The organism is Rhodococcus sp. IEGM 1318, assembly GCF_033142465.1.
Taxonomy (GTDB): domain Bacteria; phylum Actinomycetota; class Actinomycetes; order Mycobacteriales; family Mycobacteriaceae; genus Rhodococcus_F; species Rhodococcus_F qingshengii_B.
Genome location: NZ_JAWLSC010000007.1, coordinates 172042 through 283960, shown reverse-complemented (window position 1 = coordinate 283960; position 111919 = coordinate 172042). Strand labels below are relative to the sequence as shown.

Here is a 111919-nt window from a genome sequence, read left to right as displayed (position 1 = left end):
CGCAAGAAGGTGATCGTCAAGCAGATCAACGCGATTCAGAACTTCGGCGCTATGGACGTTCTGTGCACGGACAAGACCGGAACTCTCACCGAGGACCGTATCGTTCTCGGTGAGCATCTCGATACCGCCGGACGTAAGTCCGAGGACGTGTTGCGGCTCGCGGCGGTCAATTCCGTGAATCAGACCGGATTGCGCAGTCTTCTCGACGATGCGGTGATCGAAGCCGCCGGTCCCGAAGTGGTCGAGGAGATCTCGCGTCGGCACGGGTTGGTGGACGAGATTCCCTTCGACTTCAAGCGCCGTCGACTCTCCGTGGTGGTCGACCACGGCGACGCCGATCTGATTGTCACCAAAGGTGCAGTGGAAGAGCTCCTTTCGGTCTGCGAATCGGTGGAACTGGACGGGGTCACCCACCAGTTGACACCGGGATGGCTGGCCCGCGTCGACCGTCTGGTCGCGGAGCTGAACGGTCAGGGCAAGCGAGTGCTTGCGGTGGCAACCAAGGTCGTTGCCGACGAGCAGCGACGGGAATACTCCACTGCCGACGAAGAAGGCATGACCCTGGTCGGGTTGCTTGCCTTCCTCGACCCGCCGAAGGAATCTGCGGCCGGGGCGATCGAAGCGCTCGCGAACCATGGCGTCGCCGTCAAGGTGGTGACGGGTGACAACGAACTGGTAGCCGAAACCGTCTGCGGCAAAGTCGGTATCGATGTGGGAACCGTGGTATCCGGGGCTGAGATCGAAGCGTTGAGCGACGAGGCCCTCGACGAGTTGGTGCAACGGACAACTGTCTTCGCAAAGACGGATCCGATGCAGAAAGCACGCATTGTCGAATCGCTACGCCGGGTCGGCCACACGGTCGGCTTCCTCGGCGACGGTGTCAACGACGCACCCGCACTGCGGGCGGCGGATGTCGGCATCTCTGTCGACACCGCAGCGGACATCGCGCGCGAATCCGCGGACATCATCTTGCTGGAGAAGGACCTCGGTGTACTCGAACAGGGAGTCATCGAAGGGCGTCGGACCTTCGGGAACATCCAGAAGTACATCAAGATGACTGCGTCGTCGAACTTCGGGAACGTGTTCTCGGTGCTCGTCGCAAGCGCCTTGCTGCCGTTCATCCCCATGATTCCCGTAGTTCTGTTGTTGCAGAACCTGATTTACGATCTCTCGATGCTCACGATCCCGTGGGACCGCGTCGACGACGACTTCCTCGCGAAGCCGCGGAAGTGGGAAACCAAGAGCCTGCGTCGGTTCATGGTGTTCATCGGCCCGATCAGTTCGATCTTCGACATCTCGACGTTCGCGCTGATGTGGTTCGTGTTCGCCGCCAACTCTCCCGAGCACGCAGCCCTGTTCCAATCGGGTTGGTTCATCGAGTCATTGATCTCGCAGACGCTGATCGTTCACATGATCCGCACCCGCAAGATCCCGTTCATCCAGTCGCGTGCATCGCTGCCGGTACTGCTCAGCACGGGCGCCGCCTGCGTCTTCGCGCTGGTGTTCCCGTTCACGTCCTGGGGTCATTCCCTCGGGTTGGTTTCACTGCCGTGGAACTACTTCCCGTGGCTGGTCCTCACTCTCGCGGCGTACTGCGTCGTCACGCAGGTGGTCAAGGGAATGTTCATCCGTCGATTCGCGACCTGGCTCTAGGAGTTCACCGTGGAAATCCACGTCATCCTTGTGCGGATAGCGCTCGGGCTCGTCCTCGGTGCTGCCGTCGGGATCGAAAGGCAATGGCGCGCAAGGATGGCGGGTCTGCGAACCAATGCGTTGGTGAGCTTGGGTGCGACTCTTTTCGTCATCATGGGCGCGTACGGCTTTCAGGGGCCGGACGCTGATCCGACGCGCGTCGCGGCGCAGATCGTCTCGGGGATCGGTTTTCTCGGTGCTGGAGTGATCATGAAGCAGGGGGCCTCGGTCACTGGCCTGAACACCGCCGCAACTCTGTGGGCCACGGCCGCCGTCGGCGCACTGGCCGGCGGCGGAATGTACTGGGTCGCGGTGTTCGGGGCCGGCGCGATCATGTTGGCGAACACACTGTTGAGGCCGTTGGGTCGGATGATGGATCACCAGCCTGCCCGCACCGGACGCGAGGAACCGCCCGCGGACTACACCTTCGAGGTGACCTGCCATGGCGACGCCGAAGCTCACATCAGAGGGCTTACCGTGCAGTCCATTTCGAGGCCGGAGTTCCAACTTCGGTCAGTGCAGTCCTTCGATATCCCGGACAGCGACCGCGTGCGGGTGGTGGCCGAACTGGCTGCTGCGGAGCGTGACGACGGACTCTTGGAATCCGCCGTCAGCCGGTTGAGCCTGGAACCGTTGGTGACTCACGTTCGGTGGGAGGTGGAGCCGTCGAAGTAGATTCGAGGTCTCTGTCAGCTAGCGCGCATGTTCCTGCGGCGCAAGTGAGTTCCCCGGTGCGATGTTCGCGCAGTTGGACGGTGCAGGCTTGCCGTTCAATCGGTCGTCGACCCAGGCGAGCGCACCGGGGAGCCAGAGCATGGCGCCGAGGAAGTGGCTGATGGTGTCGTACTGGTCGTACTGAATCGCCAGGCCGGCGTCGCAGTACTTGCGTGCGAGGGTGCGGACATCGCCCGTGATCATGACGCCGTCTCCTGCTCCGACGCCGGGGCCGCCGGGTTGGGTGCCCTCGATGGTGCCGTTGGCTGCCTGCGCGATGAACATCGGAATGGTCGGTGTCGCCGCGGTGCCCATGTTGATCTTGTTCACGACATCGACGTACTCGGGAACCGTATTGGGATCGGCGTACTCGGGTTTGACCAGATCCTGCCAGGTCAATCCGGGGTATTGCGCCAGCACATTGCCGATGGACGCGTCTTCGAGTCGAGCCATGACGTCGCGTCCACGGTCGCTGAGATACTTTCCGAAATCGATGTCGTACGAACGCGCAACGCCGACGACTGCCATGCCGACAACGCCGCCCCACCCGATGCTTCCGCTCGCGTAGCGAAGGTTGTTGGCCGGATTGACCAGCACGCCGCCCTGCGCGGCACCGATCAAGTTGTCGTTGATCTCCGGTGCATACGCGGGAGCGAGGATCGAAGCCCAGTTGGTGGCGATCGCTCCGCCGGAGTACCCCATCAGTGCGATCTCGGCGTCGTCGGTGATTCCGGTTTCCGGGACATCTCGAGCGGCACGCAGAGCGTCGAGCGTCATCATCCCGTATTCGGGTCCGGCAGCGAAGTTCGCATCCGGGCCTTCGGTGTCCGGGACGACGATCGTGTAGCCCAGCGCGAAGAGCGGCCCGAACAGAGCCGCTTCGATGCTCGTGAAGGTTCCGCCGATATTGAAGTTGCGCCCACTCGGCGTCCAGTCACCGATCGGGGTGTTACCCGCGATGGCCCGCGACGGACTGTCGTCGGGGTTCAGTGAATCGTAAAAGGATTGGTACGAAACAACTTTGTCCGGTTGAGCGTTGGCCGGGCGCAGGATCGAGGTGACGTTGGCGGACGGTTGTCCCAGGGCGTCGGTTGATCGATAGAGAACCTGCAGTGCCTGTATCGGGGTCGGGACGTTGAGCACCGTGTACGGCACGGTGCGAGTCTCGAGGACTGCGCCGGGAGCGTACGACGAGAGGGGCGTCGTGCCGTCGTAGCTGTAGAAACCGTCATCAGGGGACTGGGCAAGAGCCGGCTGTGCGAGCGCTACCGGTGCGCCGACGCCTGTCAGTGCGACAGCGAGTACTCCGACAACTGTGCGAGACAAGACCCTTGACGACATACTCGTCCTCCACATTGGTGTGCCACGCCCCACCCTGAGATCGCGGTGTGACGACCACCATATATTACTCGCGGGTAATGTGGGGATCTGTCATCTCGGGCGCCGTGTCGAGTTCTCGGCGTAGAAAGATTTCGGAGGGCTCGCCGGGAAGTAGCAAAACTCCTGCGTCGACGTATCCCATTGCGCGATAGAAGTTCTGGGCTGATTCGTCGGCGAGCGTGGAGGTGAGAACCGTCGAATATCCCGCACGGCGCATCTGTGTTTCCCAGTATCTGACCAACGCGCTCCCGATGCCTTGGCCGCGGTTCGAAGACAGGACGGTCAGCATATTCATGAACGGAATCTCGTCCCAGAACAGGCCCCAACGGAGCCATCCGATTGGATTACCGCTGTCCTCGGCGACGAGTATCCGGCCGCGTCGGACCACCGACACGAGTTCCTCGTCTGCGATGTGCGAGTCGTTCTCACGTAAGAACGGCAATTCTGTCTGCGCTGCGACGCGAATGTTCACCACACACATCAGTATTGCCGTTCAAGCTGAGGCGGTTAAGTTCGGCTTGGACAGGTAGGCAACTCCGGGAATGTGACTGGGGTCCGGCGGCAACTGCACGTAACCCGCCCGGGTGTACAGGCGAATGTTCCGCACGCTCTTGCTTCCAGTGAACAACTCGAAACTGGTGATGTGTGCCGGAGCATTCTGTTCCACGTGCTGCAGGAGGCGCCGGCCGAGGCCGTTACCCGCCAAGTCCGGAGCCACCATGAGACGCCCTATCTGCCAAGCGGTTCCGTCCGCTTTACCTCGAACGGCCCCGACGAGCCGTCCGCTGCGCCGTGCAGTCCAGACGGTCGACTCCTGAACCCAGGCTTGCACCGTGGGTAGGTCCTCGTGGAGCGGGGGTATGTCCATGCTGTTGTTCGAGATTGCTTCAGAGACCCAGCAACAGCGTTGTAGAACAAGGACTTCCGCGGCGTCCTCATCGGTTGCGCGGTCTATGACTATCTCGTCCATGGTTTCCTCTACGAATCGGTTCCTCGTACCCGCAGGACAATTGTTCACCCGCAGGCTGAATTTGGCGCGCGGATGAACAATTGGCGCGCGGCTGTGTATTCGGAAAGTTTCAATTCAGTCATAACAAACAAAACGCCCGCGACCAATTGGTCGCGGGCGTTTCGAAAAAAGAACGTCAGACAGTTGCCGGAGTGTTCTCGTCCAACTTCGGATCGTCGTTCGCGATTCGCTTGTTGCGAATGAGGCTGCTGATGAAAGCAGCGCCGATCAAGAAGACACCGACGAGGCCGGTGATGATCTCGTTGATGTGAACGCCGATGGACACCATCAAGATGACGGCCAGAGCGCCGATGGCCCAGTGGGCACCGTGCTCAAGGTAAACGTAGTCGGAGAGCGTGCCCTTGCGGACCAGGAAGACCGTGATGGAACGGACGAACATCGCGCCGACGAATCCGAGGCCGAGGGCGATGATGATCGGGTCCGCCGTGATGGCGAATGCGCCGATGACGCCGTCGAAGGAGAAGGACGCGTCGAGGACCTCTAGGTAGAGGAACAGGAAGAAGCCGGCCTTGCCGGTGGCCTTCGCGAATTCGGTGGGACCACCGGACTTGGTGGTCTCCTCTTCTTCGCCTTCTTCCGGCAAGTTGAAGAGTTCACCCAATCCATTGACCGCGATGTAGGTGATCATGCCCAGAACGCCCGAGATCATGACGGTCGAAACCTTGTCGTCGGCGGCGAGGAACGAACCACTCAGTACCAGGACGATGCCGGCCACGACGACCGAGAGCTGATCGAGCTTACCGATGCGAGCGAGGGGCTTCTCCAGCCAGGACAACCAGGTGATCTCGCGCTCTTCGAAGATGAAGCCGAGGAAGAGCATCAGCAGGAACATGCCACCGAATGCGGCGATCTGCGGGTGAGCGTCGGTGAGGATGGTTTCGTAGCTCGGCTCGCCGTTGGCGAAGTACGCGGCGTCGTCGGCAGGCGGGTTGAGCGCGAGGTCGAGCGCAGCTACGGGTCCGAGCCCGGAAGCAGCCCAGACGATCACGAGTGGGAACACCAGACGCATACCGAAGACGGCGATGACGATGCCGATGGTGAGGAAGATCTTCTGCCAGAAGTCACTCATTCTTCGCAGAACGGTCGCATTGATGACGGCGTTGTCGAAGGAAAGCGAGATCTCCAGAATCGACAGGATGATGACGAGGAACAGTGCCTCTGGTCCGCCGTAGATGAACGCGACGATCATCGCGATGATGGAGATCGCGATGGACAAACCGAATATTCGCAGTACCACGGAGCGTGGCCCTTTCTAGTTGGTCAATGCAGAGTGGTTACTGCAAGCGGTCTCTCACCGCATCCGAACGTGAAAACGGGGAGGGTTCCACAGACTACTGCGGAACCTTCCCCGAGTCAGCTCGTCGAGAGCGAAGATCAGACGTTGACGCCGTAATCGCGCGCGATGCCGGACAGGCCGGATGCGTAACCCTGGCCGATTGCGCGGAACTTCCACTCTGCACCGTTGCGGTACAGCTCACCGAAGACCATGGCGGTTTCGGTGGAAGCGTCCTCGGAGAGGTCGTAGCGAGCGAGCTCGTTGCCGTTGGCCTTGTCGACGACGCGGATGTACGCGTTGCGGACCTGGCCGAAGGACTGCGAGCGAGCCTCTGCGTCGTAGATCGAGACGGGGAAGACAACGCTTTCGATCTCGGCGGGAACCGCTGCGAGGTTCACGTCGATCTGCTCGTCGTCGCCTTCGCCTTCGCCGTCCGTGTTGTCACCCTTGTGCTCGATCGAGCCGTCGGGCGAACGGAGGTTGTTGAAGAAGATGAAGTGCTGGTCGGAGAGGACCTTCTTGTTCGAGCCTGCGCCGATTGCGCTGGCGTCGAGGTCGAAAGCAGCTCCGGTGGTGGAACGCGCGTCCCAGCCCAGGCCGACGACCACTGCAGTCAGGTTCGGGGCCTCCTTCGTGAGAGAGACATTGCCGCCTTTGGTCAAGCTGACGCCCATTCAGGGGTCCTTTCAAGAGGAGAGACAAGGCCCACTACGACGCGAAGTCGTCTTGGGAGTGTGTTTACCTCCACCACCCTAACCGCAGTTCCGGTGTGTTCGCCGTAACAGCAGAATTACGAACCGAGAAGCGAAGTGCTGGACCCGTAGGATTCAATCGTGGTGGGAAGATGGTCGGAACGCTTCAATCGGGGGGCAAGAGTGGGGGAGTCGGTCAGTCGTGCGCGGGAGGCGCAGACGGCCATGGTTTCGGCGTTCCTCGACATGGACAAGCGGCAGACCATCGCGTCGGCAGCAGTCGACGCTTCCGCCGAGCTCTACCCCGAGCGAGGGCTACGCGCTGCGTGGGAACCCGTTCGCGACCGGTGCTACCAGGCAGCGTCGGACTACCTCGACACATCCGAGCGTTATGGCAACGATCAGGTACTTCACCAGAATCCGAACGGTGCTCGGGCGGCGTTCGAGAAGTCGGTAGCTGCACTTGTCGAGGCAGCGCAGGGCGTCGACGCCTTCTACAACGGACATCGAGCGCACCTCGAGCAGGCGACGGTCACGATGTCCGCCATTCCCGTCCTCGGCCAACAGGCCCGAACCCTGGCGAACGCCGTCCGGGAAAAACTGGCTGCCACCGATCAGCGTTATCGCGAGTACCCGTCGGTGGTGACGGCCTCCGAAAACCTCGACGACGCGGTTGCAGCGCTCGACAATGCGCGCTCCTCCGGTCGCGCCGACGCAGTCCGAACGCGGGCCGAGAGTGTCCGCGAAGCGGTATCGGCGCTCGAGGAAGCACTGGCAGACGCCCCGTCGACCCAGCACCGTGCCGAGATGACGATCTCCTCGGTATCGACCAGGTTGTCGGCAGTGCGCACTCGAGTGGACCGCCTCGATCCGGCGTACTCCGCATTGCTGCGCGAGTTCAACGCCGCGAGTTCCGCTGACCTCGTCGACAACAGCAGTCGCAGCCGAGCGCATATCGATCAGGCCGACATCGATCTCAAGGAAGCGAAGCAGTCGCTGGCTGCGGGAAACCCCGAACACGCACTGGCTTTGATGGCCGAAGCCCGCGTGCACCTCGCCGACGCCGAAGCGTGCGCCGATGCCGTGACGGACCGTCTCGCTACTCTGCGTGCAGTTCGGGCAGATCCGAGCCAAAAGGAACGTGAGGTTCGTTTCCGGCTGAAAGACGCCCAGATGTTCGCTGTTAACCAAGGGTTGGTGGCGGAGTGGGGCTCCGTACTCGATGCTCAACTAGCAAGGATCGAGCGAGCGAGTGCGTCACTGTCGGGAACTCATCCGGACTACTGGTCGTATGTATTACAGCTGGACTCGGTATCGACGTTCATCACCGAAGTTGTCGAGAAGATGCGGGCGCGAGCCGGCAAAAACTGAATGGTCGGGCCGATCGGGGGATCGGAGTTGCTCGACGCGTTGTCACAGGGGGTCGTTTCATGGACTTGATTGCGGTTACAGAGAGAAGAGAAATGCAGCACTTTCAACATCTCGAGGATGACGTGCGGGAGCAACTGTTCCTGCACGCGCCTCGATCGTTCGCGGATTCCGACGAGAGGGATCTGCTCGCGATTGCTCTGGGTGCAACTCTCTACGTTCCTGCCACCCGGGCCGGGTTGGCCGACATCGTGTCCAAGCGTGCGTCCGAGGGCGTCAGCTCGATGGTGCTCGATCTCGAGGACGCTGTCGCCGATCACGAGGTCGAATCGGCGCGAGCGAACGCGGTTGAAGCTCTCGACAAGATCGCGTCCACCGACGCCGTCGGCATGCTGCTGTTCGTGCGGGTTCGTGAAGTCGCGGACATCCACAAGGTCGCCGCGTCGTTGACCGAGGGGCGCGCCGCGCTCACCGGGTTCGTCATCCCCAAGTTCGGCAGCGAGTCCGGCCCCGTGTTTCTCGACGCTGTAGCGGACGCATCCGAGCTGCTGGGTAAGCATCTCTACGCGATGCCGGTGCTCGAATCGCCCGCGCTGGTTCACCGCGATACGCGTGATCTCGAATTGCGCACCATCAGTGGGATTCTCGCGCAACACCGCGAGCGTATCCTTGCCGTCCGCATCGGCGCCACCGACATGTGCAGCACCTTCGGCATCCGTCGTGACCGCGATCTGACCATCTACGACGTGCGCGTGGTGGTCGATGTCATCGCCGACATCGTCAACTACCTCGGGCGTGCCGACGGTTCGGGTTTTGTCATCACCGGGCCCGTGTGGGAGTACTTCGCCGATCACGAACGCATGTTCCGGCCGATGCTGCGTGCCACCCCATTCGAGGAACACGACGCCGTCCGGTTCCGTCAGCATCTCGTCAGCCGCGACCTCGACGGCCTGCTCCGTGAGATCGCGCTGGACCGAGCCAACGGAATTCAAGGCAAGACGGTCATCCACCCGTCACACGTAGCGGCGGTCAATGCTCTCTCCGCGGTTACGCACGAGGAGTACCACGATGCCCTCGACATCCTCGGCGCTGACGCCGGGGGAGTGCAGGCCTCCGGTTACCGAAACAAGATGAACGAGATGAAGCCGCACCGCAATTGGGCTCGTCAGACTGCGCTCCGCGCTCACGTGTTCGGTGTGACCAACAAGGGCATCACGTTCGTCGAGTTGCTGACGGCGTTGGTCGATCGATGACCGAGGCTGTCCAGTACAGGGACGTCCCCTGGGCTACCGCAGAATTCGGCTTGGACCTCGTTCACGGCGATTCGTCACTCGGGCATTCGGTACCCGATCTGGTGATCCCGGGACTTCGGCGGAATCCGCGCCGCGCGCACCTGCTGGTGTCCACCGTGCTGGGTAAGCACGTGCCTACCGAGCCGTCCGTGGTCATCGGTGCTGCCGACGACCTCGGGGACTTGGGGCGAACCACCCTCGGTGACGGCGTCGACGTCGTCGTTCTCGGGTTTGCCGAAACCGCAACAGGTTTGGGTCACTGCGTCGCAGCTCGCCTGCACGCTCACTGCTACCTGCACTCCACGCGCCGAGACGTACCAGGTGCTACGACGCTCGCCGGATTCGAGGAGGGGCACTCGCACGCCACGAGCCATCTGATGCAGCCGACGTCCGCCGAACTGTTCGAGAACGACCTGCCACTGGTCCTCGTCGACGACGAGATCTCCACCGGCGCCACCGCGATCGACGCCATCCGGGCGCTGCACGGGCAATGCCCGCGAAGCCGCTACGTCGTGGCCTCGCTGGTGGACATGAGAACCGAGGAACACCGAGTCGCCAGCGAAGCCGCGGCGGCAGAGTTGGGTGTGCGGATCGACTACGTCTCTCTCGCTTCGGGTTCGACCGTCCTGCCCGACGGACTAACCGAGCGTGTCACGGCTCTGGATGCTCCGGACCTCAATCCGATCGGTGACCGCCGTGGCACGCTGACTCGGATCGATCTGCCGTGGCCGGCACATGTCCCCGACGGTGGCCGGCACGGTTTTCTCGATGGCGACACCGAGGCATTCGAGTCAGCCGTCGAGGCAGCGGTGTCCCTTCTCGGAACATCGATCGACCCGTCGCGTGCTGTGATCGTGATCGGTCACGAAGAGTTGATGTACCTGCCACTGCGCATCGCTGCGGGATTGGAAAGCTCTGGGCGAGCGGTTCGGTACCAGACCACAACTCGCTCACCCGCGTACGTCGTCGACGTGCCGGGATACCCGCTGCGACGAGGGTTCACCTTTCCGGCACCGGAACTGGGGGAGAACGAACCCCGATATGTGTACAACGCGCAGTGGCCCGATGCGGGGGTCGACGCCCTTGCCTTGCTCGTGGTGGACGAGCCCGCCGACACCGATCGGTTGACGGCGATGGACGGGGTGATCGAGGTGTTGCGGAACTCCGGCACCGACGTCCTGGTCGCCACCGTGCGCGGGGCCGATCCGTCGGCGCTGCGCGATTCCAGAGCAGGAGGCTCGTCATGAACGAACCATTGGTCGGACCCGAATTCGGTTCGTACGCGCCGGGCGAAGTGAAGTGGCTGCTCAAGGATCTCTCGCACGTGGATCTCGAAGCGGATGTATCGGTGCGCGAGAAGCGCATTCAGTCGGGTGAGGCGCACTATGCCGAGTCTCTTCCCATCGAGTACCAACCCGATCAGGCATACCGGGATCTTTTCGAGACGGTGCTCGCCGAGAGCGCTCCACGGTTGGCGCGCGCTGTCGGGACCGTGATGGATCTGGTGCTGGCCGAGCGGGGGAGTGACATCACGCTGGTTTCACTCGCCCGGGCCGGGACCCCGATCGGGATTCTGATGCGGCGCTGGGCGCAGCAAACTCGCGGATTGACGCTGCCGCACTACGCGGTGTCCATCGTCCGCGGCAAGGGCATCGATTCCGTCGCGCTCGATTATCTTGCGCACCATCATGACTCGGAGAACGTCGTCTTCGTCGACGGCTGGACCGGGAAGGGCGCCATCGCACGCGAACTCGACGCAGCGTTGACGGAGTACCACGAGGCGGGCGGAGCGAAGTTCGATTCCGATCTGGCTGTTCTCGCAGACCCCGGCCACTGCGTGCGAACGTACGGCACTCGCGACGACTTCCTGATCGCGTCCGCGTGCCTCAATTCGACGGTGTCGGGCTTGGTCTCACGGACAGTCCTCAACGACACCCTCATCGGGCCGGGCGATTTCCACGGCGCCAAGTTCTACGCCGACCTCGCCGACGTCGACGTCTCCAACAGGTTGCTCGACGTGGTCTCAGCCGAGTTCGACTCCGTCCGTGCCGATGTCGCGGATTCTCTTGCCGCAGTGCTCGATTCCGATCGGACGCCGACCTGGGCCGGCTGGGAGTCGGTGGAGAAGGTGCAGGCCGAATACGGGATCTCGACGGTCAACTTCGTCAAACCCGGTGTCGGAGAAACAACCCGGGTGTTACTGCGCCGGCTTCCCTGGAAGGTTCTGGTGCGTGAACTCGAAGCCCCGGAGCACGCACACATCCGGTTGTTGGCACAGGCCCGTGGGGTCCCGGTCGAGGTCGTCCCGGATCTCGCGTACTCGTGTGTCGGCCTGATCAAGGACATCACGTGAGCCGTGTGGACATCGTTGCGTCCCAGGTCTTGATCGCCACCGATCTGGACCGCACGATGATCTATTCACAGGCCGCGATCGGCGGTGATCCCAGTGGCTCCGATCTGGATTCGGCACCGAGCCCGCTGTGCGTCGAGTATTACAACGGCGGTCCGCTCTCACACATGAGCGTCGAATCGATCGAATTGCTGACTGCGCTCAGCTCGCGGGTTCCGGTGATTCCGACAACCACCAGGACCATTGCACAGTTCCAGCGGATCGACCTTCCCGGCGGACCGTGGAAGTACGCGATCACGAGCAACGGCGGAAACATCCTGGTGGACGGCGAAGCCGATCTCGAATGGCGAAACGAGATCGACCGTTCGACTCGTAAGGCCGGCGCCGAGTTGCCGCAGGTTCATGCGGAACTGGAATCGCGGATCGACTCGAGCTGGGTCAGCTCCATTCGTGTTGCCGACGATCTGTTTCCGTACCTGGTCGTCGATCTGGCCGTGATGCCGAGTGATTTCGAAACCGAATGGAATCACTGGTGCGTGGCACGAGGCTGGAGCGTTTCTCGTCAAGGCCGGAAGATCTACACGATGCCCGACGCCGTGTCGAAGTCACGCGCGCTGGCAGAGGTGCGCCGCAGATTGGTCGAGTCGGGTGATCTGGATCAGTCAGCCGTCGTTATCTCGGCTGGTGACGGTGCGTTGGATGCGGACATGCTCGAATACTCCGATTTCGCGATCCGGCCGAGGCACGGTGAGCTGGAAGAACTGAATTGGCAACGGCCGACCGTTACTGTGACAGAAAGGTCCGGTATCGCAGCGAGCGCGGAGATCTTGCGGTGGTTCTCTTCCGCGCTCGGGTAATACACGCTCTCTATGAAGGGGATTTAGTTGTCTGTATCGCTTGCCAAGGGGCAGAACGGCCCGCTGGACGTCTCGGATGTAGTTGTGTCGGTTCAGTTGGCTGCGGCCGCTGACCTGTCTGCACTCCTCGTGACGAGCAACGGAAAAGTTCGTTCCGACGCCGACTTCGTCTTCTTCAACCAGCCCACCGGACCCGGTGTGCAGTTGGTGCCCAACCCGGGTGGCATTGCCTCACTCCGAGTCTCACTCGCCGGCGTACCCGCCGATATCGAGCAGGTTCGCGCCGTCATCACGCTCGACGACGCCTCGTCGAACTTCGGGCGCAGCGCTGCACCCACCGCTCGGGTTTCCGACGCGGCAGGGAACGTGTTGTACGAGTACGTGATCGACGGTCTAACCACCGAGTCCATCGTCATCGCACTCGAGGTGTACCGCCGCCAGGGCGCATGGAAGGTGCGCGCCGTCGGCCAGGGATACGCCGGTGGATTTGCCGCGCTGGTCACCGATCATGGTGTGTCCGTCGACGATGCGCCCGCGCCGCCGCCGCCCACTCCGGTCGCGGCTCCGGCTCCGATCACCCCGCCCTCGTCCGTCGCTCCTACTCCGCCGGCGTACAACCAGCCGCCGCAGCAGCAGCCTTCGTACAACGCGCCGCCGGTTCCGCCGGCCCCGCCCGCATACAACCAGCCGCCCGCCTACAACCAGGGACCGACGCCGCCGGCCTACCCGCCGGCGCAGCAGCCTGCGTACAACCAGCAGCCGACGTACAACCAGGCACCCCCGGCGCCTCCCGTGCAGAACCAGCCGCCGGCGCAGCAGCCCGAGGTGAGCCTGGTCAAGGGACGCCCCGTGAGCCTGACCAAGGGCCAGAAGGTCACGCTCCGCAAGGAGGGCGGCGTCGCGCTCACCATGATCCAGATGGGTCTGGGTTGGGATCCGATCAAGAAGAGCGGCCTGTTCGGAAGCCGTACCGCCGACGTCGACCTCGACGCTTCGGCGCTCCTGTACGCCGACGGCAACCTCGTCGACGTCTGCTACTACGGTCAGCTGACGTCCAAAGATGGCTCGGTCCGTCACATGGGTGACAACCTGACCGGCGACGGAGACGGCGACGACGAGGTCATGCTCGTCGATCTGCAACGGGTCCCGGCTCACGTGACCACCGTGATCTTCACCGTGACCTCGTACCGCGGACACACGTTCGAGCAGGTCTCCAATGCTTTCTGCCGTCTCGTGGACAGCACCACCAACTCCGAGCTCGCCCGATATACGCTCCAGGGCGGCATGGCGTTCACCGGAATGGTGATGGCCAAGGTGTACCGCGCGAACGGTGAATGGAAGCTGCAGGCCATCGGTGAAGGTATCCAGGCCAAGCATGCGGGAGAAGCTGCGCCGCAGCTGGGTCGCTTCCTCACTGCTTGAGTCGAGACTGCATAAGTTCTGACGAATCCGGTTCGGCGGTAGGTGGTTTCGATCGCTGTCCGCCGAACCGGACATCGTTGTCCCCTCTGTGCGTTAACCTCATGCGGCATGTCGAGCCGTCAGTCGAGCGGCCGTGCGCGAGAGGACTTGGCACAGTAGATGATCATTCGAGGGAAACTTCTCGGTCGGGCGGCGGCTGTCGCAGGCGTTGTGCTGGCGCTCGTGAGCACCGGAATCGCGCAGGCTTCGGTGCCCCAGGCGGAAACGCTGTCAGGTGTATCCGAGACCGGGATCAAGTACGTCGCCCTCGGTGACTCCCGTGCCTCCGGCCCTCGGCTGGAACCGATGTATCCCGACGCCTGCTCGCGTTCGTACGAGAACTTCGCGGGCAAGATCTCGCGTGCGCTCGACGTGGCCGAGTTCGCTGATGTCTCCTGCAGCGCGGCACGCGCCGAGAACATCATCGACACCCCACAGCTCATTCCGAACTACTGGCCCGTCCAACTCGATGCCGTTTACCCGGATACCGACCTGATCACCATCTCGATCGGCGGCAACGACTCCAACAGCATCTTCCTCGGCCCTCTGTGCGTCGCTCCGGGACCGGGAACCGATCGTGGATGCCGGTACGACCCGCTCGCGAATTCCGTCGCGCAGTCCGGAATCGACCGGGCTGCCGGAGAATTGGATCGCATCCTCACAGCTGTCACGCAGCGCGCGCCCAACGCTCGCATCTATCTGATCGGTGAAGGCGGCATGATCTCCTCTCGCGGATGCTGGCCGAACATCCCGTTCTCCGACGCCGACGCAGCTTGGTTCATGGACTACTTCGCTCGCTACAACACGAAGTTCGACGAGGTCGCTCACGCCCACGGTGTGCGCACTGTCGACATTGCGGCGGCGAGCATCGCCGGCGGGCACGATGCGTGTGCGAGTGCTGATCAGCGTTGGTTCGAGGGCTTGTTCTCGGAGTCGACGGCGCAGCGCTTGCACTTCACGGACGCCGGGATGGCCGCGGTGGCCGATCTAGTGGTGGCGGACCTGCAAGGCTGACCGAGAGAGCCCGGTCATGGCATAGTTCGCTGCTGTGGGTATGACTTTTGTTCCCGGACAGAACGCGCCGCTGCCGGCGCCCGTGGTGACGTTTCGAGCCGAGAGCCAGACGCCGTTCGACGTGTCGGCACTGGTGGCGGACGCGAACCTGCGGGCATTGACGTCCGCGGACTTCGTGTTCTACAACCAACCGTCCACCGCTGGTGTGCAACTCGACCAGAGCGGCATCCGGGTGGAACTCGATCGACTTCACCCCGATGCCGCAGCCGTGTTGTGCATCGTGAGCGTGGATCCGGCAGCGACGGCCGCGGGCGCATTTCGCACCGCCGGGCTCTCCGCCACCCTGAGCGATCAATCCGGTTCGGTCCTGGCCGAATTCGCGATCCCCACCGCAGGTACCGAAACAGCGGTCATCTGCTGGGAGCTGTACCGAAAGTCCGGTGCATGGAAGATTCGGGCCGTCGGGCAGGGCTACGCGGGTGGTCTGGCGGAACTGATCTCGGTGCACGGCGTCGAGGTGGACGACGAGCCGGCACAACAAGCTCCGACAGCCGCACCCGCGTGGGACTCCGCGGTGGAGCCGTTGGAGGTAGGGCGAGGTCTCGAGCGCGCGTGGATGATCTTCGAGGACGCCTCACGATCTGCCGCTTCCTTCGTCTCCAGCAGCGAGTACGCGCTTGCTCGGTTGGACGAAGATCTGACCGCTGCCGTCGCAGATCCGTCGTTGCGGAACTCGGCAGCGGGAGTGGCGGCGCGCGACGCCGCACAGAAGCGTCACGACGACCTCGTCTCACTCGCGCGGGACAACCACGCCCGTGACAGCGCCCAGCTTGCACACGAACTCGGCGTGATCGACGGCGTGCTCCCACGGTCGATGGCGTCATGGAAGTCGGTGTCGTGGGCGGGTACAACTGATCCGGCTCAGATCACGGCCGTCAGCGACGGAATGCGTCTGGGCGAGCTTTCGGCTCCGGACCGCGGCACGCTCACCGTTCCGTACTGCGTGCCGCTCCCGTTGCGTCGGCCCATCTGGGTGGACAGTACGTCGAGCAAAGCAGCGCTCGGTCTGATCAGTGCCGTCACCGTGCGCGTCATGGCCGCCGGCCCGATGCCGCTACTCGACGTCGTAGATCTGACCGGCTCGCTCACGCCACTGACCGACAGACTGGCACCGATGCTCGCGGGCCCGGTCATCACCGCTCACACCGAGATCTCGGCGCGCTTGCGGGCACTGGCCGAGGCCGTCGACATGGGCGAACTCGCGCGAATGAGTGGCGTCGCAGATGGCCCGAGTTCCCTGCGCCTGTTGATCCTGAGCGATTTCCCGCACGGATACTCCGCCGAAGACGCACAGACCATCATGTTCCTCGCCGAACGCGGACCGGCAATCGGTTTGTCGATACTGATTGTCGGAGAGGACGAGTCGAACTTCGCGGAAGAATCCGTCGCCGCGCTGTCCGAGGGGTGTCAACATCTTTCGGCAGCAGGGCAGACGGAGGTTCACGACCCGTGGACCCGCACACAATGGCACTTCACTCCGGACGTGCTCGACCCGATCTCCGAGTCGCGAATCCTGGCAGTGTTCGACCGCACCTAGCGGCCGATGGCGAATTGCCGAGCGCACAGGCAGAGTGGTGGTACGACCACGCGCGGTGTGTGGCGGCAATACTCGAGGAGACTCATGGCATTCTGGGATCAGTTGAAGGCTAAGGCTCAGGAGATGAACGGCCAGCTCAAGACAAAGACCAGCCAGTTCCAGAACAAGGAATTCAAGAACGCGAGCATGGCAATGTGCGCGTTGATCGCCGCCGCAGACGGTTCGATCGATCCGTCGGAGCGTCAGAAGACCGCCGCGTTGATCATGAGCAACGAGTCGCTCGCGGTCTTCCCGCCGGACGAGCTTCGTGAGCAGTTCGACTGGTACTGCAGCAAGCTGTCCTCGGACTACGAGTTCGGCAAGGTCGAGGCAACCGCGACCATCGCGAAGCTCAAGTCGAAGCAGGATCAGGCTCGCGCGGTCATCCAGATCGGCATCATCATCGGCGGCGCCGACGGCAACTTCGACGAGCACGAGCGCGGCGTCGTACGCGACATGTGTTTTGCAGTCGGAATCTCTCCGGCCGAGTTCGACCTCTGATCGATTCAGAGCATGAAAGCGGGTGCGGCGCGAAAGCGCCGCACCCGCTTTTCTTTTCAGTACTCGGGATATCCGTCTTCGGGTCCCAGCATCCGCTCGATCCTCGTCCGCGTGATCTTGGCGAGCTCGTCGATGCAGACCTTGCGCTCGACGGACCGTTCGTTGGACATGCGCTGGCTGATGTTCTCGAGGAGGTCGTCGGCGTCATGGCCGTGCGAACACCACAGATACCGGAAGCCGAAGTTGCGCTCGTACTCCTCGCCGGCGCGATAGATGGTTGCCATGACGGCGTCGTCCGGAACCCAGATCGAGCATTGCTCGAGGTGGGACGGCACGCTGTACTTGCGCACGCCGACCGGTGGATGGCACTGCAATGCTCGCTCGACGTCCTCGTCCGAGAGGTTGAGAATCGCGTCCTCGGCTCGCGAGAGGATCTCCGCGTGATCGGCAAACGGCCGCCCGTCGCTGACCCATCCGGCCCACGTCAGCGAGCAGCAGCACTCGAACAGTGCGTGAACCGCCTTCTGCCGCGGTAGTTCGTTGAAGCGCTCCAACCCGATCGATTGATGTAGCAGCATGTGACCTCCCGGCCCGTTGTGCCTTCAGGCGCGCTCGACATGCCGCGCGGTAACCAGATGCGCGGCCACTTCGATAATCCGCCGCTTCACCTGGGAAAGGAAGGTTTGCTCACCGAGTTTTCAGATTCTTAACGCGGCGTAACGAGCTGACCCACACATCGAAGGAGCCCCACCGGCGGCAACCGGTGAGGCTCCAGACCGGGAGCCTCTGGAAGAAAACCCGATCATGACTGACTTCAGCCTCCGAGCGGTGAGAGCTTGTGCGGCCGACCTGTCATCTTCTCAGCAGCTGTGCGGCGGACACAGCGTCACGAGCGCGGGGACGAATTGGATCCGACTCGAACTTCGCCATCAACGCCAGCACGCCGATGAACAATGCTGCTGCGGTGAAAATTGCGAGCCTCGACTGACTGCGTGACCGCACCAACACTGCATCTCGGTCGATCACCGACCTCGGAATTCCCGTCGTCGAAGACTCACACCAATGATCGGACGGACTTCATCCAGAATGTAGGCTGCCCGATCCGCGCAGGTAGCTTGTGCCTTCGAGCGTCGCTTTACAACAGAGTTGAACGGTACGAAACGGCATACGGAGCCGTAGGATGCTTTATCTCGTCGACAACCGAATACCGAGAGTCACGGCAACCAGACGCCCCGCGCCGACGGCTCCCGGCCCTAAAACTGCCCAACCGACATGCGCAGGCGAGGGCGTTTGTCGTTCGGATCTATCCGCCACATCGCTGCAACGATCACAGGTAGCGCCACCCAAATGCCGGGCGCCGACGAATCAGGCACCAGCGTTGACAGAGTCGCGATGCCGAGGGTCGTCGCGGCCACGAACACGACAAACGCAGTGATCGGACGCCCACGAGTTATCAGCAGCCCCGACACCGTGCCCAAAGCGACTGCCGCGCAGAGGGCGACGACCGGAAGGAGGTTGGTCACGGTTGCTCGCTTTCGGTGTGTCCGGCGTGCGGGGAGGGTTCGACGAATCGGGTGATACTCGCTTCGGTGCCGAGCTCGTCACGAAGCTCCGGGTGCAACCAATACGCGCGCAATGCATTCAGGGTCGTTACCGGATCAGTGGGAATGGTGCTCCCGAGCCACCACGCTTCCATCGGCCGAGGGGGGAGCTGGCCTTCGCGGTAGGTGAAGCGAATATTGTAACGCGGGATGAAGGAAATTTTCGGTTCGGGGAGCGGCTCGATCGCCGTGATCTGCTCCCAGCGAATCCGTTGCAGGCGTTTGTGCTCGATAGTCACGCCTTCAGCGCTCACCCGCACCCTCGCATCCCGTTTTTCGGGATGCCTGCGCACGCGGACGAGGATGATCAGTACGACTATTACGCAGACCGCAATGGTCAGATAGCCCACCAGGGCAACAAATACTGGGGAAACCGGCCGCACTCCCCGCTTGAAGTCCATACCGTTGCCCGCACCCCACACCATCACCCCGCCTAGACCTGCGAAGGTCAGGGTGGTTGCGGCCAAAGCGACCAACGACGTGACCGAGCTCAGGATCACGGTCTCCCCAGGCCTGGCCCGGACCGGAGTTCGGTCGGCAGGCAGGAATTGTGCGAGGTAACGATGGTGAATCATCGCCCATATCGTCCCCGCCAACAACAGGGCGGGGACTGCCAAGACGGTTCCAATGTCTCCAATCGCGATAAACAGCACGCTCGGCGGCACGAAGAATAGAGCCATCACCCATCGCACCCACACGGAGCGACGTGAGACAGCGGGAGCCCATGCCGCGGGGAGAGGACGACCCGAGTTCGACAGTTTCACTAGTTCCCTCCCAACCAAGCTCGTGCCCTGTGGCCGATACCGCCGCACTCCCTGAATGGGTGTCTCTTACGCCGTGCGGCGCTGTCGACGCCGCCTCTGAAGGAGGATCTGCACGGTGCGAGCGGCGATGAAAACAACAGCAGCCGCTGACGCTCCGAAAACGAATGCGGACTCGAAGAAGATCATGAACAGCACCGAGAGAACTGCCATCGCGCCGAGAACAGAGAACGCGATCACGTCCGGATTCCTCATGAATTCTCCTTCTGTTCGGGAGTGTCTTCTCTGACCACGTGGTGCACGATTTCTTCCGGGAGAGCGCTCGTCTTGCCCGTCCATCCGTCGCATTCGAGGCGAACATAGTGGTCTTGAAAGGGCGACGCTTCGGTGATGATCCCCGGCCCTATGCGGTAGAGCGACGATCCATGCGAAGTGTTCTCCACACGGACACCTGGCTTGAGCACGAGGTCGAGTGCGTAGCGCCCGCGGGCGGGTATTTCGATCGTGTCGATATCGGACCAACGCAGATATCCGCTGTAAGCGCGGCCCAGTTTCATGCGCATGCCATCGCCGTCGATGTCGATACGAAACCGTCCGACGTACCGCAGAGGAGAGAGAATGCTGGCACCGAACGATAGAGCGCCGAGCACCAACCACCAATTCGAATTGAACGAACTAACTCCGGATCTGCTCGCATAGTTGAGCCCGACACCGACGAAAGACAGCGCACAGGAGACCAACGCCGACCACAACCACAACGCCGATGCCCACCGAGTTGAGGCATTCATGGTGAAAGTGCGCCCTTGACCTATTTCTCGCGAGTTCCTCGCAGGTTTCGGAGGAAGGGCCACGAACGTCACCAGCGAAATGCAGCAGACGGCGCCGCAGGCCGCAGCCAGTACTCCCAATCCGAAAACCGCATTCGAGGATGCCTCGTACATCACGATCGAACTGATTGCGAAGACAACGACACTGACAATGAACGCGAGGAAACCCAGCTCGCCGCGCTTTTGGGTCCATTGAGCATGGAGGGTGCGTGTCAGTTCCGTCCTCGACGTCATCGAACTACCTTGTTTCCATCCGAGTCCGACATCTATCCCCAAAACTTCGAAATCGCCCACGCAGCAGCATAGCCAGCGGCCACGCCAAGGGTGACCGCGACGACCACGGGGGCGGCGCTGATAGCAAGCACAGCGCCACCGACAGCTGCTGCCGCGACAGTTCCTCCCACGTTGGTGGCGACCGATTCGGCGGCACTGGGCCCATTCTCCGAGGTGAGATCGGAGGCTATCGCTGCTCCCGTGACTATCCACCCCAGAGCCGGGATGGGCTTGGCGAGGCCCTTCACACCATTCACTGCCCCTTGCCACACGACGCGTGTCGTCGACACGTTCGGCGCCCTCGTCGCAGTAGCTCGTTCCGCCATTTGCGCCGGGGTGTCAACGATTCCACCGATCACGTTGAGTCCGCCGAATTGAGTGGTCCAATTGTCGTCGCCAGATGGCTTGCCCTGCTGTGATGTTCGTGGGGTCATCGAATTCGGCGCCCCGGTGGCGCGCGGTTTGATCGGGACATTCCCGGTGAAACCGTCCGGGACGTCGCCGTGCGCTGCGGCGAGTTGATTGGTCGCTTGCTGCTCCGCGCTGACGGACGGCTTTTGTGGGGTCGTGCGCGGTGTCATCGAATTCGGTGCCGGCTTACTCCCACCGGCAGTGTTGCCCGAATTCGTGTTCCCACTGTTCTGCGGTTTCTGCGGGCTCGTGCGCGGCGTCATCGAATTCGGCTTCGACGTGGTGTTCGAGCTCTTCGTCACCTGTTTTGAGGCCACCGAAGCTGGCGCCTTCACCTTCTTCGCCGGCGGATCAGCCAAAATCGGGTACGCGGTCGCTTCGTCGGCGTACACCTTCTGAATGAGACGGCCGTCGCGAACTTCGTAGTCGGTCGGAACAGGATTGCCGTTGGCGTCGTACGCCCACGGAGCTGCAACGACCGAGACCGGGTTTCCGTCCGCGTCGAAGACGGTGACGGAGCCGTCCGGATTAACGCTCATGTGTCCGTCGGGCGGGACGTCGACGGGGATTTCCGCTTCGTGTGAGGACGTGTTGTCGTGGATGAGGAAGAACGTACGACGTCCGCCGTCGGGTTCGGTGACCGTGATCTTCGACTGGCCGCCCTTGGCGTACTGCATCAGGGGTGAGGCGAGAGTGCCGACAGCCTGGGAGAGTATCGATTCCGGTGCCCGGCCATTCAGCGGTGTGCGTGGGCCGAACGGTGAGCGGCGCCCACGTACTCCGATCCCGCCGGCTGTGAATGCGGCGGCACCGACCAACACGAGTTCGAGGTACCGGTCACGGCCGTCGCCTTCGTCGAGACCGGATGTCGTCACAGACGGAGTCGATTCCGGCTGTCCGGAAACAGTATTCGGCGTCGAAGCGGGCACTGGTCCGGGACCACGATCAGTGGTCGCCGTGGGTGCGGTCGATCCAGCGGGTTGCGGGGTGGTCGGTGCAGGTCCGCTGGTGGTCGTCGGAACCGGGACTCCTGCAGGGTTCTCGATACCAGGTGGTGTCGGCGTATTCGGCTGTCCAGACAGCGCGGCGCCGGGTACGGGGACGATGGGGGTGCCGTTGTAGGTGGGGAAGTTCGTCGGAGCGTTCGCGCCGACGTTGGGGCCGCCGCCCGGGGCCTGCGCACCGGGGAGTCCGACGGTGGTCGTCGGCGCAGCTGTGGCCGTCGTGGATGGTGCCGTCAGGCATGGGTTGATGTACTCCGGCGGGATGGGGGCACCGGGTGGCAGTGAGGCGATCAGGTTCAGGTAGATCTGATGATCACGTGCCCGTACAGCGGCGCAGTCCTCTGCCGGTCCTGCGGAGGAGGTCGGGGCGAAGATCAGCAGCGCCAGCAGTGCGATCACCATTGCCGCGAGCACCACCACGGTGGAGATCACCGTGGTCGGTGAGGTGCGGTCGAACCGGCGCGCAGGCTTCACCGGCAATCACCCGTGTTCGACTTCTTCCGAATCTCGGCGATGAGTGTGTCTGCGCCCCACCAGAACACCCGTCCTGCGATCGACATCCACAGAAAGAACGCCAGATACACCAGAATCGTCCCGTAATCGGCAGCCCATCCTCCGAGGCGTCCGATCACCGCAAACGCCGCGATCAACAGTGCGAGCCCGAACACGGTCGCGATCACAGCCTTCGACATCTGACTCAGTTCACTGTCGCGATCCCATCCCCTATCACCAGCAACGGCTGTATCTCGGGGTAGACCGTCATACGCGGATGCCGGAGCTGGAATGGTTCCTGGCGGCACGTACGGCAACCCAGTCTCGGCTGTGATGTCGCGGCGGGTGGGTGAGGTCATCGGGGCGTTCGGTGAGGTCGTCATCGGAGGTGAATGCCTTTCCCCGCCAACGAGAAACGCGGGACTCGAGATACCCGACACCGACCTAGGAACGGGCGGTCACAGGGAGGAGATGCAGCAGTGGACAGGACGAGGGTGCGCTCTACCAGGGGCAGTTGACGTACGAGGTAGCTCCGGCGAGCCACCCTCCCGCCGGCGGGAGATAGAACTGGAATGATGTGCACCCGTTCGGATACTGGGCAGCAATTGCCGTCCGGCGCGCCAGGACATCAGCCGATACGTCGATCACGGTCTCCCACCCGGGAACGGGGATCATGACGTTCGCGTTCGAGAGTGCAGTCACGATTCCACTGTCGCGGGCCGCGACAGTCAGTGCATGGTTGAGGGGAACCTGCACCACCGGTGCACCGTACTGCGCCGGAACCGGCCCCTCGAACATCACGGGAGCAGCCATTGCGGCTGGGGCGGTAGCAAGCAGAATCCCGCCGGCAGCGAGTGATGCGGCCGCGGTCGTGGCTGCGAGTTTCTTCGTACGAGTCAAAGACATGATGCTCCTCTGATGGATGGATGGATGGATGGATGGATGGATGGATGGAAAAGTGGAAAGTGTCGGGTAACAGCGCCAAAAGCTGTCGAGCACGTGAACCGAGACGTGCGATTGCGGCGCGGCGCTACCCGCCGGCGAAAGTCCCGTGGGTTACAGCCAGGTGGGATCGGAGTACACGAACACACTGTTGTCCGACGTCGCCGTCGACACGGCGAACTGCGCGTACGAACGGATCGTGACCGGGCCCATGCACGCATCGACCTTGACGTGCACGTTCTCCGCCGTGATGGAGGCTTTCGCGGCCTCGAGGTCTTTCTTGCCGAGTGGGATGGTGGTGATCGTGCCCGGTGCGATGGTGGTCTGGATGCTCGGGTTCACCGAGGCATTCACGCCGACGTTCGCCGACGGAACCCCCGAAATGCTGACCCCGACGGACGGGCCGAGGGAAAAACCAAGTCCCACGCCGAGGCCGGAGGACACATCGATTTGGCAACCGATCTGCAACCCCTGTTCGATGTACCCCGTCTTCACCGCAGAATTGCCTGCTCCGGAGAGGGTGCCGGTGACCTTCGCCGACACGAACCCCTCGCGGGTGAACGCTGTTGTCGCCAGGTTCGGGACCGGGTTCGCCGAAAGTTTGGTAGCCGCCAGATTCAATGTCCAACCGTCATCGGTGGCCGTGCTCGCGAACTTGTCCGGCAGCGCCGTCGGGGTCGCCGACGCGGCACCGGTAAAGGCGATAGAGCCCGCCATCAAGACGAACGAAGCCGCAGCACAGGTGCACATGGCCTTGCCGATGCGACGCTTTCCTGCCTGCGTGCGAGTGGTCTCGAGAGGCGTGATGGCCATGGTCGGTCTCCCTGCGGATGAGTGAAGAGTCCAGCAACCCGGGGGATTGCCGAAACTTAACTATTAGTCTGACCGGGACGCTACAACACCGTCCAGGTGTCCGACTAGCCTCCAATGCCCGAGCCTGTCCGCCGAAAGTCGTACTCGAAGTTACGGAAACATTTCCCGAGCGCTCGGACCAGGCGGTTTGTTCACGCGAGGGGTGTGACGAGCCTCATGGTCACGAAATGGTGACTGTTTGTTCGGCCCAGTGATTGTTCGGCAACCCGGCATTGGAAGATTGGCGACGGCCGGTACGAGCGTTATCTCGTCGGAGTGGTGCGACGAATTCCTACTGCTGCTTCGGCAAGTCGGATGTAGCCCGGTGAGTCCGCGGGAGCCTTGCGGCGTTGATCGGAAATGCGCAGTCTCGCAGCGAGTTTCAGCAACAGTTCCAGCGAGGTCGCCGAGAGCTCGTTCGCGGCCTGCAGCAGCTGCTTCAGTTCTGGGTCGTCGGGACGTTCGACGATGGTCGCGTCCTTGCCCTCGACGAGGGTACGGTCGCCGGTCCATGGGATGGTGAAGAAGTGGCCGGAGGAGACGCCGAAGTAGTCGGCGAGCGCACCCACGACCTCATCCGACGGGCTGGTACGAACGCCGTTGCGCAACTGCGAGAGATACGGTGTCGAGACTCGGCAGCCGCGTGCCAGAAGACCCTTCGCCACCGCACTGTTGGTCAGTCGCCGATCGGCGGCGTGAACAACTCGTTCAACCGGGCCTGGAAAACGTCCTCGCCGACCACTCGCCCGACCATCACTGACTCACTTTCTTCTGTCTGTTGCGCGTGCTCGGCGAGGTGAGGGTACCGGCGAGGCAGACAGATCTTGGGTAGACCGCGCCGTCGACCGACTCGCCTGCCACTGGGGCGAAACCCCCGTCCTACACCCATTCCGAGACAGCAACTCCCGATCAGTTGTTGATCCGATGTAATAAACGATGCTGGCTGTTCGAGCAACGCCGCACCTGTACCCACGTGAGCGGTCGGGGGAGTGTGGCGTCAACCGACGTGGACGTGGGGCCGCCTGGACTGGTCGGGTTCCGCGCGGCGAAGGACCTCACGGGTCACGGGAGCGGTTTCGCCCTCACCGATGAAGAGGAATCGGAGCAGGTACATGATCGGATTTCCCTCGGTCCACTCGAAGTAGACGTCGGGAATCACGCCGGTGATGTCTCTCGTCCGCAGGAGAACCGCCGCGATGGTGTTGGGGACGGCAGGGCTGTCGACCCAGAGGATCCGGTGCTCACCGCGCTGTCGGCCGTGGACGAGGAGGTCGGTGCTGAATTCGGAGGAGTCCGTGACGTTTACCTCGATGAAGATGATCGACTCCGCCTCCGGGATATTGCTTTCGGCGCGCTGCTGCGATTCCTTCTGCCGATACTCGTCCTCGTCGAGACGATCGACGTCGTGCGCCACCATCGCGAGGTAGCCCTTCTCGGCTGCCTCGGTGATGAATTGCAGCGCGGTCTCGTCGAATTCGACGGAGGTTGCCCGTAGTTCGAAGGCTCGCGAGATCCGGGAAAGGAAGGACACCACCATGATCGCGGCGATGAAGAACGATGCCACTTTCACACCGTCTGGACGTTCGAAGATGTTCGCGATCGTCGTGTAGACGAACAGAACTACGACAAAACTGAACCCTACGAACAGCTTTCGCTGTCCGTGTTTGCGAGCAGACAAGGCAACGGCGACGGTCGCCGACGAGATGAGCACGAGGACACCGGTTGCGTACGCGGAACTCTGAGCGTCGACACCAGCGTCGAAGTAGATCGTGACAGTGATGGCGATGACGCTGAACACGAGGACCAGAGGACGCACGGCGCGGGCCCACGACGGCGCCATGCCGTAGCGGGGGAGATACCTCGGAACAAGATTGAGCAACCCTGCCATTGCCGACGCACCGGCAAACCAGAGGATCAGAATCGTGCTGAGATCGTAGACAGTTCCGAAGATCTCACCCAAATAGTCGTGCGCGAGGAAGGCAAGCGCGCGACCGTTGGCAGCGCCTCCGGGCTGGAACTCGTTTTCTGGGATCAGGATGGTGGTGACAAGGCTCGACGTCAGCAGGAATCCACTCATGATCAGCGCCGCCGTGGTGAGCAGGCGCCGTGCGCCTTTGATTCGGCCGCGCGGATTCTGTTCGGTGTCGTGCGGCTCGCCCTTGATCTGCGGCATGACCGCGACTCCGGTTTCGAAGCCGGACAGGCCGAGCGCCAACTTCGGGAACACGATCAGCGCGATCAGGATCATCATCGCCGGGTTTCCGTGCTCGGTGGTCATGGCGCGCGTCCAGTCGGTGACCAATGACGGCGCGGTTGTGATGTGCCACAAACCTACGGAGATGACCACCACGTTCAAGGCGAGGTAGACGGCGACCAATCCGACCGCGATACCGATTGCTTCGGTGAATCCGCGAAGGAACACCGCGGCGAGGAGCGCGAGCAGAACCAGGGTGACGGCGACGGTGTGTCCGGAGAGAAAGGTTGGAGCAAAAGGATTCTCGACGAGGTGCGCCGTGGCATCCGCAGCCGAGAGCGTCATAGTAATGAGGAAATCGGTGGCTGCGAAGCCGAGAAGTACGAGAACGAAGATCTTGCCGCGCCACTTGGGCAGGAGTTTCTCGAGCATGGCGATCGAACCCTCGCCGTGCGGACTCTCGCGAGCCACTCGCCGGTAGACCGGGAGCGCACCGAACAGCGTCAGCAGGATCAATACGACTGTCGCGATGGGAGCCAACGTGCCGGCCGCCAGTGCCGCGATACCGGGTTGGTAGCCGAGAGTGGAGAAGTAATCGACACCCGTCAGGCACATCACCTTCCACCACGGGTGGCGCTTCTCCTTCTTCGGTGCCATCCGGTGTGGCCCGAGATGTCCGGCGGGTTCCTCGGTGATGTCCGCGAGCAGCCAGGCCTCGGTGCGTTGTTTCACCGACGGAGCCGTGTTTTCGGCCGGGACCTCGTTGTCGGCTGCGGTCACCACGGCGTCACGGCTTCAGATACACATCGTTGAGCGTGACCGTCCGCAGGTTCCGGCTCCGGATGATGTCCACCAGTTGCGGATACACGTGGGTCACGGGCAGATAGTTGAGGTGTCCGATCACTATGGCCCCCGGATTGAAATACTGGTTCGCCATTTGGAGGATGTACTCCTCGGTGATCAATGAAGAATCCGACAGCGACCCGTACCAGAGGGTGGGCACGGTGTAGCCGACGCTCGCGGCCACGGAATCGACTGTCGCGTTGTGCCTTCCATACGGCGGCCGAAAGTACGGCGCCGCGTCCACGCCGTAGGTGTTGCGCAGGAACGTGCCGTTCTTCGTCAGCTCGTCGGCGATCTGCTGCTTCGACACGGACGTCAGATCCGGGTGCGAGTAGGTGTGATTGCCGAGCTGAATTTGTCCGCTCTCGACCAGCGGTCTCAGAAGTCCGGCGTTTTCGGTCCACGAGTTGTATTGCCCGTTGACGAAGTACGTCAAACGGATGCCGGTGTCTTTTGTGAACTGTGTGTAGAGGCGGACGACTTCGGAACTGGCGCCGTCGTCAACCGTCAGTGCGAGCAGATCTCCGCCACCGGGCAGGGCGGTCAACGATCCGCCGGCGGGCAGCGGCACCCGGGCGGACGGCGGTGGAGGCGGGAACAAGGCAGGCGGGAGATCTGGGACAGGGACGGGGTCCGCCGGTTCGTCGGCTGCGGCGATGGCCGTCCCGACCGAACGTGACGAACAAGCGGTTCCCATGGTCACCGCGGCGGTTCCGGTCAGAGTTACTGCTGCGAGGGCACTGAGGAAGCGTCGGCGGTCCACAGGGCGGAGCCTAGAGCAGATTCGCCCAATTCGGACTTCATTCTCAGCGTCTTTTCAGCCAATGACCAGCCGTGTCCGGTATGGACAGGTTCTACTCAGGAACGGTGGATAGCGTGTCGGCCGTGGAACCGCGACCTCGACACTCGGCAACCAGGCACAGACGTAGGCGTCCACCGCAGCGGTCGACGCTCTCGGTGGGGCGCAAGCTGGCGGCGGCGTCCTTGTCGACGACGATTTTGGTCGGCGTCGGAATCGGGTGGTACGTGCAGTCGGATCTGACGTCGGGGCTCTACCGATCGGACGCGCTCTCCGCCCTCGGTGACGCCGCCGGCAGCTCGCTCGACGGGGATACCAACATCTTGTTGATCGGGCTCGACAGTCGTAAGGCGATGGACGGCAGCGATCTGCCGGCAGAGTTCGTCACCGACAAGTTGCACGCGGGGGACAGCGACGTGGGTGGGTACAACACGAACACGCTTATCCTGCTCCATGTTCCGGGTGACGGCGGCAAGGCCAGTGCGGTGGCGATCCCACGCGACGATTACGTCGCGGTACCCGGCTACGGAATGGCCAAGATCAAGGAAGCCTACGGAATGGCGAAGGCAGACGCGGACGCCAAACTCGTAGCGGACGGTGTGACGGATCCTGCTGCACGAGAACAACAAGCACGCGAAGTCGGAAGGCGCTCGACGCTGACCACCGTGCAGAATCTGCTCAAGGTTCCGATCGATCACTTTGCCGAAGTGAACCTGATGGGTTTCTATGACGTCGTCTCGGCTATCGGCCCCGTTCAGGTATGCCTCAACAATCCGGTGCAGGACGACTTCTCGGGCGCCAACTTCCCGGCGGGGGTTCAGACTCTGGATGCGTCACAGGCGCTTTCGTTTGTCCGTCAACGCCACGGTCTGGACAACGGGGACTTGGATCGCACACACCGGCAGCAGGCATTCATCAGTGCGGTGATCGCCAACTTGAAGGGCTCCGGCGTCATCGGCAACATTCCGAAGATGACGGCACTGGCCGACGTGGTGAAGAAGGACGTGGTGATCGATTCCGCCATGGATCCCGTCCGATTCGCTTCTCAGGCAAGCGCTCTCGCGGGTGGGAACATCGACTTCTACACCCTGCCCATCGAGGGATACGAGACCGTCGACGGCCAGGACGTCAATATGGTCGATCCGACGCGTCTGCGTAGTGAAGTGTCGAGGATCTTCGCGGGAGGTGACTCGGTGTCTGCGCCTGCGATGGACACGGCGATCTCGACCGGGAACGAAGTTGTGGACATCCGCAACGGAACCGCGACGGACGGGTTGGGCGCCGCGTTGGCGTCGGAGATGAAAGCGTCGGGAGTTGAAGTCGGCCAGGTGAGCACCGCATCTCCGACGGCAAAGTCTGTGGTCAGCTATGGGGTCGGCGCCAAAGCTGTCGCAGAGGCGCTGGCCGAGCAGTTGGGTGTGGTCGCAGTACCGAACGAGCAGGCAGCGGCCGAATCGGTGTCCGTACTGATCGGTGAGGACAACGCGCAGACCGTGTTCTCGTCCGCTCCGGCGCAGCCGGACTCGTCGGTATCGGCCGGGACCGTTCCCGACACGGGAGCACAGGGATCACCCATCCGAGCCGACGCAAATGGCGGCATCCCCTGTGTGGACTAACTCTGAGGTAATTCGCACGAAACTCACGCTGACTTCTTCGGTCTGCGGGTCTACATTGGAGAAGTCGAACTCAGTCGGGTACTTCACCTTTGGGGTACCTGACTGAGATTGCGTAGTTGAAAGGATCACCGACATGGCTACAACAGCAGCGGTACAGAATCCGACACGCTCACGCGCCAGGACCATGTCCTTGTCCGAGTACGTGGCAGAGCATCCCGCGCAGCGCGTTTTCCCACCGACCAGTGAGCGGGCGGCCAGGATGGCGATGCTCATCATGTTCGCCCTGATGGCCGTCACGCTCGTAGTGCTCGTCCTGGACGAGGCAGGAATCTTCGGATGAAGGCAGCGTCTTCGATAGGGCAGCGCCTTCGATAGGGCCGGGGTCTTCGGCTGAGCTCGACCTTTAGTTACTCTTGAGTAATGACTGAACAGAAGAGCTGGAATGCGTTCACCGTCGAGTGCGAAGACAACATCGCCCAGGTGACGCTGATCGGGCCGAGCAAGGGCAATGCGATGGGGCCGGATTTCTGGAGTGAACTCCCCGAAATCTTCGCCGACCTCGACGCCGATCCCGAGGTGCGTGCAATCGTCATCGCCGGTTCCGGCAAGCACTTCTCGTTCGGCTTGGACCTGCCGGCAATGAGCGGTGAATTCGGTGCCGTCCTCGCAGACAAGGCTCAGGCAGGCCCGCGCACCAAGTTCCACGACATGATCAAGCGCATGCAGTCGGGCATCAATGCCGTCGCAGACTGCCGCAAGCCCGTCGTCGCAGCTGTGCAGGGCTGGTGCATCGGCGGCGGCGTCGACCTCATCACTGCAGCGGACATCCGCTACGCGAGCGCCGACGCCAAGTTCAGCATCCGCGAGGTCAAGGTCGCGATCGTCGCAGACATGGGAAGCCTCGCGCGTCTGCCCGCGATCATCGGCGACGGACACCTGCGTGAATTGGCGCTGACCGGTAAGGACATCGACGCAGTGCGCGCCGAGAAGATCGGGCTCGTCAACGACGTGTTCGAGGATGCCGATGCAGTACTGGCCGCGGCGCGCGAAACCGCGAAGGAGATTGCCCTCAACCCACCACTCGTCGTCCACGGCATCAAGGACGTGCTCGATCACACCCGCAGCGCGAGCGTGAACGACAGCCTTCGCTACGTCGCAGCTTGGAACGCGGCGTTCCTGCCTTCGCAGGATCTGACCGAGGCCATCACCGCCGTCTTCCAGAAGCGCCCACCGGTCTTCCAGGGTGAGTAGGAACTTCCAGGGCGAGTAGGAAACAGCACAAAAAATCCCCGCACATTCTCCGATGTGCGGGGATTTTTTGTAAGGCCTGAGAACTGACGCTCAGTGACCGCCGTTGGCGGCGAGACGCTTGATCGAAGCCTCGATCTCGGCCTCTGCCTCGGCGCGGCCGACCCAGTTGGCAGCCTCGACGTGCTTGTTCGGCTCCAAGTCCTTGTAGTGGACGAAGAAGTGCTTGATCGCGTCGAGCTCGAACTGCGAGATGTCACCCAGATCCTGGATGTGATCCCAGCGGGGGTCACCGGCCGGAACGCAGAGGACCTTGTCGTCTCCGCCGGCCTCGTCGACCATCTTGAACATCGCGACTGCGCGAGCCTCGACGATTACGCCGGGGAAGACCGACTCGGGGAGCAGGACCATGGCGTCGAGCGGATCGCCGTCCTCACCCAGGGTGTTTTCGATGAAGCCGTAGTCGGCCGGGTAGCCGAAAGCTGTGTAGAGGTAGCGATCGAGTTTGACGCGACCGGTTACGTGGTCGACCTCGTACTTGTTGCGCTGACCCTTGGGGATCTCGATGGTGACGTCGAACTCCACGCCGATTCCTCGCTGTCGTGTCGGTAATGATTCGTCGGAAGGATATCGGGTCAAGGATAAGGTTGCCTGACCACCCAGTAGGCAGAGCACAGACGGAGGGGCGTTGGCGGGCCAAGGAAAGAAGAAGATCGGCTCGTTGGAAGAGAGTCGACGGCGCAACTTCCGCATCCTTCTGGCGGTCGGTGCAGTGGTTGTACTGGCCGTCGCCGGAGTTGTCGTCGTGAAACTCGGTACGTCGAACGACACTGCCGGCAGTGCGACCGTGACTACGTCGCCGCAGCCTGCGCTCGTGACACCGTCACCGCAGGTGGTGCCCGTCCCGACGGACGCACCGATTCCGAGCTCGTCGGGAATCGCCGCGGCGATCGGCCCGGCTGTGGCCAACCCGGATCTGGGGAAGTTCACCGGAGTCGTGGCCGATGCATTGACCGGAAACATTCTGTGGAGTGCAGACCCGTCGACGCCGATGACGCCCGCGTCCACGACGAAGGTACTGACCGCATCGGCGGCACTACTGAAGTTGCCGCTCGACCACCGGCTGTCCACGACGGTGGTTCCCGGAGCGAGCCCCGGCCAGGTCATTCTGGTCGGCGGCGGCGATCCGACGCTGACGGCGACGCCGAAGGGGGAGAGCGGGTATTACGCCAATGCTGCTCACATCGCGGATCTCGTCGACCAGATCAAGGCTGCCGGTACACCGGTGACCAGCGTCGTGGTGGACTCGAGCTTGTTCAAGGGCGACAACATGGCCACCGGCTGGTTCCCCGCTGACATCGCGGCTGGCTACATCACCCCGATCGAATCGGTGATGATCGAAGGTGGTCGGTACGACGGCACTCAAGACGAGTCGCCACGGTCGGAGACTCCCGCGTTGGACGCGGGCAAGGTTCTCGCTCGGGCGCTCGGTGTCGATCCCGCCAACGTGAGTCTCGGTGTGGCGCCTGCGGGTGCCAAGCCGATCGCGACGGTGCAGTCGGCACCGCTGAGCGACCGGTTGCTGCAGATGATGGAACATTCCGACAACGTGCTCGCCGAGACCATCGGGCGTGAGGTCGCGATTGCCTCCGGAATCGAAGCGTCGTTCACCGGAGCCGTCGACGCGACCGGCAAGACCCTGCAGGCGGCCGGGTTCGACTACACCGGAGTTTCGCTGCACGATTCCAGCGGGCTGTCCGTCGACGATCTCATTCCCGCTCAGGTACTCGATCGCGTCATGACGGCTGCGGCCGGTGACGGTGATCCGAAACTGCGCCCCTTGCTGGACTACCTTCCGGTGGCCGGCGGAACGGGAAGTTTGTCCGACCGCTACGCGTCCGGGAACCGAACCGGTGCGGGTTGGGTGCGGGCCAAGACGGGAACTCTCTCGACGGCCAGCGCGTTGTCAGGGTTCGTGGTCGATCAGAACGGGCGAGTGCTCACCTTCGCACTGATGTCCAATGACCGGCCGCCAGAAGTGAGCCGTCCTGCCCTGGACGCGATTGCCGGAGCATTGAGGAATTGCGGGTGCCAATAGTGGCCGAAAAGACTCCACAAGATGACGAAGCCTCGGCTCCGCTCGGTGGTGCCGTCGACTGGAGTCTTGCCGCCAAAGCCGGGATAAAACTGGCGCGCGGCGGCCCCGCGATGTCTCGCTACACGGCCGAGACTGCGACATCAGAACTAGCCGAAGCGTCCAAGCGCGCAGAACTGCCGGTTCGTGAAGTGACCGGTTTGGCCGACGGTCTTCCGGTCCCAGCCGCTGACGTGCTGGACCGGGCGGGATGGATTACTGCAGCCTCGCGGTCGATGGCGCATCTCACCGGCGCCGACCCCGACGGCAGTGGCAATCTCATCGTCGGAAAGCCGGCGGGCCTGCAGGCCGGCGCAATGCTGGCGTACCTGTCTTCGGCGATCCTGGGGCAGTACGACCCGTTCACCGGCGAGCACGGCACGCTGCTTCTGGTCACACCGAACATCGTCTCCGTCGAACGGTCCCTTCGGCTGAACCCGAGCGACTTCCGGTTGTGGGTCTGCCTGCACGAGGTCACGCATCGGGTCCAGTTCTCGTCCTCGCCCTGGCTCGCTGACTACATGAAGGAATCCGTCGAAACACTCGGTGCGACGGTGGACGAGTCGATGACCGACGTCGTCGGGCGCCTCGCCGCAGAGCTGCGCTCGCGGAAGGAACCCGACTCGAGTGACGGCGCGACGGCGGGCGGCGTCATCGGACTGCTGCGCGCCTCGCAGGCAGAACCCCAGCGTGACGCGCTGGATCGGATGCTCGTACTCGGCACCCTCCTCGAAGGGCATGCAGACCACGTGATGGACGCCGTCGGCCCCGCCGTGGTGCCGTCGGTGGCAACTATCCGCGCGGCCTTCGACAAGCGTCGGCAGCGCAAGTCCAACCCTGTGCAGCGGATCATCAAGATGCTTCTCGGCATGGACGCCAAGATGGCGCAGTACGTACGTGGCAAGGCCTTCGTCGACGCGGTGGTTCTCAAGGTCGGCATGGAGCAGTTCAACACCATCTGGACCGGGCCGGAAACCCTGCCGTTGCTCGACGAGATCGACAACCCCGACGCGTGGGTAAAGCGCGTTCTCGGCTAGATGCTGCTGCCTGAGACGCCTGCCCTCCTGGCGCTGCGACAGGCCGTGCGGGCCTGGATGGTTGCATACGAGCCACGATGCCGCGTGGTTGTCGCCCTGTCCGGGGGAGCTGATTCGCTGGCGTTGGCCGCGGCGGCGGTGGTGGAAACCGAATCGGTCGACGCGTTGATCGTGGACCATCGCTTGCAGGATGGTTCGGATGCCGTCGCACGCTCGGCCGCAGACCAGGCACTGGCGCTGGGTTGCCGGACCGCGACGGTCCTGACCGTCGACGTAGCCGAAGGTGGGAGTCTCGAGGCCGCAGCGCGTGAGGCTCGGTACAACGCCCTGCGTGGCGCCAGAACTGACCTCCCGGTTCTACTCGGACACACACTCGACGATCAGGCCGAGACCGTGCTTCTCGGACTCTCCCGCGGGTCCGGTGGGCGATCGATTCAAGGTATGACTGCATTCGACGCTCCCTGGGGACGGCCGCTACTCAGCATCCGTCGATCGGTGACCAGGGCGGCCTGCGTCGACCTGGAAATCACGCCGTGGGAGGACCCGCACAACAACAATCCCGAATTCACTCGTGTGCGTCTGCGGCACGAGGCGTTGCCGCTGCTCGAAGAAATTCTCGGCGGGGGAGTTCCGGAGGCGTTGGCCCGAACCGCGACGCAGTTGCGTGAGGACGGCGAAGCGCTCGACGAGTACGCCGAGGCCCTACTCCTGCGGGTTGTCGTCGACGGGGAAGTGGAAGTGGACACATTTGTCGAAGCGCCCACCGCAATCCGTCGACGCGCTCTGCGGGCCTGGCTGCTGCAGGGCGGCGCAAAAGCATTGACGGACAAACAGTTACGCGCGGTCGACGCCCTGGTTGTCGACTGGCGCGGGCAAGGCGGCGTCGCGATCGGCGGCGGAACACCGGAGGCGAGGTTGGTGGCGGCCCGCCGACGTGGCAGGCTGATCCTCGGATTCGAAGACCGACGAAGGGTTTGACGCGTGTACGAGGGCGACATCGCATCGGTACTGATCTCCGAAGAACAGATCCGTGCACGAACGGCGGAACTGGCGCAGGACATCGCCAAGCGTTACCCGACAGGCGCCCCCGAAGGGGATCTCCTGCTGATCGGCGTCCTCAAGGGAGCGGTCTTCTTCATGACCGACTTCGCCCGCGCCCTGCCGATCCCGTCGCAGATGGAATTCATGGCCGTCAGCTCTTACGGATCCTCGACCTCGTCTTCGGGCGTCGTCCGCATCCTCAAGGACCTCGACAAGGACATCGCCGGTCGCCACGTGCTGATCGTCGAGGACATCATCGACTCCGGTCTCACGCTGTCGTGGTTGATGCGCAACCTCAAGACGCGTAACCCCGCTTCGCTCGAGGTCGTCACCTTGCTCCGCAAGCCCGACGCGGTCAAGATCGACGTCGACGTCCGCGACGTGGGCTTCGACATCCCCAACGAGTTCGTCGTCGGTTACGGCCTCGACTACGCCGAGCGGTACCGCGATCTGCCGTACATCGGCACCCTGGACCCCGAGGTCTACGGCGGCTGAGCCTGCCCGCACCTGAGTGAAGCTCAGGTGTGAACCCGACGCTCAGGGTGTCAGCAGTTTCTTCTGCACCTTGCCCATGGCGTTGCGCGGCAAGCTGTCGACCAGACAAACCTGGCGAGGGCGCTTGTGGATCGACAGCGATTCGGCGACGAAGTCCGAAACCACTGCGCAGTCGGCTACCTCCCCGACGATGAACGCGACGATGCGCTGGCCTAGGTCGTCGTCCGGCACGCCGACGACGGCGGCTTCGCGAACACCCGGGTATGCCAGAAGGGCCTGTTCCACCTCGCCGGCGCCGATGCGGTATCCACCGGACTTGATCATGTCGACCGACTCGCGACCGACGATGCGGTGGAATCCGTTTTCGTCGATCACCGCGATGTCACCGGTGCGGAACCAACCGTCATCGGTCATGGATTCCGCTGTCTTCGAGGGGTTCCCGAGGTACTCGTCGAAGAGAACGGCGCCCGCAACTTCCAGTTGTCCTAGCTGCTCGCCGTCGTGCACCGACAGTTCACTGTTCTCGCCGCGCAACCTCGTCCTGACTCCGGGAACAGCGTGCCCAACCCAACCCGGGCGACGTTCGCCGTCGTGCGTCGTGCTGACGGTGATGAGGGTTTCACTCATTCCGTAGCGCTCGACCGGTGCCAACCCGGTCAGCGATTTCATCCGCTCGAACAATGGAACCGGAAGTGGTGCACTTCCGGACACGAGCAAGCGCGCAGATCGCAATGCTGCCGCCGCCGAGGGATCACCGCACACGCGTGACCAGACGGTCGGAACACCGAAGTACAACGAGCCACCCGCTGCGGCATACGAATCCGGGGTTGGTCTGACGGTATGAATCAGCGGTGAACCCACGCGCAGCGCGCCCAGCACTCCGAGGATCAGTCCGTGGACGTGGAAGAGGGGCAGTCCGTGGACGAGTGTGTCCTCCGGAGTCCAATTCCACACGTGGGCAAGTGCGTCGAGATCTGCTGCGATCGCCGCTCGTGAGAGGACGACGCCTTTCGGAGATCCCGTGGTCCCCGAGGTGTACATGATCAGTGCGGTAGCTGCCGCGCTCGGTTCGGGATAGGGCGTCGCGGATCGCGCGTGAATATCGATGGGAACCAACGGGATACTCGAATCCGACGGTCCTTCTCCGAGTATCAGTTCGGCCTTGGAGTCGGCGATGATGTGCTGACGTTCGAGCGGGCCGGAGTCCAATGGAATCGGGACGACGGCGACACCGGCGATCAGCGCGCCGGTGACAGCGACCACCGTATCGAGGCCGGCGGCGGCTTGTACTGCCACTCGCTGCGCACCGTGGATTCGATCGGCGACCGCGGTGGCGGCGGCCAACAGGTCGGCGCGAGAGAGGGTTGCGCCTTCGCCGAAACTGACCGCCGCTCCGTGATCGTCGAATGTGTGGGGGTCGAGGGAACGTAGAAGTGTGGATCCGCTGTTCATCGCGTGTTTCCTTTCTCTAACGGAAGATTCAGACGGACCAGGGAACAACGAACAGCAACCAGGCGAGGATCGGTGTCACCACCATGATGGTCATGCCCCACCGCATCGTCAGCCCGAACACCACGTCGCGTTCATCCGGAGCGGCGTTCGCCACCACCAGCGCGCCGTTGGTCGAGAACGGACTGCAATCGACCAGAGACGAGGAGATTGCCAGCGCGATGACCAGGCCGGTTGCATTGACCTGACCGGTCATGAGGAAGGGAATAGCCAAGGGGATAAGTGCTCCGAGGATTCCGGTGGTGGATGCAAACGCCGAGACGATCGCGCCGATCAGGCAGATCAAGAAGGCTGCGAGAAGTGGAATACCCACGTGTGCAACCGAATCCCCGAGCCACTGGACCGTGTTCTGGTTCTGCAGAAGAGCGACGTACGTGACGATTCCGCCGATGAGGAGCACGGTGCCCCAGCTGATCTTGTCGACGGCGCCGCGGGCGGAGGCCGGGAAGATCAGAGTGAGGAGTACCGCGACGGTCAGTGCGGTGAATCCGACGTCGAGGTCGAAGACCAAGGCGCCGAGTGCAAGTGACGCCAGTCCGAGCAGGGTGAGTCGGCGCTCGAGATTGAGTGCTCCCTCGTGCGGAGCGGGCCCACCGGAGGACTTGCCGCCACCCTGCGAGCTGTCACCGGGACCCGAACCGGTGATGGTGTCGCCACCGCCAGACGCGTTGCCGACTGCGTTGACGAGCACGCGTTCGGAGGCGCCGCGCGCAATCAGTGCGCGACCGCCGAACGAGACGTAGGCGATGGCAGCAACAACGGCCGCGGCCGCGAAGGTCGAGACGAACAGCAAGGCCGGGCTCGACGGGAGACCGTTCTGGCGCATGACGTCGTTGGTGATGACACCGAAGATTCCGATGGGGGAGAAGCTGCCCGCAGTTGCGCCCTGGACGACCATGAAGCCCATCAGCATGGGGTGGATCCGGTAGCGGGTGGCGAAGCCCATTGCCACCGGCGCGATGATGGCGACGGCAGCGGGACTGACCGCGCCCATGGCGGTGACGGCCGCGCACACCGCGAACATCGCCCATGGCACGAGGGCCACTCGTCCTCTGACCGCCCGGACGGCCGCGTGAATGATCCAGTCGACCGTGCCGTTGTTTCTGGCCAGCGCGAACAGGTAGGTGACGCCGACCAGGATGACGAAGAGGCTGGCCGGGAAGCCGTCGAGTATCTCGCTGGTATCGACGGTGAAGACCAGTGTTCCGACGACAAAGGCAGCCACCAGGGCAAGCGCACCCATGTTCACCGACCTCACGGTGGATATGACGAACACCAGGACAAGTACTGACAGGGCTATGACATTTGCCATCGAACTCTCAATCCGTTCGCGACCAGCTTGTGGTCTGCATCACTTGGAATTGGCCTAGCCTCTCTGCCACTGCTCCATTTGTCAAGTACACTCCGAGGCATGAATTCGACGTCATCGCCCGGATCGCGCTCGGGCCTGCCCGGACGATTGAAGCGTCCGCGTCTGTACGAGCAGCTGGCCGAGCACATTTCGAATTTCATCGAGGCTCAAGGTCTTTCGCCCGGCGATCGCCTTCCTCCCGAACGCAGCCTGGCTGCCGAACTCGGCGTGAGCCGCGCATCGCTGGCTCAGGCGCTCGTTGCCCTCGAGATTCGGGGCCGAGTCGAAATCCAGCACGGCAACGGAGCGGTGATTCGCGAAGCACCGACGCCCGACGTAGGCCGCTCCACAGACTCAAGCGTGCGGTTGCAGGATCGAACCGTCGACGAACTGACTGCGGCCAGGGAAGCGATCATGGCCGGCCTGGCTCGGGCGGCGGCGTCGAATCCCAACGCTGCGCTGCGGGTCGCGATGCTGACCGACGACGGCACCGCGAGGAACTTCGCCGAGACATGGCGTTGCGTCAGACACCTGGCCGGAGGTGGCTTGTTGGCGGATCTCGACGACACCATCGCCCAGCAGGCGGACGTGCCCGAATCCTCGGCACGGCTGTCTGCGCGACTCGATCAGCTCGCACACCGCATCATCGACGGTGACCCGTCGGGCGCCGCTGACGCTGTTGCGGGAATCCTCTCCGACACGGCCTGACGAATAACGACGGAAGGGCACGGGAAAGCGCACGATAACCACTGTGAGCCTGTTCGCTCACGGGAAACTGTGCTGCGGCGTAGCCCGGGAACCTGATCGGCAATACGCACGTTGAACACAGTGACGACCGTTCCGACCAAGCGGCACGGCTGCTGGCGGGCATCGATGGGGCCGATCGCGGTAACCTGCAGGTGTCCGGTTGGCAGCCGGAAGGCGACCTGGCAGACCCGCACTCTCGAAAGGACCGGCCACATCGGCCGACCTGTATGAACCGTAAGACTGTGTTCCGTAACGTGCTACTCGTAGCCGTCGTGCTGTTGGTGATCTATGCCTTCAGCTACTTCAGCAACGACACCCGCGACTTCAAGACCGTCGACACGTCGGTCGCGATCTCCCAACTCGACGCCAAGAATGTTGCGTCGGCGCAGATCGACGACCGTGAGCAGCAGGTTCGTCTGTGGCTCAAGAACGGCAACGACGCCACCGACGGTAAGACGCAGATCCTGGCGAAGTACCCCGCGAGTGCGTCGGAGCAGATCTTCGACAAGGTCGAAGGCGCCGGTGCGGACAAGTTCAACACTTCGGTCACACAGGAGAGTTGGCTGACGTCGATCCTTCTGTTCGTGCTGCCGATGATCATTCTGTTCGGCATCTTCTTCTTCGTCATGAACCGGATGCAGGGCGGCGGCGGTCGCGGCGGAGTCATGGGATTCGGTAAGTCGAAGGCCAAGCAGCTCACCAAGGACATGCCGAAAACCACGTTCGCCGATGTCGCCGGTGCGGACGAGGCTGTCGAAGAGCTGTACGAGATCAAGGACTTCCTGCAGAACCCGGCTCGCTACCAGGCGCTCGGCGCCAAGATTCCTCGCGGTGTGCTGCTGTACGGCCCTCCCGGAACCGGTAAGACGCTGCTCGCTCGCGCTGTTGCAGGCGAAGCCGGCGTCCCGTTCTTCACCATCTCCGGTTCGGACTTCGTCGAGATGTTCGTCGGTGTCGGTGCTTCGCGTGTTCGCGACATGTTCGAGCAGGCCAAACAGAACAGCCCCTGCATCATCTTCGTCGACGAGATCGACGCTGTCGGTCGTCAGCGCGGCGCAGGTCTGGGCGGCGGACACGACGAACGCGAGCAGACGCTCAACCAGTTGCTCGTCGAGATGGACGGCTTCGGGGATCGCACCGGCATCATCTTGATCGCCGCAACCAACCGCCCCGACATCCTGGACCCCGCACTGCTGCGTCCGGGACGCTTCGATCGCCAGATTCCGGTCGGCGCCCCCGACCTCGCCGGTCGCCGCGCGATTCTGCGCGTGCACTCGCAGGGCAAGCCGATCGATCCCAACGCCGACCTCGAAGGTCTCGCCAAGCGGACCGTCGGAATGTCGGGCGCCGATCTCGCCAACGTCATCAACGAGGCTGCGCTGCTCACCGCACGCGAAAACGGAACCGTCATCACCGAAGCCTCACTCGAGGAATCGGTGGACCGTGTTGTCGGTGGGCCGCGTCGTAAGAGTCGCATCATCAGCGAGCACGAGAAGAAGATCACGGCCTACCACGAGGGCGGGCATACGCTCGCTGCCTGGGCAATGCCTGACATCGAGCCGGTCTACAAGGTCACGATCCTCGCTCGCGGTCGCACAGGTGGTCACGCGATGACCGTGCCCGAGGACGACAAGGGTTTGATGACGCGTTCCGAGATGATCGCTCGTCTCGTGATGGCAATGGGTGGACGTGCCGCCGAGGAACTGGTGTTCCACGAGCCCACCACCGGAGCGTCCTCGGACATCGACATGGCGACAAAGATCGCCCGCGCGATGGTCACCGAATACGGCATGAGTGCCAAGCTCGGCGCGGTTCGCTACGGCCAGGAGGGCGGGGATCCGTTCCTCGGCCGTTCGATGGGCGTGCAGTCCGACTACTCACATGAAATCGCTCGGGAAATCGACGAGGAGGTGCGCAACCTCATCGAGGCGGCGCACACCGAAGCGTGGGCAATCCTCAACGAGTACCGCGATGCGCTCGACCTCATCGCGACCGAACTACTCGAACGTGAGACGTTGACTCGCAAGGACCTCGAGAAGATCCTTGCCGGCGTCGAAAAGCGCCCGCGCATCACGGCTTTCAACGATTTCGGTGGGCGCACGCCTTCGGATCGTCCGCCGGTGAAGACTCCGCGCGAACTCGCGATCGAGCGTGGCGAAACTTGGCCGGAGCCCGCTGCCGCACCTGTTCTCGTCAAGGCAGGCGCACCCAACAACGGTGTTCCCAACAACGGCGGACTCCCCAACAACGGCAACCAGGGACCCTCGAACGGCTACGCACAGCCGTCGTACCCGCAGCCGAGTGCTCCGCAGAACGCTCCGCAACCGGGTACACCCGACTACGGAGCGCCCGCCGGATGGTCGGCACCGGGTTGGCCTCCGCGTGAGAACCAGTCGCCGACGTACCCCGGACAGCAGTCGGGTGGATACACCGGTGGACAGAATCCGAACCCGCCACAGGGCCAGTACGGTCAGCCCCAGCCCGATCAGGGGCAGTACGGCCAGCCGCATCCGGGACAGCAGGCGTACCCGGAGCAGCCGCATCCCGGCCGCCGTTACCCCGCACAGCCCGACTACCCGGTGCAGTACCCGGACAGTGGACCCTTCGCCGATCCGAACCGGGGAAACCCGTCGGGTGAAAACCAGTGGCAGAGCCCCGCACCGGAACAGCCGCAAACTCCTCCGCCGCATCATTCGGCTGAGGACGAGGGACCGAGCACCGTTCGCTGGGACGGACCGGACGGATCTCGCTGACCTTGCGCCACTAGGCTCTGCGGCGGGGGACCTGTGAACAATTCTCGAGGAGAGTTCGGTTGTCGGTGAATGATGTGGCCAGTGAACTGGTGTCGCTCGGAACGGGCCGCCCGTTCGATCAGGCGCGGGCAGAGGCTGCCGTACGGGAATTGTTGATCGCGGTCGGTGAAGATCCCGAGCGCCCAGGCCTGCTCGATACGCCGGCCAGGGTGGCGCGCTCGTACAAGGAGATCTTCGCGGGTCTGTACTCCGAACCCGACGATGCGTTGAACACAACTTTCGACGAGGGGCATCAGGAATTGGTGCTCGTGCGAGACATTCCGATGTTCTCGACGTGCGAGCACCACCTGGTGTCTTTCCACGGTGTTGCCCACGTGGGTTACATCCCGGGAAAGTCCGGCAAGGTCACCGGTTTGTCGAAACTGGCGCGTGTTGTCGACCTGTACGCCAAGCGTCCGCAGGTTCAAGAACGCCTGACCAGCCAGATCGCGGACGCTTTGATGCGCAAGCTCGACCCGCGTGGAGCCATCGTCGTCATCGAAGCCGAGCATCTGTGCATGGCGATGCGCGGTATCCGCAAGCCCGGAGCCAGCACGACCACGTCTGCGGTTCGTGGGCTCCTGCAATCCAGCGCGGCCTCACGGTCCGAAGCGCTGGACCTCATCCTTCGTAAGTGAGCGAGATGTCCGCGGCTCCCGTTGCAGGCAGCGATCCGGCCCGGATGGTCGTGATGGGGATTCTGAACGTCACCGCCGATTCGTTTTCCGACGGTGGCCAATTTCTCGATCGTGACGCGGCGATCTCTCGTGGGCTCGAACTGCAACGCATAGGCGTCGACATCGTCGACATCGGCGGCGAGTCGACGCGTCCCGGTGCCACGCGAGTGGACCCGAAACTCGAGGCCGATCGTATTGCCCCGGTGATCGAAGAACTGGTTGCTGCGGGAATCCGCGTCAGCGTCGACACGATGCGTGCTTCTGTCGCCGCAGCCGCGATCGAAGCGGGCGCGGGGATCGTCAACGACGTCTCGGGCGGTCGCGCGGACCCCGACATGGCGTCCGTTGTGGCCGACGCCGGAGTGCCCTGGATCCTCATGCATTGGCGCTCGGCCCGCGACTACGTCCATCGTGGCAGTGCCGATCACTACGACGACGTGGTCCGAGACGTCCGCGACGAACTGCTGTCGCAGGTGGACCTGGCCTTGAAGGCGGGCGTTGATTCGTCGTCGATCATCCTCGACCCCGGCCTCGGGTTCGCGAAGAACGCCGACCACAACTGGGCTCTGTTGCGGGCCCTGCCCGAGTTCAACGCACTCGGATTCCCGGTCCTGGTCGGCGCTTCCCGTAAGCGGTTCCTCGGGTCGCTGCTCAGTGATCCGGAAGGCAATCCGCGCCCGCCGGCCGGCCGCGAGACTGCGACGGCCGTGGTCTCCGCCCTTGCGGCGCGCGAAGGCGCCTGGGGCGTTCGGGTGCACGACGCACAAGCCTCGCTCGACGCCATTGCCGTGGTCGACGCCTGGAACCGTGGACGAGAAAGGGCCTGACATGGGGGACCGAATCGAATTGCGCGGGCTGAAGGTTCGCGGCAATCACGGAGTGTTCGACCACGAGAAGCGTGACGGTCAGGACTTCTTCATCGACATCACGGTGTGGATGGACCTGGCGCCCGCGGCGGCGTCGGACGATCTGACCCAGACCCTGCACTACGGCGAGTTGGCGGAAGCCGCCGCAGCCATCGTCGCCGGCCCTTCGCGCGATCTCATCGAGACCGTCGCTGCCGAGATCGCTGACGACGTCATGAAGGATTCGCGAGTCGAGAGCGTCGAGGTCGTGGTGCACAAGCCGTCGGCGCCGATTCCGCTGGTCTTCGCGGACGTCGCCGTCGTCGCACATCGGACCAGATCGGCATGACGCGCGCTGTTCTGTCGATCGGTTCCAACATCGGCGACAGCGTGGCTCACCTGCAGTCCGTTGTCGACGGGTTGGGCAGCGCCGTCGTTGCTGTCTCACCGGTCTACTCGACGGCGCCGTGGGGTGGCGTCGAGCAACAGGATTTCTACAATGCGGTGGTGGTGGTCGACGACCCCGAGGCCGACAGCGCTGAATGGTTTCGCCGTTCGCAAGCTCTCGAAGAAGCCGCCGACCGGGTGCGCGAACTGCGTTGGGGACCCCGGAGCCTGGACGTGGACGTGGTCGACTGCGACGGCGTCGTCAGTTCCGATCCTGAACTCACACTTCCGCACCCCCGGGCTCATCTTCGTGCCTTCGTGCTTGTTCCCTGGCTGGACGTCGAGCCTGATGCGACGCTGATCGTCGACGGTCGGAAGTTGTCGGTGGCAGAAATTCTGGACGGCCTCGATCGCAGCGAACGTGAAGGTGTGCGCACTACCGATGTGGTGCTTGCGCGGTGACCGAACAAGACAACGGATTGAAGCCGACCCGGATCAGTGCACTCGCGGTTCTGGCCGCGGTTGCGGCCGTGGCCACCTGGATTCTGATTCGCGTGTTCTACGGTTCGATGCCACCCATCCCTGTTTATGCGGGAGCGTCGCTGTACTTCGTGGCCGTTGCCGAAGCCGTCTTCGCTTTTGTCATTCGTGCGCGCGTCAAGAATCGTCAGGTCGGCGACGGGCTCAGACAGCTCCATCCGATCACTGCCGCCCGCGCGCTGGCATTGGCAAAAGCATCCGCTTTGGTCGGTTCAGCTACCGTGGGTGTCTGGGTTGGAGTGCTGGTGTATCTCATCCCACAGCGCTCGGTTCTGCAGGCCGCGGCCTCCGACACGCCGGGCGCGTGGGTGGGGTTGGGCGCCGCAATTGCGCTGGTAGCGGCAGCTCTTTGGCTCGAACATTGTTGCAAGACGCCGGAAGATACACCTGACGAGCCGGCGCACTGACAGCCTGGTCGGCAAATCACCCACCGAGGTACGTGGCGACCCCGGTCTCGGCAAGTACCCTGGCAACCATGACAAATTCTGGTCGATCGAAGTCTGCGCGCCGAAGCAAGCGCAGCGCGAGCCAGATGATCATTGCTGCTCTTCTGGCACTTGCTGTCATTGCTTCGCTGTTTTTGATCTTCAGCAACAGCGTTCAGCTTCTTCGGGTGGGACTGGTCGTCGCTCTGTGGGCAGCCACCCTCGGCGCTATCGCCATGACCAAGTATCGGCGAGAGTCGGCACTGGACAAAGCCAAGGTTGCCGATCTGCAGACCGTGTACGAACTGCAGCTCGAACGTGAAATTTCTGCTCGACGCGAGTACGAACTGAGCGTCGAAGGCCGCGTGCGACGTGAGGTGACCGCAGACGCGGAGGAACTGGCCGGGCTGCGCGCCGAATTGGTCGCGCTGCGCCGAAACCTCGAAGCGCTTTTCGAAGGTGGACTTCTGCCCGAACAGACCGCGCTCAAGACCGATTCGACGCGAGTACCGGAACTTGGCGGCAGTTCGTACGGTGCGTACCAGCCGGCACCGTCGGGACTGTACGTTCCCGGCGCCGGCCAGAGCGGGCCCAGTCAACCGGCACCGAACGTCGGCGGGTTGGCTTCGCCCAACGACGATCCGGTGACTGCCGAGACAACCGTCGTGTTCGCCGAGACGTCGTGGCGGGACAGCAGCTTCGTGGCGCCGCGCGTCGTGCCGACCCAGAAGTCTCAAGAGGCGCAGAAGCCCCAGGATCAGACCCGGAACCAGGCTCCGAAGAGTTCTCCGGTGAGTGCTGTGGGTTCCACGCCGACACGAACGGCGAAAGATGTTCCGGTGGAGAAGGATCCGGAGCCGGTCGCGCCGGTCGAGCCTGAAATCAAGGCTCCCGCCCAGGCCCCGAACATCGAGGACGCCGTCATCGAGGACGCCGTCATCGAAGACGCCGTCGTCGAAGAGGTGCCCGAGGTTGTTCCCGAGATCGTTGCGGAAACAGAACCTGAACCCGCCGCTGAGTCCGACGCAGAGCCGCGCCGTCGTCGTCGCGCTGCCCCGGAGGATGCCGCGAGTGGTGCTCATTCCAACGGATTGACCGTCGCCGAAATAATGGCAAATCTGAGTTCGACCAATCCGTCCGAAGGCTCCGGTCGACGTCGTCGCCGAGAGGACTGAGTCGCAGATCACTCGCCCGGCCATGGCATGACGGTTCGGGCGAAGGATATCCTCGGACCCAGAACGTCTGGTACCCGCCGAGCGGGACTGGAACGAACGAGAGGAATCCGGTGACTTCCTTCGGGATCACTAATGGACCTGCACCTGCGCGATTGACGGTAGGAATTGTCTCCGCAGGCCGGGTCGGAACAGCTGTCGGTGCCGCATTGGAGCGAGCCGGTCATGTTGTCAGCGCTTGCTCCGCCGTCTCCAGTGCCTCGGTCGCCCGCGCTGTGAAGCGGCTTCCCGATACCGAAATTCTTCCGGCTGCCGACGTCGCAGCTCGCTCCGAACTGCTGATTCTCGCTGTTCCTGACGACCAGCTTGCTGATCTTGTTCGGGGGCTCGCGGCCACCCACGCCGTCAAGCCGGGCACGCTCGTCGCCCATACGTCCGGTGCCAACGGCATCGCGATCCTGGCCCCGCTGACCGAACTGGGCGCGCTGCCCTTGGCCATCCATCCGGCGATGACGTTCACTGGTCACGACGAGGACACTGCGCGTCTGTCGTCGGCGTGCTTCGGAATCACCGCTGCCGACGACATCGGATACGCGATCGCGCAGTCACTGGTTCTCGAGGTCGGCGGCGAGCCCGTCCGAGTGCGCGAGGAGAACCGCGCGCTCTACCACGCGGCACTGGCGCACGGCAGTAATCACCTGGTCACGCTCGTGGTCGACGCCGTCGAGGCGCTGCGAGCGTCGTTGCAAGGTGACGAGCTGCTCGGTCAGCAGTTGATCGACGGCGATCCGGGTGGAGTGGCCGAGCGTGTCCTGCAACCGCTGTTGTCGGCTGCCCTGGACAACGCACTACGACGCGGTCCCTCGGCGTTGACCGGCCCGGTGGCACGCGGCGATGCCGCTGCCGTCGACACACATTTGCGCGTACTGACAGAACTGGATCCGGAGCTCGCTGCCGGCTATCGAGCGATGTCCTTGCGATCGGCCCAGCGGGTGGGCGCCCCCACCGAATTGTTCGACATCTTGACTGAAACGGGAGGTGACCGTCGTGAGTGATTTGCAGGGCGGATACAAGCGCGGCGAACTGACGGTGCACCACGATCCGGACAAGCTTCGGCGCGTCTCGCGGGCACTGCGTGGAGTCGGGCGTCAGGTGGCTCTCGTTCCGACGATGGGTGCGCTGCATGCGGGCCACATCGAACTGGTTCGTCAGGCCAAGGTCACGGGCGCCGTCGTGATCGTTTCCATCTTCGTGAACCCGCTTCAGTTCGGTGCCGGCGAAGACCTGGACGCGTACCCGCGCACTCTCGATGCCGATCTCGACCTGCTGCGCGCCGAGGGCGTCGAATTGGTGTTCGCGCCGAGCGCCAAGACGATGTACCCGCGGGGCCAGCGCACCACCATCGTGCCGGGTCCGTTGGGTAGCGAACTCGAAGGCGGCGCGCGCCCGACGCACTTCGCGGGAATGCTGACCGTTGTGGCGAAGTTGCTGCAGATCGCGGCACCCAATCACGCGTACTTCGGTGAGAAGGACTACCAGCAGCTGACGCTCATCCGTCAGATGGTGTGGGATCTCAATTTCGACGTACAGATCATCGGAGTTCCGACCGTCCGCGAGTTCGACGGCCTTGCGTTGTCCTCTCGCAATCGCTACCTCGACGAGAGCCAGCGCACCGCAGCGGTCGCGCTGTCCGCAGCTCTGATCGCCGGTGCACACGCGGCGGCCGGGGGAGCGGAAGCAATTCTGGAAACCGCACGCGCTGTCCTGGCAGCTGTTCCGGAAATCGAGGTCGACTACCTCGAGGTTCGGGGCGTCGATCTGGGCCCCGCGCCCGAGCGAGGTGATGGCCGACTGTTGGTGGCCGCCAAGCTCGGAACCACCCGCTTGATCGACAATGTCGGTGTCGCCGTGGGAACCGGCTTCCTCGAGCGTGACACCGATCCATCTGCCGACGCCATCGACGACCTGCTGTCTCACTGAGCACTTTTCACGAGTAAGGACCTGGATATGTTTCGCACAATGATGAAGTCGAAGATCCACCGCGCCACCGTGACTCACGCCGACCTGCATTACGTCGGGTCCGTCACCGTCGACCAGGATCTGATGGACGCAGCAGACCTCCTCGAAGGAGAACAGGTGTGCATCGTCGACATCGACAACGGTGCGCGTCTCGAGACGTACGTCATCGCCGGCGAGCGCGGAACTGGTGTCATCGGAATCAACGGTGCGGCAGCGCATCTGGTCAAGCCGGGCGACCTGGTCATCCTCATCGCTTATGGGGTGATGAACGAGCAGGAAGTCAAGGAGTACTCCCCGCGCGTCGTATTCGTCGATGCCGACAACAAGCAGATCGAACTCGGCTCCGACCCGGCTCACGCGCCGGAGGGTTCGGGTCTGATCACCCCGCGCATGCTGTCGACACTCGAGGCCTCGCGCGAATCCAGCCTGGTGTAATCCATGCTGCTCACGGTCGACGTGCGGAACACCAATATTGTTCTCGGTCTGTTTTCCGGAACTGGTGAGCATTCGAAGCTATTGCAGGACTGGCGAATGCGAACCGACCCTCGGATGACTGCCGATGAGTTGGCGTTGACCTTCCGTGGGCTGTTGGGTACTCATGTCGATCAGATCGCCGGCGTCGCCGCGCTGTCGACGGTGCCGTCCGTCTTGCGTGAGATCCGCGTCATGCTCGAGCGGTACTGGGGTCATGTTCCCCATGTCGTGGTCGAGCCGGGCGTGCGCACCGGGGTGCCACTGCTGGTGGACAACCCCAAAGAAGTCGGAGCCGACCGGATCGTCAACAGCCTTGCCGCGCAACATCTTTACGAGGGTCCGTGCATCGTCGTGGACTTCGGCACGTCGACCTGCGTCGACGTCGTTTCCGCCAAGGGTGAGTTTCTGGGCGGCTGTATCGCGCCTGGGCTCGAGATCTCGACCGACGCCTTGGCGTCGCAGTCTGCTGCTTTGCGCAAGGTCGAATTGGTGCGTCCGCGTTCGGTGGTCGGGAAGAACACCGTCGAATGCATGCAGTCCGGCGCGGTATTCGGCTTTGCGGGCCTCGTGGACGGCCTGGTCAACCGCGTACGCGACGAACTGCCCGAGTTCGGTGGTGACGATGTCTCCGTGATCGCAACCGGGGACAGTGCACCGCTGATCATCCCCGAATCCGACACCATCGATCACTTCGAACGAGACCTCACACTCGAAGGGCTCAGGTTGGTCTTCGAGCGCAATCAGGCGCGTCGCGGATCAGGTCGACGACCGGTCGCCTGATCGATGGTCATGTTCCAGCAGTTTCGCGATCGCGAAAGTTATGCCACAATGGTGCTCGTGAATCGCTGCATGGGTGCTCAGGAGTGTTGTCGAGGCTGACCGCTGCCTTGACCAATTCACACTCCTTGGAGCTAGCTCGTGCTATCCACATATTCTGCAGATCTCTCTGTTTTGGCCCCGACTCTTACCGCTGACCGTGGTGTTTCCGCAGGTCGTGGCATCAATCGCGGGCCCTCCGGACGCCGTCCGAGCGGTGCGTCGTTGCCTACCCGCCTTCGCCCGGCCGATTTGCTGCGACTGACCGACGAGGGAGCGAACGGCGTGCTCGACGGCCGTTTCGATCACCTCATCCCCGACGCCTTCCCGACGCTCGATCGTTGGTCCACCCGCTTGCATGCGGACGACGACGTCGATGTGTGGCTCATCAGCTGGGTGCCCGAACGCAACACCGAATTGCACGACCACGCAGGCTCGTTCGGCGCATTGACCGTCCTCAGTGGTTCGCTCACCGAATTCCGTTGGGCAGGTGACGCCCTGGTGGAACGCCAGCTCGACGCCGGTGATCAGGCTTCGTTCCCGCTCGGGTGGGTTCACGACGTCGTGCGTTCGACGAATGCTCCTGGTGCTCCGGTCGAAATCAGCTCGGATGCACCGACTCTGAGTGTTCATGCCTACTCGCCGCCGCTGACGGCAATGTCCTTCTACGAAGTGACGGATCACCGGACTCTTCGTCGCACCCGTACCGAGCTGACCGACCTGCCCGAGGGGGGCACCAAATGACCATCGACCAAATGCTCGACGACGCTCGCGCACAGATCGATCGCATGTACGTCTTCCAGCTCACAGAAGCTTTTCACCGCGGAGCAATCTTCGTCGACATTCGCCCGCAGGCGCAGCGCGCCATCGAGGGAACTCTTCCCGGCGCACTCGCGATCGAGCGGAACGTTCTCGAGTGGCGACTCGACCCCACCAGCAGCGCACACCTCGCGTTGGCCACCGACCACGACGTCGAGTGGGTGATCGTCTGCTCTGAGGGCTACACCTCGAGCCTGGCCGCAGCGTCGTTGCAGCAGCTCGGCCTGCACAAGGCCACCGATCTGGTGGGCGGGTACCAGGCGATCAAGGCGGCCGGCCTGCTCGGTGCGCTCAGCGGAGTTCGTCATTGCTCCCGCGAGTTGGCGGCTGTTTCCGCTCACTGACCCGTTTGCTGTGCGCCTTTGTCAACCGCGGGCGGTTAACAAAGGCGCACAGCAGGTCTGGCGATAGATCTTCGGACTCACTCCGTGATGGCGGGTGAAGGCCGTCGTGAGGGCGAAGGGGCTCGAGTAGCCGACTTCTCGGGCGATCGACGACACCGTTCGTGCCGGGTCTGCGAGCAGATCCGCGGCCACGGACATGCGCCATTCAGTCAGATAACCAACCGGCCCGATGCCCATGAGGTTGGTGAACCGGCGAGCGAAAGCTGCTCGCGAACTGCCGGCTTCCTGGGCCAAACTCGCGACCGTCCAGGGATGTTCGGGCCGATTGTGTATGAGCCGCAAGGAATGCCCGATGACGGGATCCTCGTATGCCTTGATCCATCGCGGTGATCGATCCGGATTCTCGGCGAACCACGCACGGACCGCCGAGATCAGGACAAGGTCCAGGAGTCGGTCCAACAACACCTCCTGCCCTGGCCCATCGGAGGCGATCTGTTGTTCCAGGAGGTTTGTCATCGGCGCAGTTTCGATGCTGCGTCGGACCACCGCGACGGGTGTCAGGCTGTCGAGGATCTGGCGGCTGACGTAGGAGTCCAAACGATATGTGCCCGTGAGCATGACGGTTTCGCCGCTCGCCGAGTTGCCCCACGTGCGAACCCCGAGCACTGACATGTGCTCGAGCGGTGAGCCGTCGACTGCGGCGCAGTTCTGCGCCTCGTCGATGAGTACGTGAACCGGGGTGCCGGGCTGATCGGCGACCGTATACGGATCCGGACCCCGCAGAAGTGCCACGTCGCCGGCCTCGAGATTCTCGGTCTGGCCGGTGTCGGAGACGACGACTGCGCTGCCGCGAACCAGAATCAGCACGGTGACGGGTGCGTGGTCCTCGATACGCAACGACCACGGCGGATCGAGCAACGAGCGCAACAGAAATGCACCTTCCGCTCGAGACCCGGCCAGCATCATCGACAATGCATCCATATTTCGACGGTAGACGCTGGCGTATGTTTTTGCGACCTTCAGCTATGGATCGTATTGCCGTCGCGCGGTCGAATGGTTTCATGACTTCAACAAGTGAAATTCAGTCGGCGGTAGTGATCGGTGGTACCGGCAAGACCGGTGCGCGCGTTGCACAGAGGCTGACGGCGGAGGGAATCCCTAACCGAATCGCGTCGAGAGCATCCGGGACACTTTTCGACTGGAACGATCAGACGACGTGGCAGCCCGCGATGTCGGGTGTCGAAGCGGCATACGTGACCTATGCGCCGGACCTCGCAGTGCCGGGATCGAGCACGCACATCGAGGAATTCGCGGAGCTTGCGTACAGCGAAGGGGTTCGTCGCATGGTGCTTCTGTCCGGACGGGGTGAACCGGCGGCACAGAAAGCCGAGCAGGTTCTGGCCGACAGCCGACAGCGACCTGGAATGGGCTGTGGTGCGGGCCAGTTGGTTTGCCCAGAATTTCAGCGAAGGGTATCTGCTCGACCCGATTCGAGAAGGCCACCTGGCACTTCCGGTAGGTGGGGTGGGGGAGCCGTTCATCGACGTCGACGATCTCGCTGACGTGGCGGTGGCCGCGTTGACTCGAACCGACCTCCTCGGCCGAGTCCTCGAGGTGACAGGTCCGGAGTTGCTCACTTTCGCGGAGGCAGTGGACACGATTTCGACGGCGTCGGGTCGCGCGGTGGAGTTCGAAAGAATTGGACGGCAACAATTTTCCGACAGCATGACGGAAGTCGGCGTCCCGAGTGACGTCGTGGACTTACTGACGTACCTGTTTGCCGAAGTTCTCGACGGACGGAATCAAAGCGTGACCGGCGTGGTCGAAGAGGTCCTGGGACGGCCCGCACGCGATTTCCCTACTTTTGCCGCCGAGGCCGCTCGAACGGGGGTCTGGTCGTGAAGAAATCCGAGATCATTCTGGAGCTGCTGGTCGGCATGACTGCGCTCGGTGCGCTCGTCGCCGGTGGTGCGTTGTTTGCGTTCTCTTCCTTTGTGATGCCCGCCCTTCGGTCGGTGGATGCACATACCGCGATCACGTCGATGCAGGCGATCAACGTCGAAGCGCCGCGCAGTGCGTTGATGCTGCCGCTGGTTGGATCGGCGCTCACCGCGATCGCCGCCGGAATCTGGGCATCGATCTCCAGGCCGGACGGCTGGGTCCTTGCTGTTTTCGGTTGCGTCGGGATACTCGCGTCCTTCGCGGTGACCGCGATCTACCACGTCCCCCACAACGACGCGTTTGCCTCGGTCAGCACTACCGACGCCGCCGCATGGGCGTCGTACGAGGCTGGTTGGACTATGTGGAATCACGTCCGGGTCGGGCTGTACTTGCTGTCGGGAATCGTGCTCGCGGTGGCCGCGGTGCTACCAGCAACAAACGCGGTGGACACGGCCCAGTAGTCTTGTACCCCGTGAGTGATGTAGAAGCCCAGCCAGTCGACGACACCCCCGAGCAGCTCCGTATCCGGCGTGAGAAGCGTGAACGGATCCTCGCGCAGGGCCAGGAGGCGTACCCGGTTTCGGTTGATCGCACCCACACGCTCGCGCAGATCCGCGCGGAGTACCCGGAACTCGAGCCGGACACGGCAACGGGTGTGTTGGTCGGTGTCGTCGGCCGCGTCATCTTCATGCGCAACACCGGAAAGCTGTGCTTCGCGACTCTGCAGGAAGGCGACGGCACCCAGCTGCAGGCCATGATCAGCCTCGCCGGCGTCGGCGAAGAGGCACTGGCTGCCTGGAAGTCCGACGTCGACCTCGGCGACTTCGTGTTCATTCACGGTGAGGTAATCAGCTCCCGTCGCGGCGAGCTCAGTGTGATGGCCGACGCCTGGCAGATCGCATCCAAGTCGCTGCGCCCCCTGCCGGTTGCGCACAAGGAAATGAGCGAAGAGTCCCGGGTGCGTCAGCGCTACGCGGATCTGATCGTTCGCCCCGAGGCTCGTGACAACGCTCGCAAGCGCGTCGCTGTTGTCCGCGCGCTGCGCAATGCGCTCGAGAGCCGCGGTTTCCTCGAGGTCGAGACGCCGATGCTGCAGACGCTGCACGGCGGGGCGGCAGCTCGTCCGTTCGTCACACATTCGAACGCTCTCGACATCGACCTGTACCTGCGTATTGCGCCGGAACTGTTCCTCAAGCGTTGCGTCGTCGGCGGTATCGAGAAGGTCTTCGAGATCAATCGCAACTTCCGCAACGAGGGCGTCGACTCCACCCACTCGCCCGAGTTCGCAATGCTCGAGACGTACGAGGCCTACGGCACGTACGACGATTCCGCGAAGATGATTCGTGAACTCGTCCAGGAAGTTGCGCAGGAAGCATTCGGCACGCAGGTCCTCACTCTCGCCGACGGTTCCGAGTACGACGTCAGTGGCGAGTGGCAGGTCCTCGAGATGTACCCGTCGTTGTCGGCGGCCATCGGCACCGAGGTCACCCCGGATACGACGGTCGACGAGCTTCTCGCTTTGGCGGAGAAGGTCGGCCTCGAGGTTCCCAAGGACAAGGGTTACGGCCACGGCAAGCTCGTCGAGGAACTGTGGGAGCACCAGTGCGGCGATCAGCTGTACGTGCCGACGTTTGTCCGTGACTTCCCGGTCGAGACGTCGCCCCTGACCCGTGATCACCGCAGCAAGAAGGGTGTCACCGAGAAGTGGGACCTGTACATCCGCGGATTCGAGTTGGCGACCGGCTACTCCGAACTTGTCGACCCGGTGATCCAGCGTGAGCGCTTTGTCGATCAGGCGCGCCTCGCGTCGGCCGGCGATGACGAAGCGATGGTGCTGGACGAGGAGTTCCTCGCCGCGATGGAACAGGGCATGCCGCCTACAACGGGCACCGGCATGGGAATCGATCGACTGCTGATGGCTTTGACCGGCCTCGGTATTCGCGAGACGATCCTGTTCCCGATCGTTCGTCCGTCCGCTCGCTGACTTCACTTCGATCAAGGTTCGGCCGCACATTTTGCGGCCGAACCTTTTTCAGTTGGGACGCTCCCAAGGGATTCGGTACGGTTCGTAGTCTTTGTCCACGTCAGCTATCGGCGGTGCCGAGAACCAGATGAATCTGGGTGAGTCCTTCAGCTCGACCAGTTCAGCGGGGAGCGCTCGAAGTTGGGATTCGATTTGTTCCCAACGACATTCGCCTCCCGCCACCCGCGTTGCATAGTGGCGAAGTTCGGCTGAGGCTTCGGGTCCGCCGGTGAGAAAGTTCAGCAAGTGGTCGGTGACGTCGATCCGGGAGTCCCAGTCCCCGTCCGTGACCCGGTCCAACTTGATCGCTGCATCGTCCACCGCTGCTGCTGCCTTCATGATCTTGTCGTAGCCGCCGCGCAGCTCGGGCGGTACCTCGGAGTCTGTACGGCATAGCCCATGGATCGCGACCGGTCCCCGGGTTGTAGCCGGTTTTCTGATCATCGAGTTTTCGTTCCAATTACCGCTCAGCGGTGCGATCAGTCGTTCCAACGGGCTCCACCCGGTCACGGTCTTGAATACGTTGTCGACGTCTCCCACCCACCCTGCAGATTCCGCGATGACCTTTCGGATGTCGTCGGTCGCAGACTGGGGCGGCGGAAAGTCGACGGTGTTTGCCAGCGAACCCCATTTTGTATTCCATCCCTGTCGTAAGTAAATGCAAAGACGTACCCGGCGGTGAGCAGTTCCAATCATCTGGATCAGCCGAGACAGGACGTTTGTCCAGGTGCTATCGTCGCTGCTTATCAAAGGATCTGGGGAGGAATGGTCGTGGTGAAAAAGGTTGTTGTCACGATGGTTGACGATCTGGACAAAAAATCGCCCGCTGACGAAACTGTGGAGTTTTCCGTCGACGGAGTTGCTTACGAAATCGATCTCACCGCCGCCCACGCCGTGGAACTGCGCGATGCACTGAAAAAGTGGATTCCCCATGCGAGAAGGTCGAATTCCGCCAAATCGGTCAACGGGTCGGTGACCAAATCCCGACCGGTTGCCGACCGTGATCAGAGTGCGGCCATCCGCGAATGGGCCAAGGGTGCGGGCTTCGAGATTTCGGCCCGGGGACGCATTTCCACCGAGGTGCGCCGAGCCTACGAAAAGGCTGTCTGAAATGGATCGCAAACGGATTCGGACACATTTCTCCGAAATGGAATGATGACGTGTTCTAGTTTGCTAGCGTCTGCCCGGTTCGCATCTAACGAAGAGGGGTCGGAAGTGCGCAGAATCAGGTTGTTCGGGGGAGCCATTCTTGCCGCGGTGATGCTCGTCGGGTTCACATCGGTGGCGTCGGCTCAGGCTCCTCTGCCCGTTCCCAATGCATTTCTTGCCGGCGTTCCTCAGGAGTTGGGAAATCCTGGCGGTTCAGCTCCTGGATCCAATGACTTTTCGTGCAGGCCGACTGCTGAACATCCCAATCCGGTTGTGCTCGTTCACGGAACGGGTGGAAACAGGCAGACCAATTGGGCTACCTATGCGCCGTTGCTCGCCAACGAGGGCTACTGCGTCTTCGCGCTGACGTACGGAAACTTCCCCGAGCAGCCGTGGCCGCTGTCGGCCATCGGTGGAATGCAGGAAATTCCTTCCAGCGCAGCACAATTGTCGAATTTCGTCGATCAAGTTCTGGGCGCTACGGGCGCAACGTCGGTGGATCTCGTCGGGCATTCGCAAGGCACGATCATCAACGGGTACTACGCGAAGTTCCTCGGCGGTGCCGACAAAGTGGACAACATCGTTTCGGTGGCATCGTTGTGGAAGGGAACCCTCGGAAACGCGCAGGCAAGTATCGGCCGCAGCCTTCGCGAACTCGGGGTATCCGAGGCAGCACAGGCCGGATTCCCGATCTGCAAGGCGTGCCTGAACATGGGGGCCGGTTCGGAGTTCATCGAAAATCTCCGTGCGGGAGGCGTTTACGCGCCGGGCGTTCACTACACGAACATCACGACGCGCTACGACGAACTGGTGCTGCCGTATACAAATGGGCTGGAGCCCGGGCCGAACGCAACCAACATCGTCGTCCAGGACGGTTGTGAGCAAGACATCTCCGATCATCTCGCCATCGCGGCGTCGCTGCGCGCGGCGACTTTTGCTCTCAATGCACTCGATCCCGCGCATCAGCGGCCGGTACCGTGCAACTCGGTATTGCCCGTCGTGGGTTGATCAATATGTGGAGGCCTTCGGTGGGGATTCGAACATGCGTGGGCGCTCTCGCTCTGGCGGGAGCCGTGGCCGCGACCGCCGCACCTCTTGCGTCGGCGAACGAACCTCTTCCCGTTCCGTCCGGTTTCTTCAGTGGAATCGCCCTCGAAGCGACCAACCCGGGCGGATCGGCCCCTGGCACCAACGACTTCTCATGCACGCCTTCCGCTGCTCATCCTGATCCAGTCGTCCTGGTGCACGGGACGGCGGCCAACCGTCAGACCAATTGGGGCGTACTCGCACCCGTACTGGCCAACGAGGGGTACTGCGTTTTCGCGCTCACGTTCGGGAATCGAACGGACCAGCCGTGGCCGATTTCCGCAGCCGGTGGTCTCGCACCACTCGGAGACAGCGCAGGGCAGCTGTCGGACTTCGTCGATGACGTTCTCTCTGCGACGGGTGCCTCGAAGGTCGACCTGATCGGACACTCTCAGGGGACGACGGTCAGTGCGTACTACGCCAAGTTCCTCGGCGGCGACGCGAAGGTTTCCAAGATCGTCTCCATCGCTCCGTTGTGGGACGGCTCGGAGGTCGGGCCGCCGGAAGGCGTCGGGGGACCGGATTTCGACAACGCCACCTTCGTGACCGAACTGCGCGACGCGGGTGTCTACTCCGATGACGTCGAGTACACCAACATCGTGACTCGGTTCGATCAAGTGGTCGTTCCGTACAGCAGCGGAATACTGGCCGCGTCGAACGCGTCGAACATAGTTGTTCAGGACGGTTGCGAACAGGACCTGTCGGATCACATCGCGCTGGTGGCGTCGCAGCGAACAGCGACTCTGACTCTCAACGCGCTGGATCCGTCGAATCCGCGTGAGGTGCCGTGCACTCGGGTACTCCCGATATTCGGCTGATCAGGCGTCGAAAATCGCTGTTCGCTTCAGGCGTACAGGAACGGGGAAACGATTCCCTCAGCTGCGACGTTGTGAACGGTAAGCAGTCCGGCTTCCGCCGCCAATCGGGTGGAGGAGCAGCAGGTGGACTTCGCGCCCTCTAGAGTAATAAGTGGGGTCGTGCAACCTTTGTCGATTCGTGGACGTCAGTCCGCTGACCGGCGAGGCGATCAGTCTGTAGTGCCGGAGCGAAACGCGGCGACCAGGGACGAGACATCCGGTCTCGAACCTGCCCGCCGGAGAGTGTGAGGGAGAGCGATGTTCGAGAGGTTCACCGATCGCGCGCGGCGCGTTGTTGTCCTGGCTCAAGAAGAAGCCAGGATGCTCAACCACAACTACATCGGCACGGAGCACATCCTTCTCGGCCTCATTCACGAGGGCGAAGGTGTTGCAGCCAAGTCGTTGGAGTCGTTGGGTATCTCCCTCGAGGGAGTCCGCAGCCAGGTCGAGGAGATCATCGGCCAGGGCCAGCAGGCTCCGTCCGGTCACATCCCCTTCACGCCGCGCGCCAAGAAAGTCCTCGAGCTGAGTCTGCGCGAAGCGCTGCAGCTCGGACACAACTACATCGGTACGGAGCACATCCTGCTCGGTCTCATCCGCGAGGGTGAGGGCGTAGCAGCCCAGGTTCTGGTCAAGCTCGGTGCCGATCTCAACCGCGTCCGCCAGCAGGTCATCCAGCTGCTGTCGGGCTACCAGGGCAAGGAGCCCACCGAAACCGGTGGCACCCGCGGAGAGGCCGGCACGCCGTCCACCTCGCTCGTGCTCGACCAGTTCGGTCGCAACCTGACGCAAGCTGCCCTCGAAGGCAAGCTGGACCCGGTCATCGGCCGCTCGAAGGAAATCGAGCGTGTCATGCAGGTTCTCTCGCGTCGTACCAAGAACAACCCGGTTCTCATCGGTGAACCCGGTGTCGGTAAGACCGCTGTGGTCGAGGGCCTGGCTCAGGCAATCGTCAACGGTGAGGTCCCCGAGACCCTCAAGGACAAGCAGCTGTACACGCTCGACCTCGGGTCGCTCGTGGCCGGCAGCCGTTACCGCGGTGACTTCGAAGAGCGCCTGAAGAAGGTTCTCAAGGAGATCAACACCCGCGGCGACATCATCCTGTTCATCGACGAGCTGCACACTCTCGTGGGTGCGGGCGCGGCCGAGGGCGCTATCGACGCGGCCTCCATCCTCAAGCCCAAGCTTGCCCGCGGTGAGCTGCAGACCATCGGTGCCACCACTCTCGACGAGTACCGCAAGTACATCGAGAAGGATGCCGCTCTCGAGCGTCGTTTCCAGCCCGTCCAGGTGGGCGAGCCGACCGTCGAGCACACCATCGAGATCCTCAAGGGTCTTCGTGACCGCTACGAGGCTCACCACCGTGTTTCCATCACGGACGGTGCTCTCGTGGCAGCTGCGACGCTGGCCGATCGCTACATCAACGACCGCTTCTTGCCGGACAAGGCGATCGACCTCATCGACGAGGCGGGCGCGCGAATGCGTATCCGTCGGATGACTGCACCGCCGGACCTGCGCGAATTCGACGATCGCATCGCCGACGCGCGTCGCGAGAAGGAGTCCGCTATCGACGCGCAGGACTTCGAGAAGGCTGCGAACCTGCGTGACAAAGAGAAGACCCTCGTTGCTCAGCGCGCTGAGCGTGAGAAGCAGTGGCGTGCGGGCGACCTGGACGTCATCGCCGAGGTCGACGACGAGCAGATCGCCGAGGTTCTGGGCAACTGGACCGGTATCCCCGTCTTCAAGCTCACCGAGGAGGAGACCACTCGTCTGCTCCGCATGGAAGAGGAACTGCACAAGCGGATCATCGGGCAGGAAGAGGCAGTCAAGTCCGTCTCGAAGGCGATCCGTCGTACGCGTGCAGGTCTGAAGGATCCCAAGCGTCCCTCGGGCTCGTTCATCTTCGCCGGCCCGTCCGGTGTCGGTAAGACCGAGCTTGCGAAGTCGCTCGCCAACTTCCTGTTCGGCGACGACGACGCTCTGATCCAGATCGACATGGGCGAGTTCCACGACCGCTTCACCGCTTCGCGTCTGTTCGGTGCCCCTCCCGGGTACGTCGGATACGAAGAGGGTGGCCAGCTCACCGAGAAGGTGCGCCGCAAGCCGTTCAGCGTTGTGCTGTTCGACGAGATCGAGAAGGCACACCAGGAGATCTACAACACCCTCCTGCAGGTGCTCGAGGACGGCCGTCTCACCGACGGTCAGGGACGTACCGTCGACTTCAAGAACACGGTGCTGATCTTCACATCCAACCTCGGTACTTCGGACATCTCCAAGGCAGTCGGCCTGGGCTTCAGCTCGGGAACGGGCACGGAGTCGAACTACGAGCGCATGAAGCTCAAGGTTCACGACGAGCTGAAGAAGCACTTCCGTCCCGAGTTCTTGAACCGTATCGACGACATCGTCGTCTTCCATCAGCTCACGAACGAGCAGATCGTTCAGATGGTCGACTTGATGCTCGCTCGCGTCGAGGCAGCGCTCAAGAACAAGGACATGGCCATGGAGGTCACCGACAAGGCCAAGTCGCTTCTGGCCAAGCGCGGATTCGATCCGGTACTGGGTGCACGACCGCTGCGTCGTACCATCCAGCGCGAGATCGAGGACCAGATGTCCGAGAAGATCCTCTTCGGAGAGATCGGACCGGGTCACATCGTGCTCGTCGACGTCGAGAACTGGGACGGCGAAGGTTCGGGCGAGGACGCGAAGTTCACGTTCACGCCCACCAAGAAGCCGATCGACGTGCCGGACGCACCGCCGATCGAGCTGACCAAGGCCGGCGAAAGCGAAAGCGCAGCAGAGTAGTACAGCACAGCAAGTAACGAACGGGCGGCACCTCACCGGTGCCGCCCGTTTCGTGTATCACGGGAGAGGATGAGCACATGAACGACATCGAACTGGGTCACCTGCGCCGTTGCGTCGAATTGGCTTCGGAGGCATTGGATGCGGGTGACGAACCTTTCGGTTCCGTCCTGGCAGCGGCCGACGGAACTTTTCTGGCGGAGGATCGAAACAGGATTGCGGGCGGCGACAACACTCGCCACCCCGAGTTCGAGCTGGCGCGGTGGGCGGCTCAGTACCTGACGCCGGAAGAGCGCTCAACGGCAACGGTGTTCACCTCGGGCGAGCACTGCGCGATGTGTTCGGCCGCGCACGCATGGGTGGGACTGGGACGTATCGTCTACATCTGTTCTTCGGCCCAACTAGGCGACTGGCTCGAGGAGTGGGGCGTGGTTCCGGCGCCGGTGAAGTCTTTGTCGGTCAACGAGGTTGCGCCGAACATCCCGGTCGAAGGTCCGATTCCGGAGTTGGTTCCGCAGGTGCGGGATCTGCATCGGAAGTTGCATTCGCAGAGTGCTTGAAGGGCACGCACAAACGGGCGGCACCTCGCTGGAGGTGCCGCCCGTTTCATGTCGAGTCAGGAAACTGCGTCGACCGCTCGAACCTTCTCTCGCAGTTCACCCTTGACAACCTTGCCGCTAGCGTTGCGCGGCAGCGCTTCGACGACGACGATGTCCTTCGGGTGCTTGTAGCGCGCGAGACGATCATTGAGGAAGCTGCTCAGCTCCTCGATGGTCAGGTCCACGGCCGAACCTGGCGCCATCGCGACGATCGCTACCGGCACCTCGCCCCACTTGGCGTCGGGGCGACCGACGACGGCCGCTTCGACGATCAATTCGTGTTCGTAGAGAACGTTTTCCACCTCGGCGCAGTAGATGTTCTCTCCGCCGGAGATGATCATGTCCTTCTTGCGATCCACGACGTAGACAAAGCCCTCGTCGTCGACTCGAACGAGGTCGCCGGAGTGGAACCATCCACCGTGGAAGGCGTCAGCGGTGGCGGTGGGGTTGTTCCAGTACTCGCTCATCATCGTGGGCCCGCGGTAGACGATTTCACCGATTTCACCGGGCGCCACGTCGTCCATGTTCTCGTCGACGACCCTGGCCGAAATGGTCGGGATGACCCGACCGACGGATCCGAGCTTACGAATCGCGTCCTCTCCGTCGAGAACGCAAGTGATGGGCGACATCTCGGTCTGACCGAAGACTGCGACATTGAACGCGTCTGGGAAGGTCTCTGCCATCGCCCGCAGGATTGTATCGGACGATGGTGCGGCGCCCCACGAGATGTTCTTCAGTGACAGTGCTCGGGGTTGCGCCTTCTGAACTGCGCACACGGCCTGCCATTGCACGGGCACGAGGAACAAGCTGGTGACCTTCTCGGCTTCGAGAATGTCGAGTAGCTGGCCAGGGTCGAATGCGCCGACCGGATGGATCACCGTGGTCGTGCCGAGTTGCAGATTCGGTGCGATGGAACCGAGGGCCGCGATGTGGAACATGGGCGACGCGCAGAAGCCGATGGAATCGGCATTGAACAGGTGGAAGGCCCGGATACAGGTCAATGCTTGCGAAGCCAGGTTCGAGTGGGAGAGCACCGAACCCTTGGGGCGACCGGTGGTTCCCGAGGTGTACATGATGAGTGCAGGAGTATCGTCCGGGATGTCGACGAACGCGTGAGACTCGCCCTCTTCGCTGATCAGGTCCTCGTAGTTCAGGCTGTCACCCTCGGCGGGGGCGCCCACGGTGATGGAGATGTCGATACCCTCTGACACGGCACGCGCCGCTCCGGCCAGTGGAGCCAATGGTCCCTCGGCGACAATGACTTTGGAGCCGGAGTCGTTGACCAGGTAAGCGACCTCGGGTGGCGTGAGACGGAAGTTCACCGGAACAGCTATCGCGCCCAGTGCGTTGGCCGCGAGCACGATCTCGAGGTATTCGGGGCGATTGAGCATCAGGATGAGCACGCGGTCGCCGAAGCTGACGCCGCGTCGGGCTAGAGCGTCTGCCAGCTTCTCGACGCGCGCGTCGAGGGTGCTCCAGGTGATGGAATCGCCCAAAAATCGCAGCGCGGTGCGATCGGGAATCATCTGCGCATGCCTGGCGATCTGATTGTTCCAGTTGGTGCGGCGTGAACGCTGCGCCTCGGAGACTGCATCGGTGGAGGCCATCGATGGGTTCCTCTCATGCGTGGGTGATTGTGTGACTCAGGCTACAGTGAGCCGTCGATTCTCACAGTGGTTTTGTTAACGAAAATTCGCAATGACTACTTGAAGTGCGGTGTGCGCTTCTGCAGCATCGCCATCGCGCCTTCTTTGAAGTCGTCGCCGGTGAGAAGTTCTGCCTGACCGGTATTTTCGAGCTCCAACGCGGCATCGAGGCGGTCCAGCGTCGCCGCATTGAGTGCGCGCTTGGTGAGTTCGAGGGCGCGTCGGGGAGCCTTCGACGTGCGATCGACGACTGAGTCGATGAGTGCGTCGAACGCGTCGTCTGCGACGGTGCGGGACACGAGCCCGAAACGCTCTGCGTCCTCGGCGGAAACCCGCTCGCCCAGCAATGCCATCTCGGCCGCTCGGGCACGTCCGATAGCTGCCGGTACCAGCGCACTGGCGCCGCCGTCGGGCATCAGGCCGATGTTGACGAACGAGAGGAGGAAATAGGCGCTCGATGCTGCGTACGTCAGGTCCGCGGCCAGGGCGATGGACACTCCGACGCCGGCTGCCGGGCCGTTGACCGCGGCGATCACCGGGACCGGGGCGCTGGTGATGGCGCGAATCAGAGAAGTCGCCGCATCCATGACAACTTTCGGGTCTGCGGGGTTGAGGGCGGCTGCCGCAAGATCGGCTCCGGTGCAGAACGCTCGACCGGATCCGGTGATCACGATGGTACGAACTCTCGGGTCTGCGCCGCCCTCTCTGACGGCGCCTGCGAAAGCAGTCATCGTGGGTAGGTCGATCGCGTTCATCCGCTTCGGGCGGTCGAAGGCCAATCGCAGTACACCGTCGGTGATTTCGGAGCGAAAGCCCGTCTCGGCGGTGGCGGTCATGCCGCACTCACGGCGGTGACGAATCCGGAAAGCCGTGAGGTGATGAGGTGTTCGGCCTCTGCGACCATGCGGTCGATCATGTCGGCGACGGTCGGGATGTCGTTGATCAACCCTTGGCTTTGCCCGGCGGACCAGATGCCTGCATCGAGATCGCCGTCTTCGAAGACCTTGCGCCCGCGTGCCCCGGCGACCAGATGCTGGATGTCGCTGAACTGCGCGTCGCCGCGTGCCTCGATGTCGACGACCTCGGCACTGATCGCATTCGCTGCTACGCGTGCGGTGTTGTGCAGGGTCCGGAAAATCAGCTTGGTGTCACGCTCGGTGTTGGCGACTATCTGGTCTTTAACCGATTGCGCTACAGGAGATTCCACGGTGCACATGAATCGAGTTCCCATGTTGACGCCGTCTGCTCCGAGCGCAAGGGCCGCGACGAGTCCGCGAGAATCTGCGATTCCGCCCGAAGCGATCACCGGAATCGTGAGTTCCTGCGTGGCCGCCGGAATCAGAATCAGCCCTGGTATGTCGTCTTCACCTGGGTGTCCGGCGCATTCGAAGCCGTCGATGCTGACGGCGTCGACGCCCAGTCTCTCGGCCTTGACGGCGTGACGAACTGCAGTGCACTTGTGGATCACCTTCACGCCCGCGTCCTTGAAATGCGGAAGATGATCGATCGGATTGGAACCGGCCGTCTCGACGATCTTGATCCCGGATTCGATGATCGCCTGACGATATTCGGCGTACGGCGGCGGCGTGATCGACGGCAGAATCGTGAGATTGACGCCGAAAGGCTTGTCGGTGAGATCGCGGGTCCGAGCAATTTCCTTGACGAGATCTTCCGGAGTGGGTTGGGTAAGGCCGGTCAGGAACCCCAGGGCGCCGGAATTTGCCGTGGCCGCAACAAGTTCTGCGCGTCCTACCCACATCATGCCGCCCTGCACGATCGGATGGTCTACGCCGAACATCTCGGTGAAGCGAGTGCGAATCATCTGCTCACAACTACTTTCTTACGATCGGTCAATCGGAATCGAACCCTAGTGCAGGCGAAGAAAAATCCTGCGCTGCATGGAACGAGCCCGCCAGCGGACTGCGTGCAAGTTTGTGCGAATCATCACTAACATAACACCGGTGTGAGAGCGGGTGTCAAGACTCTTTTTCCGGAATCCGTCCGCCGTGACAGCCGCGTTGTAGGGTTTCGGGTGAAGCCGTACCGGGCGCGAATTGCGACCTTCGCGACGGTTAACATGGTCCGTTCGGACTCGCGCCCCTGGAAGTGCGGTGCAGCGGACGAAGGCAGTGGAAGAAGGCAACGGAAGTGGAGGGTCAGGTGCCCGGACAGACTCGCGTCTCCGTGAGCGGCAGTGGCTCTGCACCACGAACGCGTCCGAAGAATCGGAAGGCCCAAATCGCGGCCGCTGCTGCGGAGGCATTCAGTGAACGTGGCTACCACGCGGTCGGCATCGACGAGATCGCAGCGAAGGTCGGCATCTCCGGGCCGGCCCTCTATCGTCATTTCCCTACGAAATACGCGCTGTTCGTCTACACCGTGAACAACCTGACGCAGGCGTTGTTGGATGCCAGTGATCCAGCTGTGCACGGAAACGAAAATCCACGCGAGCAGTTGAACTCCACGATGGTGGGTGTCATCCGCGCGACGATCGAGAATCGGCGCAGGGGAGGGCTCTACCGATGGGAGGGCAGGTACCTGGTCGACGAGGATCGTGAGCAACTGCGGGTGGGAATGCGCGCGCTCAATCTTCGGATTGCCGAGCCGCTGGCAGCAGTTCGTCCGGAACTCGACCCGGCCGATGTCGAACTCATCGCGCCCGCCGTGCTCAGTGTGATAGCCAGCATCACCGGGCATCGATCTGCATTGTCCGCCAAGCAGATCGAAGCGCTGATTCTTGCAGCATGCTGGTCCGTCATCGGCGTCGAATTGCCCGTTGGCGAGGAGGACGGTGCGAGGGCAGAGGCGTCCGAACGCAAAACAGGCCTCGTACGGACGTCGAAACGTGAAGTGCTGCTTCAGGAAGCAGTGTTGCTGTTCTATCAGCGCGGCTACCACGACGTGAGCATCGAAGAGATCGGTGCCGCGGCGGGTATCAATGCGTCGAGTGTGTATCGGCACTTCGCGAGCAAAGCCGACCTCCTTGCTGCGGCCTTCCACCGGGCGTCCGATCGTCTGACTATGACGTTGGGCTCGGCGTTGGCGGAGTCGGAGACTCCTCTCGCGGCCGTCGAGACGTTGGCGAAGATGTACGTCGAGGTTTCGTTCGGAACCAGCGAACTGTTGGCCGTGTACTTTGCCGAGATCGGCAGCTTGCCGGATCGATCACGGACCGAGTTGCGCAACATTCAGCGTTTGAACGTCGAGGAGTGGGCGCACCTGTGCGTCGAGGCGCGTCCGGAGTTGACGATCGTCCAAGCGCGGTTCCTTGTCCACGCGGCGCTCGGTCTGGTCTTCGACATCGGCAGAATCGTGCACTTTTCCTCGGAGAACTCCGCGCAGGCACGCGTCGAGAAATTGCTGACCGCGACTCTCCTCGGGTAGCGCGTCCGAAACAGTAGGTGTGACGTCACGTATCGCGGGTAGGTTCGTGATCGCAAGGCGTTCACCGAATCATGTGAAGACGGAAGTAGGGACAGCAATGCCAACTCGTACCGCACGCACCGCCTGGAACGGCACCCTCGAAGCCGGGTCGGGACAGGTCGAACTCACCAGTTCGGGTGCCGCGACCTTCGATGTGTCGTTTCCCAAGCGCGCAGCTGAGGAAGCCGGCGGAACCACCAGCCCCGAGGAACTGATCGCCGCAGCACATTCGTCCTGCTACGCGATGCAGTTGTCGGCGCTGATCGCCGAGGCCGGCGGAACCCCGCAGAGTCTCGACATCACCGCGGACGTGTCGCTGGGCCCCGACACGGTCGGCTTCAAGCTCACCGGAATCAAGCTCACCGTTCGCGCCGAGGTCGACGGCCTCGACGCCGACGGTTTTGCCAAGGTTGCCCAGGCGGCCAAGGAAACCTGCCCGGTCAGCAAGGCACTGACCGGCGTCGACATCACGTTGGATGCGGCCCTGGACTGATCATCTCGTGCTCGGGCGCCCCCTCCGGCGCCCGAGTGCGGTTGTGTGTGACGACCAGGTAGCTTGCGAACAGTATCGGGAGCACCCACAGGTCCGAGGGATCGCGATAGACCACGATCGGCAAGAGCTCGCCGCGGAATCCTCCTGCGGTCCAGCGGAAAAATCCGATCACCCACTCGTACGCGTCGCCGATCGGCGAGACCGTCTTCACCGCGGCGAAGCCGATGCCCGTGACCGCGATGGACCGGTCGATCGCTGCTCGCCCCGCCAGGCTTCGTCTGAGCACCTCGAGAACCGAGAGAAGAAGCAGGGGAAACAGGAACACGCCGGCGACGTCGGACAGCTTGCCTGTCATCGTGTTCCCGAATGCCCCTTTGAGTACGTGGTCGTTGACCAAGATGACGGCTACCGAGACCAGCGCCCACGGACTCAGCAGCAGATCGCCCGGGCGGTTCACGACAGGTTGATCGTTGCCGAGCCGGACGAGAACAGGTCGCACTTGAACTGAAGGCGAAGACCGGTCGCGGTTTCAGGCACCTCGTAGGCCAATTCGCCTCGCTTGGCAGCGCCCGGCGCAAGTTCTCCGTCGACACTCGACGTGCTGCTGTCGGTGAACGTGATGTTGTACGACTTGTTGGTCGAGTCCTGCAGTTCGAAGCACATCACCGATGACACAGTCGACGGCTTGTCGCTGTTGTTGGTGACCTCGGTGTCGACGACGATGTAGCGATTTCCGGGATCCGCGGTGATGAACTGATTGGTCGAGACATAGGGATCGACAACGCCGTGTACCTGGACGCGCCAGTCGCCCAGTTCGACGACGTCACCGATTCCGAAGGCAGCCGCGGGTGCGGCGGAAGAACCGTTGTCGTCGACCTTCTTCGCTTCGTCGGTCTCGCCCGAGGCGATGGTTGCGAACAGGGCTGCGCCGACGGCGAGGAGGGCGAGGGGAGTGCGGAGTGATCGCATGATGTGCGCCTTTCGAGAGTTGGTATGGCACAAGTCAACGATGTGGGGACCCTTCACCGCTTCAGTCGAAAGATCGGTCCGCCTCATCCTTTCGGTCGGAGCCTGGCGGTTCGTCCACCCGTTCGGCTGATTCGAGGCGTCGGTGGCGGTCGATACGCTTGCTCGGTGATCACCACCAAAGGAACTGTTGTGCGACGACGCGTGTGGACTACCGCCGCCGTTGCGTTCAGCATCTTCTGCTCGATCATGACGGTGACCATCGCCGGTTCGTCGGGAAACATGCCACCGGTGTTGGTCGGTATCGGGTTCGTCCTGGGTGTGGCCGGTGGGATATCGCTTGTCTGGCGCCATCAACATCCCTGGGTGGTTCTGGCGATCACGCTTGTCGGCCCGCTGTTCTTCCCCACTGATGCGACGGCGGCGCTCATCGCGTTGTTCGCCGTTGCTCGGATCGCGCGTGGGCCTAGGCTTGCAGCCGCTGCGGCAGCTGCTTTCGTCGTCTGCGGAATTTCGTTGACCTACGACGCTTTTCGAAATCGTGAGTACTCCGTTCTCACGATGGGCACCGCGAAACCCAAGGACGGTTCGGCGGTTGTTCAATACGACGTCGCCATCTGGATCCCGTGGCTCGTCGCGGCCGTCATGGTCGGCATCGTCGTGGCGCTCTCGCTCCTGATTCGGACCAGAACCGAACTCGTCGAGGCCGAGTACGTACGGGATCTGGCCACTGAGAAAACCGACGTGATGCGCGACGAGATGATTCGCACCGAAGAGCGAACGCGGATCGCTCGAGACATGCACGACACAATCGCGGCCAGTCTGAGCCGGATTTCGTTGTTCGCCGGTGGGTTACAGGTCAGCGCGGCAGACAATCCCGAGAAGGTCGTCAACACCGCTGCGATGATCAGAACCACCGCGCACGAGGCTTTGGACGAATTGAAGGGAATCGTCGGAGTGCTCAGGGGGAGCGGTGATCGCCGCGAACACGGCGGGCATCAAGGGATCGACGCGATCGGCGATCTGGTCAACGGTGCACGCGCCGCCGGCATTCACTGCCGTCTCGAATCGGAGTTGCTCCCGGGTGATGTCGGAATGTTGGCGGGGCACGTCTGTTATCGCGTCGTGCAGGAGTCACTGACCAATGTCCAGAAATACGCGAGCGATCAGATGCTGGTCATTTCGGTGACCGGGTCGCCGCACGACGGAATTCGTATCCTCGCACGCAATAGGCTCAGCGAGCTTGCACCCATGACGTCGATCGGTTCACGGTCCGGCCTACGCGGGTTGGCCGAACAGGCGAGGGAGATCGGCGGCAAGGTCGAGGCAGGCGCGCTGGGGGACGATTTCCTTGTCAGTTGCTGGGTGCCCTGGTCGTCGTAACCCTCCCACCCTCCAACCGTCGGAGGCTCTGGGTAATCTGAGCGCACTATGGACGCTGACTCGCGCATCACAGTTTTGATCGTCGACAACGACGCGTGGGTTCGGCGCGGAATGAAGGACATCTTGGAAGCAGCGCCGGACATCGTGGTGGTTGCCGAGGCCGAGGACGGCGATCAGGTCGCGGCCAAGGTCACTCGTTTTCGTCCCCACGTGGTGCTGATGGATCTGAAGATGGCACGGGTCGGCGGCTTGGAGGCCACGCGTGAATTGATGACCATGAGCAATCCGCCGAAGGTCATTGCTATGACCGCCTTCGACGTCGACGACATGGTTGTGCAGGCAGTCGAGGCGGGCGCGCACAGTTTCTTGAGCAAGGACGCAGCTCCGCAGGCGTTCCAGCAGGCAGTGCGGGTAGTAGCGTCAGACCACTCGTTGTTCAGTTGCGATTCTCTGCGCGCCATCGTGGCCTCCTCGCCGCGTCGGCAAGCGCCTGATCAGACTCCGCTCGCTTCGCTCACCGAGCGTGAGCGTGAAGTGCTGACAATCCTGGCTACAGGCGCGGCCAACAGCGTCATCGCGGAGCGGCTGTACCTCGGTGAGACCACCGTCAAGACGCATATCTCTTCGTTGTTCGCCAAGCTCGGTGTGCCCAACCGGGTGAGTGCGTCGTTGATCGCGTTCCGGTGTGGTCTGGTCACGTGATTCTGTGGCCTAGTGACGTGACTCGGGACTAATCCCGACCCTGTTCGTTGTTGCACCTTCGGTGACTGATCAAATCGTGATTGACCAAGACGTGACCATCGAAGTGTGGTCGGACGTCGCTTGTCCGTGGTGCTACATCGGAAAGACCAGGTTCCTCTCGGCGCTGGATCGTTTCGAGAACAAGGACCGCGTCAACGTCATCTGGCGCTCGTACCAGCTCGCTCCGGAGACCCCAGTGGGAGAGGGCCGAACCGAACTCGACGCCTTGGTCGAGATGAAGGGGATGGCGCCTGATCAGGTACGTCAGATGTTCGCCCACGTCAGCGCGACGGCCGCCGAGGTCGGGTTGACCTTGGACTTCGAAAACGTGATCGCCGCCAATACCTTTGATGCGCACAGGTTGCTGCATCTCGCGGGTGAGCGGCAGAACGAACTCCTCGAAGCGCTGTTCAAAGCGCACTTCAGCGACGGCAAGGTGATCGATGACCGTGAGGTGCTGGTCGAGCTGGCCGTGAGCGTCGGCCTCGACGCCGACGTCGTGCGCGAGCAACTCGACTCCGATGCCGCAGCGGAGGCGGTACGCGAGGATCTGTCCATGGCGCGCCAACTCCAGGTCAGCGGCGTTCCGTTCTTCGTTGCCAACCGTGCGGTCGCAGTATCCGGCGCTCAGCCCGAAGAAGTGTTCTTGCAGTTGCTTACTCAGGCCTCCGAACCGGCCTGAGTAAGGCGAGCGGCACGAACTGCCGGCGCGTTCGAAAACGGCAACAGGTGCGCGCCGTTCACGGGGCAGGACAACGTCACCAGGGCTGCATCGACGAACCGGTACGGCTGCGCTGCAACAATTCCGGCGAGGTTCTTTCGCAGACGCGACATCTCGGCCCGCGCGGTCACCGTGCGGGCCGGGTCACCGAACAGATCCTGCGCCAACCGAGATGCAGTCAGTCCGCGCCTCTCGGATCCGAGGAGAAACAGAATCTCCGCATGCCGCTGGGTCGGGGAGTACGCCCATTCGCCCAAACCGGACGTCACGGTCACCGACATGTTCTCGGAATCGCGCAGATCGATATGCACCGTGGGAGCGGTGATCTTCTCGGCGGTGGTGATCGGCCGAACCAGCCACCCGCCGGGAAGCGGATCCAGTTCGCACAGGCCCAGTGCGGGGAACCATGTCCTGCCGGGAGTCAAAGCTGCGGGGAGCAGCACGCGCGAGCGATGGGGTAGCGCGTCGACCGCCGCGACCCATCCGTGGGTGTCGATCACCAATGCGGGTGATCCGCTTCGTGCAAGCATCGGCCCTGCAACAGAACGTAGTTGATCGAGATTGTCCCGATGCTTGTCGCGCAGGTGTGATTGCGCGAGGCGTGCGACGGCGTCGACCAGAGCGAGCGTCGTGGGATGGACGGTCTTGGCAGGACCACTGATGTCGACGACGCCGATGACACGGTCGTCCCGCGGATCGCGGATGGGTGCCCCCGCGCACGTCCACGGATGATGGCTGCGCGCATAGTGTTCCGCCGAGAAGATCTGAACTGCCTGTCGTGACACCAATGCCGTTCCGATGGCGTTGGTGCCGACGCTGTCCTCGGCCCAGTTCGCCCCTTCGATAAATCCCAGACGCGCAGCCTGGTCCAGTACGCGATGGGACCCGCTGCGCCACAGTACAGTTCCGCGAAGATCTGCGACGACCATGATGTTCTCACCGCTCGCGGTGACCGATTCGAGCCCACGCGTCACGTCGTCGAGCACGTCGTACAGTCCGGACTCACGACGACGGAGATCGAGTTCGGCTACGTCCATGGACGGTTCGACCCGGTTGTGCTCGGGGTCGATGCCGAGTTCGCGCAGACGCTGCCACGATTGGCGCACCACGTCCCTGGGCCGGGCCGGTGCGCGGTCTCCGGCCATCGTCGCGTCGTACACCGCGGCGAGGGTCCTCGCGTAGTCGCGAGGATCCTCGCCGGGCGGCATCGCGGGCTCGGGCAACCGCTTTTTCAGTGAAGACACCGCTTTCAGTGAAGACACCGCGGTCAGCGGTAGACGAGGCCGCCGTCGATGAGACCGGCCTGACCGGTCATGTAGTCGGAATCGGGCCCAGCGAGGTACGAGACGAAACCGGCTACATCGTCGGGGGTTTCAGCTCGACCCAGTGCAATTCCGCCGACGAACTTCTCGTAGGTGGCGCCCTCCGGCGCACCGGTCAACTCGGCGAACCTCTTGTCGATCGTCACCCACATGTCGGTGCCCACGACGCCGGGGCAGTACGCATTGACGGTGATTCCGTCGGATGCGTATTCCTTGGCCGCAGCCTGAGTGAGGGCCCTGACCGCGAATTTTGTTGCGCTGTAAACACCTAACATGGCGAACCCGTCGTGACCGGCGATGGACGACGCGTTGATGATTTTTCCGCGCTGACCGAGTGTCTGGAACTTTGCTGCCGCGGCTTGAATTCCCCACAGGACACCGTCGACGTTGACGCTCCAGATCTTGGAGACCTCTTCCGGCGTCGCATCGGAGATCGGGCCGACGAGAGCGATTCCCGCGTTGTTGACGATGACGTCGAATCCGCTCAACTCACTGTGCGCGTGTTCGACTGCGGCGTGAACCTGTGCGCGATCGCTGACATCGGCGATAAACGTCGTCACACGACGCCCGATCTGTCGAATCTCGTCGGCAACTGAGTCCAACTTGCTCTGGTCGAGGTCGACCAACGCGATGTCGGCGCCGTCGTGGGCCAGGCGGAGAGCGATTCCACGTCCGATACCTTGGCCGGCGCCGGTGACCAGTACTACCTTGCCCGTGATGCTCATGCAGATCTCCTCGTAAGCAGTGAACCAGTCGGTTGTGAACCGGTGAGTGATTTGTATGTGACGGCGACCACAGTGCGGAAGGGTTGCACCGTGTTGCAATTCCGGAGAATGGGGCAGCGGTTGCAACCCTCGGCAACCCTCCCGGTACCCCGCGCGACGGTTCCATAGTTGCGCCACCACTTCGCGAATCATCTTGCGAGACAATCTGGGAGAGGGCACATGACCGCTACAGTCGACACACCCACGGAACCTGCCACGCCGAGCCGACAACCGTCACGCCGCTGGATCGGGTTCGGGATCGCGAACCTCGTGATCGTTCTCGTGCTGGCCGTGGCGAGTTGGTACCTTCTGGCCGATCCGACCACCAGTCCCTGGAGTTTCTATCCTCTGCCGTTCAACGCGGCGCTTTTCTGGGCAATCCTCTTTGTTGTGTTCATCGGCTTCAATTGCGAGTTCGCCGGCTTCGATCGACTCCCGCAGCCGGCGAAAGGCCTGGCGATCATGGTCGCGACCGCGGTCTTCGCCGTCGTCGTGACGTGGCTCCTGGCAAACGGCGTGGGGAGCTTGTACCCGGATTTCGCGGCCGATCGTGAGGGCGGCCTCGGATATTTCGCGGGTGCGCTGTTCGTGCTCTTCGGCTTCGGGACCTGGGTGATGGTGGTCTTGAACTGGCAGCATTGGCCGTGGACTTCCTTAGGGATGAAGCAGCCGTTGGTGGGTTTGTGTGAGATCGCGTTTGTCGCCGTCCCGACGCTGGCGCTGTACTTCGTGTTCGGTCTGCCGTCCGTGTCGCTGTCCGCCACGGATCCGTTGATGACCGTCGACACCGTACTCGGGTGGTTCTACTGCGTCGTGGTGGTCGTGATCCTGACCGGCCAGACGCTCGACAACTGGCCGTGGCGACTGTTCGGCGGCGGCGGAAAGACGGCGCTCGCAGCCACGATCGGTAACTTTGCCGTGGGAACAGGCTTGTACTTCGTGGCACTTCCGGTTGTGAAGGTGCTGGTGGGAAGCGATGCCGTTGCAGAGTTGGGCGGCGTGATCCATCAGTTCCCGGCGCAGCTCGGTGTGTGCTGGGCCTTCTGGATGATCTTCTGGGCCAACGCCTTCGGTAACAAGCCCACGGGCTTTGCGGGCGGGGTCAACCTGGGGATCCGCGCGCTGCTCACGTTTGTGCTCGCGGTGGTCACATTCTTGTTCTATTACCGCTTTGCGGCAGAGCACATTCTTCACGAGCCGGCAGTTGTCGACGGATTGCACGGCAATGCACTGGGTTTCGTGGATTGGGCCGTGTTGTGGACGTTGTTCTACGTCGTAGGATTTCAGTCGCTGGGACTCGGCAAATTCAAGCCTTCGGAGGGGTGAGTCGGTTGCCCGCACATCGGTGCGAGCAACCGGTATCGGACGTCGGCACCGCGCCCGCTGATTGCAACAGACTGCAACGCTTGTGACCGGGGCCACTCATGGGATGTGCTGTGTGTCACATTCACAAACAAGGAGAAGTGATGACGCAAACCATCGATTCCGCAGTCACCCCCGAGGTGAAGTTGACGGCGGTGACACCTCAGGAGCGCGTCGACGCCTGGCTGGCGGATTTCGAGTCGGCCCTCGCGGCTCGTGACATCGAGCGTGTGGCAGGCAAATTCGCACTCGACAGCTTCTGGCGAGACCTGGTGTCGTTCACCTGGAACATCAAGACCGTCGAAGGTCGCGAGCAGATCGCCGACATGCTCTCCGCACGACTCGACGACACCGATCCTTCGGGATTTCGGACGACCGAGACGCCCGACGAGGCCGACGGCGTCACGTCAGCCTGGATCGAGTTCGAGACTGCAACCGGGCGTGCGCACGGGCACCTTCGTTTGAAGGGAGATGAAGGTTGGACCCTGCTGACGTCGCTGCAGGAGTTGAAGGGGCACGAGGAAGGTAAGGGCACTCGTCGTCCGCGCGGCGCCAAGCACGGGGCAGACCCGAACCGCATCACGTGGGCCGAGCAGAAGGAGATCGAGGACCGCGAACTCGGTTACACCACACAGCCTTACGTCGTGATCGTCGGCGGCGGCCAGGGCGGCATCGCGCTCGGCGCCCGGATGCGTCAGCTCGGAGTTCCGGCCATCGTGATCGACAGCCACGAGCGGCCGGGCGACCAGTGGCGCGGACGCTACAAGTCCCTGTGCCTGCACGATCCGGTCTGGTACGACCATCTGCCTTACATGCCGTTCCCTGACAATTGGCCGGTGTTCGCGCCCAAGGACAAGATCGGTGACTGGCTCGAGATGTACACCAAGGTCATGGAGGTTCCGTACTGGAGTTCCACGACCTGCACCTCTGCGTCGTTCGACGAGAAGACCCAGGAATGGACAGTCGAGGTCAACCGCAACGGCGAGAAGTTGACGTTGCGTCCCAAGCAGTTGGTGATGGCGACGGGTATGTCCGGCAAGGCCAATGTTCCGACGTTCCCCGGGCAGGACAAATTCCTCGGCGATCAGCACCACTCGAGCAAGCACCCCGGCCCGGATCAGTACGTGGGCAAGAAGGTCGTCGTGATCGGGGCCAATAACTCCTCGCACGACATCTGCGGAGCTCTATGGGAGAACGGCATCGACGTCACGATGGTGCAGCGCAGCTCGACGCACATCGTGAAGTCGGATTCGCTGATGGATCTGGGCTTGGGTGATCTGTATTCGGAGCGCGCGCTCGCTGCCGGAATGACGACGCACAAGGCCGATCTCACGTTCGGTTCGCTGCCGTACCGGATCATGCACGAGTTCCAGATCCCGGTGTACGACGCAATCCGTGAGCGCGACAAGGACTTCTACGATCGCCTCGAGAAGGCGGGTTTCGAGCACGACTGGGGCGACGATGGTTCGGGCCTGTTCATGAAGTACCTACGACGCGGCTCGGGTTACTACATCGACGTCGGTGCGGCCGAACTGGTTGCCAACGGGGACATCAAGCTCGCGCACGGCAACATTCGTGAGCTGACCGAGAACAGCGTGATCCTCGAAGACGGTACGGAACTGCCTGCCGACGTGGTGGTCTACGCGACCGGCTACGGCTCGATGAACGGCTGGGTGGCGGATCTGATCGGTCAGGACACCGCGGACAAGGTTGGCAAGGTGTGGGGCCTCGGCTCGAACACGACCAAGGATCCGGGACCGTGGGAAGGCGAGCAGCGCAACATGTGGAAGCCGACGCAGCAGGAAGCGCTCTGGTTCCACGGCGGCAATCTGCACCAGTCGCGGCACTACTCGCTGTACCTCGCGCTGCAGTTGAAGGCGCGCTACGAGGGCATTCCGACGCCGGTCTACGGGCTGCAGGAAGTGCATCATCTGAGCTGAAAAGGAACTGCTGTGCGCCTTCGTCAACCGCGGGCGGTTAACAAAGGCGCACAGCAGGTTCAGCGAAGGGCGTACTTCTTTGCCACGTCGGCGTTCTTGGTCGCGCGCTCGGTGAGGAAGGCAAATGCCAATCCGAGTACGAGCCACAGCGTCGCCTGCGTAGCGAGCGAGGAAAGTCGGAACTCCCACAGCAGGTTTGCCGGGAAGTCCTCACCCACCTCGTTGATGCCGGGAAGCGAGAGGTAACCGATCGCGACGATCACCAGGAACGCAGCCACCGGAGCAGCGATGCGCACGCTGAGGAACTCGTGTCCTGAAACTGCCTTTGCCGCCGCTGCGGCCGCTGTGACGGACAGCAGTCCGAGAATCACGGCAGCCAGCCACAGCAGTGTCCGCTGGTTGATGGTGTCCGGGTCTCCGACGGCCGGCGGATTGGCCGGGTACTTGAAGAACGGCACGGCCTCGATGGCCAGCCAACCGCCGACGGCGATGGTGATCGCCAACAACGGCCCGGACATTCCGGTGAGTCGTCGCGCGTAGTTGGCGACAACCGAGAAGATCGCGCCGAGTGCGAGTCCGGCCAGCGCAGTGGCCAGGAACAGCCCGGCGCGCTGCCCGTCGCGGCTCACCAGTGGTTCTTCTTCGTCGCCGTGCGAATGCCCAGCGGCTTCGCCGGCATGCTCACTGGCTGCACTGTTGGCTTCTTCGATCGCAATGGCAGCGTTGACGTGTGGTTCACCCAGCACGAACGCAACACCGCCGGCAAGAATGCCCGCGATCAAACCAGCCAACAATCCACGAATGAGAAGCTTCGTGAAATTGTCGACTAGTGGCACGGCAGGCCCATCAAGTGGCGTCCGTCGTGCATCAATTCATGCATGTACATGCCGGTGCGAGAGACCGCGCCCTGGTCGAATCCGACCAGGTAGAGAGCCAGCATCGCGAACAGAACTACTGCAGCGGCGAGGAAAGCAAGACGAGTCGAATCGATCGACGTATCGGGAGAATAGGCGAGAGCCATCGAAGCCTCCTGGGATTTTCGCGTCCCCTAGGTCCATGCGATGGCCGAAGTGTCTGGCTGTCGAAATAGCCGTACCGAAAAGGCACTTCACCTCGAATTACAGTGGCGCGACCGCTCCGGGGTTGCACCGGATTCCTGTCGGACCATCGCGTTTACAAGCGAACTTTTGCACTACGGCCCGCTCCGTGTCAACGCGCGAACCCGAGATGACCGTCGATTGTGCCCGCACGAGCGGGCACAATCGCTCGCGATCAGCTCTTGGCGGCTACGTCCAGGACAACTTCGAATTCAAGCAACGACGCACCCGAAGCGACGGGCTTCGCTCGTTCGCCGGAGTGTGCTTCGCGGGCGGGGCCGTCACGCCAATCGGCGAACGCCTGTTCGGACTCCCACTGCGTCACCACGAAGTAGCGGCTCTCGCCGGCGGTGGGGCGGAGGAGCTGGAACCCGAGGAAGCCCGGGGAGTTCTCGACTGCGTGAGCGCGTGCTGCGAAGCGCTTCTCCAGTTCGGGGCCCGCGCCCTCGGGGACTTCGATTGCATTGATCTTCACGACTGCCATGCAAGCGACATTACCCGCGTAGCCTCACCGCGTACCGTGACACTCGTGTTGCATGACGAAGGTGGAACGGGCCAACCGATTCTGTTGTTGCACGGCCTCATGGGCAGCTCCCGAACGTGGCGTCGCCATGTTCCGTGGATCCGCGAGTTCGGCCACGTCTACACCTTCGACGCTGCCGGTCACGGCAGGCCGGCGCCGTCAGAGCTGACTACCGAGGCATTCGTCGACGACCTGGCATCGGCCGTTGCCTCCATCGAGGAGCCGATCACCGTGATCGGTCATTCGATGGGGGCTCTGCACGCGTGGTGCTTCGCCGCCGCGCATCCCGAAAAGGTTTGTGCGCTGGTCCTGGAAGACATGGCCCCGGACTTTCGGGGACGCACCGCTGCGGACTGGGCGCAGATGATTTCGGCGTGGCCGCAGCCGTTTGCTTCCGAGGACGCGATGAAGGAATTCTTCGGCCCCGTCGCCGGTCAGTACTTTCTCGACTCCTTCGACCGTCGCGACGACGGGTGGTACCTGCACGGCGACGTGTCGACCTTCCGCGACATCTCCGAGGAATGGGGCACGAGGCATTTCTGGGATCAGTGGAAGGCGATCGAGGCACCGACCTTGCTGATCGAGGGGGAGTTCACCATCACCCCCGAAGGACAGATGCGAGAGATGGCCGAGCGGCCGCAAACCCGGTACGTACGTATTGCCGACGCCGGTCACCTGGTCCACGACGATCAACCGCAGCGTTACCGCGACGTCGTGACGAAGTTCCTTCAGACGGTGAGCTGACTGCGGATCGACGAGCCCACCTGCTCCAGTTCGACGGCTCGTCTGGCCAGAAGTCCGGCAGCGAACTTCGCCTTGTCGCCGCGATGGCGGGGGACGACGTGCAGGTGCGAGTGGAACACGGTCTGGCCCGCGGCGCGACCGTCGTTGACCAGGAAGTTGACGCCGTCTGCGGCGATGTCGCAGCGACGTAGAGCGCCGGCGATGAGCGTCCCGACGCGGAACATCTCTGCGCCCTCATGGCTTTCGAGAGCATCGAGGTTTTCTGCATGGCGCTTGGGGACCACCAGAGTGTGTCCGCGACTCACCGGTCTGGCGTCGAGAAATGCGAGAGTCGTCTCGCTCTCGTGAACGAGAATCGCCGGCTCGGTCAGTGCGACGATCTTGCAGAAGACGCAGGTATCGGTGCTCATGTCTACAGAATGTAGTCCGAATCAGATCCGACCCGGGACTACAGCAGGCGCAGTTGGCGTGCCTTCGTGATCGCTTCGTTTCGATTGTGTACGTCGAGCTTCTTGTAGAGAGTGCGTAGTTGAGTCTTGACGGTGTTGACGGAGACGTACAGTTTGTCCGCCATCGCGGCCGACCCCATTCCGATCGCCAGGAGTGAGAGGCCCATCTGTTCGCGTTCGGTCAGCTCCACGATGTGCACGAATTCCGGAAAGGATTCAGCCCGAGGCGTTTTCGCGAATTCGGCGAGTGCTCGCGAATTCGACTTCGCCATCGATTCGAGTTTCTCGACGTCCGCCGATGAGATGGTCGCGAACGAACGCAGAAGTCCGGTCTGATCCGCGATACTGCAGGCTCTGGACCATTCCTGCGCCGCGAGGCGCGGCTCACCCAATCTGGAGTGTGCAACCGCTTGCACCAGAAGCGATTCCATCTGTGCTCGCGGATACGACTCGCCGGACCAGTCGAACTGGTGGCAGAGGGCGACCGCGGCTTCGTTCTGGCCGATCCGCTGCCGTAGGCGTGCCACCGACGTGAGGGTCCACGGATTGGCGGCAGGATCGATGATCTCCTTGGCCAGTGCTACGGCATTGTTCCCCTGTCCGAGAGCGAGCAGGAGATCGATCTCGGCGGATTGCATCAGTGGGAGTGCGAAAGATGTAGCCGTGTACTGCTTGGAATGTGCTTCGATCGCATTGTGGAGCAACAGTAGTGCCGCAGTGTGGTCGCCGGAGGTCAAGGCGAATTGGCAGTGCGCATAGACGACGAATGCCCACAGTTCCTCGGTGTCGGAAGGAAAACCGAGTTCTGTCAGTGTCCCACGTGCGTCGTCGAAGACGAGTGTGTCGAGAGCCGTTAGCGCCCGTGCTGTCAGGCCGGCGATCTTGACCACAGGTTCGAGCCAACCGCCAGGATCCGGATGCTTTTGCTCGAGTTCGAACCAGTATGCGGCCTGGCGAGGCTCGCCAGCCAGCGCCCAATTCAGTGCGGCACTACCCGCGGAGTTGCGAGCGATGAAGTCGACTCCGTGAGACAGTGCGCCGTGGTATGCCATTCGGGCCTTGATCGTGGATTCGGTGAGCCTGCCGCTCAATTGGAAATTGATCGCCCATTGAAGCCGCATGAGAGGGAGCTGTGCACTGACCGCTTCCGGGTTGTTCTCCAGCGCACTGCGACTGAGGTGAGACAGGCGCCGGGTGGTTTCTGCTGCGAGCCCGTACTCGCCGGCCATCCTGAGCATGATCGATTGAACGCAGGCAATGCTCAAGGCGTCCTTCGCGCCGGCTTCAGCGCCGAGATCCCACAGTTCTGCCGGCGATTCGGGTAGCAAGTCGACTACCGTCGAGCGCTCGCTCGGATGCATCGTGAACAGTGCGCGCCCCGCCTCCACAGCAGAGTGTTTGTCTGCAGCTTCCGCCGGAATCCGTTGGAGGGCAGAGCGAACCGAGTCCAGGCTGTGGACGATCATCGTCACCCAGTGTTGCTCGACGATGTCTACGGCCAGGGTCCAGTTCTGTGCCTCGACAGCGTAGTCCAGTGCCGACGCGTGATGACCGTGGTCGAGTCGGTTATGCGCGAGGAATGAAAGACGTTGCGCCGGATCGATTCCAGCGCGGGTGTGGCGCGCGAGTATCGATCGACGGATTGCAGGCGGCAACTCCCATGTTTCTTCGGCTTCGGTCTCGACCCGCGACAACAATCCGGCTGTCTCCAGTATCGCCAGGCGCACGCGAACCTGATGAACGGTCTCGGCATCCTCAGGGTGTTGGGACTCGAACAGCATTGCGGCGATGTCGACGGTGATCGATCGCGCAAAGGCCGTCGCGAGCAGGAACTCGAGTTGTTTCACGTGATCAGCGGTCGTGAGAACGGATTTGTTCACGTAGTCGTCTATCGCCTGCGCGATGTTCTTCCTGATCATCTGCTCGCGGTTGCGGCTACCCGATGCCTGGACGGCGGGAACGGCGACGCGAACCAGCGCTGGCAGCCCACCCGTCAGGGATGTGATTTGTTCGGCATCACCGTCAGTCGTGTGTACGTCAGCTTGTGCGAGCAAATGGGCGGTATCGGCTTTCGTGAACAACAGCTCACTCGCGCTTATCACCTCGTGGTCGGTGTCGAGCAGGTACGGCTCGCAGAACATGCCGAAGCCCGAGAGCGTGACCACGAGGTCCAGGTTGTGGCAGAGGGTGAGGAGTTCGATCAACTGATCGTCCAACTCTGGTTCCGATATCAGATCCGGCCTGATCAGCACGAGCAGTACGGGGCGGCTGAGGGCGTTCAGTGATTTGGCGACAGCGGTGAAAGGATCGGCGAGATCGTCGACGTCGGGCAGTGCGATTCCGGCAGCGTGGATTCGATCGAGAACAACGGCCCAGAAATCTTCGAGTGTCGACGAGGGCTGTGGGGCCGAGACCCACACGAGTACTCGTTCGGATGCCAGGTGAGCGCGCAGCCACGATGCGATCAATGACGATTTCCCGTGGCCGTTCGGTGCACGGACGATGGTCAGGGCGGCACGTCGGTCAAGTTTTTTGAAGAGCGCTTGCCGGGGAATCGACGTCGCGAGAGTGCGCCTTTCGGGAATAGCTGCCCAGTCGTGGCCGTCCATCCCGAACATCAGCGCGGACCCTTTCTGCTTTCGCGCCCCGCAGTGATTGAAGAGTTTGGGCGGATTGTCTCGATCCATCTATCTACAGGGAGGAGCGTAGCTGGTGCGAATCCAGAGCGTGCCATCCCGGGCAATTCACCCGGGAATTCACCCTGGGTGAGGGAAGTTCACCCACACAATCACGCCGTCACCATTGGCTTTCGAGTCCCTCGAGCGACTTCTATTGAACGTAGCTCGGGATTCGCCAAATGTAGCCGCGAGCGCCTGTCGGGGGCCCCGAGAGTCAGACATCGAAGGAGCGTCGTGAGAACTCGTCTGTCAGAGGTGTGGTCGGAGGCCGTTGTCGTCGGACTCCGGCCGAGAGCGTGGCGCCGAGGTATCGGCATAGTTGTCGTGACGGGAGCCCTGGTGGTCGGCGCTGCTGCGCTCGGCGTGCTTCCGATGCAGTCGGATGTTCGATTGGCGGCTGAGAGAGAGTTCGTGCCTCCCTTCACCGTCGAGCTGACGGCGATTGACGGTGCGCCGCCCTTCGATTCCACTGACGGTCCAGGGCTCGATTCGGGACCGTCCAACGGCATTATCCGAGAGGGTGATCCGGTGACGTATGTCATCGACATCGGTGTCCGGGGCAATCCGCTCTCCGACGTGGTCGTGCAACTTCCGGTGCCTCGAGGTTTCGTTCTGCCGTCCGTGCCTGACTACTGCGGAGACGGCTCGGGTGTCGACGAGTTCGGGTTACATTGCCTGATAGGCAATCTGGAAGCGGACCGGTACTTCACCCGAACGGCGACGATGACTGCGGGAAAGCGGGTAGACGCCGACGGTCTACCGATCGCTGCACTGGTCACCGCAGATCAGGGGGCGGTTCGCGTGCGGTCGGGCGATGTCACCGTGCGGGTGGCGACCACCGCGGGAGTGTGTGATCCACACGGGATTTCTGTTGGTGGTCAGAGAAGCCAGGGGACTGCTGTCTCGGCAGATGGACGAATTTCAGGTCTGGTGACATCGGGCATCTCGGAGGCGGTGGTGATCAACGGCGTCGATCAATGCGGGCACGCGACAGCGCGGACGGTGAAACCATTCGAGGGTCACTTCTCGTTTGTCGGACTACTACCGGGGACGTATCGCGTCACGGTCGACGGCCGAGCGCCGGTGGACGTAGTGCTGGAACCAGGTGCAATGGCGGTCGGTGGCCTGACGTTCTGATACAGCTTCGCAGGAATGGCAACACTCGTAACAGTCAGTAGCAGTCGATGGAGGATCCAGTGCGTGAAAGCCTGGGCGTTGTATTCGAAAATCAGTCAATTTCAACAGCTCTCGTAGATGCGGACACACCCCTTCTGGGCTCGATCGACGAGTTCCGTCACCCCTGGGGTGCAGACGGGACTGTTCCCTCTCCGCAAGCGTCGGCGCGCGCACTCGCCTCCGCCGCCGAGGTCGCTACCGGTCGAGCCCTGCGCTCGAATCTGTGTCCCACGGTCGTCGGAGTGATGTGCGAGCGTGCGGACGTGCGCGAACTTGTCTCGGATTCGTTGTCCTCCAGTCCTTTCGAGAACGTCGAGTTGGTCAACGGTCTCGACGCACGGCTTGCCTACTTGCGGACGGTCGACGCCCTGAATGGTGTTTCGCCGATTCTCGCGTTCTGGCCGGACGGCGGTGAGACCGTGATCGCGGCCGTCGACCCGAGAGCAGGCGTCGTGGACTCGGCGCATCGTTACGACACCGCTGAGTTGCTTGCGGACAGCTCGACATTTGCTGCGACATTGGATCTCCTCGTCGCCGAACGAGACCCTGCGCCCAAGATGCTCGTCGCGATGCTCGTGAAGGAAGACTCTCGACAGCCGTCCGCGGAAGCCGCTGAACTGGCAGGTCTCGGCTTCCTGTTTCTCGGCGAGCGGACCCAACTGGCGATAGGCGCTGCGCTGGTAGCGGCCGATCGCGGAAGCAAAGTTCGGTCCGGTGGCGGCATGGCTGTCCGGCCCGTCAACAGGGTCCGGTGGGCGGCGGCAATAGTACTGCCGCTTCTACTCATGCTGACGGGGTTGCTGATCGCGCTGTCCCCAGACGGGTCGCGCGCGGTGTCCACGGATCGCCCGAACGTCGGCGCCGAGCCGACGACTTCGATCAGTGGGCCTCCCCCCGGCGCTGACCTACAGATTCCGACACTTGCACCTTGCGACCCGGTCGTGCCTGCCGTTCCTGCTGTACTTCGGCGTTCTGATCCGGAAGTCGCACCGCTCCAGACCGACGAACCCACAGCCGAAGAATGCAACCCGCTGCGAGCCGGCTAAGCCGTACCCTCTCCGGCCAGCGCAAACAAGCCGTCATCGGTTTGCTCGACCAGTCCGTCGACCAGCAGTGAATGCAGTGCGCGGTCACGCTGACCCGGATCGGTCGGCCAGACGATGTCGAGTTGCGCGCGCTCGACCGGACGGTGACTCTCGCGAAGAACGGCCATCAATTTTCCACGAACCTGGCGATCGGTGCCCGCGAACTTCTGCACCTTCCTGGGCGGTCCGGTGTGTGCCGGTTTGCCCGACGCGACCCACGCGCAGTTCGGCAAAGGGCAGTTTTCGCAGTTCGGTGTCCGCGCAGTGCAGATCAGTGCGCCGAGTTCCATGAGAGCTGCGCTGTAGGTAGCGGCGCGCGCTCGCGCCTTCGGTAGAAGTGCCGCAACGTCGGCGAGGTCGCGCGTGTTGGATGGATTGCCAGGTTCCGCATTGCCATGTACGGCCCGCGCAACTACGCGTCGTACGTTGGTGTCCACTACCGGTACTCGCTGTCCGTAGGCGAAGCACGCCACGGCGCGGGCGGTGTACGAACCGATTCCCGGCAGCGAGAGCAGGATGTCGACGTCTTCTGGCACCACGTCACCGTGCTCGGACGCCAGGACGCCGGCGCATTGGTGGAGGCGTAACGCGCGTCGCGGGTAACCGAGTTTGCCCCACGCGCGAAGCACTTCTGCCTGACTGGACGCTGCCATCGCCGACGGAACCGGCCAGCGCTCTACCCACTCTTCCCAGATAGGCGCAACGCGCACCACCGGAGTCTGCTGGAGCATGATCTCGCTCATCAGGATCTGCCAGGCACTGACGCCCGCACGTCGCCACGGCAGGTCACGGGCCGTATCGGAGTACCACTTCAGCAGCACCGAAGATTCCACTGCCACCGCTACCGACACACTCCTCGAACCTGCGCTCCCGGCCGACGAAGGACACGTCGACTTGTGGAGGCCACTTTATCGGCAGGCGCCGACACGGCTGTATGTGACGCCAGACCTCCGGGTTACAACAACTGCACGTTGCTCAGTTTCCACTCGCCGTCCTCGCGGACCAGCGAAAGTTGCATGCGGTTGCGGTCGATCCTCGGATCGGGGGAGTTGGTGTTGGTGATCGTTTGATCGAGGAAAACGAGTACTTCGGCGTTGTCGCGGTCACTGCTCGCCAGCCCGGCCGAGATGATCTGCGCGGACGAGGTCGCTTGATACTGCACGATCATGTTCTGCAGGTTGGCTGCCACCTGGGCGTATTGGCCGGCGAACTCTCCGACGGAGTTGTCGCGCACCACGGAGAGATTCTGATCGAGATTCCCGAAGTTGTAGGTCGCGAGGTCGGTGGCGAATTGCCGCCCGCTCTCCAATGCGCTGGTGCGGGCGTCATCGTCGACGGATTTCTGCCAGGTCGCGAATGCACCCCATCCGAGTGCAGCGACCACGACCAGGACTCCGGCAGCGATCAGCATGCTCTGCTTGCGAAGGCGTGTGGGCTTGTCGACGATTGCGGAGGTTTGGGGTTCGGATGGCTCGGTCATTGCGTTCCTTGTACTAGTAGTGCGGCAAACGAGTTGTCGCCGAGAACGGTGTTCTGACCACCGTTGAGGCCCAGACGAATCGATGATCCGCCACCCGTAGCGACTGTGCCGACGGCAGGATCGTATTCAGCGACCCCGTCGATCGTTCCAGTGTTTGCTCCGGTTCCGGTGGGGATGTTCTGCGAACCTCGGTTCTGGATGCGGCCCGACTGGTCCGTGCAGTGTTGGTTCTTGTCGATTGTGGTCGGTGAGGTGTCCTGTACCGATCGCCGGGGTGTGTCGTAGAGGCAGACCGGACCGAGTGCTGTGATCAGATCAAGTTGCGCGCGTCCGTCTTTGACGATGCTTCCGAACTTCTCGAAGCCTTTCGGGACCACCACCAACAGGGCGTCGACGGCAGGCATCCGTGCGGTGACGATCTGCGTGGAGACGAGGGAATTGGCCAACAGCAGACTGAACGGTTCACGGCTCTGCTCGATGAGAGGGAGTAGCTGATTGTCGAGAACGCTCGGGCTTCGATCTAGGAGTGTGCGCAGTTGCGGATCGGAGTTTCGTACCTGATCTGTCAATTGGCGAAGTGTGAGTGCAACTTCGGGAAGAGCGTCGACGTTGTCTTCGTTCGCGGCGAAGAGTGAACGCGAATTCTGTACGAGTGTGTTGACTTGCGGTTGATCGGCTCGGACAGTGCGCGCGAGTACGTCGAAGTTGTCGACGAGCGCCTGCAGATCCGGACCCAATCCGTTCAATCCCTCACCGAGTTCGTGCGAGAGGGTTCGCAGGTCTGCCGGATCGACGGTGTCGGCAGCAGCGTTGAAATTCGCAATCACGGTTCCCAACGCGACCGGGATCGAAGTGCGCTCAGTCGGAACAACCGAACCTTCAACCAGATACGGGCCGCCGTCGGTCTGCGAGGACAACTGAACTTTCACTACCGGAACGGCGGTGTCCTGGCTGATGGCCACATGCGAATCGTTGGGGATCTGTTGGTCGGCGGCGATGCTCAACGTCATCACGACGAGGTCCCGGGCAGAGTCCACCTCCACCGACTCGACGTCGCCGACGGTGACTCCGCGATAGGCCACTTCCGAACCCGGAGCGATTCCGGCTGCGTTCTCCAATTCGACGGTGACCGACAATGTTCCGGTGAAGGGATCTCCAGCACCTACTTGTCGGAGCACGTACGTAGTGCTGACCACCGCGATGAGGAGAAAGGCGACGATTTCGAAATAGACAGTTCGGTTCTTCATCGTGTGCCTCCTTGCAGGGGTGTCGTGATCGGCAGCTCCCGGTCGGAGGCCGGCCGAGGTGGCAGTGGCGGTGCGGCACCGGGAATGATCTCGTTGAGCACTCCGGTCACGGTTCCCTCGAGATCGACGTCGAGGTCGATGTTCACGTAGTCACCTGGGCTGGCGCGTTCGAGGAGCACTCTCGCGTTGTCCAGGTTGGCCATCGTCTCACCCAGTGTCGGCTCCATCGCCGAGAACTGGTCGAGGATGGGTGAGAGTCGATCGGTGATGTCGGAAATCTGGTCGGCCGACTGATCGAGTACGGAATTGGTTGCGGTACTGAGTCTGTCGGTCTCATCGAGAAGATCCAGCAGTGGTTGCCGTTGGTCGGAGACGACACCCAAGGCAGGGGTGAGTGCGCGCAACCCTTCGTCGATGGTGGCGCTCTCGTCACCGATCAGAGTGCTGAGCCGATTCAGTGAGTCCAGGGCCGAGTTGATCGATTCCTTTCGGTTTTCGAGTGTTCCGAGAAAACCATCGAGGCGTGCAAGCAGATCGCGGATCGTCTCGTCCCTGCCGTCGAGAATCTGATCAGCCTCGCTGACGATGTTCTTGACCTGAGCCAACCCACTGCCGTTCAACAGAGTTCCGACGGCGCCGAGTAGTTGTGCGACGTCGGGCCCGCGCACGGTCTCCGATCGCTTGATGGTGGAACCTGGTTCGAGGATGGGTCCGGCCGCATCGGCCGGAACTTCGAGGTTGACGAATGCATCGCCGATCGGGGTGGACAGCTCGATTCGGGCGCGGGTTCCGATGGGTAGTTCGATGTCGGACTCGATGTCGGTATGGACGACGGCGGCAAAGGTTTCCGCGCTCATCGAGGTGACTTTGCCGACCACGGCCTGCCCGATCCGTACCTCGCCGCCGACGGGAAGTAGTGACGCGTCAGCGAATTCCATGTTCAACGGGTACGACTGTCCTGGCAGCCCGCGCCCGAGGGGGAGATGCTGGAAATTGAGACTGCAGCCGGTCAATGGTGCTGCGATGGCAAGTGCCACAACAATGCTCGTCACGGACCTGTTCGACGCCATCAGTTGCCTCCACCCAAGATGCGTGCCAACTCGGAACTGCCTGCGGAAGGGAATTCGATCGGATTGACGATTCCCGGCCCGGTGCACAGTGGAATCGGCATCTTCTCGCACAGTGCTCGCGTCGTGTCGAACTGTGAGAGATCGGTGGCGATGTCCAAGCGGCCGCGTGCTCTGCCGTCTTCGGTGACGAGGTTGGCCACGTTCTCGAATCCCGTTGGTGCCGTTTCGATGATCTCGCGCAGTTGGTCCTGCTTGGTCGCTACTGCTCCGGTCAACTGTGCGAGCGCACCCAGGTCGGCGGTGACTGTCTCGCCGTGTTCGGCGAGTAGCGACGAGACCTGTCCGAGCAACGTGGTCAAGGAATCGAGCGCCCCGCTGATGTCTTCGCGTTGTTCACTGAACGCGCGGGCGGTCACTGTCACCGAGTTCGACAGCGAATCGACCTGGGTCTGGTTGTCCGCGATCAACTGCACAATGGTGTTCAGGTTCTTCACCAGCTCGGAGATGTCAGGACTTGCACCCGCCAGCACCGAGCTTGCCTGTGAGATGGACTGCACGGCATCGTGAAATGCTTGCCCGTTGCCGTGCACCGCGTGGGCGCCTTCTCCGATGAGGTCGCCGATCCCACCGCCGTCGGCGCCGGGGCCGAGCGCGACCGTCAGTTCGTTCACCGAAGCAGTGAGCTGGTCCCACGTCAGAGGAGAGTGAGTGCGTGCGAGAGGGATCACGGCGCCGTTGGTAAGGAACTCACCGTCTTCGTAGCCGGGGCCGAGTTCGATTGTGCGGTCACTGATGACCGAGGGAGAGAGGACCCAGGCCTGCGCGTCGGCTGGCACGCGTGTTCCGGGTGGCAGGCTCAGGGTCACCCGTACCCGGGGCCCGTCCGGTGTGACGCTCTCGACTCTCCCACTGGGAACTCCCAGAATTGTCACCGTGTTGCCGGTGAAGATGGCATCGGTGGAGGTGAATTCGGCAGTGAGAGTGAGTCGGTGCTCGTCACGCGTGACGAACAGGATAGCGCCGATCGCGCAGATCACTATTGCGGCCAGGACAGCGAGTTTCTTGACGGTCATGGTCATCGGCACCCCTGAACAAGCCCTACGACGCACAACCAGTTGTCCGGGATGAGCGTGGAGGGTGAGTTGAGATCGAGCCAGTTGCCGTTGCCGGTCGCGTTGGTGACGTAGCGGACGCTGGGCGCGAAGTTGTCGAGCAGCGTGGTCAGCGATTGTTCGTTCTCGGACAGAACTCCCGTCACCTCGTGGATGTCTCCCATGACCGAGTCGACCAAAGCCTGGTTGTCACCGAGGAACTGGGCAATGGTGGTACTCAACTGATTCAGGTCTTGTACAAGGGCGTTCAACACGTCCCGTCGGTCGGCGATCGTGGCCATCACCAGATCTGCGTTTCCCAGAAGGGTGTGCAGAGTGTCCTTCTGCTCGATGAGGGTTGTCGTGGTCTGCTGCGCCCCGGTGAGAAGGGAGCGCAGTGCATTGTCGTTGTCGTTGACGACCCCGGAGAGTGCGTCGATTCCCTCGAGTGAGCGGCGGATGAGTTCGGGATCGTTCGGTGAGTTGTCGGAGACCACGGTCAGCATGTTTCGCAGTTGTTGCAGATCAAGGTTTTCCGACGTGGATTGTGCGCTGCGTCCGAGATCGTCGAGAGTGAACGGAACACTGGTGTTCGTGATGGGGATGGTCGAACCTGCGGGCAACGAGCGCGATCCGTTCGGAGTGATGTCGAGCGAGCGTCGGCCGAGCAGAGTCGAGATCTTGATGTCCGCACGCGAGTCTTTGCCGAGACTGACGCCGTCGTCGAGTCGGAAAGTGACGTCAACGGAGTTGCCACTGACCGCCAACGAGATGACTACCCCGCTCGGAACTCCTGCGACGTTGACCGTATCGTCCTGCGTCAACCCGGTGGCGTTGGCAAATACGGCGTGATACTCGTTGGTTTTGACCTTCAAGATCAGTTGAGGGACAACAAGTGCGGCCAGGACGACACCGACTCCGACGAGAATGCAGATGATTCCGTTGCGGACCGGGTTCTTGACGGTGAGCCAGTTCATCGACATACCGCCGAGCGCTCAGGACCACCCAGTGACACCGATTGGCCCAATGCACTGAGTTGGAAGTTGCAGATGTAGATGTTCGCCCAACTGCCGTAGCTCATTGCGATTCCCAACTGGGAGAACAGTTGATCGAAGGCGGTGATACCTGTCGCGAGCGAGTCTCGATTGTCGACGACGGCGCGGGCCGACTGATCGATGGAAGTCAGTGTTCCCGTCAAGTCAGGCTCGACCCGCGTGACCAAGTCCTGAAGGGAAGAGGTCAGGGCACCTGCGGAATCCACTGCGGCCGAGATATGTTGGCGGTCCTGTGCCAAACCGCCCACCAGTGTGTCGAGGGTGTTGATCATCTCGACGAAGTTGGGTCGATTCGTCGTGGTGACGGTCAGTACCCGGTCGAGGTTGGTCAGTAGCTGGTCCAGGATTGCGTCGCGGGACGTCAAGTTCTCGGTGACGGCAACTGTGCGCTCGAGCAGGCTTTCGATGGTGGAACCTTGTCCTTGGAATACCTGGACGATGTGTCCGGCAAGCTCGTTGACTTCTGCGGGGTCGAGTGCGTCGAACAGTGGTCGGAAGTCGCCGAGGATGTCGGTGAGGTCGATCGCCGGCTGAGTCTGTTCCACCGGAATGGTGGCCCCGGGGGAGATGTAGTTGCCGGTTGCTCGTTCGTCTGGGTCTGATTCGATTGAAATCGTCCGCGCCCCCAACAGATCCGCATACCTCACCACTGCTCGACCGTCGGTCGGAATGCGTTGTGTGGATTCGAGTTGGAAGCCGACGACGGCTTGATTGTTCACCAACTCGACGCTCTCGACGCGCCCGACTCGGACCCCGGCGATCTGTACGTCGCTGCCCGTGACCAGACCGGAGGCATTGACGAAGACGGCCTGGTACTGCGAACTCGGCCCGGAGACGGGGTTGATCAGGGTGCTCACCACGATCACGGTGGCCAGAATCGACAGTGCAGCAAACACTCCGAATCTGATCAGAGACTTCTTCACGCTCATTCGCCCACCACCGTCGTGCCACGAAGTACCGGCCCGGCCACCAGAGTGTCCAACGCTGTACCGCCCTGAGTGAGAGCTGCGATCAGCGACTGTTCGACGGGACTGCCGACCGGTCCGACTGTTCCACCGAACGCGGCTGCGGCGGCAGGGCAGTTGGGGCCGCGGGCCGCGTCGTATTGTGGGCAGTCGGTTTTGCCGTACGGGTACAGATCTGTGACGGACAGGCGCAGGTCGGTGCTCAGCCATGGGCCCTGCGCCAACGCCGGCGGAAGCTTGATCGTGAGATTGCGCAAGCCGGTGTAGAAGGTGGTGATGTGGTCGGGTCGTGAAGTGATTGCGCCGGTGAGGGAATCGGAGTCGTCGATCACTGTGATCATGCGGTCACGATTGTCACCGATCACAGTCGCGGCAGCAGAACCCGTGCTGGTACCGGCTCGCAGAAGCGACGCCAATCCGTCGGATTTCTCGACGACGGTTTTGGATGTGGTGATGGAGTTCTCGAATGCGGCGAGAATGTCCGGCGCACTCGACGAGAGACTGTCGGCGAGGGTGGCGATGTCGTCGAGGTCGTCACCGAGCCCGTCGATGACCGGCTGCGCACCGACCAACGCGTGGTGAACGGAATCGAGAGATTCACCGATCTGGTTTCCCTTGCCGCTCATCGCGTCCGAGACTGCCGTGAGCGCGACGTTGATGTCGGCGGGGTCGAGGGAAGAAACGAGCGAGTAGATCCGCGAGATCGATTGGTAGAGCTGGACCGCGACCTCGGACTGATCCGAGACCAACTCCGTACCCGGCGCGAGAGCAGGGCCACGGGAGAGTCCGTCGGGTTGAATCAGGTCTACGAAGAAGTCGCCGAAGATGTTGCGGGGCATCAGCCGCACCTGGCTTGTCGACGGTATGTCCTCGAACGCACCCTCGTCGATTGCGAGTGAGACGGTGGACGCGGTGGTGCCCGGCTCGATGTCGGCCACCGAACCGACGACGACGCCGCGGTACTGAACCGAGGATCCGACTCGCAGCGCACCGGCGCTGGCGGGGACGACGGCACTGACCTGCGGTGCGGAACTGAACGTGTCCGTACCTCTGCTGAACAAGAAGACATAGGCGACGATCAGCGCGGCGACCGCAAGTAAACCACGCAGTGACAACGCAATTCGACTGGTGCCGGTGACGATCATCCGGTCAACCCGGGTACCTGAGGTTTGAGTCCCCACAGCGCGATGGTCATGGCGACGTCGGTGAAGGCCAGGAAGACGATGCTGGTGCGCAGCGCTCGCCCGGCTGCTCGGCCGACGCCTTCAGGTCCACCCGTCGCGGTGTAGCCGTAGTAGCAGTGCACGAGGGTCACGACGACCGCGAACACCATGACTTTTATCAAGGACAACCAGATGTCGTTGGGAGAGAGAAAAAGACTGAAGTAGTACCCGTACGTTCCCTCGGACTGACCTTTGACCCGGATCACCGCAAGCGCCGTTGCCATATACGAGGCAAACAGGCCGACGAGGTACAGCGGGACCACCGCGATGAGTGCCGCGATCATTCGGGTGGTGACCAGATACCGGAGTGAGGGAATCGCCATGACCTCGAGAGCGTCGATTTCCTCGGAGATCCGCATGGCGCCGAGTTGCGCGGTGAATCCGGTTCCGACTTTGGCTGCCAAGGTGATTGCGGCAACGAGCGGTGCGACCTCGCGAGTGTTCGCGATGGCGGACATCACCCCCGACAGTGGAGCGAGGCCGACGAGGTTGAGCCCGCGGTAACCCTCGAGGCCGATCTGGGAACCGGCGAAGAACGAGATCGCGAAGATGACGACGACGCTGCCGCCGCCGGCGAGCAGGGTGCCCGAACCGAATGCCACCTGTGCAACCAGACGGGCAACTTCACGCCAGTAGCGCTTGAGGGTTGCCGGAATCGAGGTGATCACGCGCGCGTGGAAGGTGAACTGATCGCCGAGTCGACTCAATCCGTCGACGGTGCGCGAACTGACCCGCTTGGCACGAATTGCGATGGGAAGGTGCATCAATAGGCACCTTTCACCGAGACGAACAGCGGGTAGAACTGGGTGATCGCGAGGTTGGCGACGAACACGAGGACAAACGAGAGCACCACGGTCTCGTTGACGGCATCGCCGACGCCTTGGGCTCCACGCTTGACGGTCAAGCCCTTGTAGCAGGCCACGATTCCCGAGATGAGAGCAAAGGCAACGGCTTTGATGCCGGAGACGACGAAGTCGCTGGGTTGACTGAATTGGACGAGATTGCGTAGGAAGCTCTGTGCGTTACCGTCGAGTATCAGGACGTGAACGAAGAGACTTGCACCCAAACCGATTACGAGAACTATCGAATTCAGTAGGAGGCAGACGATCGCGATCGCGATCATCCGGGGCACGACCAGGCGTTCGAGCACGGGTAGACCTAGTACTTCGAGCGCATCGATTTCCTCGCGGATCGTTCGCGCGCCCAAGTCTGCGCAGATCGCAGAACCACCGACGCCGGCAATGATCAGGGCGCACACCAGAGGCCCGGCCTGTCCGATGATGAGGAACGCGACCACGGCACCGCTGTACGCACCCGCGCCGATTTGATCTGCCAGCGCACCGATCTGCAGCGCCACTCCCACACCGAGGGGAATCATCACCAGAGCAGACGCGACGGAGGTGACGTGGGCGAGAAACCACATCTGGTCGAGCGCTTCACGCCAGGCGAGGCGCCTGCGTCGCAGGGTCGTGACCGCAGCAACGCATACGCGAACGGTGAAGGTGAACAGCAGTCCGATCTCGGAGAGCAGGTTCGAGAACATGTTCGTCTTGGCGGGGGAGGCAGGTGTTGCGTCCCCGGTTTTTCCAAGTTCGGTGCTCACGCCATCCCCCCTTTCCGGCCGAATCGTTCTGGTCGGGTTTCTTAGATCACACTCGGAAGCTAGAAGTGCTCCAGGTCACGTTCGGAGACGGTATCAGGAAACTGACTCTGAAGTAAGTTCCAATTCGGCTGCTTCATCACAAGGTGTGAATGTCGACGCGGAACTTTCGTTTGCGTCTACGCAACCTTCCCGGCGAGAGTCCGAAATGCAGCGGGTGCACAATGAGTGAATGCCACGATCAAGCCCCATTTCCGCTTGGAAGTCTCTTCGCGAAGGCAACGAGCGATTTGTCAACGACGCATCCATCCATCCCAGCCAGGGAATCGCCGACCGCGCGAAACTCGTCGACGGGCAGCACCCCACAGCGGTGCTGTTCGGTTGCGGTGATTCGCGCGTAGCCGCCGAGATCATCTTCGACCAGGGCCTCGGCGACATGTTCGTCGTGCGTACGGCCGGTCATGTACTCGACGATTCGGTTCTCGGTTCGATCGAGTACGCCGTTCACGTGCTCAACGTGCCGCTCATCGTCGTCCTCGGTCACGACGGTTGCGGTGCCGTGAAGGCAACGCTCGACGCCCTGGACAAGGGTGCGGTTCCCGACGGCTTCATTCGCAGCGTGGTCGAGCGTGTTGCTCCGTCCATCCTGATGGGCCGCAACGAAGGCTTGTCCACCGTCGACGAACTCGAAGGTCGTCACGTCGTGGAGACCGGCTCGTTGATCATGCAGAGGTCCCGGATCATCGCCGACAAGGTGGACAAGGGTGCGTGCGCGATCGTCGGCGTCACGTACACATTGTCCGACGGTCACATGCGTGTTCAGGGCGCTGTCGGCGACATCGGCGAGAGCGTCGAGGGTTAGATCTTCCGGGGCAGTGATCCCTGGTGCCGGACAATGGGTACCGACACGCCGTCTCAGCTGACGGTTAGTCGACCCTGAGCCAACTACCGTTGAGTCCGTGTTGGAACCGAATGGACCACTGCCCCCTGAGATCTACTGGCGTCGCCGGGCGCTGGCCATTGGTGCCGCCGTTATTGCGCTGGCGTTGATCATCTGGGCGGCGTCCGCCCTCTTCGGCGGTGGAAGTGATACCCCGGAGGCCGATTCGGCCGCTGCGAGTTCCTCGCTGACAACAGACGTCTCCTTCACCCCCAACCCCTCCGGATCCAACGCACCGGACGGTGGCGGTGGCTCGGGTGGCGGTGCTGCCGGAGGTTCGGGCGGCTCGGGCACGCAGGCTTCGGGATCTTCGTCGTCGTCGTCTTCGTCGACCACCGGGGCCCCGGTCCCGGCCGGTCAGTGCGCCGACTCTTCGCTGGCGGTCAAGGCAACCGCAGACAAGGCGACCTTTGCTCCCGGCGAAGAGCCGTCGTTCACGATCGTCATCACCAATATCGGGTCGGCACCCTGTGATCGAGATCTGGCGGGCGGCCTTCAGCAGGTGCTCGTCTACAGCATCGACGGCAAGACCCGTCTGTGGTCCAACGTCGACTGCTACCCACAGCCCGCTGCCGACGTGCGCAATCTCGCTCCGGGTGAGCAAGCCGCGTTCAAAGTCGCCTGGTCGGCCACGACGTCGAACCCCGAGTGCGCGACCGCGCAGAATCCCGAGCGCAATCCGGTGGGCGCAGGCGCGTACACGGTTGTCGGTCAGCTCGGCGCATTGCGAAGCTCCCCGGAGCCGTTCAACATCGCGTGAGAGCGAGCCTGACCGGGCCCGCTAGTTGAACGATCCGGTGATCGACGTCTCCGCGAGCCGGGAAAGTCCCTCCCGTATGTGACGGGCCCACAGCCCGCCGATGCCCTCGACCGACTGCAGATCGGCAGCCGTAGCGGCCAGCAGCGACTGGAGAGTGCCGAAGGATCCGACCAACCGGTGGATCTGATGGAACTGCAATCGAGGTACACGCATCAGTACGCGGTATCCGCGAGGGGTCATCGGAGTGTCGAGTGCTTCGATCGTGCCCGGATAACCGAGAACCCGCGCAAGAGTCGTGAGATCGAGGAGGTCGGCGTCGGTGACGCGATCGAGTGCGACGAGGACGGTGTCCATCGCCGAGGTGCCGATGGGTTCGGGGCCGGCAAGGTAGTCCCGAACGATCAGTTGACGTGCAATGTCGTTGTCGCCGACCAGTTCCTCGAGCTGCAATGCAAGCTGGCGACCGTCGGTGCCGAGCTCGAGAACGTCCTGCTCGATCTCGATCGACACACGGCGAACCATTTCGAGCCGCTGCACGACTGTCAACGCGTCGCGCAGGGTCACGAAATCCTCGATCTCGACGACCGACAGTTGCCGTGTCACTTCGTCGAGTCGCGCTTTGTATCGTTCGAGCGTGGCGACGGCCTGGTTGGCACGCGAAAGTATGGTGGCCGATCCGTCGATGACATGCCGGATACCGCCGACGTACACACTGACGATCGACATCGACTGGCTGACCGAGACCACGGGATAGCCGGTTTGAATCGCCGTGCGCTCGGCGGCGCGGTGCCTGGTACCGGATTCGACGGTGGGAATCTTGTGATCGGGAACGAGTTGGACATTGGCACGCACGATGCGTGTGCCGTCGGTCGAGAGGACGACCGCGCCGTCCATCTTCGAGAGTTCACGCAAGCGAGTCGGGGCGAACTCCACGTCGAGATTGAATCCGCCGTCACACAGCGCTTCCATCTCCTCGTCGTATCCGAGGACGATCAGCGCGCCGGTACGACCGCGAAGTATGCGTTCGAGCCCGTCTCGCAACGCGGTACCCGGCGCCAACCTGGCGATGGTCTCTCGCAATGCCGACGACGACTGTGTGTCCGCCATCGCACTGATCATTGAGAAACTCCCTGCTGAGGTCGATGTCACTTCGGTCGGGTCCGATGCCTGCGCCGGACTGATCCCCGTTTAGATTACCTATCCATGAGGAGGTCTCTGATCCGCTCCGGATTCCCCTCCATCGGGGCCGCGGTTGGTCGGGCCTTCACCGAGCGACCCGCCCCACATCAGCCAGTCGCGATCCACGCCGAGCGCTAGGGCGATCTTCTTCACCTTCACGTCGAGGTGACGGCCAGCTTTACCGTCCTCGATCGTCTGGATCTGATGCGCCGGGATGTCGACGAGATCACCGAACTCTTTCTGGGTGAGGCCCAGGTCTGCACGCACCAAACGAAACCGGTTGGCGAGCGAATCGGACGGCCTCCATGAGTGGTTCGTTGCAGCAGTCATGGCGCTGAGTATGCCATCAAGTCAAACCAAGTTGCAAACCTTTTGGCGATGCCACCAGGGAAAGCGCGTTACAGCGATGTAATTGCATGTTGCCAATTCAAAGTTTGTGTGGCAAGTTTTCGGCATGGCCACAGCAACTCAGCGTCTGATCGAGGCGCATCTCAAAGGAAAGTCGTTGCGGGCTTTGGTTGTCTCGTCCAGAAAGTCCGGAAGTAGTTGGCAGTCGATCGCTGACGACATCCGTGAACGGACGGGCGTCATCGTGAGCCGCGAGTCCGTCCGTGGCTGGTACCCCGAGATCTCAGCTGGCAACGAAATCACTGCCTGACCCCACGAAAATGCCCGCCCGGTGTCCTACCACCGGACGGGCGGTGACTACCCCGAAAGGAGCAGTGCTGATGAACGCAAACGGTGAGCGTCAGATCTCACGAACCGAAGCCGGCAACTACGTGTCCGACGACGGCGACAGTGTTGTCAGGGAGTGGGACGCCGAAACCTGCGACCTCGTCAGCTCGGATCGAAATCCCAATACACATGCTTGACACCGGGATCGGTTGCGGTCACCCGAATTCCGCCGCCCTTGATGATCACGTCGAAGTGGGCGCCCGCATCGACAGGGGAATCCAGCGTGTGAGCGTCGATCTTCGCCCCGACAACACGCGCGAGCGCTCCCGGATTCGGCGCGATCGCCACCATCACGAGGCGAGACCCATACGAGTTGGTGATCCGGTACTTGTCCGGTGCATCTTCCAGTTTTTCAGCGGTCCACGAAGTCATGGGTGACGAGCCTACGTCTTCGCCCAAGCCCGACCCACGAAAATGCCCGCCCGGTGTCCTACCACCGGACGGGCGGTGACCTACCCACGAAAGGAAAGAGTCATGCCGGAGTCTACGACAGAACCACTCACCGGACCGCCGAAATTCTTCCGGCCCGACCAGCTCACCCCCACCGGCGACAGCACCCGCAAGCCCAACCCAGGACTCAACGCTCGCCGCCGACTCCACAAAGACTTGATGCACGCACTCGATCGAGTGGTCCGCCACGTGAACCGTCTCGGTCTCGAGGATGAGGAGAAGATGCTCGTCGAGTGGGCCATCACTTACCACACCCTCGATCAGCGTCTCGCGGCAGCGACAGTCAAGTTCGAGCAGCAGCTCGACCTCGAAGTCCCTGTCCCGCGCACGGTATTCCGGGGTGGCGTCATCCCCGCGAGCGCCGCAACGTCGACCGCCGCCAGGGAAATGCTGGAACGCATCAACAGGCCAGACTGGAATCCGTCCGCGGTGCGCGGGGCAGAACGATGATGCTTCGATTACGCGCGGCCTGGGACGAAGCCGGCAGACTCGCGAATCATCGCCGTGGAACCAACCCAATGACCCGCGACGAGTGGAAGTCCGCCGAGATTCGGCAGGGCGAGATTCTCGCCCACGTTGAAGCGCTCGGCGAACTCGGCCCCGATCTACTCGTTGCGATGAAGCTGCAACGCGAGTTCTTCGACGGACTTCGCAAGGTGCTGAACGGCGAGGGACAAGTTTCGGACACCCTCGTCCTTGGCGAGAGCGTAGCCCTGCATGGCGTGGTGCTGAGCCTTCTTCGCGTCCTCGCTGGCGGTATAGAAACCCACGGTAATTCTCCTTCTGTTCGTGATGCTGGCGCTCACAGCGTAGGAGAGGGCGAGGTCACGGGGGTTGAAACAGCAGCCCCCGTGACTGACGCCACTGACGCTTTCGCCGGTCCGGGATTGTTCCGGCACGACGGCATGCAAGCACACACCGCAGAGCACACCGCAGCCGACGACGCCGCGACTCGGCAGGCCATGACTCGGCAGATCGGCGACTACCTCGCAGAGCTTCATCGCCAGGGCGAGTCATGGCACCAGATGGCCAGGCTCATCCTGCATGTCTTCGAACTTCGGCAGAAACCCTGATCTCCGGTGGTGGTGGCCTTCCCCCTTGAGCCGCCATCGGCTGCCACCACCATCGGCACCACCCCCCTCACTTCTCCGGACCGCCGCTCAGGTGGTTCGCCACCTTCCCCCCTTTCTTAAGGACAACCATGTGGATTTCAACTGACCAGCATCCGGATCTGGTGTGGTTCGACGCTTCTGAGTCGGAGCCGATCGACACCGATCCGGGGTGGAAGCGGTACCTCGACGCGACAACGACGACGATCGCGGACAGGGTTCTGTTCGCGGCGAGGTTCTCCGGTGCTGTCGTCTCGACGTGGATTATCCTGCGCGGCTTGAGCGTCCTGGACCAGGCCGGTGTCCTGTGACGTGGCTGGCGGTCAACGACAAGTTCTCAGACGCGCCGCTGGAGCAGCAGATCGCCGAGACGAATCATGTTGTCGAGCAGCTCGCCCGAACTCACGTGTCGAGCGAGTTCGCCGAGATTCAGAAGTTCAATCGCGATGGTGAGCCGATCACCCTCGAAGAGTGGGCCGGACTGCTAAGCGATCGTGACTACTCCACTGTGGGAAACGATTACGCCACCATCGACGGCGGACGAGTACTCGTGACCACGTTGTGGATCGGGCACCGTTGGGCGGGCGGCGATCTCTTCACCACCCGACTGCTCCCGATGCGCGGCTGCAATGATGAGCACGGGCAGCAGCGCCCGGTGTGGGCGCAGTCGTACCCGACGCTCGCGGCCGCTGCCGGCGGGCACGCGGAGATCCTCGACGGACTCCGTGCGGGGCGGTGGCCAGCATGACCGAGCCGTCGAATCCGTACATCGCGGCTGTGCCCGCCCGGTTGATGTTCGTCGACGAGACGTACCAGCGGCCGTGCCAGAAGCTGCGAGCGAAGGATATGTCTCGCGATTGGAACCCGGCTCTCGCCGGTGTGCTCGACGTCTCCGATCGCGGCGAGGATGTGATGCCTCGCTACGCCATCGTCAACGGTCAGCATCGTTGGGCAGCAGCATCGTTGGTCGACCCCGAGATGCACCTCGTCGTGAACGTGCACCGCGGGCTGACCGTGGCGGGTGAGGCGAAACTGTTCGACGACATCGATCGCAAGACGAAGAGCCTCACGAACTGGGATCGGTGGAAAGCGCGCCGCGCCGCAGGTGACCCGACGCTCGCGAAGATCGACGAGATCGCCGCACGCCACAACCTGGTGATCGATCCGAATGCGAAGACCGGAAACCTGCGATGCATCACCGCACTCGAAGTGATCTTCGACAAGGACGGCGACGGGCACCTTCTCTCGGACACCCTCTCGTTGATCGTCGATACATGGGGCGTGCACATCGACTCTCTCGAAGGCTCGATCGTGCACGGCGTCGCGATCGTCATCGACACCTATCAGGTATCGCCGATCTTCAACTCCGGCCGCTTGGGCGATGCGATGGAGGAAGTCACTCCGCGACAGTCGAAGTCACAGGCGCAGTCCCTCCGGGAGTTCGAGAAGGGAACGCTCGCTGTGCTCGTTGCGAAGGTCCTCGTTCGGCTCTACAACAAGACCGCCCGCCCCGGGCAGAAGCTCGACGAGCAGGTGCTCCGATGAACACGGACCCGCACGGCCAGCCGATCCGGATCGATCTCGCCGATCCGCGGCCGTCGATCATCCAGCCGCCGATCACTCACGCCGTGTACGTCGAGTGCGTCGTCTGTGCGAGACGGAGTGAGTCACTGCCGGTTTCGTTGAAGACCGGAGTCTGCACCCGATGTGAGCCCGTCGCTCGCGCCGCCTACGTCAAGAAGGAAAGCCACTGATGGATAACGCCGAACCGATCACAGCGCCAACGCTTCTCGCTGACGCCGACCACGCTCTCGACGAGGATGACAAGCGAGCCCTGTCTCTCGCTCTCGGATACAACGTCGCAGTGCTGAGCCTCCCGCCGCTGCAAATCCACTCCGGCCACAGCACGATCCAAGCCCACGGTTACGGCGAAGTTCGCACACTGCCGGCAGGGCCGCGGATCGTGTGGCAGTCGGAGAGTGAACTCGCCTCGATCACCGCCAACGAGAGCGGTGAGATCACGGTTCACGTTGTGCCGTACCTGGATACGAAGACAGCACTCGATCTCGCTGGCGCACTCGCTGCGGTCGTCGCTCGTATCGCTGGCGGCGACCTCCCGAATCCTCCGGGCAGGGAGGACTGATGGCGTCGACGTGCAACAAGAAGGGCTGCGACGCGAAGATCACGTTCGCCCGCTCGACAGCGACCGGTCGATCGATGCCACTGGATCTGTACCCGGACCCGAGGCAAGGCACTATCCGCAAGCACTTCATCACCGAGCACGGTGAGGAAGTCGTCTACGGCGAAGTGCTCCGCGGCACTGCACTGCACACCGCCCTCGCGAACGCAGAGCAGCTCTACGTGATGCACGCCGACACCTGCCTGGCGAACCGCCCACTCAATCCGATGCCCGCGCATCTGCGTTCCGCTTTCTCCCGCCCATCCACTCGACCGTCGAGGAGACGATTCCGATGACCACCAACACATCTGACACCGACACCGCAGCACCTCGTTTCGAGCTGCTCACCATGACCGCTGTGAAGCCGCACGCGAAGAACGTTCGCCGCAGCGTCGGTGGGCTCGTCGAGCTGACGGACTCGATCAAAGCGCAGGGCGTTCTGCAGCCGCTCGTCGTCGCCCCCGCGAAGAAGGCCGGCACCTACACGCTGATCGCGGGGCACCGCCGCGCCGCAGCCGCCAAACGCGCCGGCCTCAAGACGGTGCCATGCGTGGTCCGCGCCGATCTCGACACCGACGCCAAGCAGATCGAGGCGATGCTGGTGGAAAACCTTCAGCATCTCGCGCTCGATCCGATCGAAGAGGGCGATGCGTATCAATCCCTGTTGGATCTGAACATTCCGTACAAGGAGATCGCCGAAACCACCGGCCGCGCACAGAAAACCATCCGTGACCGGGTGAAGGTGGCGTCCGCGTCGGACTCGATCCGCAACAAGGTCATCGACAAGCAGCTCTCACTCGAGGACGCCATCGCGCTCGAGGGATTCGCCGACGACAAGGAAGCGTACGAGCGGATCGCGAACTACATCGGTACCAATAACTTTGAGTGGGCACTCAAGCAGGCGAAAATCGAACGCGCATTCCAGAAGGAAGCAGCGAAGATCCGCGCCCAGCTGCTCGCCGAAGGCATCTCCGAGTACGACAAGGACGAGTGCCAGCGCATCGTCGACGAAGCAGCCGCCAACGGGAACGCTCTCAAGTGGGTCGGTCCGACCGATGACCGCCCCGCGGACGCCAAGCCCGACGATCTCGCGTTCTACTTCTGGGCGCACGGATCTGCATCGGCGATCTCGCGGATGCGGTGGATGCGTCTCGTCCCCGCAGACACCCCCGGCGGCAAGGTCACAAACCTCGCAGACGAGCGCACCAGCCGCGACGCCGAAGCGGACCGTATCGCCCGCGCCAAGTTGGAGGCAGACCTCGCCATCGCGCACACCGTCCGCCGTGAACACCTCAGTAAGGCAGTCACAGCGGGCGAGAAGGATCTCGCGCACTCCTGCCTCACGCAGATGATCGCCGTCCGGTTCGACGAGGATCCGGACGACGTCGACCTCGTTGCCGCGCTCCTGGCCGTCAAGCCGCCGGTGTGGGGCGGCGACGAAGACGACGACGACCGCCTCGCGAAAGTCCGCGAACGCGTCGAGCAGGCGATCGGACGCCTAACGATCAATCAGCTCGCGATCCTGCTCCGCGTCGTCGAACGCGACTTCGCTGACCTCAGCCTCAAACGAGCCAGCGGCTGGACATGGCCGGACTCGATCGACTGGTGCAACGAGCTGTCCGAGAAGTTCGGCTACGAGTGGTCCGACGTCGAGGCCACCCTCGTCGACGCCGTCCAGTCTCAGAACGACTGACCGATGTCGAGCGCCACCGTCGCAGATGACTGGTGGCACGGCCTCCCGCCCGACCGCCGGATCCAGATCTGGCAGTGGGTCGCTGGCAAGGAAGCCGCGCCGCATCAGGAAGTCGAAGGACAGTTCGCACTCCCGCTCCACCCTCACCGAAGGTGACACCAATGGTCTCAACAACTTATGCACCCCGCCCCGACACGTACGGCCCGCGAATCAAGCACGTGCCGCTGCACTCGCACAGCGAAGGTGAGAATGCCATCGCTCTCGCGGCTGCATCCGGTCTCGACCTCGACCAGTGGCAGCGAGATACCCTCACCGCCGCGATGGGCACAGTCCTCGACAACTGGGCAGCGCCCCGCGTCGGGATTCTGTGCCCAGACCAAAACGACCGTGAGCACATCACGCTCGCCCGCGAACTGTACGAGCTCCTGCTGTTCTCGAACCGCCGGATCGTGCACACCGCAGCAGAATTCAAACTCGCACGGGACGCTCAGAGGCAGCTGGCCGACATTCTCATGGGGTCGAACTTTCTTCGCGGGACCGTCGAGCGGGTCTACACCGGGAACGGCGAGCAGCGCATCGAGATGAAGAACGGCGGCGTCATCCACTACGTTGCTCGAACGTCACGGGCGGCCCGCGGACACGCCGCCGATGTTCTCGTCTTCGATCATGCAGAGTTCCTGCCCGAGGACGCCTATGCCGGCGCCCTCCCGATACTTATGCACAGCGGCAATTCACAGCTGTGGATGCTCGGAAATGCTGTCGACAAACAGGTTCACAAGCATGGCCACGTCTTCACCAAGACCCGCCGTACAGCCCTGACGGGACGTGACCCCGGGCTGTGCTGGATCGAGTACTCCGCCGACGACACCCGTCATCCCTTCAACGATCCGGACCGTTCACGACGAGGCCAACTCGTCATCGATCAGAACGACCCCGAGCAGTGGGCGCGCGCGAACCCTGGGCGTATCCTCATGGACCGCCTCCGCGCCGAGCAGCAGGCTGCACCGGAGCGGCAATTCCTCACACGGAGACTCGGAATCGGTTTCTGGCCAGAAGAATTCGAGGCAGCAGAGTGAACATCGAGAAGCTGATCTGCGAGAAGGAAACCCGCGAAGCCCTCGCCGGAACCTACACCCCAGCCGGCATCGAACTCTGGATGACCGTCGCCAACCCACGCACCTACAACTTCACCCCACTCGAAGCCATCCGTGAAGGCTTCGGAGCGAAGGTCCTCGACCTCGCCAAGCGCCTCGCCGCCGGGAGAAGTCAATGACCAGAACACAACTCGCCGCACTCTTCACCGCATGCTCGCTCGCTGCGATCGGCACCAGCTTCGCTGTGTTCATCGCCATCGACGGACTGATCGGCCCCCTCGAAAAACTCGCCGCACGAAGGAGCGCACGGTGACCGTGAAGACGTTTCGCAAAAAGCCGGTCGACGTCGAGGCTGTGAAGTTCACCGGATGGTCGAGCGCTATCGAGATCCAAACATGGTTGCCTGGCACGCTGTTCGTCCCACGTGGCTATGAGCATCATCTGCGCTACAAGCGCGAGTACGACCGAAGCAACGGGAATGTGTACCCCGAGACCGCACCCTCGTTCCTGGTGATCGCCTCTGCGGACGGCCCTGCCCGGGTCGACGAAGGTGACTGGATCATCAAAGACGGAGAGACGGTCAGTTTCTGTAACACAAGTACTTTCACGCAGACATACGAGGCGGTGTGACATGGCACTCGGACCAGAGAACGCGCGAGCACGGCACGAGGCCTTGCGTCGCAAAGGCCTAGGCAGCCTTCCTCGCTGCACGCACTATCTGGACGATGCGCGCTGCACCCGAGTGGTGCACGACGGGCATCACGAGGTGACAGACGGCGATTCTGTGATCACCTGGCCCGCACGCGTGCCAGAGCGCACGTACCGCGTGACTGCCGAGGAGTACTTGTCCGTCCCTGTCGAAAGCCAGGTCACCCCAGACTCCGTGAGTGAGATCCCGTACGACGAGATGCGCGCCCTGCTAGGGCTTCCCGACGTCAGCGACTACATCCTGCGACGCGATCTCACCCGCGCGTTTCGCAACATGCGGACGGCGTTCGGAGACTTCGCCGAAGTACTCGTCGAAGCCGGGCAGCAGTTCGCACGCAACCTCGAATCGTTCACCGACGCTCTCGCAGGGTCACAGCCGAAGCCGACCCCACCGATGTGGGCGATCGACCCGGCCCACTCGCGCCGGAGGAACATGCGATGACCGACACAACGAGATCGCTACTCGACCGCATCGATGCGCTCGTCGACGAACAGCTCGACGGCGGCGAACCGGAAACCGGCTACGACTTCGACGATCCGGACTTCCCCGGATGCCCGCACTGCAACCGTGACTGGCATGGTCTGGCGATCACCATGCGGATCGAACGGATGCGCCAGTACGGCAAATTCGATGTGAATTACAAGCACGCCGAAGACGATTCACCGGTGCTGTGCCCGGGCTCGGATTTCATCGGGCCGTGGGCCACACCAAATCAGATCGAGGCGATGCGACAGTACCGGTATCTCGGGGTAACCCCTACGACGCCGCCGTGGATTAGATATCGGACCAGCCGTGACGTCGAGTCCACGGAGGAGACTTCACCAGCTGCGCACACTTCTCGTGATCAAATCTCGCACGAATCACCTGATCTCTTGCGACACCTCATTGCTGCGCGCAGCGGGGGCTGGGAGGCTCTGGTGCGCGAGATTCTGAGAAGGAATATCGAGGCGCTCTACCCGGAAGGTATGTGGTCGTCCCCGCCGCCGCCGGATGATTGGCGTGATCCGGAGTGGTGGTCCGGGGTGCCGCCGATTCGTGTGTCGTGGGGCGATCCGGCGCCGGTGACGCATGAGTCTCGGCTCAACGTCGTCGGGTTCTGCGGCGCACGCCCGAATCTGGAGATCATCGACGAGACGCACATACGCGTCAGCCTTCCGGGAGGCGTTGTGCTCGCAGAAGTTCCGGAGGCGCCGAGTACTCCGCAGGAGCGGGCGTTGCCGCGTCCGAGTTGCACGCCGCCGATGTGGGCGGTCGACATCAACCGTTCTCGTCGTAGGAGGAATCAGTGAGCGCTGCAAGCAAGTTCGTGTCGGTGCCGTTCGAGGTGACGGCTCTTCAGTTCTCCTCGACGGTGGCCGTGCGACCGATCGAGCAGTGGGTCGGCGTTCCGATCGTTCGCCGGCATCGGCACTCCGGTGTGTTCACGACGTTGGAGTCGATCGGCCTCGAGGTCGATGGTCAGTCGATGACCCTGTGCCAGGGTGACTGGTTGGTGCGCGGCCCCAACGGCTGGTACGTGCTCGAAGCCGAGTCGTTCGCCGCTCGGTACAGGCCCGCGTGATGGCTGGCCGTCCGAGCGCTCGCGCGCCCCCCTGCCCGGTTCGGCCCGTTCACTTCCAATCTCATTGCGACGACAGGATTCCTGTGTCTTGGTTTCAGACCGATGACAAGTTCCCCACCAATCGGAAACCGCGAGCGTTGGCGGAACGAGCGGTGGATGGCAATCTCGACGGCCTAGCAGCGCTGGGTTTGTGGGACCTCGCCGGCGCCGATTGTCAGGCATCCGGCACCGACGGTGTCGTCAGGCGTACTGACGCGATCCGGCTGGTGCTCAACCCTGAAATCGTCGACTACCTGGCGGGGTTGCTCGTGGGTGTGCGCCTCTGGCACGCACCCGGCCACGACTGCCCACGCTGCCCGGCCGTCGAGCCAGGAACGTGGTTGTTTCACGACTGGTTCGACATCGGTTACGACCGAGCCGAGTCCAAACGACTCGGCGAGCGTAAGAAAGCGGAGCTGAAAAACAAGGGCCTCATAAATCAGGTGTGGGCGAGGGACTGCACAGACCCGGGAGTGACAGGCGTCGGTAAGTGCCGCTACTGCGGGGTCGTACTCAAACGCAAGGACACTCGATCCGCGGTCCGGCCGTTCATCGATCACGTCGACCCCACGAAAGCCGAAGGCGTACGCAACCTCGTCCTCGCGTGCAGTGGGTGCAATCAGAAGAAGGGCAATCGGACGCCCGCAGAGGCCGGCATGAAGCTGCTGCCACAGCCGCGTCCGACTGTTGCCACCGTTTCGTCCGTCTCGCCGCAGCGCGCCGCCGCTGGGAACGTCTCGCCGGGTAATGCCGCCGCAGGGACCTTCTCGCCGTCGCCGAGCGTCGCAGGGACGGACGAAACAGTGCCAGCCCACCCCGGAACCCCCGCAACGGTGTCGCAGCCGTCAGCGACCGCAGGGCAGTCCAGTACGGGCAGCTCGCCGCTGACACGCTCCGCAGGCACCACCGACCGGGAGTCCGACCACTCTGAGACCACCGACCGACCACGGGAACGACCAGACGAAAACCACGGTAAAAACGCTGTCCTCGCACGTACGACGCGCACGAGCGCGCGCCAGGTGGGGTCAGGGTGGGGTAAGGGTTTGGGTAGGGGTGTGGGGGAGGGTTCCGGTGTTGGGTCACCAGCTGATCCCCACCCACGTGAGATCCCTCGTAAACGACGTCGACGCAGAGGCCGTGGTCAATCCACCCCGCAGTCGCAACCTGTGATGCCACCAGTCTCAGAGATCACCCCTGACAGAGATCCCAACCTCGATGCAGGCGAAGCACCAGAAGTGTTTACACCAGCCAGATTCGCATCACCGTGGAATCGGTGGACCGGACCGCCGTCCACCGTCGACGAGACCACCTGCCGAATCCACAACATCGAAGACCCCTGCTGGAAATGCGACGAGGAAGGACCGAACCGATGACCACCACCGAGCAGCTCGACGAAGCCTCGATCGAGCGCCTCGACCAACTCGCCCTCCACCTCGTCGGCATCGTCCACGGCGACGGCGAACAGCGCGAGGTCGCCACCCTCACCCGATCACTGACCCGAGAGCAACTCATCGGACTGGCGATCTCCTGCGCCGCGATGGTCGACCCCGGCAAGTCCGTCGACCAACTCCTCGAATGGCTCGACCCCACCGCGAACCACTACATCGACGGCAACCGCTACACCGACTCCCAGATCCGCGACGCCCACGCAGCATTCACCGGCGGCGACCGCAGGGACAAGATCGTACGAATCGAGAAGGCATACCAGAAGCTCATCCGCTCGTCAGCGATGCGGGCACGCCGATGATCAACCCCGATCATCTCTGCCGAGCGGAGCACCAGTGCCGCGGCCGCCGCCGAGACGTCGAGTCCGGAGGCTGGCTGCCGGCACTCACCCTCACCCCGAACACCCTGTGCCATTCGTGCGTCCTGTGGGTCGAAGGCGCTGTCGCGCAGCTCGGTACAGAACACGATGCACTGCAAGCACTGTTCCTCGACCCGTCCGCGCGCCCCGGCGGCGGAGTCAAGGCAGCATCACCGGCGCCGGCCGTCCCGATCAACGTCTACACCGACGCCCTCGCCCAAGACATCCGCGAGACCGTCCATCGATGCGCCGAGCTGATCTGCGAAGCCATCCGCCGTGACACACCGGAGTCGGCGTACTTCGGATCCCACTACTCGATCGTCGCCAACAACGTCGACGTCCTGCTCACCATCCCCTCGCACGAGACGACGGAATGGAACCGCGCAGGCGACGACTGGATCTACGTCGTCCACGACGGACCGACACTCGCCCTCAAGCTCGTAGACCTGCACCGCCGAGCACGCGCCACCATCGGCCAGGAACGCGGCCGCGACCGCATGCCCCTGCCCTGCCCGCGCTGCGAGGAACACCAACTCGGACGCTGGCACGGCTTAGTCACCGTCGACTGCCTCGCTTGCGGAAGCCGCTGGGCCGAATCCGACTACAAGCAAATGACTCTCGTCCTCGCAGCCACACCAGGGCTCACACCGCCGCCACGCATTCGGCACCTCGCATCCCACTACGGAAGGACCAACCGCATGACCAACATTCTCGAATTCCTTCACGCCCGCCTCGACGACGAGGAGGCGATCGCGAACAACGCACTGCACGCCGACGCGACCGAGCCAGGCGTGTGGATGACCGAGCACCACGACTCGGAATTCAACCTCGAACCCAACCACTGCCACATCGCCGAAGATCGCACCGGCCACTACTGGACAGTCGCGAGCGAGGTGTTCATCCCCAACGCCGAGCACATGGCCCACCACGACCCGGCACGAGTACTCCGCGACATCGCCGCCAAACGAGCTGTCATCGCCGCACTGATGGAGATCCCAGCAGAGCACGGCAAGGACGCAGGCTTCCGCGCGATCGGTAAGTCAATCCCAGCTATGGCGGCCGTGTACTCCGATCACCCTGACTACCAGAAGGAATGGGCACTATGACTGACCGCCACGGCAACCACACCGACCCCGTCCCCACGAGAGTGCTGGAACTCGCAGACCGCCACGGACTCACTCTCAAGCGAGCAGAAGAACTCCAGAACGGAATCAACATGATGATCGCCCGGGCCGCCGCCGCTACGGAAGGATCAACTCAGATGACCGACGTCGCGACACACACAGTCGCCATCACCGGCATAGACGAGCATCCGCGAATCGAATTCACCTGCAACGGCGGCGCCGAGTCCGCCTGCCACAACTATCCCGGATGTGACTGCGAGAGTTGGGATGACGATCACCACCACCCGAAGGTCACCCACCTCACTTGCTGGATGCAGCCCTGGTTCGACAACGACTGCATCAGCCCGATGGCCGCGCAGGGTGCTCTCGACGACTGCGAGTACAAGGTCGGCATGAGCGGCCCGATCACCACCGAGTTCTGCCGCGACTTCGTCGAGTGGGAGTTCGTACCCGCCAAGCCTTCAGCCTTGCCGGCTATCGTCAACGATCCGGTGCTGAGCGATGGCGACTGATCTGCGGGCGATCATGGACCGGGACGAGCGGATGTCGAAGATGATCCGCGACCCAGACCTCATCGACGATGCACTGTTGTTTGCGTTGGCGGGAATGGAAGTCATCAAGCAGCGCAGGCAGAGTGGCCGACGGCGCGACTTCAAGAGCTCACATTGGATGGACGAGATCGCCCAGCTCGCGTTCGGTGGCGACGAGACGAACGCCCGCTACCGAGTCAAACGTGTGATCGCTGACGATGTGCCACGGTACGAAGTGTTGCACCCATTCACTATCACCTGCCCTGCACCGATGATTCGTCGAGATGGACTGTGCGGGAAGCCGGCCAGCACGTACTGGGTCGATCGTGACCCGCTGACAGGCGAAGGCGAGCATGTCGGCTACTGCTCGCGGCACTTCACACCACAGGTGGACATCGCCAAGCGCGAGCGGCTCTCGGACTGGGTGGCGAACGGTAAGCCGTCCCCGCCGCCGAACCGTGGTCGTGTCCTCGCTCGGTACTTCAGCACCGATTGGGCGAAGTGGTACGCGTGGGCAGCTCCGGGTCGCACACCGATGGAGGGCGGCAAGGAAGCCACACCGCCTCGTCCGGTGTTCGAGTTGATCCAGGGAGGGTGAGATGGGTGTGTGGCCGAACGCGGCTGATCGTCCTGTCGATGTGGCTCGTCGTGTGGCGCAGTCGTATCGGACGGCATTGGAGTCGGTGAGTCCGGACCTGTGCGCTCAGATCGATGCTCAGGCCGTGGAGGTCGGGCAGGGTTGGGTGGTGCCGAATGCTGTGCCGCTCAACACTGATGAGCTGATGAGCGCCAAGGATCTGGAGGCCGTGCTGTTCGTGCCGGCCGCGACGATCCGGACGTGGGCGCATCGCGGCCTGCTCTCGAAGCGCACGGCCGAGGATGGCAGTCCGGTGTACCTGGTGTCCGAAGTATTGGCACACAACGCACGGACTCGACGAGCGCGCAAGGAACGTGGTCTCGACACGAGTTGACCTGCGCTTGCGTTGCTCTCGTGTTTCAGGAACACTAGAGACCACTGGCCGACGTGACTTCGCAGCACGTCGGCCTTCGTCGTATCCAGGGTCTGGAGGTCGGCATGGCCCACACACCACGGAGCAAGGGACGCACCGGCCGGCCTTACCGCCGAGCAGTCGAACGAGTGAAGCGCCGAAGTCAGGTCTGCTGGCTGTGCAACGAAGCGATCGACATGTCGCTCAAGTGGCCGGACCCGATGAGCTTCAGCGCGGACCATGTGGAGTCCGTGAAGTCGCTGCCTCCGAACGATCCCAAGCTCACTGACCCGAAGAACCTTATGCCAGCACATCTTTCGTGCAACTCGCGGCGAGGTGACGGCAGCCGCGAGGCGCCGCGCCAGCTGCGGTGGTCGCGGCAGTGGCTCGTCTGACGCTCTGACCTGCACCCCTGGGGGGTACCCCCGGGGCCGGCAAGGCGGGGGACCGCACAGCGCCAGCGCCCTTTCTCTCCCCAGGGATGGTGAAAAATGCCAGGTCAGGACGCCGAAACCACCGATGTGGCAGCGGTCACAATTCCGCCGGAAATGCCGAAAGGCCTGCTCAAACGCGGTCGCGGCTTGTGGGACGAGAAGGCACAGATCTTGGCCGGCCATCCGCTCGGGTTGATCGTGCTCGCGGAGCTGTGCCGCACCGTCGATCGGTGTGAACGCCTCGACGCGCAGCTGCGCGGCCGCGACAAGGAATGGATGAGCATCGATCTCGATCCATTCTTCCGCGAGCACCGGCTCTCCGACGGCGTCACCGTCGTCGACGTCACCGCCAAGGTCGTGATGAACGCGCCGCTACGTGAGGCACGCCAGCAGCAGACAGTTCTCAAGCAACTCGCGGCGCAGGTCGACGCGTTCGAGCGCGCAGCTGTCGATGCCGGTGCAGGACGGGCAAGTTCACCGGCCGAGACACCGGGCGTTCCCTCGATCATGGACAAGATCCGTGCTCGAAACGCCTGACGTCGGCGGTGCGGTGGCCGAGAAACCACCGCTGGACGGTTCGCAGAAGCCGCGGTTGTCCAACTACCCGACGTTCTTCACCACGCTCGGCGACGACGCGATCGATCTGTACGAGGCGACCGGGTTCGAATTGCTGGAGTGGGAGAAGGATGCTTGCCGGCATCTGATGGGCGAGGAGAAGAACTTTCGGTGGAGTTCCCCGCGTTCGCTGATCATCGCGCCGCGCCAGAACGGTAAGAACGTCATCGTCGAGGTTCGCGAGTTGGCGGGGTTGTACCTGCTCGGTGAGCGCAAGATCCTGCACACCGCGCACGAGTTCAAGACGGCCAAGGACGCGTTCGTTGACCTGTCCGCGCGCATCGCGAAAATCGAAGAGCTCGAGGACATGTGCCTGCTTCCGCATCGCACCTCGAACGAGGAGGTCTCGATCCGGCTCAAGCCGCATCGCGGCGAGCGAGATCCGCGCTACATCCGGTATCTCGCCCGCACTGCGGACGCGGCGCGAGGGTTCAAGAAGGTGGATCTGTTCGTCGGTGACGAGGCGTACGCGATCACCCACGAACAGGTCGCGGCGTTCCGGCCCACGCAGTCGGCGGCGCCGAACC

The 111919-nt window shown here is 62.7% G+C and carries 126 protein-coding genes, 1 pseudogene and 1 riboswitch (2 of these 128 running past the window's edge); of the genes and pseudogenes, 79 read left to right on the top strand and 48 right to left on the bottom strand.

Features of this window, described 5'->3' with window-relative positions; all coding sequences use genetic code 11:
* A protein-coding gene (gene mgtA / locus R4P65_RS18655; protein ID WP_317827640.1) for a magnesium-translocating P-type ATPase crosses the window boundary here: on the top strand, window positions 1-1653 show its 3' portion. Its footprint begins 1041 nt before the window's first position; 1653 of the gene's 2694 nt are visible here — the last part of the coding sequence; its start codon lies off the left edge, out of view; it ends in the stop codon at window positions 1651-1653.
* A 9-nt stretch (window positions 1654-1662) separates the two neighbouring features.
* Window positions 1663-2367, top strand: a complete 705-nt coding sequence (locus R4P65_RS18650; RefSeq protein WP_003941187.1) for an MgtC/SapB family protein — start codon at window positions 1663-1665, stop codon at window positions 2365-2367.
* Between the two features lie 18 nt (window positions 2368-2385).
* On the opposite strand, the gene R4P65_RS18645 is transcribed toward R4P65_RS18650, so the two are convergent.
* The 5 genes from R4P65_RS18645 to R4P65_RS18625 form a co-directional block, all read right to left on the bottom strand.
* Window positions 2386-3747: a lipase family protein gene (locus R4P65_RS18645; RefSeq protein WP_317827639.1), complete on the bottom strand. Its 1362-nt coding sequence runs from the start codon at window positions 3745-3747 to the stop codon at window positions 2386-2388.
* A gap of 64 nt (window positions 3748-3811) precedes the next feature.
* Window positions 3812-4267 (bottom strand): GNAT family N-acetyltransferase, encoded by a 456-nt coding sequence (locus R4P65_RS18640; RefSeq protein ID WP_317827638.1) that lies wholly within the window; start codon window positions 4265-4267, stop codon window positions 3812-3814.
* Between the two features lie 12 nt (window positions 4268-4279).
* A complete protein-coding gene (locus R4P65_RS18635; protein ID WP_317827637.1) occupies window positions 4280-4654 on the bottom strand; it encodes a GNAT family N-acetyltransferase in 375 nt (124 codons plus the stop codon).
* Window positions 4655-4931: 277 nt separating this feature from the next.
* Complete coding sequence (locus R4P65_RS18630) at window positions 4932-6053, bottom strand: DUF475 domain-containing protein (protein ID WP_317827636.1); 1122 nt, start codon at window positions 6051-6053, stop codon at window positions 4932-4934.
* Window positions 6054-6190: 137 nt separating this feature from the next.
* Entirely contained in the window at window positions 6191-6766 is a 576-nt protein-coding gene (locus R4P65_RS18625) for a TerD family protein (protein ID WP_020906049.1), read from the bottom strand.
* Between the two features lie 243 nt (window positions 6767-7009).
* Between R4P65_RS18625 and R4P65_RS18620 the strand changes: the two genes are divergently transcribed.
* The 9 genes from R4P65_RS18620 (at window position 7010) to R4P65_RS18580 (ending at window position 17263) form a co-directional block, all read left to right on the top strand.
* On the top strand, window positions 7010-8155 hold the full coding sequence (locus R4P65_RS18620; protein WP_317827635.1) for a hypothetical protein: 1146 nt from the start codon (window positions 7010-7012) through the stop codon (window positions 8153-8155).
* Between the two features lie 92 nt (window positions 8156-8247).
* Entirely contained in the window at window positions 8248-9405 is a 1158-nt protein-coding gene (locus R4P65_RS18615; RefSeq protein ID WP_317551720.1) for an HpcH/HpaI aldolase/citrate lyase family protein, read from the top strand.
* Window positions 9402-10691: a phosphoribosyltransferase family protein gene (locus R4P65_RS18610; RefSeq protein WP_317827634.1), complete on the top strand. Its 1290-nt coding sequence runs from the start codon at window positions 9402-9404 to the stop codon at window positions 10689-10691. Before R4P65_RS18615 ends, R4P65_RS18610 begins: the two co-directional genes overlap by 4 nt.
* Complete coding sequence (locus tag R4P65_RS18605; RefSeq protein ID WP_317827633.1) at window positions 10688-11797, top strand: cysteine protease StiP family protein; 1110 nt, start codon at window positions 10688-10690, stop codon at window positions 11795-11797. Before R4P65_RS18610 ends, R4P65_RS18605 begins: the two co-directional genes overlap by 4 nt.
* Window positions 11794-12651 (top strand): HAD family hydrolase, encoded by an 858-nt coding sequence (locus tag R4P65_RS18600; protein WP_317827632.1) that lies wholly within the window; start codon window positions 11794-11796, stop codon window positions 12649-12651. The genes R4P65_RS18605 and R4P65_RS18600 overlap by 4 nt, the downstream gene beginning before the upstream one ends.
* Window positions 12652-12678: 27 nt before the next feature.
* Window positions 12679-14073, top strand: a complete 1395-nt coding sequence (locus R4P65_RS18595) for a TerD family protein (protein ID WP_019746739.1) — start codon at window positions 12679-12681, stop codon at window positions 14071-14073.
* A gap of 159 nt (window positions 14074-14232) precedes the next feature.
* The gene (locus R4P65_RS18590; RefSeq protein WP_317827631.1) at window positions 14233-15126 is read left to right on the top strand and encodes an SGNH/GDSL hydrolase family protein; all 894 of its coding nucleotides are present in this window, start codon (window positions 14233-14235) and stop codon (window positions 15124-15126) included.
* Window positions 15127-15166: 40 nt separating this feature from the next.
* On the top strand, window positions 15167-16723 hold the full coding sequence (locus R4P65_RS18585) for a TerD family protein (protein ID WP_317827630.1): 1557 nt from the start codon (window positions 15167-15169) through the stop codon (window positions 16721-16723).
* 84 nt (window positions 16724-16807) lie between these two features.
* Window positions 16808-17263, top strand: a complete 456-nt coding sequence (locus R4P65_RS18580) for a tellurite resistance TerB family protein (RefSeq protein WP_003941110.1) — start codon at window positions 16808-16810, stop codon at window positions 17261-17263.
* Window positions 17264-17319: 56 nt separating this feature from the next.
* On the opposite strand, the gene R4P65_RS18575 is transcribed toward R4P65_RS18580, so the two are convergent.
* The 12 genes from R4P65_RS18575 to R4P65_RS18520 form a co-directional block, all read right to left on the bottom strand.
* Window positions 17320-17841: a 2-oxo-4-hydroxy-4-carboxy-5-ureidoimidazoline decarboxylase gene (locus R4P65_RS18575; protein WP_317827629.1), complete on the bottom strand. Its 522-nt coding sequence runs from the start codon at window positions 17839-17841 to the stop codon at window positions 17320-17322.
* A 675-nt stretch (window positions 17842-18516) separates the two neighbouring features.
* Window positions 18517-18786 (bottom strand): hypothetical protein, encoded by a 270-nt coding sequence (locus tag R4P65_RS18570; RefSeq protein WP_317827628.1) that lies wholly within the window; start codon window positions 18784-18786, stop codon window positions 18517-18519.
* A complete protein-coding gene (locus tag R4P65_RS18565; RefSeq protein ID WP_317827627.1) occupies window positions 18783-19439 on the bottom strand; it encodes a hypothetical protein in 657 nt (218 codons plus the stop codon). Before R4P65_RS18565 ends, R4P65_RS18570 begins: the two co-directional genes overlap by 4 nt.
* 255 nt (window positions 19440-19694) lie before the next feature.
* The gene (locus tag R4P65_RS18560; protein ID WP_317827626.1) at window positions 19695-19880 is read right to left on the bottom strand and encodes a hypothetical protein; all 186 of its coding nucleotides are present in this window, start codon (window positions 19878-19880) and stop codon (window positions 19695-19697) included.
* A complete protein-coding gene (locus R4P65_RS18555; protein WP_317827625.1) occupies window positions 19877-20686 on the bottom strand; it encodes a hypothetical protein in 810 nt (269 codons plus the stop codon). Before R4P65_RS18555 ends, R4P65_RS18560 begins: the two co-directional genes overlap by 4 nt.
* Before the next feature lie 32 nt (window positions 20687-20718).
* Complete coding sequence (locus R4P65_RS18550; RefSeq protein ID WP_317827624.1) at window positions 20719-22614, bottom strand: hypothetical protein; 1896 nt, start codon at window positions 22612-22614, stop codon at window positions 20719-20721.
* Entirely contained in the window at window positions 22611-23015 is a 405-nt protein-coding gene (locus R4P65_RS18545) for a hypothetical protein (RefSeq protein WP_317827623.1), read from the bottom strand. The genes R4P65_RS18550 and R4P65_RS18545 overlap by 4 nt, the downstream gene beginning before the upstream one ends.
* A gap of 118 nt (window positions 23016-23133) precedes the next feature.
* Window positions 23134-23538: a hypothetical protein gene (locus tag R4P65_RS18540; protein ID WP_317827622.1), complete on the bottom strand. Its 405-nt coding sequence runs from the start codon at window positions 23536-23538 to the stop codon at window positions 23134-23136.
* A 150-nt stretch (window positions 23539-23688) separates the two neighbouring features.
* Complete coding sequence (locus tag R4P65_RS18535) at window positions 23689-24387, bottom strand: MspA family porin (RefSeq protein WP_317827621.1); 699 nt, start codon at window positions 24385-24387, stop codon at window positions 23689-23691.
* A gap of 302 nt (window positions 24388-24689) precedes the next feature.
* On the bottom strand, window positions 24690-25091 hold the full coding sequence (locus R4P65_RS18530; RefSeq protein ID WP_317827620.1) for a helix-turn-helix transcriptional regulator: 402 nt from the start codon (window positions 25089-25091) through the stop codon (window positions 24690-24692).
* A 332-nt stretch (window positions 25092-25423) separates the two neighbouring features.
* Window positions 25424-27403 (bottom strand): amino acid permease, encoded by a 1980-nt coding sequence (locus R4P65_RS18525; RefSeq protein ID WP_317827619.1) that lies wholly within the window; start codon window positions 27401-27403, stop codon window positions 25424-25426.
* A 4-nt stretch (window positions 27404-27407) separates the two neighbouring features.
* Window positions 27408-28226, bottom strand: coding sequence for a polysaccharide deacetylase family protein (locus R4P65_RS18520; protein WP_317827618.1), 819 nt, complete (start codon window positions 28224-28226; stop codon window positions 27408-27410).
* Window positions 28227-28348: 122 nt separating this feature from the next.
* Between R4P65_RS18520 and R4P65_RS18515 the strand changes: the two genes are divergently transcribed.
* The 3 genes from R4P65_RS18515 (at window position 28349) to R4P65_RS18505 (ending at window position 31129) form a co-directional block, all read left to right on the top strand.
* On the top strand, window positions 28349-29878 hold the full coding sequence (locus tag R4P65_RS18515; RefSeq protein WP_317827617.1) for an LCP family protein: 1530 nt from the start codon (window positions 28349-28351) through the stop codon (window positions 29876-29878).
* A gap of 133 nt (window positions 29879-30011) precedes the next feature.
* Window positions 30012-30218 (top strand): hypothetical protein, encoded by a 207-nt coding sequence (locus R4P65_RS18510; protein WP_124568973.1) that lies wholly within the window; start codon window positions 30012-30014, stop codon window positions 30216-30218.
* An 80-nt stretch (window positions 30219-30298) separates the two neighbouring features.
* Window positions 30299-31129, top strand: a complete 831-nt coding sequence (locus R4P65_RS18505) for a crotonase/enoyl-CoA hydratase family protein (RefSeq protein ID WP_317827616.1) — start codon at window positions 30299-30301, stop codon at window positions 31127-31129.
* Between the two features lie 90 nt (window positions 31130-31219).
* On the opposite strand, the gene R4P65_RS18500 is transcribed toward R4P65_RS18505, so the two are convergent.
* On the bottom strand, window positions 31220-31711 hold the full coding sequence (locus tag R4P65_RS18500) for an inorganic diphosphatase (protein ID WP_003941181.1): 492 nt from the start codon (window positions 31709-31711) through the stop codon (window positions 31220-31222).
* 103 nt (window positions 31712-31814) lie between these two features.
* On the opposite strand from R4P65_RS18500, the gene dacB reads away from it, so the two are divergent.
* From dacB to hpt, 4 genes are read left to right on the top strand one after another with little or no spacing between them, the layout of a single operon-like run.
* Window positions 31815-33224: a D-alanyl-D-alanine carboxypeptidase/D-alanyl-D-alanine-endopeptidase gene (gene dacB / locus R4P65_RS18495; RefSeq protein WP_317827615.1), complete on the top strand. Its 1410-nt coding sequence runs from the start codon at window positions 31815-31817 to the stop codon at window positions 33222-33224.
* Window positions 33224-34297: a zinc-dependent metalloprotease gene (locus R4P65_RS18490; RefSeq protein WP_317827689.1), complete on the top strand. Its 1074-nt coding sequence runs from the start codon at window positions 33224-33226 to the stop codon at window positions 34295-34297. Before dacB ends, R4P65_RS18490 begins: the two co-directional genes overlap by 1 nt.
* Window positions 34298-35275, top strand: a complete 978-nt coding sequence (gene tilS / locus R4P65_RS18485) for a tRNA lysidine(34) synthetase TilS (RefSeq protein ID WP_317827614.1) — start codon at window positions 34298-34300, stop codon at window positions 35273-35275.
* Window positions 35276-35278: 3 nt separating this feature from the next.
* Window positions 35279-35833: a hypoxanthine phosphoribosyltransferase gene (hpt, locus tag R4P65_RS18480; protein WP_317827613.1), complete on the top strand. Its 555-nt coding sequence runs from the start codon at window positions 35279-35281 to the stop codon at window positions 35831-35833.
* 42 nt (window positions 35834-35875) lie between these two features.
* On the opposite strand, the gene R4P65_RS18475 is transcribed toward hpt, so the two are convergent.
* The gene (locus R4P65_RS18475) at window positions 35876-37285 is read right to left on the bottom strand and encodes an acyl-CoA synthetase (protein ID WP_317827612.1); all 1410 of its coding nucleotides are present in this window, start codon (window positions 37283-37285) and stop codon (window positions 35876-35878) included.
* A gap of 28 nt (window positions 37286-37313) precedes the next feature.
* Window positions 37314-38654 carry an SLC13 family permease gene (locus R4P65_RS18470; protein ID WP_317827611.1) on the bottom strand — a complete coding sequence of 447 codons (1341 nt, stop codon included), beginning with the start codon at window positions 38652-38654 and terminating at the stop codon, window positions 37314-37316.
* Window positions 38655-38753: 99 nt separating this feature from the next.
* Between R4P65_RS18470 and R4P65_RS18465 the strand changes: the two genes are divergently transcribed.
* The 14 genes from R4P65_RS18465 (at window position 38754) to R4P65_RS18400 (ending at window position 50750) form a co-directional block, all read left to right on the top strand.
* Window positions 38754-39401, top strand: a complete 648-nt coding sequence (locus R4P65_RS18465; protein ID WP_230816732.1) for a FadR/GntR family transcriptional regulator — start codon at window positions 38754-38756, stop codon at window positions 39399-39401.
* Between the two features lie 266 nt (window positions 39402-39667).
* Entirely contained in the window at window positions 39668-42193 is a 2526-nt protein-coding gene (gene ftsH / locus R4P65_RS18460; protein ID WP_317827610.1) for an ATP-dependent zinc metalloprotease FtsH, read from the top strand.
* Between the two features lie 59 nt (window positions 42194-42252).
* Window positions 42253-42870, top strand: a complete 618-nt coding sequence (folE, locus tag R4P65_RS18455) for a GTP cyclohydrolase I FolE (protein WP_019746783.1) — start codon at window positions 42253-42255, stop codon at window positions 42868-42870.
* A 5-nt stretch (window positions 42871-42875) separates the two neighbouring features.
* A complete protein-coding gene (folP, locus tag R4P65_RS18450) occupies window positions 42876-43736 on the top strand; it encodes a dihydropteroate synthase (protein ID WP_317827688.1) in 861 nt (286 codons plus the stop codon).
* A 1-nt stretch (window position 43737) separates the two neighbouring features.
* On the top strand, window positions 43738-44103 hold the full coding sequence (gene folB / locus R4P65_RS18445; protein WP_003945780.1) for a dihydroneopterin aldolase: 366 nt from the start codon (window positions 43738-43740) through the stop codon (window positions 44101-44103).
* Entirely contained in the window at window positions 44100-44603 is a 504-nt protein-coding gene (gene folK, locus R4P65_RS18440) for a 2-amino-4-hydroxy-6-hydroxymethyldihydropteridine diphosphokinase (RefSeq protein WP_317827609.1), read from the top strand. Before folB ends, folK begins: the two co-directional genes overlap by 4 nt.
* Window positions 44604-44620: 17 nt before the next feature.
* Window positions 44621-45088 (top strand): DUF3180 domain-containing protein, encoded by a 468-nt coding sequence (locus tag R4P65_RS18435; protein ID WP_317827687.1) that lies wholly within the window; start codon window positions 44621-44623, stop codon window positions 45086-45088.
* A gap of 68 nt (window positions 45089-45156) precedes the next feature.
* Window positions 45157-46281, top strand: a complete 1125-nt coding sequence (locus R4P65_RS18430; RefSeq protein ID WP_317827608.1) for a DUF6779 domain-containing protein — start codon at window positions 45157-45159, stop codon at window positions 46279-46281.
* A 110-nt stretch (window positions 46282-46391) separates the two neighbouring features.
* Window positions 46392-47333, top strand: coding sequence for a Rossmann-like and DUF2520 domain-containing protein (locus tag R4P65_RS18425; RefSeq protein ID WP_317827607.1), 942 nt, complete (start codon window positions 46392-46394; stop codon window positions 47331-47333).
* On the top strand, window positions 47326-48258 hold the full coding sequence (gene panC / locus R4P65_RS18420) for a pantoate--beta-alanine ligase (RefSeq protein WP_230816727.1): 933 nt from the start codon (window positions 47326-47328) through the stop codon (window positions 48256-48258). The genes R4P65_RS18425 and panC overlap by 8 nt, the downstream gene beginning before the upstream one ends.
* 27 nt (window positions 48259-48285) lie before the next feature.
* The gene (gene panD / locus R4P65_RS18415) at window positions 48286-48732 is read left to right on the top strand and encodes an aspartate 1-decarboxylase (protein ID WP_003945761.1); all 447 of its coding nucleotides are present in this window, start codon (window positions 48286-48288) and stop codon (window positions 48730-48732) included.
* Between the two features lie 3 nt (window positions 48733-48735).
* Entirely contained in the window at window positions 48736-49551 is an 816-nt protein-coding gene (locus R4P65_RS18410; protein WP_317827606.1) for a type III pantothenate kinase, read from the top strand.
* A gap of 219 nt (window positions 49552-49770) precedes the next feature.
* Window positions 49771-50331 (top strand): cysteine dioxygenase family protein, encoded by a 561-nt coding sequence (locus R4P65_RS18405; RefSeq protein ID WP_317827686.1) that lies wholly within the window; start codon window positions 49771-49773, stop codon window positions 50329-50331.
* Window positions 50328-50750: a rhodanese-like domain-containing protein gene (locus R4P65_RS18400; RefSeq protein ID WP_003945445.1), complete on the top strand. Its 423-nt coding sequence runs from the start codon at window positions 50328-50330 to the stop codon at window positions 50748-50750. The genes R4P65_RS18405 and R4P65_RS18400 overlap by 4 nt, the downstream gene beginning before the upstream one ends.
* Window positions 50751-50771: 21 nt before the next feature.
* Here R4P65_RS18400 and R4P65_RS18395 read toward each other — a convergent pair whose 3' ends face one another.
* Window positions 50772-51731, bottom strand: coding sequence for an AraC family transcriptional regulator (locus tag R4P65_RS18395; RefSeq protein ID WP_317827605.1), 960 nt, complete (start codon window positions 51729-51731; stop codon window positions 50772-50774).
* Window positions 51732-51811: 80 nt separating this feature from the next.
* Between R4P65_RS18395 and R4P65_RS18390 the strand changes: the two are divergent.
* The 3 genes and pseudogenes from R4P65_RS18390 to lysS all read left to right on the top strand — a co-directional run bounded on the left by R4P65_RS18390 (window position 51812) and on the right by lysS (window position 54675).
* Window positions 51812-52652 (top strand): annotated as a pseudogene (locus tag R4P65_RS18390) (NmrA family transcriptional regulator).
* Window positions 52649-53152, top strand: a complete 504-nt coding sequence (locus R4P65_RS18385) for a DUF1772 domain-containing protein (protein WP_317827604.1) — start codon at window positions 52649-52651, stop codon at window positions 53150-53152. The pseudogene R4P65_RS18390 and the gene R4P65_RS18385 overlap by 4 nt, the downstream one beginning before the upstream one ends.
* 11 nt (window positions 53153-53163) lie before the next feature.
* Complete coding sequence (lysS, locus tag R4P65_RS18380) at window positions 53164-54675, top strand: lysine--tRNA ligase (RefSeq protein ID WP_003945834.1); 1512 nt, start codon at window positions 53164-53166, stop codon at window positions 54673-54675.
* A gap of 48 nt (window positions 54676-54723) precedes the next feature.
* Here lysS and R4P65_RS18375 read toward each other — a convergent pair whose 3' ends face one another.
* A complete protein-coding gene (locus tag R4P65_RS18375) occupies window positions 54724-55410 on the bottom strand; it encodes a hypothetical protein (protein ID WP_317827603.1) in 687 nt (228 codons plus the stop codon).
* Between the two features lie 75 nt (window positions 55411-55485).
* On the opposite strand from R4P65_RS18375, the gene R4P65_RS18370 reads away from it, so the two are divergent.
* The 5 genes from R4P65_RS18370 (at window position 55486) to R4P65_RS18350 (ending at window position 61165) form a co-directional block, all read left to right on the top strand.
* A complete protein-coding gene (locus tag R4P65_RS18370; RefSeq protein WP_230816812.1) occupies window positions 55486-55824 on the top strand; it encodes a histone-like nucleoid-structuring protein Lsr2 in 339 nt (112 codons plus the stop codon).
* A 105-nt stretch (window positions 55825-55929) separates the two neighbouring features.
* Window positions 55930-56871 (top strand): esterase/lipase family protein, encoded by a 942-nt coding sequence (locus R4P65_RS18365; protein ID WP_317827602.1) that lies wholly within the window; start codon window positions 55930-55932, stop codon window positions 56869-56871.
* Between the two features lie 5 nt (window positions 56872-56876).
* Window positions 56877-57767, top strand: a complete 891-nt coding sequence (locus R4P65_RS18360) for an esterase/lipase family protein (RefSeq protein ID WP_047888640.1) — start codon at window positions 56877-56879, stop codon at window positions 57765-57767.
* A 297-nt stretch (window positions 57768-58064) separates the two neighbouring features.
* Window positions 58065-60608, top strand: coding sequence for an ATP-dependent Clp protease ATP-binding subunit (locus R4P65_RS18355; protein WP_003945604.1), 2544 nt, complete (start codon window positions 58065-58067; stop codon window positions 60606-60608).
* A gap of 77 nt (window positions 60609-60685) precedes the next feature.
* The gene (locus R4P65_RS18350; protein WP_317827601.1) at window positions 60686-61165 is read left to right on the top strand and encodes a nucleoside deaminase; all 480 of its coding nucleotides are present in this window, start codon (window positions 60686-60688) and stop codon (window positions 61163-61165) included.
* Window positions 61166-61221: 56 nt separating this feature from the next.
* Here R4P65_RS18350 and fadD5 read toward each other — a convergent pair whose 3' ends face one another.
* The 3 genes from fadD5 to R4P65_RS18335 form a co-directional block, all read right to left on the bottom strand.
* Window positions 61222-62811, bottom strand: coding sequence for a fatty-acid--CoA ligase FadD5 (gene fadD5, locus R4P65_RS18345; protein WP_317827600.1), 1590 nt, complete (start codon window positions 62809-62811; stop codon window positions 61222-61224).
* Window positions 62812-62906: 95 nt separating this feature from the next.
* The gene (locus R4P65_RS18340; protein WP_317827599.1) at window positions 62907-63686 is read right to left on the bottom strand and encodes an enoyl-CoA hydratase; all 780 of its coding nucleotides are present in this window, start codon (window positions 63684-63686) and stop codon (window positions 62907-62909) included.
* Window positions 63683-64672, bottom strand: coding sequence for an NAD(P)H-dependent flavin oxidoreductase (locus tag R4P65_RS18335; protein ID WP_230816717.1), 990 nt, complete (start codon window positions 64670-64672; stop codon window positions 63683-63685). Before R4P65_RS18335 ends, R4P65_RS18340 begins: the two co-directional genes overlap by 4 nt.
* Window positions 64673-65010: 338 nt before the next feature.
* Between R4P65_RS18335 and R4P65_RS18330 the strand changes: the two genes are divergently transcribed.
* Window positions 65011-66234 carry a TetR/AcrR family transcriptional regulator gene (locus R4P65_RS18330; protein WP_317827598.1) on the top strand — a complete coding sequence of 408 codons (1224 nt, stop codon included), beginning with the start codon at window positions 65011-65013 and terminating at the stop codon, window positions 66232-66234.
* 97 nt (window positions 66235-66331) lie between these two features.
* The gene (locus R4P65_RS18325; RefSeq protein WP_317827597.1) at window positions 66332-66766 is read left to right on the top strand and encodes an OsmC family peroxiredoxin; all 435 of its coding nucleotides are present in this window, start codon (window positions 66332-66334) and stop codon (window positions 66764-66766) included.
* On the opposite strand, the gene R4P65_RS18320 is transcribed toward R4P65_RS18325, so the two are convergent.
* Together R4P65_RS18320 and R4P65_RS18315 are read right to left on the bottom strand one after the other, a co-directional pair.
* Complete coding sequence (locus tag R4P65_RS18320) at window positions 66741-67223, bottom strand: hypothetical protein (RefSeq protein WP_317827596.1); 483 nt, start codon at window positions 67221-67223, stop codon at window positions 66741-66743. The two genes, R4P65_RS18325 and R4P65_RS18320, sit on opposite strands and share 26 nt — an antisense overlap.
* On the bottom strand, window positions 67220-67735 hold the full coding sequence (locus R4P65_RS18315) for a DUF4352 domain-containing protein (RefSeq protein WP_230816713.1): 516 nt from the start codon (window positions 67733-67735) through the stop codon (window positions 67220-67222). The genes R4P65_RS18320 and R4P65_RS18315 overlap by 4 nt, the downstream gene beginning before the upstream one ends.
* A 24-nt stretch (window positions 67736-67759) precedes the next feature.
* Here R4P65_RS18315 and R4P65_RS18310 point away from each other — a divergent pair, with 24 nt between their 5' ends.
* The 3 genes from R4P65_RS18310 (at window position 67760) to R4P65_RS18300 (ending at window position 70538) form a co-directional block, all read left to right on the top strand.
* Window positions 67760-69115 (top strand): sensor histidine kinase, encoded by a 1356-nt coding sequence (locus R4P65_RS18310; protein ID WP_317827595.1) that lies wholly within the window; start codon window positions 67760-67762, stop codon window positions 69113-69115.
* 48 nt (window positions 69116-69163) lie between these two features.
* Entirely contained in the window at window positions 69164-69817 is a 654-nt protein-coding gene (locus R4P65_RS18305) for a response regulator (protein WP_019746809.1), read from the top strand.
* Window positions 69818-69893: 76 nt separating this feature from the next.
* Window positions 69894-70538: a DsbA family oxidoreductase gene (locus R4P65_RS18300; RefSeq protein WP_317827594.1), complete on the top strand. Its 645-nt coding sequence runs from the start codon at window positions 69894-69896 to the stop codon at window positions 70536-70538.
* Here the strand turns inward: R4P65_RS18300 and R4P65_RS18295 are convergent.
* Both R4P65_RS18295 and R4P65_RS18290 read right to left on the bottom strand, forming a co-directional pair.
* The gene (locus R4P65_RS18295; RefSeq protein ID WP_317827685.1) at window positions 70517-71785 is read right to left on the bottom strand and encodes a GAF domain-containing protein; all 1269 of its coding nucleotides are present in this window, start codon (window positions 71783-71785) and stop codon (window positions 70517-70519) included. The two genes, R4P65_RS18300 and R4P65_RS18295, sit on opposite strands and share 22 nt — an antisense overlap.
* A 59-nt stretch (window positions 71786-71844) precedes the next feature.
* Window positions 71845-72624: an acetoin reductase gene (locus tag R4P65_RS18290; RefSeq protein WP_230816709.1), complete on the bottom strand. Its 780-nt coding sequence runs from the start codon at window positions 72622-72624 to the stop codon at window positions 71845-71847.
* Between the two features lie 219 nt (window positions 72625-72843).
* Between R4P65_RS18290 and R4P65_RS18285 the strand changes: the two genes are divergently transcribed.
* On the top strand, window positions 72844-73989 hold the full coding sequence (locus R4P65_RS18285) for a hypothetical protein (RefSeq protein ID WP_317827593.1): 1146 nt from the start codon (window positions 72844-72846) through the stop codon (window positions 73987-73989).
* Window positions 73990-74129: 140 nt separating this feature from the next.
* Window positions 74130-75965 (top strand): flavin-containing monooxygenase, encoded by a 1836-nt coding sequence (locus tag R4P65_RS18280; RefSeq protein ID WP_081558743.1) that lies wholly within the window; start codon window positions 74130-74132, stop codon window positions 75963-75965.
* 59 nt (window positions 75966-76024) lie between these two features.
* Here the strand turns inward: R4P65_RS18280 and R4P65_RS18275 are convergent, their stop codons facing one another.
* From R4P65_RS18275 to mhuD, 3 genes are all read right to left on the bottom strand, one after another.
* Entirely contained in the window at window positions 76025-76801 is a 777-nt protein-coding gene (locus tag R4P65_RS18275) for a CbtA family protein (protein ID WP_317827592.1), read from the bottom strand.
* Window positions 76792-76986, bottom strand: a complete 195-nt coding sequence (locus R4P65_RS18270; protein WP_230816706.1) for a CbtB domain-containing protein — start codon at window positions 76984-76986, stop codon at window positions 76792-76794. The genes R4P65_RS18275 and R4P65_RS18270 overlap by 10 nt, the downstream gene beginning before the upstream one ends.
* Window positions 76987-77010: 24 nt before the next feature.
* Window positions 77011-77149: riboswitch (cobalamin riboswitch) on the bottom strand.
* Between the two features lie 88 nt (window positions 77150-77237).
* Window positions 77238-77546 carry a mycobilin-forming heme oxygenase MhuD gene (mhuD, locus tag R4P65_RS18265; protein ID WP_007726927.1) on the bottom strand — a complete coding sequence of 103 codons (309 nt, stop codon included), beginning with the start codon at window positions 77544-77546 and terminating at the stop codon, window positions 77238-77240.
* Between the two features lie 45 nt (window positions 77547-77591).
* On the opposite strand from mhuD, the gene R4P65_RS18260 reads away from it, so the two are divergent.
* A complete protein-coding gene (locus R4P65_RS18260) occupies window positions 77592-78329 on the top strand; it encodes an alpha/beta hydrolase (protein WP_317827591.1) in 738 nt (245 codons plus the stop codon).
* On the opposite strand, the gene R4P65_RS18255 is transcribed toward R4P65_RS18260, so the two are convergent.
* A complete protein-coding gene (locus R4P65_RS18255) occupies window positions 78314-78739 on the bottom strand; it encodes an HIT family protein (RefSeq protein WP_317827590.1) in 426 nt (141 codons plus the stop codon). The two genes, R4P65_RS18260 and R4P65_RS18255, sit on opposite strands and share 16 nt — an antisense overlap.
* Before the next feature lie 38 nt (window positions 78740-78777).
* Entirely contained in the window at window positions 78778-81465 is a 2688-nt protein-coding gene (locus R4P65_RS18250; protein WP_317827589.1) for a helix-turn-helix transcriptional regulator, read from the bottom strand.
* Between the two features lie 225 nt (window positions 81466-81690).
* On the opposite strand from R4P65_RS18250, the gene R4P65_RS18245 reads away from it, so the two are divergent.
* Together R4P65_RS18245 and R4P65_RS18240 are read left to right on the top strand one after the other, a co-directional pair.
* Window positions 81691-82593 carry a hypothetical protein gene (locus R4P65_RS18245; RefSeq protein ID WP_317827588.1) on the top strand — a complete coding sequence of 301 codons (903 nt, stop codon included), beginning with the start codon at window positions 81691-81693 and terminating at the stop codon, window positions 82591-82593.
* A 59-nt stretch (window positions 82594-82652) separates the two neighbouring features.
* Window positions 82653-83678: a hypothetical protein gene (locus tag R4P65_RS18240; RefSeq protein WP_317827587.1), complete on the top strand. Its 1026-nt coding sequence runs from the start codon at window positions 82653-82655 to the stop codon at window positions 83676-83678.
* Here R4P65_RS18240 and R4P65_RS18235 read toward each other — a convergent pair.
* From R4P65_RS18235 to R4P65_RS18190, 10 genes are all read right to left on the bottom strand, one after another.
* Entirely contained in the window at window positions 83675-84556 is an 882-nt protein-coding gene (locus R4P65_RS18235) for an A/G-specific adenine glycosylase (protein ID WP_317827684.1), read from the bottom strand. The two genes, R4P65_RS18240 and R4P65_RS18235, sit on opposite strands and share 4 nt — an antisense overlap.
* A 116-nt stretch (window positions 84557-84672) precedes the next feature.
* Window positions 84673-85197, bottom strand: coding sequence for a hypothetical protein (locus tag R4P65_RS18230; protein WP_230816699.1), 525 nt, complete (start codon window positions 85195-85197; stop codon window positions 84673-84675).
* On the bottom strand, window positions 85194-86444 hold the full coding sequence (locus R4P65_RS18225; RefSeq protein WP_317827586.1) for an MlaD family protein: 1251 nt from the start codon (window positions 86442-86444) through the stop codon (window positions 85194-85196). Before R4P65_RS18225 ends, R4P65_RS18230 begins: the two co-directional genes overlap by 4 nt.
* The gene (locus tag R4P65_RS18220) at window positions 86441-87514 is read right to left on the bottom strand and encodes an MCE family protein (protein WP_317827585.1); all 1074 of its coding nucleotides are present in this window, start codon (window positions 87512-87514) and stop codon (window positions 86441-86443) included. The genes R4P65_RS18225 and R4P65_RS18220 overlap by 4 nt, the downstream gene beginning before the upstream one ends.
* Complete coding sequence (locus tag R4P65_RS18215) at window positions 87514-88593, bottom strand: MCE family protein (protein WP_317827584.1); 1080 nt, start codon at window positions 88591-88593, stop codon at window positions 87514-87516. Before R4P65_RS18215 ends, R4P65_RS18220 begins: the two co-directional genes overlap by 1 nt.
* Window positions 88590-89582: an MCE family protein gene (locus R4P65_RS18210; protein WP_317827583.1), complete on the bottom strand. Its 993-nt coding sequence runs from the start codon at window positions 89580-89582 to the stop codon at window positions 88590-88592. Before R4P65_RS18210 ends, R4P65_RS18215 begins: the two co-directional genes overlap by 4 nt.
* Entirely contained in the window at window positions 89579-90589 is a 1011-nt protein-coding gene (locus R4P65_RS18205; protein WP_317827582.1) for an MlaD family protein, read from the bottom strand. Before R4P65_RS18205 ends, R4P65_RS18210 begins: the two co-directional genes overlap by 4 nt.
* On the bottom strand, window positions 90586-91806 hold the full coding sequence (locus tag R4P65_RS18200; protein ID WP_317827580.1) for an MCE family protein: 1221 nt from the start codon (window positions 91804-91806) through the stop codon (window positions 90586-90588). Before R4P65_RS18200 ends, R4P65_RS18205 begins: the two co-directional genes overlap by 4 nt.
* Entirely contained in the window at window positions 91767-92612 is an 846-nt protein-coding gene (locus R4P65_RS18195; RefSeq protein WP_095970882.1) for an MlaE family ABC transporter permease, read from the bottom strand. The genes R4P65_RS18200 and R4P65_RS18195 overlap by 40 nt, the downstream gene beginning before the upstream one ends.
* Window positions 92612-93451 (bottom strand): MlaE family ABC transporter permease, encoded by an 840-nt coding sequence (locus R4P65_RS18190; protein ID WP_317827579.1) that lies wholly within the window; start codon window positions 93449-93451, stop codon window positions 92612-92614. Before R4P65_RS18190 ends, R4P65_RS18195 begins: the two co-directional genes overlap by 1 nt.
* A 229-nt stretch (window positions 93452-93680) precedes the next feature.
* Between R4P65_RS18190 and R4P65_RS18185 the strand changes: the two genes are divergently transcribed.
* Together R4P65_RS18185 and R4P65_RS18180 are read left to right on the top strand one after the other, a co-directional pair.
* The gene (locus R4P65_RS18185) at window positions 93681-94310 is read left to right on the top strand and encodes a carbonic anhydrase (RefSeq protein WP_124568919.1); all 630 of its coding nucleotides are present in this window, start codon (window positions 93681-93683) and stop codon (window positions 94308-94310) included.
* 97 nt (window positions 94311-94407) lie between these two features.
* The gene (locus R4P65_RS18180) at window positions 94408-95148 is read left to right on the top strand and encodes a DUF4232 domain-containing protein (RefSeq protein WP_317827578.1); all 741 of its coding nucleotides are present in this window, start codon (window positions 94408-94410) and stop codon (window positions 95146-95148) included.
* Window positions 95149-95169: 21 nt separating this feature from the next.
* Here the strand turns inward: R4P65_RS18180 and disA are convergent, their stop codons facing one another.
* On the bottom strand, window positions 95170-96255 hold the full coding sequence (gene disA / locus R4P65_RS18175; protein WP_317827577.1) for a DNA integrity scanning diadenylate cyclase DisA: 1086 nt from the start codon (window positions 96253-96255) through the stop codon (window positions 95170-95172).
* A 90-nt stretch (window positions 96256-96345) separates the two neighbouring features.
* Window positions 96346-96657, bottom strand: a complete 312-nt coding sequence (locus tag R4P65_RS18170) for a helix-turn-helix transcriptional regulator (protein ID WP_317827576.1) — start codon at window positions 96655-96657, stop codon at window positions 96346-96348.
* Window positions 96658-96781: 124 nt separating this feature from the next.
* Here R4P65_RS18170 and R4P65_RS18165 point away from each other — a divergent pair, with 124 nt between their 5' ends.
* Together R4P65_RS18165 and R4P65_RS18160 are read left to right on the top strand one after the other, a co-directional pair.
* The gene (locus tag R4P65_RS18165) at window positions 96782-96985 is read left to right on the top strand and encodes a hypothetical protein (protein ID WP_317827575.1); all 204 of its coding nucleotides are present in this window, start codon (window positions 96782-96784) and stop codon (window positions 96983-96985) included.
* Window positions 96986-97055: 70 nt separating this feature from the next.
* Window positions 97056-97199, top strand: a complete 144-nt coding sequence (locus R4P65_RS18160; RefSeq protein ID WP_317827574.1) for a hypothetical protein — start codon at window positions 97056-97058, stop codon at window positions 97197-97199.
* Here the strand turns inward: R4P65_RS18160 and R4P65_RS18155 are convergent.
* Window positions 97165-97434 (bottom strand): hypothetical protein, encoded by a 270-nt coding sequence (locus R4P65_RS18155; RefSeq protein WP_317827573.1) that lies wholly within the window; start codon window positions 97432-97434, stop codon window positions 97165-97167. The genes R4P65_RS18160 and R4P65_RS18155 overlap by 35 nt on opposite strands.
* Before the next feature lie 102 nt (window positions 97435-97536).
* On the opposite strand from R4P65_RS18155, the gene R4P65_RS18150 reads away from it, so the two are divergent.
* Window positions 97537-97962, top strand: coding sequence for a hypothetical protein (locus R4P65_RS18150; RefSeq protein ID WP_317827572.1), 426 nt, complete (start codon window positions 97537-97539; stop codon window positions 97960-97962).
* Window positions 97963-98117: 155 nt separating this feature from the next.
* On the opposite strand, the gene R4P65_RS18145 is transcribed toward R4P65_RS18150, so the two are convergent.
* Complete coding sequence (locus R4P65_RS18145; protein ID WP_317827571.1) at window positions 98118-98282, bottom strand: hypothetical protein; 165 nt, start codon at window positions 98280-98282, stop codon at window positions 98118-98120.
* Between the two features lie 81 nt (window positions 98283-98363).
* Between R4P65_RS18145 and R4P65_RS18140 the strand changes: the two genes are divergently transcribed.
* From R4P65_RS18140 to R4P65_RS18025, 24 genes are all read left to right on the top strand, one after another.
* Window positions 98364-98585: a hypothetical protein gene (locus R4P65_RS18140; RefSeq protein ID WP_317827570.1), complete on the top strand. Its 222-nt coding sequence runs from the start codon at window positions 98364-98366 to the stop codon at window positions 98583-98585.
* A gap of 128 nt (window positions 98586-98713) precedes the next feature.
* On the top strand, window positions 98714-98932 hold the full coding sequence (locus R4P65_RS18135; RefSeq protein WP_317827569.1) for a hypothetical protein: 219 nt from the start codon (window positions 98714-98716) through the stop codon (window positions 98930-98932).
* Window positions 98929-99369, top strand: coding sequence for a hypothetical protein (locus tag R4P65_RS18130; protein WP_317827568.1), 441 nt, complete (start codon window positions 98929-98931; stop codon window positions 99367-99369). Before R4P65_RS18135 ends, R4P65_RS18130 begins: the two co-directional genes overlap by 4 nt.
* Window positions 99366-100166, top strand: coding sequence for a DUF6551 family protein (locus R4P65_RS18125; RefSeq protein WP_317827567.1), 801 nt, complete (start codon window positions 99366-99368; stop codon window positions 100164-100166). The genes R4P65_RS18130 and R4P65_RS18125 overlap by 4 nt, the downstream gene beginning before the upstream one ends.
* Window positions 100163-100375 (top strand): hypothetical protein, encoded by a 213-nt coding sequence (locus tag R4P65_RS18120; RefSeq protein WP_317827566.1) that lies wholly within the window; start codon window positions 100163-100165, stop codon window positions 100373-100375. Before R4P65_RS18125 ends, R4P65_RS18120 begins: the two co-directional genes overlap by 4 nt.
* Window positions 100375-100764 carry a hypothetical protein gene (locus R4P65_RS18115; RefSeq protein ID WP_317827565.1) on the top strand — a complete coding sequence of 130 codons (390 nt, stop codon included), beginning with the start codon at window positions 100375-100377 and terminating at the stop codon, window positions 100762-100764. Before R4P65_RS18120 ends, R4P65_RS18115 begins: the two co-directional genes overlap by 1 nt.
* On the top strand, window positions 100764-101096 hold the full coding sequence (locus tag R4P65_RS18110) for a hypothetical protein (protein WP_317827564.1): 333 nt from the start codon (window positions 100764-100766) through the stop codon (window positions 101094-101096). The genes R4P65_RS18115 and R4P65_RS18110 overlap by 1 nt, the downstream gene beginning before the upstream one ends.
* Window positions 101093-102493, top strand: a complete 1401-nt coding sequence (locus R4P65_RS18105) for a ParB/RepB/Spo0J family partition protein (protein WP_317827563.1) — start codon at window positions 101093-101095, stop codon at window positions 102491-102493. Before R4P65_RS18110 ends, R4P65_RS18105 begins: the two co-directional genes overlap by 4 nt.
* Window positions 102494-102654: 161 nt before the next feature.
* On the top strand, window positions 102655-103569 hold the full coding sequence (locus R4P65_RS18100) for a hypothetical protein (RefSeq protein ID WP_317827562.1): 915 nt from the start codon (window positions 102655-102657) through the stop codon (window positions 103567-103569).
* The gene (locus R4P65_RS18095) at window positions 103566-103766 is read left to right on the top strand and encodes a hypothetical protein (protein WP_317827561.1); all 201 of its coding nucleotides are present in this window, start codon (window positions 103566-103568) and stop codon (window positions 103764-103766) included. Before R4P65_RS18100 ends, R4P65_RS18095 begins: the two co-directional genes overlap by 4 nt.
* Complete coding sequence (locus R4P65_RS18090; protein ID WP_317827560.1) at window positions 103763-103900, top strand: hypothetical protein; 138 nt, start codon at window positions 103763-103765, stop codon at window positions 103898-103900. Before R4P65_RS18095 ends, R4P65_RS18090 begins: the two co-directional genes overlap by 4 nt.
* Window positions 103897-104217, top strand: a complete 321-nt coding sequence (locus R4P65_RS18085) for a hypothetical protein (RefSeq protein ID WP_317827559.1) — start codon at window positions 103897-103899, stop codon at window positions 104215-104217. The genes R4P65_RS18090 and R4P65_RS18085 overlap by 4 nt, the downstream gene beginning before the upstream one ends.
* 1 nt (window position 104218) lies before the next feature.
* Window positions 104219-104737 (top strand): hypothetical protein, encoded by a 519-nt coding sequence (locus R4P65_RS18080; RefSeq protein ID WP_317827558.1) that lies wholly within the window; start codon window positions 104219-104221, stop codon window positions 104735-104737.
* Window positions 104734-105585, top strand: coding sequence for a hypothetical protein (locus R4P65_RS18075; protein ID WP_317827557.1), 852 nt, complete (start codon window positions 104734-104736; stop codon window positions 105583-105585). The genes R4P65_RS18080 and R4P65_RS18075 overlap by 4 nt, the downstream gene beginning before the upstream one ends.
* Window positions 105582-105857, top strand: a complete 276-nt coding sequence (locus R4P65_RS18070; protein WP_317827556.1) for a hypothetical protein — start codon at window positions 105582-105584, stop codon at window positions 105855-105857. The genes R4P65_RS18075 and R4P65_RS18070 overlap by 4 nt, the downstream gene beginning before the upstream one ends.
* Before the next feature lie 83 nt (window positions 105858-105940).
* Window positions 105941-107269 (top strand): HNH endonuclease, encoded by a 1329-nt coding sequence (locus R4P65_RS18065; RefSeq protein ID WP_317827555.1) that lies wholly within the window; start codon window positions 105941-105943, stop codon window positions 107267-107269.
* Window positions 107266-107643 (top strand): hypothetical protein, encoded by a 378-nt coding sequence (locus R4P65_RS18060; RefSeq protein ID WP_317827554.1) that lies wholly within the window; start codon window positions 107266-107268, stop codon window positions 107641-107643. Before R4P65_RS18065 ends, R4P65_RS18060 begins: the two co-directional genes overlap by 4 nt.
* A complete protein-coding gene (locus tag R4P65_RS18055) occupies window positions 107640-108806 on the top strand; it encodes a DUF6221 family protein (RefSeq protein ID WP_317827553.1) in 1167 nt (388 codons plus the stop codon). Before R4P65_RS18060 ends, R4P65_RS18055 begins: the two co-directional genes overlap by 4 nt.
* On the top strand, window positions 108803-109336 hold the full coding sequence (locus R4P65_RS18050) for a hypothetical protein (RefSeq protein WP_317827552.1): 534 nt from the start codon (window positions 108803-108805) through the stop codon (window positions 109334-109336). Before R4P65_RS18055 ends, R4P65_RS18050 begins: the two co-directional genes overlap by 4 nt.
* On the top strand, window positions 109326-109952 hold the full coding sequence (locus R4P65_RS18045) for a hypothetical protein (RefSeq protein ID WP_317827551.1): 627 nt from the start codon (window positions 109326-109328) through the stop codon (window positions 109950-109952). Before R4P65_RS18050 ends, R4P65_RS18045 begins: the two co-directional genes overlap by 11 nt.
* Window position 109953: 1 nt before the next feature.
* On the top strand, window positions 109954-110325 hold the full coding sequence (locus tag R4P65_RS18040) for a hypothetical protein (RefSeq protein ID WP_317827550.1): 372 nt from the start codon (window positions 109954-109956) through the stop codon (window positions 110323-110325).
* 53 nt (window positions 110326-110378) lie between these two features.
* Window positions 110379-110738: an HNH endonuclease gene (locus R4P65_RS18035; protein ID WP_317827549.1), complete on the top strand. Its 360-nt coding sequence runs from the start codon at window positions 110379-110381 to the stop codon at window positions 110736-110738.
* 96 nt (window positions 110739-110834) lie between these two features.
* Window positions 110835-111314: a hypothetical protein gene (locus tag R4P65_RS18030; protein ID WP_317827548.1), complete on the top strand. Its 480-nt coding sequence runs from the start codon at window positions 110835-110837 to the stop codon at window positions 111312-111314.
* Window positions 111298-111919 carry the beginning of a hypothetical protein gene (locus R4P65_RS18025; protein ID WP_317827547.1) on the top strand. It continues 851 nt past the right edge of the window, so only the first 622 of its 1473 coding nucleotides appear in the window; it begins with the start codon at window positions 111298-111300; its stop codon lies off the right edge, out of view. Before R4P65_RS18030 ends, R4P65_RS18025 begins: the two co-directional genes overlap by 17 nt.

What these genes read in the sequence shown, in the direction of transcription:
- R4P65_RS18645 (WP_317827639.1), bottom strand. Translation starts at nt 3,747, where the DNA reads ATGTCGTCAAGGGTCTTGTCTCGCACAGTTGTCGGAGTACTCGCTGTC.
- R4P65_RS18640 (WP_317827638.1), bottom strand. Translation starts at nt 4,267, where the DNA reads ATGTGTGTGGTGAACATTCGCGTCGCAGCGCAGACAGAATTGCCGTTC.
- R4P65_RS18635 (WP_317827637.1), bottom strand. Translation starts at nt 4,654, where the DNA reads ATGGACATACCCCCGCTCCACGAGGACCTACCCACGGTGCAAGCCTGG.
- R4P65_RS18625 (WP_020906049.1), bottom strand. Translation starts at nt 6,766, where the DNA reads ATGGGCGTCAGCTTGACCAAAGGCGGCAATGTCTCTCTCACGAAGGAG.
- R4P65_RS18620 (WP_317827635.1), top strand. Translation starts at nt 7,010, where the DNA reads ATGGTTTCGGCGTTCCTCGACATGGACAAGCGGCAGACCATCGCGTCG.
- R4P65_RS18615 (WP_317551720.1), top strand. Translation starts at nt 8,248, where the DNA reads ATGCAGCACTTTCAACATCTCGAGGATGACGTGCGGGAGCAACTGTTC.
- R4P65_RS18610 (WP_317827634.1), top strand. Translation starts at nt 9,402, where the DNA reads ATGACCGAGGCTGTCCAGTACAGGGACGTCCCCTGGGCTACCGCAGAA.
- R4P65_RS18605 (WP_317827633.1), top strand. Translation starts at nt 10,688, where the DNA reads ATGAACGAACCATTGGTCGGACCCGAATTCGGTTCGTACGCGCCGGGC.
- R4P65_RS18590 (WP_317827631.1), top strand. Translation starts at nt 14,233, where the DNA reads ATGATCATTCGAGGGAAACTTCTCGGTCGGGCGGCGGCTGTCGCAGGC.
- R4P65_RS18585 (WP_317827630.1), top strand. Translation starts at nt 15,167, where the DNA reads ATGACTTTTGTTCCCGGACAGAACGCGCCGCTGCCGGCGCCCGTGGTG.
- R4P65_RS18580 (WP_003941110.1), top strand. Translation starts at nt 16,808, where the DNA reads ATGGCATTCTGGGATCAGTTGAAGGCTAAGGCTCAGGAGATGAACGGC.
- R4P65_RS18575 (WP_317827629.1), bottom strand. Translation starts at nt 17,841, where the DNA reads ATGCTGCTACATCAATCGATCGGGTTGGAGCGCTTCAACGAACTACCG.
- R4P65_RS18565 (WP_317827627.1), bottom strand. Translation starts at nt 19,439, where the DNA reads ATGATTCACCATCGTTACCTCGCACAATTCCTGCCTGCCGACCGAACT.
- R4P65_RS18560 (WP_317827626.1), bottom strand. Translation starts at nt 19,880, where the DNA reads ATGAGGAATCCGGACGTGATCGCGTTCTCTGTTCTCGGCGCGATGGCA.
- R4P65_RS18555 (WP_317827625.1), bottom strand. Translation starts at nt 20,686, where the DNA reads ATGACGTCGAGGACGGAACTGACACGCACCCTCCATGCTCAATGGACC.
- R4P65_RS18545 (WP_317827623.1), bottom strand. Translation starts at nt 23,015, where the DNA reads ATGACGACCTCACCGAACGCCCCGATGACCTCACCCACCCGCCGCGAC.
- R4P65_RS18540 (WP_317827622.1), bottom strand. Translation starts at nt 23,538, where the DNA reads ATGTCTTTGACTCGTACGAAGAAACTCGCAGCCACGACCGCGGCCGCA.
- R4P65_RS18535 (WP_317827621.1), bottom strand. Translation starts at nt 24,387, where the DNA reads ATGGCCATCACGCCTCTCGAGACCACTCGCACGCAGGCAGGAAAGCGT.
- R4P65_RS18510 (WP_124568973.1), top strand. Translation starts at nt 30,012, where the DNA reads ATGGCTACAACAGCAGCGGTACAGAATCCGACACGCTCACGCGCCAGG.
- R4P65_RS18505 (WP_317827616.1), top strand. Translation starts at nt 30,299, where the DNA reads ATGACTGAACAGAAGAGCTGGAATGCGTTCACCGTCGAGTGCGAAGAC.
- tilS (WP_317827614.1), top strand. Translation starts at nt 34,298, where the DNA reads ATGCTGCTGCCTGAGACGCCTGCCCTCCTGGCGCTGCGACAGGCCGTG.
- R4P65_RS18475 (WP_317827612.1), bottom strand. Translation starts at nt 37,285, where the DNA reads ATGAACAGCGGATCCACACTTCTACGTTCCCTCGACCCCCACACATTC.
- R4P65_RS18470 (WP_317827611.1), bottom strand. Translation starts at nt 38,654, where the DNA reads ATGGCAAATGTCATAGCCCTGTCAGTACTTGTCCTGGTGTTCGTCATA.
- R4P65_RS18465 (WP_230816732.1), top strand. Translation starts at nt 38,754, where the DNA reads ATGAATTCGACGTCATCGCCCGGATCGCGCTCGGGCCTGCCCGGACGA.
- ftsH (WP_317827610.1), top strand. Translation starts at nt 39,668, where the DNA reads ATGAACCGTAAGACTGTGTTCCGTAACGTGCTACTCGTAGCCGTCGTG.
- folP (WP_317827688.1), top strand. Translation starts at nt 42,876, where the DNA reads ATGTCCGCGGCTCCCGTTGCAGGCAGCGATCCGGCCCGGATGGTCGTG.
- folB (WP_003945780.1), top strand. Translation starts at nt 43,738, where the DNA reads ATGGGGGACCGAATCGAATTGCGCGGGCTGAAGGTTCGCGGCAATCAC.
- folK (WP_317827609.1), top strand. Translation starts at nt 44,100, where the DNA reads ATGACGCGCGCTGTTCTGTCGATCGGTTCCAACATCGGCGACAGCGTG.
- R4P65_RS18430 (WP_317827608.1), top strand. Translation starts at nt 45,157, where the DNA reads ATGACAAATTCTGGTCGATCGAAGTCTGCGCGCCGAAGCAAGCGCAGC.
- panD (WP_003945761.1), top strand. Translation starts at nt 48,286, where the DNA reads ATGTTTCGCACAATGATGAAGTCGAAGATCCACCGCGCCACCGTGACT.
- R4P65_RS18410 (WP_317827606.1), top strand. Translation starts at nt 48,736, where the DNA reads ATGCTGCTCACGGTCGACGTGCGGAACACCAATATTGTTCTCGGTCTG.
- R4P65_RS18400 (WP_003945445.1), top strand. Translation starts at nt 50,328, where the DNA reads ATGACCATCGACCAAATGCTCGACGACGCTCGCGCACAGATCGATCGC.
- R4P65_RS18395 (WP_317827605.1), bottom strand. Translation starts at nt 51,731, where the DNA reads ATGGATGCATTGTCGATGATGCTGGCCGGGTCTCGAGCGGAAGGTGCA.
- R4P65_RS18375 (WP_317827603.1), bottom strand. Translation starts at nt 55,410, where the DNA reads ATGATTGGAACTGCTCACCGCCGGGTACGTCTTTGCATTTACTTACGA.
- R4P65_RS18360 (WP_047888640.1), top strand. Translation starts at nt 56,877, where the DNA reads ATGTGGAGGCCTTCGGTGGGGATTCGAACATGCGTGGGCGCTCTCGCT.
- R4P65_RS18355 (WP_003945604.1), top strand. Translation starts at nt 58,065, where the DNA reads ATGTTCGAGAGGTTCACCGATCGCGCGCGGCGCGTTGTTGTCCTGGCT.
- R4P65_RS18350 (WP_317827601.1), top strand. Translation starts at nt 60,686, where the DNA reads ATGAACGACATCGAACTGGGTCACCTGCGCCGTTGCGTCGAATTGGCT.
- fadD5 (WP_317827600.1), bottom strand. Translation starts at nt 62,811, where the DNA reads ATGGCCTCCACCGATGCAGTCTCCGAGGCGCAGCGTTCACGCCGCACC.
- R4P65_RS18340 (WP_317827599.1), bottom strand. Translation starts at nt 63,686, where the DNA reads ATGACCGCCACCGCCGAGACGGGCTTTCGCTCCGAAATCACCGACGGT.
- R4P65_RS18335 (WP_230816717.1), bottom strand. Translation starts at nt 64,672, where the DNA reads ATGATTCGCACTCGCTTCACCGAGATGTTCGGCGTAGACCATCCGATC.
- R4P65_RS18325 (WP_317827597.1), top strand. Translation starts at nt 66,332, where the DNA reads ATGCCAACTCGTACCGCACGCACCGCCTGGAACGGCACCCTCGAAGCC.
- R4P65_RS18315 (WP_230816713.1), bottom strand. Translation starts at nt 67,735, where the DNA reads ATGCGATCACTCCGCACTCCCCTCGCCCTCCTCGCCGTCGGCGCAGCC.
- R4P65_RS18310 (WP_317827595.1), top strand. Translation starts at nt 67,760, where the DNA reads ATGGCACAAGTCAACGATGTGGGGACCCTTCACCGCTTCAGTCGAAAG.
- R4P65_RS18305 (WP_019746809.1), top strand. Translation starts at nt 69,164, where the DNA reads ATGGACGCTGACTCGCGCATCACAGTTTTGATCGTCGACAACGACGCG.
- R4P65_RS18295 (WP_317827685.1), bottom strand. Translation starts at nt 71,785, where the DNA reads ATGCCGCCCGGCGAGGATCCTCGCGACTACGCGAGGACCCTCGCCGCG.
- R4P65_RS18290 (WP_230816709.1), bottom strand. Translation starts at nt 72,624, where the DNA reads ATGAGCATCACGGGCAAGGTAGTACTGGTCACCGGCGCCGGCCAAGGT.
- R4P65_RS18285 (WP_317827593.1), top strand. Translation starts at nt 72,844, where the DNA reads ATGACCGCTACAGTCGACACACCCACGGAACCTGCCACGCCGAGCCGA.
- R4P65_RS18280 (WP_081558743.1), top strand. Translation starts at nt 74,130, where the DNA reads ATGACGCAAACCATCGATTCCGCAGTCACCCCCGAGGTGAAGTTGACG.
- R4P65_RS18270 (WP_230816706.1), bottom strand. Translation starts at nt 76,986, where the DNA reads ATGGCTCTCGCCTATTCTCCCGATACGTCGATCGATTCGACTCGTCTT.
- mhuD (WP_007726927.1), bottom strand. Translation starts at nt 77,546, where the DNA reads ATGGCAGTCGTGAAGATCAATGCAATCGAAGTCCCCGAGGGCGCGGGC.
- R4P65_RS18255 (WP_317827590.1), bottom strand. Translation starts at nt 78,739, where the DNA reads ATGAGCACCGATACCTGCGTCTTCTGCAAGATCGTCGCACTGACCGAG.
- R4P65_RS18250 (WP_317827589.1), bottom strand. Translation starts at nt 81,465, where the DNA reads ATGGATCGAGACAATCCGCCCAAACTCTTCAATCACTGCGGGGCGCGA.
- R4P65_RS18230 (WP_230816699.1), bottom strand. Translation starts at nt 85,197, where the DNA reads ATGACCGAGCCATCCGAACCCCAAACCTCCGCAATCGTCGACAAGCCC.
- R4P65_RS18225 (WP_317827586.1), bottom strand. Translation starts at nt 86,444, where the DNA reads ATGAAGAACCGAACTGTCTATTTCGAAATCGTCGCCTTTCTCCTCATC.
- R4P65_RS18220 (WP_317827585.1), bottom strand. Translation starts at nt 87,514, where the DNA reads ATGGCGTCGAACAGGTCCGTGACGAGCATTGTTGTGGCACTTGCCATC.
- R4P65_RS18215 (WP_317827584.1), bottom strand. Translation starts at nt 88,593, where the DNA reads ATGACCATGACCGTCAAGAAACTCGCTGTCCTGGCCGCAATAGTGATC.
- R4P65_RS18210 (WP_317827583.1), bottom strand. Translation starts at nt 89,582, where the DNA reads ATGAACTGGCTCACCGTCAAGAACCCGGTCCGCAACGGAATCATCTGC.
- R4P65_RS18205 (WP_317827582.1), bottom strand. Translation starts at nt 90,589, where the DNA reads ATGAGCGTGAAGAAGTCTCTGATCAGATTCGGAGTGTTTGCTGCACTG.
- R4P65_RS18195 (WP_095970882.1), bottom strand. Translation starts at nt 92,612, where the DNA reads ATGCACCTTCCCATCGCAATTCGTGCCAAGCGGGTCAGTTCGCGCACC.
- R4P65_RS18185 (WP_124568919.1), top strand. Translation starts at nt 93,681, where the DNA reads ATGCCACGATCAAGCCCCATTTCCGCTTGGAAGTCTCTTCGCGAAGGC.
- disA (WP_317827577.1), bottom strand. Translation starts at nt 96,255, where the DNA reads ATGGCGGACACACAGTCGTCGTCGGCATTGCGAGAGACCATCGCCAGG.
- R4P65_RS18170 (WP_317827576.1), bottom strand. Translation starts at nt 96,657, where the DNA reads ATGACTGCTGCAACGAACCACTCATGGAGGCCGTCCGATTCGCTCGCC.
- R4P65_RS18165 (WP_317827575.1), top strand. Translation starts at nt 96,782, where the DNA reads ATGGCCACAGCAACTCAGCGTCTGATCGAGGCGCATCTCAAAGGAAAG.
- R4P65_RS18160 (WP_317827574.1), top strand. Translation starts at nt 97,056, where the DNA reads ATGAACGCAAACGGTGAGCGTCAGATCTCACGAACCGAAGCCGGCAAC.
- R4P65_RS18155 (WP_317827573.1), bottom strand. Translation starts at nt 97,434, where the DNA reads ATGACTTCGTGGACCGCTGAAAAACTGGAAGATGCACCGGACAAGTAC.
- R4P65_RS18150 (WP_317827572.1), top strand. Translation starts at nt 97,537, where the DNA reads ATGCCGGAGTCTACGACAGAACCACTCACCGGACCGCCGAAATTCTTC.
- R4P65_RS18135 (WP_317827569.1), top strand. Translation starts at nt 98,714, where the DNA reads ATGTGGATTTCAACTGACCAGCATCCGGATCTGGTGTGGTTCGACGCT.
- R4P65_RS18125 (WP_317827567.1), top strand. Translation starts at nt 99,366, where the DNA reads ATGACCGAGCCGTCGAATCCGTACATCGCGGCTGTGCCCGCCCGGTTG.
- R4P65_RS18120 (WP_317827566.1), top strand. Translation starts at nt 100,163, where the DNA reads ATGAACACGGACCCGCACGGCCAGCCGATCCGGATCGATCTCGCCGAT.
- R4P65_RS18115 (WP_317827565.1), top strand. Translation starts at nt 100,375, where the DNA reads ATGGATAACGCCGAACCGATCACAGCGCCAACGCTTCTCGCTGACGCC.
- R4P65_RS18110 (WP_317827564.1), top strand. Translation starts at nt 100,764, where the DNA reads ATGGCGTCGACGTGCAACAAGAAGGGCTGCGACGCGAAGATCACGTTC.
- R4P65_RS18105 (WP_317827563.1), top strand. Translation starts at nt 101,093, where the DNA reads ATGACCACCAACACATCTGACACCGACACCGCAGCACCTCGTTTCGAG.
- R4P65_RS18100 (WP_317827562.1), top strand. Translation starts at nt 102,655, where the DNA reads ATGGTCTCAACAACTTATGCACCCCGCCCCGACACGTACGGCCCGCGA.
- R4P65_RS18090 (WP_317827560.1), top strand. Translation starts at nt 103,763, where the DNA reads ATGACCAGAACACAACTCGCCGCACTCTTCACCGCATGCTCGCTCGCT.
- R4P65_RS18080 (WP_317827558.1), top strand. Translation starts at nt 104,219, where the DNA reads ATGGCACTCGGACCAGAGAACGCGCGAGCACGGCACGAGGCCTTGCGT.
- R4P65_RS18075 (WP_317827557.1), top strand. Translation starts at nt 104,734, where the DNA reads ATGACCGACACAACGAGATCGCTACTCGACCGCATCGATGCGCTCGTC.
- R4P65_RS18060 (WP_317827554.1), top strand. Translation starts at nt 107,266, where the DNA reads ATGACCACCACCGAGCAGCTCGACGAAGCCTCGATCGAGCGCCTCGAC.
- R4P65_RS18055 (WP_317827553.1), top strand. Translation starts at nt 107,640, where the DNA reads ATGATCAACCCCGATCATCTCTGCCGAGCGGAGCACCAGTGCCGCGGC.
- R4P65_RS18050 (WP_317827552.1), top strand. Translation starts at nt 108,803, where the DNA reads ATGACTGACCGCCACGGCAACCACACCGACCCCGTCCCCACGAGAGTG.
- R4P65_RS18045 (WP_317827551.1), top strand. Translation starts at nt 109,326, where the DNA reads ATGGCGACTGATCTGCGGGCGATCATGGACCGGGACGAGCGGATGTCG.
- R4P65_RS18040 (WP_317827550.1), top strand. Translation starts at nt 109,954, where the DNA reads ATGGGTGTGTGGCCGAACGCGGCTGATCGTCCTGTCGATGTGGCTCGT.
- R4P65_RS18030 (WP_317827548.1), top strand. Translation starts at nt 110,835, where the DNA reads ATGCCAGGTCAGGACGCCGAAACCACCGATGTGGCAGCGGTCACAATT.